95 protein-coding genes, 1 tRNA gene and 1 pseudogene (2 of these 97 only partly in view) are annotated in these 115343 nt (G+C 71.3%); 40 read left to right on the plus strand and 57 right to left on the minus strand.

Annotated features, from left to right (window positions below):
• Positions 1–205, minus strand: partial view of a flavin monoamine oxidase family protein gene (locus ACIBCU_RS01085; protein WP_399229712.1) — the 5' portion only. Its footprint begins 1319 nt before the window's first position; only the first 205 of its 1524 coding nucleotides appear in the window; its start codon is at positions 203–205; its stop codon lies off the left edge, out of view.
• A gap of 342 nt (positions 206–547) precedes the next feature.
• Between ACIBCU_RS01085 and ACIBCU_RS01090 the strand changes: the two genes are divergently transcribed.
• Positions 548–1510, plus strand: coding sequence for a right-handed parallel beta-helix repeat-containing protein (locus ACIBCU_RS01090; protein WP_399228369.1), 963 nt, complete (start codon positions 548–550; stop codon positions 1508–1510).
• 101 nt (positions 1511–1611) lie between these two features.
• Here the strand turns inward: ACIBCU_RS01090 and rpsA are convergent, their stop codons facing one another.
• Positions 1612–3126 carry a 30S ribosomal protein S1 gene (rpsA, locus tag ACIBCU_RS01095; protein WP_104789902.1) on the minus strand — a complete coding sequence of 505 codons (1515 nt, stop codon included), beginning with the start codon at positions 3124–3126 and terminating at the stop codon, positions 1612–1614.
• 398 nt (positions 3127–3524) lie between these two features.
• On the opposite strand from rpsA, the gene ACIBCU_RS01100 reads away from it, so the two are divergent.
• The gene (locus ACIBCU_RS01100; protein ID WP_399228372.1) at positions 3525–4349 is read left to right on the plus strand and encodes a class I SAM-dependent methyltransferase; all 825 of its coding nucleotides are present in this window, start codon (positions 3525–3527) and stop codon (positions 4347–4349) included.
• A 45-nt stretch (positions 4350–4394) separates the two neighbouring features.
• Positions 4395–6896, plus strand: coding sequence for an ATP-dependent helicase HrpB (gene hrpB, locus ACIBCU_RS01105; RefSeq protein ID WP_399228374.1), 2502 nt, complete (start codon positions 4395–4397; stop codon positions 6894–6896).
• A gap of 57 nt (positions 6897–6953) precedes the next feature.
• On the opposite strand, the gene ACIBCU_RS01110 is transcribed toward hrpB, so the two are convergent.
• On the minus strand, positions 6954–8630 hold the full coding sequence (locus ACIBCU_RS01110; RefSeq protein ID WP_399228376.1) for a lytic transglycosylase domain-containing protein: 1677 nt from the start codon (positions 8628–8630) through the stop codon (positions 6954–6956).
• Between the two features lie 257 nt (positions 8631–8887).
• Between ACIBCU_RS01110 and ACIBCU_RS01115 the strand changes: the two are divergent.
• Positions 8888–9226: pseudogene (locus ACIBCU_RS01115) on the plus strand (DUF4184 domain-containing protein); the annotation flags it as partial.
• A gap of 21 nt (positions 9227–9247) precedes the next feature.
• On the opposite strand, the gene polA reads toward ACIBCU_RS01115, so the two are convergent.
• On the minus strand, positions 9248–11959 hold the full coding sequence (gene polA, locus ACIBCU_RS01120) for a DNA polymerase I (RefSeq protein ID WP_399228378.1): 2712 nt from the start codon (positions 11957–11959) through the stop codon (positions 9248–9250).
• A gap of 253 nt (positions 11960–12212) precedes the next feature.
• Here polA and ACIBCU_RS01125 point away from each other — a divergent pair, with 253 nt between their 5' ends.
• From ACIBCU_RS01125 to ACIBCU_RS01155, 7 genes are all read left to right on the plus strand, one after another.
• Positions 12213–14483 carry an FdhF/YdeP family oxidoreductase gene (locus ACIBCU_RS01125; protein WP_399228380.1) on the plus strand — a complete coding sequence of 757 codons (2271 nt, stop codon included), beginning with the start codon at positions 12213–12215 and terminating at the stop codon, positions 14481–14483.
• A gap of 83 nt (positions 14484–14566) precedes the next feature.
• Positions 14567–15037, plus strand: a complete 471-nt coding sequence (locus tag ACIBCU_RS01130) for a PaaI family thioesterase (RefSeq protein WP_399228382.1) — start codon at positions 14567–14569, stop codon at positions 15035–15037.
• Positions 15038–15646: 609 nt separating this feature from the next.
• A complete protein-coding gene (locus ACIBCU_RS01135; RefSeq protein ID WP_362941938.1) occupies positions 15647–16855 on the plus strand; it encodes a branched-chain amino acid ABC transporter substrate-binding protein in 1209 nt (402 codons plus the stop codon).
• A gap of 108 nt (positions 16856–16963) precedes the next feature.
• On the plus strand, positions 16964–17893 hold the full coding sequence (locus tag ACIBCU_RS01140; RefSeq protein ID WP_362941926.1) for a branched-chain amino acid ABC transporter permease: 930 nt from the start codon (positions 16964–16966) through the stop codon (positions 17891–17893).
• A gap of 5 nt (positions 17894–17898) precedes the next feature.
• A complete protein-coding gene (locus ACIBCU_RS01145; RefSeq protein ID WP_362941923.1) occupies positions 17899–19692 on the plus strand; it encodes a branched-chain amino acid ABC transporter permease in 1794 nt (597 codons plus the stop codon).
• A 5-nt stretch (positions 19693–19697) separates the two neighbouring features.
• The gene (locus ACIBCU_RS01150) at positions 19698–20588 is read left to right on the plus strand and encodes an ABC transporter ATP-binding protein (RefSeq protein WP_362941920.1); all 891 of its coding nucleotides are present in this window, start codon (positions 19698–19700) and stop codon (positions 20586–20588) included.
• The gene (locus ACIBCU_RS01155) at positions 20585–21301 is read left to right on the plus strand and encodes an ABC transporter ATP-binding protein (protein ID WP_362941917.1); all 717 of its coding nucleotides are present in this window, start codon (positions 20585–20587) and stop codon (positions 21299–21301) included. Before ACIBCU_RS01150 ends, ACIBCU_RS01155 begins: the two co-directional genes overlap by 4 nt.
• A gap of 72 nt (positions 21302–21373) precedes the next feature.
• On the opposite strand, the gene ACIBCU_RS01160 is transcribed toward ACIBCU_RS01155, so the two are convergent.
• Positions 21374–22030 carry an ANTAR domain-containing response regulator gene (locus ACIBCU_RS01160; protein WP_104789892.1) on the minus strand — a complete coding sequence of 219 codons (657 nt, stop codon included), beginning with the start codon at positions 22028–22030 and terminating at the stop codon, positions 21374–21376.
• 97 nt (positions 22031–22127) lie between these two features.
• Here ACIBCU_RS01160 and ACIBCU_RS01165 point away from each other — a divergent pair.
• Both ACIBCU_RS01165 and ACIBCU_RS01170 read left to right on the plus strand, forming a co-directional pair.
• A tRNA-Leu gene (locus ACIBCU_RS01165) sits at positions 22128–22201 on the plus strand.
• Between the two features lie 111 nt (positions 22202–22312).
• Entirely contained in the window at positions 22313–23089 is a 777-nt protein-coding gene (locus ACIBCU_RS01170) for a helix-turn-helix domain-containing protein (RefSeq protein ID WP_399228387.1), read from the plus strand.
• Positions 23090–23095: 6 nt separating this feature from the next.
• Here the strand turns inward: ACIBCU_RS01170 and pyk are convergent, their stop codons facing one another.
• Positions 23096–24529: a pyruvate kinase gene (gene pyk / locus ACIBCU_RS01175; protein ID WP_362941910.1), complete on the minus strand. Its 1434-nt coding sequence runs from the start codon at positions 24527–24529 to the stop codon at positions 23096–23098.
• Between the two features lie 259 nt (positions 24530–24788).
• Between pyk and ACIBCU_RS01180 the strand changes: the two genes are divergently transcribed.
• Complete coding sequence (locus ACIBCU_RS01180; protein ID WP_399228389.1) at positions 24789–26600, plus strand: bifunctional metallophosphatase/5'-nucleotidase; 1812 nt, start codon at positions 24789–24791, stop codon at positions 26598–26600.
• A gap of 155 nt (positions 26601–26755) precedes the next feature.
• Here the strand turns inward: ACIBCU_RS01180 and ACIBCU_RS01185 are convergent, their stop codons facing one another.
• The 6 genes from ACIBCU_RS01185 to ACIBCU_RS01210 all read right to left on the minus strand — a co-directional run bounded on the left by ACIBCU_RS01185 (position 26756) and on the right by ACIBCU_RS01210 (position 35986).
• Positions 26756–28318: a PE-PGRS family protein gene (locus ACIBCU_RS01185; protein WP_399228391.1), complete on the minus strand. Its 1563-nt coding sequence runs from the start codon at positions 28316–28318 to the stop codon at positions 26756–26758.
• Between the two features lie 577 nt (positions 28319–28895).
• Positions 28896–30350 carry a lysine N(6)-hydroxylase/L-ornithine N(5)-oxygenase family protein gene (locus ACIBCU_RS01190; protein ID WP_399228393.1) on the minus strand — a complete coding sequence of 485 codons (1455 nt, stop codon included), beginning with the start codon at positions 30348–30350 and terminating at the stop codon, positions 28896–28898.
• A complete protein-coding gene (locus ACIBCU_RS01195; RefSeq protein WP_399228395.1) occupies positions 30347–31747 on the minus strand; it encodes a pyridoxal phosphate-dependent decarboxylase family protein in 1401 nt (466 codons plus the stop codon). Before ACIBCU_RS01195 ends, ACIBCU_RS01190 begins: the two co-directional genes overlap by 4 nt.
• Positions 31748–31986: 239 nt before the next feature.
• The gene (gene pepN / locus ACIBCU_RS01200; RefSeq protein WP_399228397.1) at positions 31987–34596 is read right to left on the minus strand and encodes an aminopeptidase N; all 2610 of its coding nucleotides are present in this window, start codon (positions 34594–34596) and stop codon (positions 31987–31989) included.
• 159 nt (positions 34597–34755) lie between these two features.
• Positions 34756–35079 (minus strand): chorismate mutase, encoded by a 324-nt coding sequence (locus tag ACIBCU_RS01205; RefSeq protein ID WP_362943645.1) that lies wholly within the window; start codon positions 35077–35079, stop codon positions 34756–34758.
• A gap of 130 nt (positions 35080–35209) precedes the next feature.
• A complete protein-coding gene (locus ACIBCU_RS01210; protein WP_399228400.1) occupies positions 35210–35986 on the minus strand; it encodes a S1 family peptidase in 777 nt (258 codons plus the stop codon).
• A gap of 246 nt (positions 35987–36232) precedes the next feature.
• On the opposite strand from ACIBCU_RS01210, the gene ACIBCU_RS01215 reads away from it, so the two are divergent.
• Together ACIBCU_RS01215 and ACIBCU_RS01220 are read left to right on the plus strand one after the other, a co-directional pair.
• Positions 36233–37144, plus strand: coding sequence for a hypothetical protein (locus ACIBCU_RS01215; RefSeq protein ID WP_362943639.1), 912 nt, complete (start codon positions 36233–36235; stop codon positions 37142–37144).
• A gap of 39 nt (positions 37145–37183) precedes the next feature.
• On the plus strand, positions 37184–38254 hold the full coding sequence (locus tag ACIBCU_RS01220) for an ankyrin repeat domain-containing protein (protein WP_399228402.1): 1071 nt from the start codon (positions 37184–37186) through the stop codon (positions 38252–38254).
• 51 nt (positions 38255–38305) lie between these two features.
• On the opposite strand, the gene ACIBCU_RS01225 is transcribed toward ACIBCU_RS01220, so the two are convergent.
• The 3 genes from ACIBCU_RS01225 to ACIBCU_RS01235 form a co-directional block, all read right to left on the minus strand.
• Positions 38306–39988, minus strand: coding sequence for a DEAD/DEAH box helicase (locus ACIBCU_RS01225; RefSeq protein ID WP_399228404.1), 1683 nt, complete (start codon positions 39986–39988; stop codon positions 38306–38308).
• Positions 39989–40185: 197 nt separating this feature from the next.
• Positions 40186–40389 (minus strand): cold-shock protein, encoded by a 204-nt coding sequence (locus tag ACIBCU_RS01230; protein WP_015607926.1) that lies wholly within the window; start codon positions 40387–40389, stop codon positions 40186–40188.
• Between the two features lie 499 nt (positions 40390–40888).
• Positions 40889–41431: a pyridoxamine 5'-phosphate oxidase family protein gene (locus ACIBCU_RS01235; protein ID WP_399228406.1), complete on the minus strand. Its 543-nt coding sequence runs from the start codon at positions 41429–41431 to the stop codon at positions 40889–40891.
• A 182-nt stretch (positions 41432–41613) separates the two neighbouring features.
• Between ACIBCU_RS01235 and ACIBCU_RS01240 the strand changes: the two genes are divergently transcribed.
• The 3 genes from ACIBCU_RS01240 (at position 41614) to ACIBCU_RS01250 (ending at position 44868) form a co-directional block, all read left to right on the plus strand.
• The gene (locus tag ACIBCU_RS01240) at positions 41614–42528 is read left to right on the plus strand and encodes a rhomboid family intramembrane serine protease (protein ID WP_399228408.1); all 915 of its coding nucleotides are present in this window, start codon (positions 41614–41616) and stop codon (positions 42526–42528) included.
• A gap of 243 nt (positions 42529–42771) precedes the next feature.
• Positions 42772–43512, plus strand: coding sequence for a dienelactone hydrolase family protein (locus ACIBCU_RS01245; RefSeq protein WP_399228410.1), 741 nt, complete (start codon positions 42772–42774; stop codon positions 43510–43512).
• Between the two features lie 102 nt (positions 43513–43614).
• The gene (locus ACIBCU_RS01250; protein WP_399228413.1) at positions 43615–44868 is read left to right on the plus strand and encodes an SLC13 family permease; all 1254 of its coding nucleotides are present in this window, start codon (positions 43615–43617) and stop codon (positions 44866–44868) included.
• Between the two features lie 111 nt (positions 44869–44979).
• Here the strand turns inward: ACIBCU_RS01250 and ACIBCU_RS01255 are convergent, their stop codons facing one another.
• The 3 genes from ACIBCU_RS01255 to ACIBCU_RS01265 form a co-directional block, all read right to left on the minus strand.
• Positions 44980–46440: a glutamate synthase subunit beta gene (locus tag ACIBCU_RS01255; protein ID WP_362941757.1), complete on the minus strand. Its 1461-nt coding sequence runs from the start codon at positions 46438–46440 to the stop codon at positions 44980–44982.
• Positions 46433–50992: a glutamate synthase large subunit gene (gene gltB, locus ACIBCU_RS01260; protein WP_362941754.1), complete on the minus strand. Its 4560-nt coding sequence runs from the start codon at positions 50990–50992 to the stop codon at positions 46433–46435. The genes ACIBCU_RS01255 and gltB overlap by 8 nt, the downstream gene beginning before the upstream one ends.
• Positions 50993–51426: 434 nt before the next feature.
• A complete protein-coding gene (locus ACIBCU_RS01265) occupies positions 51427–52158 on the minus strand; it encodes a VIT1/CCC1 transporter family protein (RefSeq protein WP_362941751.1) in 732 nt (243 codons plus the stop codon).
• A 223-nt stretch (positions 52159–52381) separates the two neighbouring features.
• On the opposite strand from ACIBCU_RS01265, the gene ACIBCU_RS01270 reads away from it, so the two are divergent.
• The 7 genes from ACIBCU_RS01270 (at position 52382) to ACIBCU_RS01300 (ending at position 60246) form a co-directional block, all read left to right on the plus strand.
• Positions 52382–53536, plus strand: coding sequence for an ADP-ribosylglycohydrolase family protein (locus ACIBCU_RS01270; protein WP_399228417.1), 1155 nt, complete (start codon positions 52382–52384; stop codon positions 53534–53536).
• Positions 53537–53601: 65 nt separating this feature from the next.
• On the plus strand, positions 53602–54858 hold the full coding sequence (locus ACIBCU_RS01275; RefSeq protein ID WP_362941775.1) for an ADP-ribosylglycohydrolase family protein: 1257 nt from the start codon (positions 53602–53604) through the stop codon (positions 54856–54858).
• Positions 54794–55990 carry an ADP-ribosylglycohydrolase family protein gene (locus ACIBCU_RS01280; protein ID WP_399228419.1) on the plus strand — a complete coding sequence of 399 codons (1197 nt, stop codon included), beginning with the start codon at positions 54794–54796 and terminating at the stop codon, positions 55988–55990. Before ACIBCU_RS01275 ends, ACIBCU_RS01280 begins: the two co-directional genes overlap by 65 nt.
• Complete coding sequence (locus tag ACIBCU_RS01285) at positions 55987–57354, plus strand: ADP-ribosylglycohydrolase family protein (protein WP_399228421.1); 1368 nt, start codon at positions 55987–55989, stop codon at positions 57352–57354. Before ACIBCU_RS01280 ends, ACIBCU_RS01285 begins: the two co-directional genes overlap by 4 nt.
• Complete coding sequence (gene rbsK, locus ACIBCU_RS01290; RefSeq protein ID WP_362941739.1) at positions 57351–58235, plus strand: ribokinase; 885 nt, start codon at positions 57351–57353, stop codon at positions 58233–58235. The genes ACIBCU_RS01285 and rbsK overlap by 4 nt, the downstream gene beginning before the upstream one ends.
• A complete protein-coding gene (locus ACIBCU_RS01295) occupies positions 58232–59428 on the plus strand; it encodes a CoA transferase (RefSeq protein ID WP_362941736.1) in 1197 nt (398 codons plus the stop codon). The genes rbsK and ACIBCU_RS01295 overlap by 4 nt, the downstream gene beginning before the upstream one ends.
• The gene (locus tag ACIBCU_RS01300) at positions 59425–60246 is read left to right on the plus strand and encodes a CoA ester lyase (RefSeq protein ID WP_362941733.1); all 822 of its coding nucleotides are present in this window, start codon (positions 59425–59427) and stop codon (positions 60244–60246) included. Before ACIBCU_RS01295 ends, ACIBCU_RS01300 begins: the two co-directional genes overlap by 4 nt.
• Positions 60247–60324: 78 nt before the next feature.
• Here the strand turns inward: ACIBCU_RS01300 and lgt are convergent, their stop codons facing one another.
• The 11 genes from lgt to hisI form a co-directional block, all read right to left on the minus strand.
• Entirely contained in the window at positions 60325–61296 is a 972-nt protein-coding gene (lgt, locus tag ACIBCU_RS01305) for a prolipoprotein diacylglyceryl transferase (protein ID WP_362941730.1), read from the minus strand.
• A 104-nt stretch (positions 61297–61400) separates the two neighbouring features.
• Positions 61401–62213 carry a thioredoxin domain-containing protein gene (locus tag ACIBCU_RS01310; protein WP_362941727.1) on the minus strand — a complete coding sequence of 271 codons (813 nt, stop codon included), beginning with the start codon at positions 62211–62213 and terminating at the stop codon, positions 61401–61403.
• A gap of 75 nt (positions 62214–62288) precedes the next feature.
• Entirely contained in the window at positions 62289–63101 is an 813-nt protein-coding gene (gene trpA / locus ACIBCU_RS01315) for a tryptophan synthase subunit alpha (RefSeq protein ID WP_362941724.1), read from the minus strand.
• A complete protein-coding gene (trpB, locus tag ACIBCU_RS01320; RefSeq protein ID WP_362941721.1) occupies positions 63098–64378 on the minus strand; it encodes a tryptophan synthase subunit beta in 1281 nt (426 codons plus the stop codon). The genes trpA and trpB overlap by 4 nt, the downstream gene beginning before the upstream one ends.
• A gap of 138 nt (positions 64379–64516) precedes the next feature.
• Positions 64517–64705: a tryptophan biosynthesis modulator TrpM gene (gene trpM / locus ACIBCU_RS01325; RefSeq protein WP_107103173.1), complete on the minus strand. Its 189-nt coding sequence runs from the start codon at positions 64703–64705 to the stop codon at positions 64517–64519.
• A gap of 35 nt (positions 64706–64740) precedes the next feature.
• On the minus strand, positions 64741–65550 hold the full coding sequence (trpC, locus tag ACIBCU_RS01330; protein ID WP_356712289.1) for an indole-3-glycerol phosphate synthase TrpC: 810 nt from the start codon (positions 65548–65550) through the stop codon (positions 64741–64743).
• A gap of 113 nt (positions 65551–65663) precedes the next feature.
• Positions 65664–66143 (minus strand): DUF2752 domain-containing protein, encoded by a 480-nt coding sequence (locus ACIBCU_RS01335; RefSeq protein WP_362942791.1) that lies wholly within the window; start codon positions 66141–66143, stop codon positions 65664–65666.
• Positions 66144–66226: 83 nt separating this feature from the next.
• A complete protein-coding gene (locus tag ACIBCU_RS01340) occupies positions 66227–66478 on the minus strand; it encodes an HGxxPAAW family protein (protein ID WP_362942788.1) in 252 nt (83 codons plus the stop codon).
• 94 nt (positions 66479–66572) lie between these two features.
• Positions 66573–67232 (minus strand): TIGR02234 family membrane protein, encoded by a 660-nt coding sequence (locus ACIBCU_RS01345; protein WP_362942785.1) that lies wholly within the window; start codon positions 67230–67232, stop codon positions 66573–66575.
• A 14-nt stretch (positions 67233–67246) separates the two neighbouring features.
• On the minus strand, positions 67247–68740 hold the full coding sequence (locus tag ACIBCU_RS01350) for an anthranilate synthase component I (RefSeq protein WP_399228427.1): 1494 nt from the start codon (positions 68738–68740) through the stop codon (positions 67247–67249).
• An 11-nt stretch (positions 68741–68751) separates the two neighbouring features.
• Positions 68752–69132 (minus strand): phosphoribosyl-AMP cyclohydrolase, encoded by a 381-nt coding sequence (gene hisI / locus ACIBCU_RS01355; RefSeq protein ID WP_362942780.1) that lies wholly within the window; start codon positions 69130–69132, stop codon positions 68752–68754.
• Positions 69133–69216: 84 nt separating this feature from the next.
• Here hisI and ACIBCU_RS01360 point away from each other — a divergent pair, with 84 nt between their 5' ends.
• Positions 69217–69849: a TIGR03085 family metal-binding protein gene (locus ACIBCU_RS01360; RefSeq protein WP_362942777.1), complete on the plus strand. Its 633-nt coding sequence runs from the start codon at positions 69217–69219 to the stop codon at positions 69847–69849.
• A gap of 18 nt (positions 69850–69867) precedes the next feature.
• Here ACIBCU_RS01360 and ACIBCU_RS01365 read toward each other — a convergent pair whose 3' ends face one another.
• The 3 genes from ACIBCU_RS01365 to ACIBCU_RS01375 all read right to left on the minus strand — a co-directional run bounded on the left by ACIBCU_RS01365 (position 69868) and on the right by ACIBCU_RS01375 (position 76003).
• Entirely contained in the window at positions 69868–71469 is a 1602-nt protein-coding gene (locus ACIBCU_RS01365) for a cation acetate symporter (protein WP_399228430.1), read from the minus strand.
• Between the two features lie 232 nt (positions 71470–71701).
• Complete coding sequence (locus tag ACIBCU_RS01370; protein ID WP_399228432.1) at positions 71702–73048, minus strand: PucR family transcriptional regulator; 1347 nt, start codon at positions 73046–73048, stop codon at positions 71702–71704.
• Positions 73049–73249: 201 nt separating this feature from the next.
• Complete coding sequence (locus ACIBCU_RS01375) at positions 73250–76003, minus strand: AAA family ATPase (RefSeq protein ID WP_399228434.1); 2754 nt, start codon at positions 76001–76003, stop codon at positions 73250–73252.
• 160 nt (positions 76004–76163) lie between these two features.
• Between ACIBCU_RS01375 and ACIBCU_RS01380 the strand changes: the two genes are divergently transcribed.
• Entirely contained in the window at positions 76164–76937 is a 774-nt protein-coding gene (locus ACIBCU_RS01380) for an alpha/beta fold hydrolase (protein ID WP_399228436.1), read from the plus strand.
• A 63-nt stretch (positions 76938–77000) separates the two neighbouring features.
• Here ACIBCU_RS01380 and ACIBCU_RS01385 read toward each other — a convergent pair whose 3' ends face one another.
• The 10 genes from ACIBCU_RS01385 to hisD form a co-directional block, all read right to left on the minus strand.
• Positions 77001–77930, minus strand: a complete 930-nt coding sequence (locus ACIBCU_RS01385; RefSeq protein ID WP_399228438.1) for an alpha/beta hydrolase family protein — start codon at positions 77928–77930, stop codon at positions 77001–77003.
• A gap of 247 nt (positions 77931–78177) precedes the next feature.
• Entirely contained in the window at positions 78178–79110 is a 933-nt protein-coding gene (locus ACIBCU_RS01390; protein WP_399228441.1) for an alpha/beta hydrolase family protein, read from the minus strand.
• 191 nt (positions 79111–79301) lie between these two features.
• The gene (hisF, locus tag ACIBCU_RS01395; protein WP_362930379.1) at positions 79302–80057 is read right to left on the minus strand and encodes an imidazole glycerol phosphate synthase subunit HisF; all 756 of its coding nucleotides are present in this window, start codon (positions 80055–80057) and stop codon (positions 79302–79304) included.
• Positions 80054–80452 (minus strand): RidA family protein, encoded by a 399-nt coding sequence (locus ACIBCU_RS01400; protein ID WP_362930381.1) that lies wholly within the window; start codon positions 80450–80452, stop codon positions 80054–80056. The genes hisF and ACIBCU_RS01400 overlap by 4 nt, the downstream gene beginning before the upstream one ends.
• On the minus strand, positions 80449–81174 hold the full coding sequence (gene priA, locus ACIBCU_RS01405) for a bifunctional 1-(5-phosphoribosyl)-5-((5-phosphoribosylamino)methylideneamino)imidazole-4-carboxamide isomerase/phosphoribosylanthranilate isomerase PriA (RefSeq protein ID WP_362930383.1): 726 nt from the start codon (positions 81172–81174) through the stop codon (positions 80449–80451). Before priA ends, ACIBCU_RS01400 begins: the two co-directional genes overlap by 4 nt.
• Positions 81174–81815 (minus strand): imidazole glycerol phosphate synthase subunit HisH, encoded by a 642-nt coding sequence (gene hisH, locus ACIBCU_RS01410; RefSeq protein WP_362930385.1) that lies wholly within the window; start codon positions 81813–81815, stop codon positions 81174–81176. The genes priA and hisH overlap by 1 nt, the downstream gene beginning before the upstream one ends.
• 11 nt (positions 81816–81826) lie before the next feature.
• A complete protein-coding gene (locus ACIBCU_RS01415) occupies positions 81827–81994 on the minus strand; it encodes a hypothetical protein (RefSeq protein WP_164493711.1) in 168 nt (55 codons plus the stop codon).
• Complete coding sequence (gene hisB, locus ACIBCU_RS01420) at positions 81991–82584, minus strand: imidazoleglycerol-phosphate dehydratase HisB (protein ID WP_031098999.1); 594 nt, start codon at positions 82582–82584, stop codon at positions 81991–81993. The genes ACIBCU_RS01415 and hisB overlap by 4 nt, the downstream gene beginning before the upstream one ends.
• Positions 82581–83699 (minus strand): histidinol-phosphate transaminase, encoded by a 1119-nt coding sequence (locus ACIBCU_RS01425; protein ID WP_362930388.1) that lies wholly within the window; start codon positions 83697–83699, stop codon positions 82581–82583. Before ACIBCU_RS01425 ends, hisB begins: the two co-directional genes overlap by 4 nt.
• Positions 83696–85018, minus strand: coding sequence for a histidinol dehydrogenase (gene hisD / locus ACIBCU_RS01430; RefSeq protein ID WP_362930390.1), 1323 nt, complete (start codon positions 85016–85018; stop codon positions 83696–83698). The genes ACIBCU_RS01425 and hisD overlap by 4 nt, the downstream gene beginning before the upstream one ends.
• Positions 85019–85178: 160 nt before the next feature.
• Here hisD and ACIBCU_RS01435 point away from each other — a divergent pair, with 160 nt between their 5' ends.
• The 5 genes from ACIBCU_RS01435 to ACIBCU_RS01455 all read left to right on the plus strand — a co-directional run bounded on the left by ACIBCU_RS01435 (position 85179) and on the right by ACIBCU_RS01455 (position 89797).
• A complete protein-coding gene (locus ACIBCU_RS01435) occupies positions 85179–86780 on the plus strand; it encodes an oxidoreductase (protein ID WP_362930392.1) in 1602 nt (533 codons plus the stop codon).
• Positions 86781–87002: 222 nt separating this feature from the next.
• On the plus strand, positions 87003–88037 hold the full coding sequence (locus tag ACIBCU_RS01440) for a hypothetical protein (protein WP_399228446.1): 1035 nt from the start codon (positions 87003–87005) through the stop codon (positions 88035–88037).
• 11 nt (positions 88038–88048) lie between these two features.
• Entirely contained in the window at positions 88049–88825 is a 777-nt protein-coding gene (locus ACIBCU_RS01445) for an LON peptidase substrate-binding domain-containing protein (RefSeq protein WP_362930396.1), read from the plus strand.
• 17 nt (positions 88826–88842) lie between these two features.
• A complete protein-coding gene (gene ybaK / locus ACIBCU_RS01450) occupies positions 88843–89343 on the plus strand; it encodes a Cys-tRNA(Pro) deacylase (RefSeq protein ID WP_399228448.1) in 501 nt (166 codons plus the stop codon).
• Positions 89344–89407: 64 nt separating this feature from the next.
• Positions 89408–89797 (plus strand): TraR/DksA C4-type zinc finger protein, encoded by a 390-nt coding sequence (locus ACIBCU_RS01455; protein WP_362930400.1) that lies wholly within the window; start codon positions 89408–89410, stop codon positions 89795–89797.
• Between the two features lie 51 nt (positions 89798–89848).
• Here ACIBCU_RS01455 and ACIBCU_RS01460 read toward each other — a convergent pair whose 3' ends face one another.
• The 5 genes from ACIBCU_RS01460 to ACIBCU_RS01480 form a co-directional block, all read right to left on the minus strand.
• Positions 89849–90046, minus strand: coding sequence for a hypothetical protein (locus tag ACIBCU_RS01460; RefSeq protein WP_362930580.1), 198 nt, complete (start codon positions 90044–90046; stop codon positions 89849–89851).
• 127 nt (positions 90047–90173) lie between these two features.
• Positions 90174–90911, minus strand: coding sequence for an ABC transporter permease (locus ACIBCU_RS01465; RefSeq protein ID WP_362930402.1), 738 nt, complete (start codon positions 90909–90911; stop codon positions 90174–90176).
• A 34-nt stretch (positions 90912–90945) separates the two neighbouring features.
• Complete coding sequence (locus tag ACIBCU_RS01470; protein ID WP_399228453.1) at positions 90946–91794, minus strand: ABC transporter permease; 849 nt, start codon at positions 91792–91794, stop codon at positions 90946–90948.
• Between the two features lie 55 nt (positions 91795–91849).
• Entirely contained in the window at positions 91850–92830 is a 981-nt protein-coding gene (locus ACIBCU_RS01475; protein ID WP_362930568.1) for an ABC transporter ATP-binding protein, read from the minus strand.
• 118 nt (positions 92831–92948) lie between these two features.
• Positions 92949–94208: an NYN domain-containing protein gene (locus tag ACIBCU_RS01480; protein ID WP_399228456.1), complete on the minus strand. Its 1260-nt coding sequence runs from the start codon at positions 94206–94208 to the stop codon at positions 92949–92951.
• A gap of 270 nt (positions 94209–94478) precedes the next feature.
• On the opposite strand from ACIBCU_RS01480, the gene ACIBCU_RS01485 reads away from it, so the two are divergent.
• Positions 94479–94658: a hypothetical protein gene (locus tag ACIBCU_RS01485; RefSeq protein ID WP_104789831.1), complete on the plus strand. Its 180-nt coding sequence runs from the start codon at positions 94479–94481 to the stop codon at positions 94656–94658.
• 78 nt (positions 94659–94736) lie between these two features.
• On the opposite strand, the gene dnaE is transcribed toward ACIBCU_RS01485, so the two are convergent.
• The gene (gene dnaE / locus ACIBCU_RS01490; RefSeq protein ID WP_362930406.1) at positions 94737–98273 is read right to left on the minus strand and encodes a DNA polymerase III subunit alpha; all 3537 of its coding nucleotides are present in this window, start codon (positions 98271–98273) and stop codon (positions 94737–94739) included.
• A 169-nt stretch (positions 98274–98442) separates the two neighbouring features.
• Here dnaE and ACIBCU_RS01495 point away from each other — a divergent pair, with 169 nt between their 5' ends.
• From ACIBCU_RS01495 to ACIBCU_RS01510, 4 genes are all read left to right on the plus strand, one after another.
• Positions 98443–99768: a DUF2252 domain-containing protein gene (locus ACIBCU_RS01495; RefSeq protein WP_362930408.1), complete on the plus strand. Its 1326-nt coding sequence runs from the start codon at positions 98443–98445 to the stop codon at positions 99766–99768.
• Positions 99769–99837: 69 nt separating this feature from the next.
• The gene (locus ACIBCU_RS01500) at positions 99838–100563 is read left to right on the plus strand and encodes a hypothetical protein (protein WP_399229715.1); all 726 of its coding nucleotides are present in this window, start codon (positions 99838–99840) and stop codon (positions 100561–100563) included.
• Positions 100564–100613: 50 nt separating this feature from the next.
• Positions 100614–101429: a thioredoxin domain-containing protein gene (locus tag ACIBCU_RS01505; RefSeq protein WP_399228459.1), complete on the plus strand. Its 816-nt coding sequence runs from the start codon at positions 100614–100616 to the stop codon at positions 101427–101429.
• Between the two features lie 555 nt (positions 101430–101984).
• On the plus strand, positions 101985–102911 hold the full coding sequence (locus ACIBCU_RS01510) for a zinc metalloprotease (protein WP_362930572.1): 927 nt from the start codon (positions 101985–101987) through the stop codon (positions 102909–102911).
• A gap of 62 nt (positions 102912–102973) precedes the next feature.
• Here the strand turns inward: ACIBCU_RS01510 and ACIBCU_RS01515 are convergent, their stop codons facing one another.
• A complete protein-coding gene (locus ACIBCU_RS01515; protein ID WP_362930412.1) occupies positions 102974–103552 on the minus strand; it encodes a dienelactone hydrolase family protein in 579 nt (192 codons plus the stop codon).
• A gap of 37 nt (positions 103553–103589) precedes the next feature.
• Between ACIBCU_RS01515 and ACIBCU_RS01520 the strand changes: the two genes are divergently transcribed.
• A complete protein-coding gene (locus ACIBCU_RS01520) occupies positions 103590–104732 on the plus strand; it encodes a mechanosensitive ion channel domain-containing protein (protein WP_362930414.1) in 1143 nt (380 codons plus the stop codon).
• 24 nt (positions 104733–104756) lie between these two features.
• On the opposite strand, the gene ACIBCU_RS01525 is transcribed toward ACIBCU_RS01520, so the two are convergent.
• From ACIBCU_RS01525 to ACIBCU_RS01545, 5 genes are all read right to left on the minus strand, one after another.
• Positions 104757–106343, minus strand: coding sequence for a Na+/H+ antiporter (locus ACIBCU_RS01525; protein WP_362930416.1), 1587 nt, complete (start codon positions 106341–106343; stop codon positions 104757–104759).
• A gap of 119 nt (positions 106344–106462) precedes the next feature.
• Positions 106463–106939 (minus strand): GNAT family N-acetyltransferase, encoded by a 477-nt coding sequence (locus ACIBCU_RS01530; RefSeq protein WP_362930418.1) that lies wholly within the window; start codon positions 106937–106939, stop codon positions 106463–106465.
• A complete protein-coding gene (locus ACIBCU_RS01535; RefSeq protein WP_362930420.1) occupies positions 106936–107877 on the minus strand; it encodes an RluA family pseudouridine synthase in 942 nt (313 codons plus the stop codon). Before ACIBCU_RS01535 ends, ACIBCU_RS01530 begins: the two co-directional genes overlap by 4 nt.
• Before the next feature lie 23 nt (positions 107878–107900).
• Positions 107901–108515, minus strand: a complete 615-nt coding sequence (gene lspA, locus ACIBCU_RS01540; RefSeq protein WP_399228463.1) for a signal peptidase II — start codon at positions 108513–108515, stop codon at positions 107901–107903.
• A 148-nt stretch (positions 108516–108663) separates the two neighbouring features.
• Positions 108664–109428: a TraR/DksA C4-type zinc finger protein gene (locus ACIBCU_RS01545; RefSeq protein WP_362930424.1), complete on the minus strand. Its 765-nt coding sequence runs from the start codon at positions 109426–109428 to the stop codon at positions 108664–108666.
• A 577-nt stretch (positions 109429–110005) separates the two neighbouring features.
• Here ACIBCU_RS01545 and ileS point away from each other — a divergent pair.
• The gene (gene ileS / locus ACIBCU_RS01550) at positions 110006–113149 is read left to right on the plus strand and encodes an isoleucine--tRNA ligase (protein ID WP_399228466.1); all 3144 of its coding nucleotides are present in this window, start codon (positions 110006–110008) and stop codon (positions 113147–113149) included.
• A 353-nt stretch (positions 113150–113502) separates the two neighbouring features.
• On the opposite strand, the gene ACIBCU_RS01555 is transcribed toward ileS, so the two are convergent.
• From ACIBCU_RS01555 to ACIBCU_RS01565, 3 genes are all read right to left on the minus strand, one after another.
• Complete coding sequence (locus ACIBCU_RS01555) at positions 113503–114657, minus strand: DivIVA domain-containing protein (protein WP_362930428.1); 1155 nt, start codon at positions 114655–114657, stop codon at positions 113503–113505.
• Between the two features lie 49 nt (positions 114658–114706).
• On the minus strand, positions 114707–115003 hold the full coding sequence (locus ACIBCU_RS01560; protein ID WP_104789816.1) for a YggT family protein: 297 nt from the start codon (positions 115001–115003) through the stop codon (positions 114707–114709).
• Positions 115004–115071: 68 nt separating this feature from the next.
• Positions 115072–115343: the 3' end of a cell division protein SepF gene (locus tag ACIBCU_RS01565; RefSeq protein WP_362930431.1), read on the minus strand. It continues 340 nt past the right edge of the window; only the last 272 of its 612 coding nucleotides appear in the window; its start codon lies off the right edge, out of view; its stop codon occupies positions 115072–115074.

Raw genomic sequence — 115343 nt, forward strand, 5'->3', positions numbered from 1 at the left:
CCTCCAGGACCGTGCAGTCGTAGCCGGCTTTGCCCAGCTCGTACGCCGCGGCGAGGCCGGCGATGCCTCCGCCGACGACCACGACCTTGGCGGCGGCCTTCCCGTTCAGCGAGAAGTCGCCCGGGCTCGGCGCCCGGAAGGCGGGTTCACGGCCCGCCGCGGCGGCGGTGGGCGCGAGTCCGAGAGCGCCCATCGTGGCGAACATGGCACCGGCGCCGCCGGTGAGGCCCACGTTGCGCAGAAAGCTTCGGCGGCTGGCGCCTGCCGCCACGGGAGAGTCCTGCGGGACGCGTGAGGTGTTCGAGGTGTGTGTCATTCCCTGGCTCCCCTGGTGATCCGGACGTTGCGCGGATCCTGGCAAGCGCTCGTTACGGGCCGTCAGCTATTCGTGTATCCCACACGTTTCTTCCGCCCGCCGGTGCGGAGGGGCATTGGTCCAGACCTTGACATGTCCACGCGCCACCCTTACGGTCACGGGCAGATTCAGCGACTCGCCCGATATTCACGTACGAGAACGTCTGAACCTCCTCGACGGGAAGGCACCCCCATGCGCACCCGCACACTGTTCCCCGCCCTGCTGACCGCCGCACTCGCCGCGGCCGCCCTGCCTCTCGCCGCGGCCGGCCCCGCGCGGGCGGCGGCGGTCATCGACGTGAGCACCGCGGCGCAGCTCAAGGCGGCACTCGCCGCCGCGGCCCCGGGCGACACGATCCGGCTCGCCGACGGCACGTACACCGGGAACTTCAAGGCGACCGTCCCGGCCACCTCCGCCGCGCGGATCACCCTCACCGGATCCCCGGCGGCGGTCCTGACGGCCGGCGGCGGCTACGGGCTGCACCTGGACGGAGCGTCGTACTGGACGGTGTACGGCGTCACCGTCACCGGCGGCCAGAAGGGCATCGTGACCGACGCGGCGAACGGCGTCGTCATCGACTCGGTGACCGTGCACGGCCTCGACATGGAGGGCGTCCACTTCCGCACGTCCAGCCGTGACGGCGTCCTGAAGAACTCCCGGATCCACGACACGGGCCGGAACGGCCGGGGCATGGGTGAGGGCGTGTACGTGGGCTCGGCGGGCGACCTCACCGACCGGAGCGACAACGCGCGGATCATCGGCAACACCATCGGCCCGGATGTCGGTGGCGAGAACATAGACATCAAGGAAGGCACCACCGGCGCGGAGATCATCGGGAACACCTTCGACGGCAGCGGCCTGACCGGTGCCAACTACGACGACTCCTGGGTCGACGTGAAGGGCAACGACGTGCTGGTCGAGAACAACAAGGGCGTCCGCACCACGAACAACGGCTACGAGACGCACACCCAGCAGAGCGGCTGGGGCTGCGGCACCGTCTTCCGCGACAACGCCTCGGACCTGACCGGCGCCACCGGCGGCGGTCAGCTTGCCGTCAACGTGACCCATGCGAGCACGAGCTGCCGCACCACCGTGTACGCCTCCAACACGGTCACCGGCGGCAAGGGGCTGACGAACATCGCCGTCACGCCCTGAGGCCCGCGTCCGGACACGAGTGAGGCCCGCCCCCCGGAGGGGACGGGCCTCACCTACAGCTCTACAGCTACTGCAGCCGATGAGCGGCTGGGGTCAGAGCGTCAGCTCTGGCCGCCGGCCAGCTTCTCGCGCAGGGCAGCCAGGGCCTCGTCCGACGCCAGGGCGCCGGAGTTGTCCGCGGACTCCGAGGAGTACGAGCCGCCGCCACCGCTGCCGCCGGAGGCAGCCGGGGCAGCGCCGGCCGGGGCGGCAGCGCCCTCGGCAGCGGCAGCCTCGTCGGCCTCGCGGGACTTGATGACCTGGGCCTGGTGCTGCTCGAAGCGCTGCTGCGCCTCGGCGTACTGCGTCTCCCAGACCTCGCGCTGCGCCTCGAAGCCCTCGAGCCAGTCGTTGGTCTCGGGGTCGAAGCCCTCGGGGTAGATGTAGTTGCCCTGGTCGTCGTACGACGCGGCCATGCCGTACAGCGTCGGGTCGAACTCGACCGAGGCCGGGTCTCCGCCGAACGCCTCGTTGGCCTGCTTCAGCGAGAGGCTGATGCGACGGCGCTCGAGGTCGATGTCGATGACCTTGACGAAGATCTCGTCGTTGACCTGGACGACCTGCTCCGGGATCTCCACGTGGCGCTCGGCCAGCTCGGAGATGTGGACCAGGCCCTCGATGCCCTCGTCGACGCGCACGAACGCACCGAACGGAACGAGCTTGGTGACCTTACCGGGAACGACCTGCCCGATCTGGTGCGTACGGGCGAACTGCTGCCACGGGTCTTCCTGCGTCGCCTTGAGCGACAGCGACACGCGCTCGCGGTCCATGTCGACGTCGAGGACCTCGACGGTGACTTCCTGGCCGACCTCGACAACCTCGGAGGGGTGGTCGATGTGCTTCCAGGACAGCTCGGAGACGTGCACGAGACCGTCGACGCCACCCAGGTCCACGAAGGCACCGAAGTTGACGATCGAGGAGACGACGCCGGAGCGGACCTGACCCTTCTGCAGGGTCGTGAGGAACGTCTGGCGAACCTCGGACTGCGTCTGCTCGAGCCAGGCGCGGCGGGACAGGACCACGTTGTTGCGGTTCTTGTCCAGCTCGATGATCTTGGCCTCGAGCTCCTTGCCCACGTAGGGCTGGAGGTCGCGGACACGACGCATCTCGACGAGCGACGCCGGGAGGAAGCCACGGAGGCCGATGTCGAGGATGAGACCACCCTTGACGACCTCGATGACGGTACCGGTGACGATGCCGTCTTCTTCCTTGATCTTCTCGATGGTGCCCCAGGCACGCTCGTACTGAGCGCGCTTCTTCGAGAGGATCAGGCGGCCTTCCTTGTCCTCCTTCTGGAGAACCAGGGCCTCGATCTCGTCGCCGACCTTGACGACCTCGTTCGGGTCGACGTCGTGCTTGATCGAGAGCTCGCGGCTCGGGATGACGCCTTCGGTCTTGTAACCGATGTCGAGGAGAACCTCGTCCCGGTCAACCTTGACGATGACACCGTCAACGATGTCGCCGTCGTTGAAGTACTTGATCGTCTCGTCGATCGCCGCGAGGAACGCGTCCGCGTCGCCGATGTCGTTGACCGCAACCTGCGGAGTGGTGGCGGTGGTCTCGGTGCTGCTCGTCATGTGGGAAAGGGCTCCGGTACGGACAGTGAGTCGTAGGTACTGCTACGCCGAGAGCCCGTATCGCCTCTGCAGAAGACCGGACAGCCTGGAAAGCGCCGATCCGTCAACCGGAAGGCGCCTCGACAACCGAGGGGACATGCAACAGACGCGAGCGCGGCCTGCTAGGTCTGAAGCGCGCAGGCTCGCAGCGCAACTTGTAGCATACGGGGGCAGCCGGACAGGGTCAATGCGCGAAGGCGCACACCCGGGGCACAACACCCCAATCCCGGCACAACTCACGTTCACCGAGGCCACATCGGTCGCAAGGGCGTGTCGTGCGCGCACAGGCGCACCCACCCCCTACGGCCCGTGGGGCACCCGCGCGAGGCGGGTGAAGGCAAACTACAACGACGGGCACGATGAGCCAAGAGATCTACGAGTCCGAACCTGAGGCGACCCGGCGGGAAGCCGGCGAGGCGGAGAGCAGCCGGGCGAGCCGCGGCTGGTGGGACCGGAACGCCGACGAGTACCAGAGCGACCACGGAGCGTTCCTGGGGGACGACCGCTTCGTCTGGGGTCCCGAGGGGCTGGACGAGGCGGAGGCGGCCCTGCTGGGCCCGGCGGGGGACCTGAAGGGCCTGGACGTCCTGGAGATCGGGGCGGGCGCCGCCCAGTGCTCGCGCTGGCTCGCCGCGCGTGGCGCCCGCCCGGTCGCCCTGGACCTCTCCCACCGCCAGCTCCAGCACGCCCTGCGGATCGGCGGCGGCGTCCCCCTCGTGGAGGCCGACGCCGGACGGCTCCCCTTCCGCGACGGCTCCTTCGACCTGGCCTGTTCCGCCTACGGCGCGGTGCCCTTCGTCGCCGACCCCGTGCAGGTGTTCCGCGAGGTGCACCGGGTGCTGCGGCCCGGGGGCCGCTGGGTCTTCTCGGTGACGCACCCGATCCGCTGGGCGTTCCCGGACGAGCCGGGTCCCGAGGGCCTCTCCGTCTCCGCCTCGTACTTCGACCGCGTGCCGTACGTGGAGCAGGACGGGAGCGGCGACGCGGTGTACGTGGAGCATCACAGGACGCTGGGCGACCGGGTGCGGGACGTGGTGGCGGGCGGCTTCCGCCTGATCGATCTCGTGGAGCCGGAGTGGCCGGCCTGGAACCACCAGGAGTGGGGCGGCTGGTCCCCGCTGCGCGGCAACCTGATCCCCGGCACCGCGATCTTCGTCTGCGAGCGGGACGACCGGGCCTCGTGAGGGACCACCGGTCCGCCTGAACGGCGGGCGTACGAGACTGGGGGCGTGATCCGTACCGACGCCCTGGACCAGTTGCCCGTACGCACCGCTGTGCCCGCCCTGGAGCGCGCGCTCGACGAGCGGGGTGCCGCGGTGCTGTGCGCGCCGCCCGGGACCGGCAAGACGACCCTCGTGCCCCTGGTCCTCGCCGGGCTGACCGGCGGCGGTCCGGCGCGCCGGGTGCTCGTCGCCGAGCCCCGCAGGATCGCCGCCCGGGCCGCGGCACGGCGGATGGCGTGGCTGCTCGGGGAGCGGCCCGGGGAACGGGTCGGTTTCACGGTGCGCGGGGAGCGCGTGGTGGGGCGCGGCACGGTGGTGGAGGTCGTGACCACCGGGGTGCTGCTCCAGCGGCTGCAGCGCGACCAGGAGCTGGCCGGCGTCGACGCGGTGATCATCGACGAGTGCCACGAGCGCCATCTGGACGCGGACACGGCCGCGGCGTTCCTCCTCGACGTACGGGGGACGATCAGGCCCGATCTGCGGCTGGTGGCGGCCTCGGCGACCACGGACGCGGCGGGCTGGGCGCGGCTGCTGGGTGACGCGCCGGTGGTCGAGGCGCAGGGGGTGTCCCATCCGGTCGAGGTGGTGTGGGCGCCGCCGGCCGGACCGGTACGCCCGCCGCACGGCATGAGGGTGGATCCGGCGCTGCTGACACATGTGGCCGCCGTGGTGCGCCGGGCGCTCGCCGAGCGCGACGGTGACGTCCTGTGCTTCCTGCCCGGTGTCGGAGAGATCGGCCGGGTGGCCGGTCAGCTCGCGGGCGTCGGCGCCGAGGTGCTCCAGGTGCACGGGCGCGCCCCGGCGGCCGTGCAGGACGCGGTACTGGCGGGACCGTCGGGTGGGCGCCGGGTGGTGCTGGCGACGTCCGTGGCGGAGTCGTCCCTGACGGTGCCCGGGGTGCGGGTCGTCGTGGATTCCGGGCTCTCCAGGGAGCCGCGTACCGACCACGCGCGGGGGCTGGGCGCCCTGACGACCGTACGGGCGTCGCGGGCGGCGGGACGCCAGCGTGCGGGCCGCGCGGGGCGCGAGGCTCCGGGCGCGGTGTACCGCTGCTGGGAGGAGGCCGAGGACGGGCGCCTGGCCGCGTTCCCCTCCCCCGAGATCAAGGTGGCCGACCTCGCGGCGTTCGCGCTGCAGGCGGCCTGCTGGGGCGATCCGGACGCCTCGGGGCTCGCGCTGCTGGACCCGCCGCCCGCGGGCGCCATGGGCGCGGCCCGGGAGGTGCTGACCGCGGTCGGCGCCGTGGACGCAGCGGGGCGCGCGACGAGCCGGGGCGTACGGATGTCCCGGCTCGGCCTGCATCCCCGGCTGGCCCGCGCCCTCCTGGACGGCGCGGACGAGGTCGGCGGGCGCCGCGCCGCGGAGGTGGTGGCGCTCATCGGCGAGGAGCCGCCGCGGGAGTACGGCGACGACCTGGCGCACGCGCTGCGTACGGCACGGCGCGGCGGGGACGGTTACGCGGCGCGCTGGCGGCAGGAGGTGCGGCGGCTCTCGCAGTCCCTGGGCTCCTCGGCGGACGCCGGTACCGGCCCGGACGACGCGGCCGTGGGGCTGGTGGCGGCGCTGGCGTTCCCGGAGCGGGTGGCGCGGGCCCGGGGCGAGGGGGCGTTCCTGATGGTGTCGGGCACGGGCGCGGAACTGCGGGACGGTTCACGGCTGCGCAGCGCGCCGTGGCTCGCGGTCGCGGTCGCGGACCGGCCCACCCATGCCGCGTCCGCCCGGGTGCGGCTGGCGGCCGTCGTCGACGAGGACACCGCACGGCTGGCCGCGGGACATCTGCGGTTCTCCGGGGAGGAGGTCCGGTGGGCGGACGGCGACGTGGTGGCCCGTTCCGTGGAACGCCTGGGGGCCGTCGAGCTGTCCGTACGCGCGCTGCGCAGGCCGGCCCCGGAGCTGGTGCGTGGGGCACTGCTGGAGGGGCTGCGCCGGGAGGGCCCGGGGCTGCTGCGGTGGAACCGGGACAGCGAGCAGCTGCGGCTGCGGCTCGCGTTCCTGCACCGGGTACTGGGGGCGCCGTGGCCCGACGTGTCGGACGCCGCGCTGCTGGACCGCGCCGACGAGTGGCTGGAGCCCGAGCTGTCCCGCGCCGGCCGCCGCGCGGATCTGGCGCGGATCGACGCCGGGCAGGCGGTGCGGCGGCTGCTGCCGTGGGCGACGGGCGAGGCGGCCCGGCTCGACGAGCTCGCCCCGGAGCGGATCGAGGTGCCGAGCGGGTCCCGGATCCGGGTGGAGTACGGCGGGGAACAGCCCGTGCTCGCGGTGAAGCTCCAGGAGCTCTTCGGGCTGAGCGAGACACCCCGGGTGGCGGGCGTGCCCGTCCTGGTCCATCTGCTGTCCCCGGCCGGGCGGCCGGCGGCGGTCACGGCGGACCTGGCGTCGTTCTGGCGGGAGGGGTACCGGGGCGTACGGGCGGAGCTGCGCGGCCGCTACCCGAAGCACCCATGGCCGGAGGACCCGACGACGGTGGAGGCCACCCGCTTCACGTCGGCGCGGCTGCGCCGGGACTAGCGGAGGTGCCGGGGCCAGGGCTTCCGGCCGGAGCCGGAAGCCCTGGTCCCGTGCGGGTCAGGCCGAGGGGGCCTCGACCTTCAGCTCGACGGTGAGCGTGGCACCGCTCGCGGTGGTGAGCCGCAGCCTGTAGGTGCCCGCCGTGTCGTCGGCGTGGATCTCCGGGAGTTCGAGGAGCCCGTCGGCACCGGTCTTCAGGGTCAGGATGCGGACAGGGAGGCCGAGCGCGTCCTTGAAGTACGGACCCTTGCCGTTCGCGGTGGGCGTCTCCGCATCGGTGATCATCGTGGCGGTGACGGAGGTGTCCGCCACCCCCGTGCCCTTGTACGCCGCCTTGACCTCGAGCCGCTCGGCGAACGCGGCGCCGGGGGCGGCCGTCAGGACCTTGTCGTCGGTACGGACGAGGGTGTCCGCGACCCGGGCCGTGACGCTCGCGAGGAAGCTGACGGTGCGCGGCGTGGCGGCGCCGGCGACGGCGGTCACCCTGAAGGGGCCCGTCTTCTCCCCGGCCGTCAGGACGGGGGCGGTGACGGTGCCGTCGGCCCCGGTGGTCAGGGTCACCGTGCGCTTCCCGCCGGTGAAGCGGGTGTCCGTGTCGCCGACGACGCTGAAGGTGACCGACGTCCTGGCGAGCGGCGCGCCCAGCTTGTTCCTCGCCCGGACCTTGACGCGCTCCGCGAACGCGTCACCCGCCGTGGCGGTGAGGGCGCCGGTGCCCGCGTTCTCGAGGCTCCCGAAGGTCGCTCCGGGCGCCGGGGTGGTGGGCGGGGGCGTGGTCGGCGGAGTCGTCGGCCCGGTGGACGGAGGCGTCGTGGCCGGCGGCGTGGTGGCGGGCGGCTCGGTGGCCGCGGGCGGGGTGCTCGGTGACGAGGTGGCCGGCGGAGTGGGCGTGGGCGACGGGAAGGACGTGCCCGTGTCCGTGTCCTCGGAAGGAACGCCCGTGCCGTCCGGGACCTCGTGGGTACCGCGCTTGTAGTAGTCGAACCAGGAGCGCACCGTGCGCAGGTACTCGGTGGAGTGGTTGTAGCTCAGCACCGCCCGGTCGAGGTCCGCGGCGAGCGACAGGTCGCGGGTGCCGGCGCAGAGGTAGCGGCCGGCGGCCAGCGCCGCGTCGTAGACGTTGTCGGGGTCCTTGCGCCCGTCGCCGTTCCCGTCCTGGCCCCAGGTCGCCCAGGTCGACGGGATGAACTGCATCGGGCCGACCGCGCGGTCGTGGGTCGAGTCCCCGTCGTACGCCCCGCCGTCGGTGTCCTTGATCAGCGCGAAGCCCTGGCCGTTGAGGGCCGGGCCGAGGATCGGGGAGAAGGTGGTGCCGTTCGCGTCGACCTTGCCGCCACGGGCCTGGCCCGACTCGACCTTGCCGATCGCGGCGAGGAGCTGCCACGGCAGGCGGCACGCGGCGTCGGTGCTCGCGAGGTCCTGCTCGGCCTTCTTGTACGCGGCCAGGACGGTGGCCGGTATGCCCGCTTCGGCACTGCCGGTCACCGGCAGATTCACGGACGTACCGGGCTTGTTGGGCGTATCGAGCGGCGGGAGGTCCGTGTAGTAGGGCGAGTTGCCCGTGGCCGCACTGTCGCCGGGCGGCGTCGCGCCGGCCGCGGTCCGGTCGTCCGCGGCACTGTCGGGGTGCGGTGCGGCGGGAGCCTGAGAGGCGGAGAGGGCTGCTACGGCGGCGGCGGCCACCGCGGTGGTGGTGGCCCCCCTGCGCAGCCTGCGGCCGAATTGCGCTGCCATACGTGTCGGTTCCTCCCCGTCGACGGCTGTCCGCGCTCCCCGCGCGAGAACTCAGGCGACCCTACGACAACTCCCGCCGCCCGAACACTGGTCCCCGCCCGGTTCTTACCGGTTTCTCAGCTTCACAGCCGTCAAGTCACCTCGGTGCCCCTGCGGGTGACACGAGCTCACGCATACGTGCCGCCACGCCGTTCACGCTCAGCCACGCCGCAGCCGTGCTCCCGGGAATCCGCAGGTCCGGCACGGGCCGCGGGCCCCTCCTGGCGTGGTTCACGTACACGGGCCTGCGGCGCACCGGGCCGGTCCCGGCCCCGGCGTCCTTGCCGGTGCTGAGCCGGGCCGAACGCAGGTGGGCCGGGCCGCTCCTGGTGCTCTGCGTCCTGCTGGGCGTCGTCCACCGGTGTGCCCGCCGGTACGCCTGCTTCGGGCGCGCCGAGACGCCCCTCGACATCATCCCGACCGCGTGCTTCGGCGCCGGGGCGGGCCTGGCCGCCGGCCTGTTGCTGTACGGGGCACGGGTGCGGCTGCTGCGGAGACCGTCCGGGCCCCGTGCGGACGCCGCACGGGGCCGCCCGGCCAGCCGGGACGCCGGCTGAGCACAGCTCCTGGAAGGGACCTCAGTGCGCGGCCGTCTCCCAGTCCTTGCCGACGCCGACCGAGACGTCCAGCGGCGCACGGAGCTCGACCGCCGTGGACATCTCCCGGCGGAGGATCTCCTCGACCTGCTCCCGCTCGCCCTTCGCGATCTCCAAAACGATTTCGTCGTGGACCTGGAGCAGCATCCGTGACGTCAGCTCCGCCTCCCTCAGCGCCCGGTCCACGTGCAGCATCGCGACCTTCACGATGTCGGCGGCCGTCCCCTGGATCGGGGCGTTGAGCGCCATCCGCTCGGCGGCCTCGCGCCGCTGCCGGTTGTCGCTGTTCAGGTCCGGGAGGTAGCGGCGGCGGCCGAGGATCGTCTCCGTGTACCCGGTGGACCTGGCCTCCTCCACGACCCGGTGCAGATAGTCGCGCACCCCGCCGAACCGCAGGAAGTAGGTGTCCATCAGCCCGCGCGCCTCGCCGGCCTCGATGTTCAGCTGCTGGGAGAGGCCGAACGCGGAGAGTCCGTAGGCCAGCCCGTACGACATCGCCTTGATCTTGCGCCGCATCTCCGCGTCGACGGCCGACTTCTCGACGCCGAACACCTGCGAGGCGACCGTCGTGTGCAGGTCCTCCCCGGAGGTGAACGCCTCGATCAGGCCGGCGTCCTCCGAGAGGTGGGCCATCACCCGCAGCTCGATCTGGCTGTAGTCGGCCGTCATCAGCGTCTCGAAGCCCTCGCCGACGACGAAGCCCCGGCGGATCGCCCGCCCCTCGTCCGTACGCACGGGGATGTTCTGCAGGTTCGGGTCGGTGGACGAGAGCCGGCCCGTCGCCGCGACCGTCTGGTTGAACGTGGTGTGGATACGGCCGTCCCCACCGATCGTCTTGATCAGGCCCTCGACCGTGACCCGCAGCTTCGCCTGCTCCCGGTGGCGCAGCATGATGACCGGCAGCTCGTGCTCGGTCTGCGCGGCCAGCCAGGCCAGCGCGTCCGCGTCGGTCGTGTAGCCCGTCTTCGTCTTCTTCGTCTTCGGCAGGGCCAGCTCACCGAAGAGCACTTCCTGGAGCTGCTTGGGCGAGCCGAGGTTGAACTCACGGCCCACCGCGGCGTGCGCCTCCTTCACCGCCTGCTGCACCGCACCGGCGAACTGCTGCTCCATGCCCTCCAGATGCGCCCGGTCGGCGGCGATGCCGTGCCGCTCCAGACGGGCCAGCATGATCGATGTCGGCAGCTCCATGTCGTGCAGCAGCCCGGTGGCGCCGACCTCCTTCAAACGCGTCGTGAACGCGTCCCCCAGGTCCAGCACCGCGCGCGCCTGCGCCATCAGGGCGTCGGCCTCCGCACGGTCGTCCGCGCCGAAGGCCAGCTGCCCGTCGGACGCGGGGGCCGGGGCCAGCTCACGGCCGAGGTACTCCACGGCAAGGGCGTCCAGGGCAAAGGAGCGGCGGCCGGGCTTGACGAGATAGGCGGCGAGCGCGGTGTCCATGGTGATGCCCTCCAGCCGCCAGCCCTGCTCGGGGAAGACCCGCAGGGCGTTCTTGGCGTTGTGCAGCACCTTGGGCCGCTCCGGGTCCGCGAGCCAGGCGGCGAGGGCCTGCTCGTCGGCCTCGTCGAGCTCGGCCGGGTCCAGCCAGGCGGCGGCCCCGTCGGCGGCGGCGAGCGCGATCTCCGTGACCGTGCCCGTCCCCAGCGACCAGGTGTCGACGGTCATGACACCGAGCGGCTGACCGCCGTGGGCCTCCAGCCACGGAGCGACCTCGCCCGACCCCAGGACCGCGCCGTCCAGCTCGATACCGGCCAGGGGCTCCGGCGGACCGGCCTCCTCCGCACCCGGGTCGACGGCGAGCAGCCGCTCGCGCAGGCTCGGGTTACGGATCTCCAGGATGTCCAGCACACCCGTGACCGCCGTGCGGTCGTACGGAGCGCGCTCCAGCTCGGCCGGGGCCTTCGGCAGCTCCACGTCGCGGACCATCTCGGTCAGCACACGGTTCATCTTCACCGCGTCCAGGTGGTCCCGGAAATTCTGGCCGGCCTTGCCCTTGACCTCGTCGGCCCGCTCGATCAGCTCCGCGAAGGAACCGAACTGGTTGATCCACTTCGCCGCCGTCTTCTCACCCACACCGGGGATACCCGGAAGGTTGTCCGAGGGGTCGCCCCGCAGCGCCGCGAAGTCCGGATACTGCGAAGGCGTGAGCCCGTACTTCTCCTGGACCTTCTCCGGGGTGAAGCGCGTCAGCTCCGAGACGCCCTTCGTCGGGTAGAGCACCGTCACGTTCTCCGTGATCAGCTGGAACGAGTCCCGGTCGCCTGTGACGATCAGCACCTCGTAACCAGCCGCCTCGGCCTGCGTGGCCAGCGTCGCGATGACGTCGTCGGCCTCGAAACCGTCCACGGCGAACCGGTCCGCGTGCATCGCGTCCAGAAGCTCGCCGATCAGCTCGACCTGCCCCTTGAACTCGTCAGGGGTCTTCGAACGGTTCGCCTTGTACTCGGGGAACTCCTGCGCACGCCACGTCTTGCGGGACACGTCGAACGCGACCGCGAAATGAGTGGGCGCCTCGTCACGAAGCGTGTTCGCCAGCATCGACATGAAGCCGTACACGGCATTCGTCGGCTGCCCCGTCGCCGTCGTGAAATTCTCCGCGGGCAGGGCGAAGAACGCCCTGTACGCCAGGGAGTGCCCGTCCATCAGGAGCAGGCGCGGTCGGTTGTCTGCCGTCTTCTTCGATGCCGTCTCAGCCACGCCCCCGATCCTGCCACGGACCACTGACAATCCGGACCGGCCGCCGCCCCCGCCCCGGCCACCGCTGCCACACCCTCCGGAGCGGCCTGCCCGCCCTCACGCTTCCCGCGGAACGGCCCGGCACGCGTGCATGACAGGATCGAAGGACTGTCAAGGCGTAAGAAGAAGAGACAGGACGCCACGGGCCCGGCCGGACGCGACACGCGCGCCCGCACCGCACCCCGAGGCGGCCGAAGGCTCGAAGGGGAGCACCATGGCCACCAAGCCCCCGACCGGTGACCCGGTCCAGGACGCCCCGCGGATCGACGCGGTCCAGCACGCCGCCGCCGGACTGCCCGCCGTCGCCCACACCCTGCGCGTCGCCCAGCAGCAGATGGGCGTCCGGCGCACCGCGCAGACCCTCCTCAAGGTCAACCAGAAGGACGGCTTCGACTGCCCCGGCTGCGCCTGGCCCGAGGGCGACAAGCGCCACACCGCCGAATTCTGCGAGAACGGCGCCAAGGCCGTCGCCGAGGAAGCGACCCTGCGCCGCGTCACCCCCGACTTCTTCGCCGCCCACCCCGTCGCCGACCTCGGCACCCGCAGCGGCTACTGGCTCGGCCAGCAGGGACGCATCACGCAACCTGTGTATCTGCCCGAGGGCGCCGACCGGTACGAAGCCGTGACCTGGGAACGCGCCTTCGAGATCATCGCCGAGGAACTGACCGCGCTCTCCTCCCCCGACGAGGCACTCTTCTACACCTCCGGACGCACCAGCAACGAGGCGGCCTTCCTCCTCCAGCTCTTCGCCCGCGAGTTCGGCACCAACAACCTGCCCGACTGCTCCAACATGTGCCACGAGTCGTCCGGCTCGGCCCTCACCGAAACCATCGGGATCGGCAAGGGCAGCGTCAGCCTCGAGGACCTCCACCACGCCGACCTGATCATCGTCGCCGGACAGAACCCCGGCACCAACCACCCCCGGATGCTCTCCGCCCTCGAACAGGCCAAGAACGCCGGGGCGAAGATCATCTCCGTGAACCCGCTGCCCGAAGCCGGCCTCGAACGGTTCAAGAACCCCCAGACCGCCCACGGCATGCTCAAGGGGGCCGCCCTCACCGACCTCTTCCTCCAGATCCGCATCGGCGGCGACCAGGCACTCTTCCGCCTCCTCAACAAAATGATCATCGAGGCCGACGGCGCCGTCGACACCGCCTTCATCGCCGAACACACCCACGGCTACGAGGAATTCGCCCAGGCAGCCCGCGCGGCCGACTGGGACGACACCCTCACCGCCACCGGCCTCGACCGCGACGCCATCGAACAGGCGCTCGCCATGATCCTCGCGTCGGAACGCACCATCGTCTGCTGGGCCATGGGCCTCACCCAGCACAAGCACTCCGTGCCGACCATCCGCGAAGTCGTCAACCTCCTCCTCCTGCGCGGCAACATCGGCAGGCCGGGCGCCGGCGTCTGCCCCGTACGCGGCCACTCCAACGTCCAGGGCGACCGCACCATGGGCATCTTCGAACGGCCCTCCACCGCCTTCCTCGACGCCCTCGACCAGGAATTCGGCATCACCTCGCCCCGGCACCACGGCTACGACGTCGTACGGTCCATCCAGGCACTCCGAGACGGCGACGCCAAGGTCTTCTTCGCCATGGGCGGCAACTTCGTCGGCGCCACCCCCGACACCGCCGTCACCGAAGCCGCCATGCGACGCGCACGCCTCACCGTCCACGTCTCGACCAAACTCAACCGCTCGCACGCCGTCACCGGCACCCGCGCCCTGATCCTGCCCACCCTCGGCCGCACCGACAAGGACGTCCAGGACGGCGGGAAGCAGTTCGTCACCGTCGAGGACTCCATGGGCATGGTCCACGCCTCACGCGGCAACCTCACCCCCGCGAGCCCCCACCTGCTCTCCGAACCCGCGATCGTCGCCCGCCTCGCCCGCGCCGTCCTCGGCCCCGCCTCCACCACCCCCTGGGAGGACTTCGAGAAGGACTACGGCACGATCCGCGACCGCATCTCCCGCGTCGTCCCCGGCTTCGAGGACTTCAACACCCGCGTGGCCCGCCCCGGCGGATTCACCCTCCCCCACGCCCCACGCGACGAACGCCGCTTCCCCACCACCACCGGCAAGGCCAACTTCACCGCCGCGCCCGTCGAGTACCCCGAGCTCCCCGAAGGCAGGCTGCTGCTCCAGACCCTGCGCTCCCACGACCAGTACAACACCACGATCTACGGCCTCGACGACCGCTACCGGGGCATCAAGGGCGGCCGCCGCATCGTCATGGTCAACCCCGACGACGCCCAGGCCCTCGGCCTCGCCGACGGCGCCTACACCGACCTCGTCAGCGAATGGAAGGACGGCGTCGAACGCCGCGCCCCCGGCTTCCGCGTCGTCCACTACCCCACCGCCCGCGGCTGCGCCGCCGCGTACTACCCGGAGACCAACGTGCTCGTCCCCCTCGACGCCACCGCGGACACCAGCAACACGCCGGCCAGCAAATCGGTCGTCGTCCGGTTCGAAACGGCCTGAGCACCCCTAAGCGCACGCTCAGCCGTCTGATAAGAACAGTGCACACAGCAACGAACGACCGCACACGATCGGAGCCGGACCCCATGGGCGAGCACACCGCACCCACGTTCCCCCAGGAGATCATCGACGAGTACGCGGCGCTCGGCGTCGACCTCCCCGCACTCTTCTCCGCCGGCCACCTCGGCGAGCGCATGGGCGTCACGATCGCCGAGGCCTCCGCCGACCGCGTCGTGGGCACCATGCCCGTCGAAGGCAACACCCAGCCCTACGGACTCCTCCACGGCGGCGCCTCGGCCGTCCTCGCCGAGACCCTCGGCTCCATCGGCTCCATGCTCCACGGCGGCGCCTCCAAGCTCGCCGTCGGCGTCGACCTGAACTGCACCCATCACCGCGGCGTCCGCAACGGCCTCGTCACGGGCGTCGCCACCCCCGTGCACCGCGGCCGCTCCACCGCCACGTACGAGATCGTCATCACCGACGAGCACGACAAGCGGGTCTGCACCGCCCGCCTCACCTGCCTGCTCCGCGACGCACCCGGCCCCGCCGCCGGCTGACCCTCACCCCTCAACACCCCCCTGCCCGGCCGGAAAGCACACCGCTATCCGGACCGGGCAGACCCATATCCGAAGCGTTCGGGGGAAGTTGGCGGACACGGAGGGTCAACGCCCTTGACCGTCACTCCTGTTCCATGAGCCACTTCAACAGCACCGCCACCCTCGCGACGCATCACACATATCCCACACATGTAACACTGCGTAACATGTGTGCAATACACGAAAAACGTCGCCCGCCCCACCCCCGCGCTCCCGGCCGGCATCCCCCATGCCCCTTGCGCCCCGATTCGCGCGACAGCACCAAGATCACCCCAAGCCCCTTAGCAGAGCTGCGGGTTCTCACCATGCGGTCACTTCACCACCCGGGCAAAAGCCGTACACCTCCACACTGCGGCCAACAAGCCTTCCCCACGGCATAACAAGACAGTCACATCATCACCGGACCCATCCCGCACCCCCTCACCTGCCCTTAGAGTCACGGCCAGTCACCGCGCCGCCGGGCGCGTCTGCTGCACGGCCCTGTATCGACCAGTACGGCCCGGCGAACGTCACGGCACCTCAGCAGAGGAGGCCGCGCCAGGGAAAGGACCTTTCGTGCGACACCGTTCTTTGCTCATACTCACCACAGTGCTCACCACAGGCGCACTGACTCTCACCGCCTGCGGATCGCGCGACGACGACTCCAAGAGCAGCGGCGGCGGTGACACCCAGACCGTCGTCATCGGTGTCGACGCACCCCTGACCGGCGACCTCTCCGCCCTCGGTCTCGGCATCAAGAACTCCGCCGACCTCGCCGTCAAGACCGCCAACGCGGACAAGACCGTCCCCGGCATCAAATTCGAACTCCAGGCGCTCGACGACCAGGCCCAGCCCTCCGTCGGCCAGCAGAACGCCCAGAAGTTCATCGGCAACAAGGACCTCCTCGGCGTCGTCGGCCCCCTGAACTCCGGCGTCTCCCAGTCGATGCAGAAGCCGCTCAACGACGCCAACCTCACCCAGGTCTCCCCCGCCAACACCGGCACCGAGCTGACCCAGGGCAACAACTGGAAGAGCGGCGACAAGAAGCGCCCCTTCAAGACCTACTTCCGTACCGCCACCACGGACGCGATCCAGGGCGCATTCGCCGCGAAGTACCTCTTCGACAACGCCAAGGTCAAGGACGTCTACCTCATCGACGACCAGAAGCCCTACGGCGCGGGCCTCGCCGCCTCCTTCAAGACGACCTTCACCGAGCTCGGCGGCAAGATCGTCGGAACCGACCACATCAACCCCGACGACCGCGACTTCAACTCCGTCGTCACCAAGGTCAAGCGCTCCGGCGCCAAGGCCGTCTACTACGGCGGTGAATACCCCGCAGGCGCCCCCCTGAGCCAGCAGCTCAAGGACAGCGTCCAGATCCCCCTCATGGGCGGCGACGGCATGTACAGCGCCGACTTCATCAGCCTCAACAAGAAGGCCGAAGGCGACATCGCGACCTCCGTCGGCAAGCCCGTCGAGGAACTCGACTCCGCCAAGAAGTTCATCGCCGACTACAAGACGGCCGGATACAAGGACGCCTACGAGGCCTACGGCGGCGGCACCTACGACGCCACCTGGTCCATCATCGAGGCCATCAAGGCCGTCGTCGCCGACAACGACGGCAAGCTCCCCGAGGACGCCCGCATCCAGGTCCTCGAAGCCATGAGCCAGGTCAAGTTCGACGGCGTCACCGGCCCCGTCTCCTTCGACGAGTACGGCGACACCACCAACACCATGATGACCGCCTACCAGGTCACCAGCGGCAAGTGGACCTCCAAGCTCAGCGAGGCCGTCAAGTAGGTCCACCACGGACCCCACGGCCACAGCGCACGCACACAAGACCGCGCGGGAGCGCTACGAGCACTCCCGCGCGGTGCCATATCCGAACCACTCCACGGAGGCCCTGCGGTGCACGAACTGCCGCAACAGCTGGCCAATGGACTCATCCTCGGCGCGATGTACGGTCTCATCGCGATCGGATACACGATGGTCTACGGAATCATCCAGCTCATCAACTTCGCACACGGCGAGATCTTCATGATCGGGGGCTTCGGAGCCCTCACGGTCTACCTCGGGCTTCCGTCCGGACTCTCCCTGCTCGCTGCGATACCCCTCATGATCGCCGGCGGAGTCATCTGCTCCGTCGCCGTCAGCGTCGCCGCCGAACGCTTCGCCTACCGGCCACTGCGCACGGCACCACGCCTCGCCCCCCTCATCACCGCCATCGGCCTCTCCCTCGCACTCCAGCAGGCCGTATGGATGTGGTACCCCGACGCCACCAAGGACCGCTCCTTCCCCCAGTTCAAGGGCGAAGCGATCGACATCTTCGGCGCCCACATCCAACGCGGCGACCTCTTCGTCCTCATCGCCGCACCCATCTGCATGCTCGCCCTCGGCCTCTTCGTCTCCAAGACACGCGCCGGCCGCGGCATGCAGGCGACCTCCCAGGACCCCGACACCGCCAAGCTCATGGGCATCAACACCGACCGCATCATCGTCATGGCCTTCGCCATCGGTGCCGCGTTCGCCGCCGTCGCCGCCGTCGCCTACGGGCTCAAGAACGGCCAGATCGGCTTCCGCATGGGCTTCATCATGGGTCTCAAAGCCTTCACCGCAGCCGTCCTCGGCGGCATCGGCAACATCTACGGCGCCATGCTCGGCGGAGTCGTCCTCGGCGTCGCCGAAGCCCTCGCCACCGGCTACATGAGCGACGTACCCGGCATGGAACTCTTCGGAGGCGGCGCCTGGAAGGACGTATGGGCCTTCGTGCTCCTCATCCTCGTCCTCCTCATACGCCCGCAAGGCCTGCTGGGCGAACGCGTCGCGGACAGGGCGTGATACCCATGACCACCAACACCGCCCTGCTCCCCCTGCCCACCACAGCAGCTCGCGCCGCCACCACCACCGGCGCCGCACTCGCCCTCATCGGCACCTTCCTCGCCTGGACCTACACCGACACCTTCCCCGGCGACCTCACCGTCACCGGATACCCCGGCGGACTCCAGGTCCTCACCCTCATCAGCGCAGCACTCACCCTCCTCTTCGCCCTCTCCGGATACGGCATCAAGGGCCTGCGCTGGCTCACCCCCGGCGGCACCAACAGCCCCACCAGGCTCCTCGCCCTGGGCACCCTCCTCACCACCGCCTACACCGTCATCGCCGTCATCGCCACCAAGGACGACAACGGCAACCTCCTCGGACTGATCGAACTCGAACCCGGAGCCTGGGTCAGCCTCGCCGGCGCGATCATCGCCACCATCGCCGCCCTCGGCCTCCCCAACGACCAGCCCCTCGACGACACCACCACCCCCAGCGCACTCAACCGATTCCTCGGCAGCCTCCGCGCACCGGCACCCGCCCGCGCCAAGGCACTCCCCGCCTGGGCCGAAATCCTCATCATCGCCGCCGCCTTCGGCGTCGCCCTCGAGGTCTTCACCTACGGCATCGACACCGAATACGCCGAACTCTTCATCGGCTACGTCATCGCCGTCGCCTTCGGATTCACCGCACTCACCCGGGCCGGACTCATCGCCCGCGTCACCGCGCTGACCTCCAAGCACCGCAACGTCACCCTGTGCGCCGCACTCGTCGCAGCCTTCTGCTTCCCCTTCACCCAGCAGAACGAGGAATACGCCCTCATCGGCGCCAACATCCTCATCTTCGCGACCGTCGCACTCGGCCTCAACGTCGTCGTCGGCCTCGCCGGCCTCCTCGACCTCGGCTACGTCGCCTTCCTCGGCGTCGGCGCCTACGCCGCAGCACTCGTCTCCGGCAGCCCCCTCTCCCCCGTCGGCGTCCAGTTCCCCTTCTGGGCCGCCGTCCTCACCGGAGCCGCAGTCTCACTCGTCTTCGGCGTCGTCATCGGCGCCCCGACACTCCGCCTCCGCGGCGACTACCTCGCCATCGTCACCCTCGGATTCGGAGAAATCTTCCGCCTGACCGTCAACGCCCTCAACGGCGTCAGCGGCCCCGACCTCACCAACGGCTCCCAGGGCATCCCCAGCATCCCCGACCTCAAGCTCCTCGGCTTCGACTTCGGACTCAGCCACGACCTCGGCGGCATCACCCTCGGCAGGTCCGCCAACTACTACCTGCTGATGCTCCTCTTCACCGCCGTCGTCGTCCTCGTCTTCCGGCGCTCCGGAGAATCCCGCATCGGCCGAGCCTGGGTCGCCATCCGCGAGGACGAAACCGCAGCCACCGCCATGGGCATCAACGCCTTCCGGCTCAAGCTGCTCGCCTTCGCCCTCGGCGCCACCCTCGCCGGCCTCGCCGGAACCGTGCAGGCACACGTCTCCTACACGGTCACCCCCGAGCAGTACCAGTTCGCCGGGTCCGTACCCCCGAACTCCGTGTTCCTCCTCGCCGCCGTCGTCCTCGGCGGCATGGGAACCCTCAGCGGACCCCTCGTCGGCGCCGCACTGCTCTACCTCATCCCGGCCAAACTGCAGTTCATGCAGGACTACCAGCTCTTCCTCTTCGGACTCGCACTCATCCTCCTGATGCGCTTCCGCCCCGAAGGGCTCGTCGCCGACCGCAGGAAGCAGCTCGAATTCCACGAGACCGGCCAACTCGACGTACCACCGGACACACCACTCACCGACACAGCCGCCGGCACCACGAAGGCGGGGGCGTGACCACCATGACCAAGACAGACGCACCCACCGGCACCACCGTCCTCGACGCCAGCGGCGTCACCATGCGCTTCGGCGGCCTCACCGCCGTACGAGGCGTCGACCTCACCGTCAACGCCGGCGAGATCGTCGGACTCATCGGACCCAACGGCGCCGGCAAGACCACCTTCTTCAACTGCCTCACCGGCCTCTACGTCCCCACCGAAGGCAAGGTCAGCTACAAGGGCACCGTCCTGCCGCCCAAGCCCCACCTCGTCACCCAGGCAGGCATCGCCCGCACCTTCCAGAACATCCGCCTCTTCGCCAACATGACCGTCCTGGAAAACGTCCTCGTCGGACGCCACACCAGGACCAAAGAAGGCCTCTGGTCCGCCCTCCTGCGCCTCCCCGGCTACAAGAAGGCGGAGAACGCCAGCCGCGAACGCTGCATGGAACTCCTGGAGTTCATCGGCCTCGCCGACAAGGCCGACCACCTCGCGCGCAACCTCCCCTACGGAGACCAGCGCAAGCTGGAGATCGCCCGCGCCCTCGCCAGCGACCCCGGCCTCCTCCTCCTGGACGAGCCCACCGCCGGCATGAACCCCCAGGAAACCCGCGTCACCGAAGAACTCATCTTCGCCATCCGGGACCAGGGAATCGCCGTACTCGTCATCGAGCACGACATGCGGTTCATCTTCAACCTCTGCGACCGCGTCGCCGTCCTCGTCCAGGGCGAAAAACTCGTCGAGGGCACCGCCCCCGTCGTCCAGGGCGACGAACGCGTCGTCGCCGCCTACCTCGGCACCCCCTTCGAAGGCGCCCCCGGCGCCGAGGAAGCCGCCGAGGTCGAGGCCGCCGAAGCCACCGCAGCCGGCACAGCCAAGCCCGCCACCACCACCGAGGAGGAGGACACCCGATGACCGCACTGCTCGAGGTCGAGGACCTCCGCGTCGCCTACGGCAAGATCGAAGCCGTCAAGGGCATCTCCTTCACCGTCGACGCCGGCCAGGTCGTCACCCTCATCGGCACCAACGGCGCAGGCAAGACCACCACCCTGCGCACCCTGTCCGGACTCCTCAAGCCCGCCGGCGGCCGCATCCTCTTCGAGGGCAAACCGCTCACCAACATCCCGGCACACAAGATCGTCTCCCTGGGCATCGCCCACTCCCCCGAGGGACGCCACATCTTCCCCCGGCTGACGATCGCCGAGAACCTCCTGCTCGGCGCCTACCTCCGCAACGACAAGGCAGGCATCGAGAAGGACATCCAGCGCGCCTACGACCTCTTCCCCATCCTCGGGGAACGACGGAAGCAGGCCGCCGGAACACTCTCCGGAGGCGAGCAGCAGATGCTCGCCATGGGACGCGCACTCATGTCCCAGCCCAAGCTGCTCATGCTCGACGAGCCCTCCATGGGCCTCTCCCCGATCATGATGCAGAAGATCATGGAGACCATCGTCGAGCTCAAGGCGTCGGGCACCACGATCCTGCTCGTCGAGCAGAACGCCCAGGCCGCCCTCTCCCTCGCGGACCACGGCCACGTCATGGAGGTCGGCAAGGTCGTCCTCTCCGGCACCGGCGCCGACCTCCTCCACGACGAGTCGGTCCGCAAGGCCTACCTCGGCGAGGACTGAGCACCCCCGCACACGGGAAGGGCCCGCCCCCGGATCATCCGGAGGCGGGCCCTTCCCGTAGGTGCGTACCGGCTACTCGGCAGCCTTCTTCTTCTCCTCGGCGTCCTCGATCAGGGCCTCGGCGAGCTGCTGCATCGACATCCGGCGGTCCATCGACGTCTTCTGGATCCAGCGGAACGCCGCCGGCTCCGAGAGCCCGTAATCCGTCTGCAGAATGCTCTTCGCCCGGTCCACCAGCTTCCGGGTCTCCAGCCGCTGCGACAGGTCCGCGATCTCGCTCTCCAGCGCCTTCAGCTCCGCGAACCGGGACACGGCCATCTCGATGGCCGGGACCACGTCGCTCTTGCTGAACGGCTTCACGAGGTACGCCATCGCACCGGCGTCCCGCGCCCGCTCGACCAGATCCCGCTGCGAGAACGCCGTCAGCATCAGGACCGGGGCGATGGACTCCTCGGTGATCTTCTCGGCAGCGGAGATCCCGTCGAGGACCGGCATCTTCACATCGAGGATCACGAGGTCCGGGCGGTGCTCCCGGGCCAGCTCGACGGCCTGCTGCCCGTCCCCGGCCTCGCCGACGACCGAGTAGCCCTCTTCCTCCAGCATCTCTTTGAGGTCGAGGCGGATCAGCGCCTCGTCCTCGGCGATGACGACACGGGTCGTCAGCGGCGGGACGTGCGACTTGTCGTCGTCGACGGCGTCTACGGGCTGGGGCGACTCGGGGGTGGTCACGGGGCTCCTTGGTATGGGGCAGATACTGCTCCCACGAGCCTACCTAGCTCCTGTAAGGTAGTGACGCGCAGGGCAGCGATGACCCTTCCTTTCTAAGGCCCCAGTACTCCAATGGTTAGAGAGGCCGCTCTCAAACAGCGGACAGTGTGGGTTCGAATCCCACCTGGGGCACTTTTCCTTCGATTCTAAAGCCGCAGCAAGTTGCGGCGACTTCACGGGATCGGGTGATCACCTTCCCGGATTCGTGCCACCACGTCAGCAGTGTGCGTCAAAGTCGAGAACGTGTACGACCTCGACACTCGCAAGCGTGCCCTGGCACTGGTCGCTCAGGGCTTCAGCCAGAACTCCGTCAGCAAGCAGACCGGGATCTCTCGAGCTGCCATCCGTTCCTGGCTGAAACGAATAGAGCCCCTCGGGTATAACCGGGGCGCCGAATGCCCTCGGTGCGGCGACACCCCGAGACTCCCGGATGATCCCGCCGCATACTCGTACCTGCTCGGCCTCTATCTCGGCGACGGCTGCGTCAGCTCTGCCAAGCGGGGCGTGTACTCCCTCCGCATCGCGTGCGCCGACGCGTGGCCGGGGCTGATCGACGCCTGCGTCAAGGCCGTACAGCGTGCGCGGCCGGGCAACAAGGTCTGCCGAGTACAGAGTCAGGGCTGCCAGTACGTCACAAGCTTCAGTAAGCACTGGCCCTGCTTCTTCCCTCAGCATGGGTTAGGGAAGAAGCACAATCGCGAGATCACACTCGAACCGTGGCAACAACAGATCGTTGACGCCCACCCCTGGGAATTCATTCGCGGTCTCATTCACTCCGACGGCTGTCGGATCATCAACTGGACCACCCGCCTGGTCCGTGGCGAGCGGAAGCGCTACGAATACCCCCGGTACTTCTTCACCAACAAGTCCGACGACATCCGCAAGCTCTTCAGCGACACGCTCACCGCCGTAGGTGTCGAGTGGACCACCCTCGCTCGCGGCAGCGATCCGTTCAACATCTCCGTAGCCCGACGGGCGTCCGTCGCCCTCATGGACGCTCACGTCGGGCCGAAGTACTGACGACCGTCACTCCGGGCTGTCGTCGTCGCCGATGTGGTGCACCCGTACCAGGTTCGTCGAACCCGCGACTCCCGGCGGGGACCCGGCCGTGATGACCACGATGTCGCCCTTCTGGCAGCGGCCGATCCGCAGCAGCTCCTCGTCCACCTGCGCCACCATCGCGTCCGTCGACTCCACGTGCGGCCCGAGGAACGTCTCGACGCCCCACGTCAGGTTCAGCTGCGCGCGAGTGGCCTGGTCCGGGGTGAAGGCGAGGAGCGGGATCGGGGAGCGGTAGCGGGAGAGGCGCTTGACGGTGTCGCCGCTCTGGGTGAAGGCCACCAGGAATTTGGCGCCGAGGAAGTCGCCCATCTCGGCTGCCGCGCGGGCGACCGCGCCGCCCTGGGTGCGGGGCTTGTTGCGGTCGGTGAGGGGCGGAAGGCCCTTGGCGAGGATGTCCTCCTCGGCCGCCTCGACGATGCGGGCCATGGTGCGGACGGTCTCGACGGGGTACTTGCCGACGCTGGTCTCGCCGGAGAGCATCACGGCGTCCGTGCCGTCGATGACGGCGTTGGCGACGTCGGAGGCTTCGGCGCGGGTGGGGCGGGAGTTGTCGATCATCGAGTCGAGCATCTGGGTGGCGACGATGACCGGCTTGGCGTTGCGTTTGGCGAGTTTGATGGCGCGCTTCTGGACGATCGGGACCTGTTCCAGGGGCATTTCGACGCCGAGGTCGCCGCGGGCGACCATGATGCCGTCGAAGGCGGCGACGATGTCGTCGATGTTGTCGACGGCCTGGGGCTTCTCGACCTTGGCGATGACGGGGAGGCGGCGGTCCTCCTCGTCCATGATGCGGTGGACGTCGTCGATGTCGCGTCCGGTGCGCACGAAGGAGAGGGCGATGATGTCGGCGCCGGTGCGGAGGGCCCAGCGGAGGTCTTCGATGTCTTTTTCGCTGAGTGCGGGGACGGAGACGGCGACGCCGGGGAGGTTGAGTCCCTTGTGGTCGGAGACCATGCCGCCTTCGATGACGGTGGTGTGGACGCGGGGTCCGTCGACTTCGGTGACTTCGAGGGTGACGCGGCCGTCGTCGATGAGGATGCGTTCGCCGGCGGTGACGTCGGAGGCGAGGCCGTCATAGGTGGTGCCGCAGGTGGTGCGGTCGCCTTCCATGGGTTCGACGGTGATGGTGAAGTCGTCGCCGCGTTCAAGGAGTACGGGGCCTTCGGCGAAGCGGCCGAGGCGGATCTTCGGGCCTTGAAGGTCGGCGAGGATTCCTACGCTGCGGCCGGTTTCTTCGGAGGCTTTGCGTACGTGGTTGTAGCGCTCTTCGTGTTCGGCGTAGGTGCCGTGGCTGAGGTTGAGGCGGGCGATGTCCATTCCCGCTTCGACCAGTGCCTTGATCTGCTCGTATGTGTCGGTTGCGGGTCCCAGGGTACAAACGATTTTTGCTCGGCGCATGGTTCGAGCCTAGACCTTACCTGCGGGTAGGTAATTGTCTCTGCATGGCTGTCCAACAGCCTTTCGGTGAAAGATTATTGACGAGTGTTGAATTGTGCGGCGGGCTGCTCTGATGAGCGTCCGGGGGTGCGTGCCGGCGGGGCGGCGGGGGTGGGGGTGGAGCCGCTGGTCACCAGATCGAAACCTGTTTGGGGTGTTGCGGGCGGGGGTGGCTGGGCCAGAATCTACGCGCGTTGTTCGCTCGAACGAGGAGTCAAGGATGCCGTTGAACCGTAGGACGTTTCTGGGCCGTTCGGCTGTCGCCGGTGCGGGTGTGGCGCTGGCGGGAGGGGCCGGCGCGGGGTCTGCGGCGGCCTCGGAGCCGAAGGGGCACGGTCACGGGCGTCCGCCGAAGCGGTACTCGTTCACGGTGATGGGGACGACGGACCTGCACGGCAATGTCTTCAACTGGGACTACTTCACGGACAAGGAGTTCGACGACAAGGCGCACAACGACGTCGGTCTGGCGAAGATCTCGACGCTGGTGGATCAGATCCGTGAGGACCGGGGCCGTCGGAACACGTTGTTGATCGATGCGGGTGACACCATCCAGGGCACCCAGTTGTCGTACTACTACGCGAAGATCGATCCGATCACGGCGAAGCGTGGTCCGGTGCATCCGATGGCGCAGGCGATGAACAAGATCGGTTATGACGCGGCGGCGCTCGGGAATCATGAGTTCAACTACGGCATTCCGGTGTTGCGGAAGTTCGAGGAGCAGTGTGATTTTCCGCTGCTGGGTGCGAATGCGCTGGATGCGAAAACGTTGCGGCCGGCGTTCGCCCCGTATGTGATCAAGCGGGTGCGTACGCCGCATGGCCGTGATGTGCGGGTGGCGGTTCTTGGGTTGACGAATCCTGGTATCGCGATCTGGGACAAGGCGAATGTGGGCGGGAAGATGGTGTTCCCGGGTCTTGAGGAGCAGGCGGCGAAGTGGGTGCCGAAGCTTCGTTCGATGGGTGCGGATGTGGTGATCGTGTCGGCGCATTCGGGTTCGTCGGGCACGTCGTCGTACGGGGATCAGTTGCCGTACGTCGAGAACGCGGCGGGTCTGGTGGCCGAGCAGGTGCCGGGGATCGACGCGATCCTGGTGGGTCACGCGCATTCGGAGATTCCCGAGTACTTCGTGACGAACAAGGAGACCGGGAAGCAGGTCGTTCTCTCGGAGCCGTTGAAGTGGGGGCAGCGGCTGACGCTGTTCGACTTCGATCTGGTGTGGGAGAAGGGTCGTTGGGTGGTCGAGAAGGTCGGTGCTTCGGTGCTGAACTCGAACACGGTGGAGGAGGATCCGCAGATCACGTCGTTGCTCGGGGATGAGCACACGAAGGTGGTGGCCTATGTGAACCAGGTCATCGGTACGTCTGTGTCGGCGATGTCGACGGTGGAGGCGCCGTGGAAGGACGAGCCGGTCATCGATCTGATCAATCTGGTGCAGGCGGAGACGGTGAAGGAGGCGCTGGCGGGCGGTGAGTACGCGGCGTTGCCGGTGCTGTCGCAGGCGGCGTGCTTCTCGCGTACGGCGGCGATTCCCGCGGGTGAGGTGACGATCAAGGATGCTGCGGGGCTGTATCCGTTCGAGAACACGCTGGAGGCGCGGCTTCTGACGGGTGCGCAGCTGAAGGATTATCTGGAGTACTCGGCGAAGTACTACGTGCAGACGGCTGCGGGGGCGCCGGTGGACACGTCGAAGCTGACGAATGCGGAGAACATTCCGGATTACAACTACGACGTGGTGTCGGGCGTGACGTACGACATCGATATCGCGAAGCCGGCCGGTTCGCGGATCGTGGGGTTGTCGTTCGAGGGGGCGCCGGTGGATCCGGCGGCGCAGTTCGTCTTCGCGGTGAACAACTACCGGGCGAGTGGTGGCGGCAACTTCCCGCATGTGCCGGGTGCGAAGCAGTTGTGGGCGAATTCGGATGAGATCCGGAACACGATCATCGGGTGGGTCCAGGCGAAGGGTTCGGTGGATCCTGCGGAGTTCGCGTCGGTGGACTGGCGTCTGACGCGGGATGGTGTGCCGGTGTTCTGACCGGGGGGCCTGAGCGGGTGGTGTGCGGCGGCCGTCGTCCTTCGGGAGGGCGGCCGCCCTCGTGTGGCCCAGTGGTTGTGGGAGTGGAGGGGGGTGTCTGCCGTGTGCCCTCGCCGGTCACCGTCCTGCCCTGCCTGCCCTGCCCTGCCCTGTTCTCAGGGCTTCGGTCGTGTTCGTGGGCCGACCAGGTTCTGGTACAGGGCTTTGCGTTTCGGGGAGCCGTCCTGGGTCTCCGCCAGGGCGGCGTCCCACTGTTTCTTGATCTCGTCCAGGAAGGCGCGCCAGTCCCCGTCCTTGCCCATCTCTCCCAGTTCGACGAGGCGTTCGTTCTTGCTCAGTCCGCCGGAGCCGACCTTGTCGCCCTTGTGGCCGTGCAGGATGGACTCGGGGTTGGCGGTGGCTTCGGTGGAGCGGAAGTCGTGCTGGTAGCCCACGGGGCTGGTGGCGTGGGGTGCGAGGGTCTCGATGCCGATCTGGAGCGAACCGTCCTTGCTTCGGGTCGGCCGGTGGTGGACGAGCAGCATGTGGCCGTATGACCCGTTCGGGAGTACCACGTCGCCGTTCCAGTCCTTGGAGCCGAGACCGCCGCCGGAGATGTCCTGGCCCCACAGGTCCGGGCGGTCGGCGCCGAGGGACACCACGTTGGTGAGCGATGCCTTGAGGCCGCCCTTCTCCTTGAACGTGCCGCGCTTGCCCTCTTTGTTGTCCCCGATGGAGGTGCGGTGTGTGGCGAAGCCGCGGTCGACGACGTCGCCGGCGCGGGTGTCCGTGCGGTCGTCCTGGGTGATGCCGAGGAATTCCGGCAGTGAGTAGGCGGGTTCGTCGGCGGATCGCAGGGCGGGGATTCGGATGTTGACGCGTCCGCCGTGGGCGAGGGCGCGGATGACGTCCTTCTCGTAGTCGGCCATGTGCGCCCCGGCTTCCGGGTCGTAGAGTTTCAGCCCGTTCTGGAGGATGAGCAGCACCTTGGTGAGCATCTCGCGGGCCCGCGCGTCTTTCGCGACGAGGTCCGGTGCGGTGCTCTTGTTCTTGCCTTTGGCGGTGGTGGGGCCCGTTTCGGGGATGCCGTCGGGGTGCAGGCGCTTGGGGTCGATTCCGGCTGGATAGAGGGTGTCGACGGCCGTGTCCCGGATCTGCTGGTCGCGTTCCCGTTCCAGGTTCTTCTTCTCGTCGGGTGGGGTGTCAGGCGCTTTGGTGAGCATGAAGCGGCCGAGTGTGTAGTCCGGCGAGATCGGTGTGGCCTGACCGGCTTCCCGTGTGGCCGGGTGGTTGGCGCGGACGGCCAGGGTGGCGGTGAGCACGCGTTTGCCGGCGGGGAGCTTCAGCCAGTCGTCGAATCGTCCTTTGGTGTAGTTCTCGGCCTGCTCGTAGGTGCCGATGCCCACCTTGTCGAGCCACTGGGTGTTCACCTTGGAGAGGTGCTTGATGTCGCCCAGGTCCTGGGCGTTGAACGCCTCGCCGCGCATCACCCGCCGGTCGAGGACTTTCCTGAGCCGGGCCGGCCCTTCGGCGGTCCACTGCTCGGGCAGCCAGGTGCCCGGTGCGAAGACGTTCTTCTTCGTCTTCTGCTGGACTGTGTTCTGTTCGATCGACTGGCTCAGCCGGGCGATGGTCTCGGCCCCGTCGTCCTGTGGTCTGGGCGGCTCGGCCCGCTCGGGTGGTGCGGTGGTCCTGTCGGCGGCCACACGCTGCAGGTGCCGCACCCATGCGCCGCTCATGGTCGTCGGCTGCCGGGGGCGGAGCGTTGTACCGGTTGTGCGCTCGCCGGAGTTCCGGTGCTCCCGATCGGCGGAGTGCACAGGTGGTCCTCCTTGGCGCCTGGGGTGGCCTGCTTACCCGTTGTAGGCGAAGTTCTTGTTCTGGCCAAGGGCCTAAGGGGCAGGGTCCGGTGTCTCCGGGGCCTCATTTCCGGGAGCCGTCCGCTCCCCCAGCATGCGGAGGACGGCGGTGTTGCCCGCTGCGCGCTGGAGGTGGGCCATGCGGGCGGTCACGGAGCTTTCCGGTGCGGACTGCGCGGTCCTCTTGTACGCGTCGGAGGGCCCCGTGGGCCGTGCCCCGGTCCTGGTCGTCGAACTCTCCACGCCCGCCCTGCCCTCCGTCGCGCCGTGTTCGCCCTGTGCCGGCCGGTCGTCGGCCTGTGTGCCGTCCGGGGGTTCTTGCTCACGCGTTGTGGGGAAGGCGGGCCCGTGTCCCTGGGGCTGCGCCCAGGGGTGGATCCGGTGTCCCCCGGGACGGTCTGCGCGCACATGAACAACGACGCCCGGTTCGGGGACGTGAAGGTATCGCCCGGCGGCGTCAGGGACAACCGGTGCCTGCGGTACGCCCTTGGGTGAGGGGGGTGAGCGGGCTGCCTTGTCCGGGGACGGCGGGGGTGGGGTGGGGGGTGAGGCCGAAGGTGGTGAAGGCGGTGCGTTGTGGGAGGGGGTAGGGGGTGGTGCCGGTGAGGTTGTTGAGGATGGTGGCGCTGCGCCAGGCGGCGAGTCCGAGGTCGGGGGCGCCGACTCCGTGGGTGTGGCGTTCGGCGTTCTGTACGTAGATGTTGCCGGTGATGGTGGGGGCGAGGTCGAGGCGGAAGTCGGTGTGGATGCGGGGGCGTCCTTGGGTGTCGCGGTGGATGTGGGGGGTGATGCCGGTGAGGAGGGTGTCGAGGGGGCGTTCGCGGTAGCCGGTGGCGAGGACGACGGCGTCGGTGGTGAGGCGGCTTCGGGTGGTTTGTTGGGTGTGTTCGAGGTGGAGTTCGATGCGGTTGCCGCTGCCGGTGAGGCGGCCTGCGGTGCGGACGCTGACGCCGGGGGTGAGGGTGGCGTCGGGCCAGCCGCCGTGGAGGGTGCGGCGGTAGAGCTCGTCGTGGATGGCGGCGATGGTGTCGGTGTCGATGCCTTTGTGGAGTTGCCATTGCTGGGGGACGAGGGTGTCGCGTACGTGTTCGGGGAGTGCGTGGAAGTAGTGGGTGTAGTCGGGGGTGAAGTGTTCGAGGCCGAGTTTTGAGTACTCCATGGGGGCGAAGGCCTGGGTGCGGGCGAGCCAGTGGATCTTCTCGATGCCGCGGGGGCGGGCGCGGAGGAGGTCGAGGAAGATTTCGGCGCCTGACTGGCCGGAGCCGATGACGGTGATGTGGTCGGCGCGGAGGAGTTCTTCGCGGTGGTGGAGGTAGTCGGCGGAGTGGATGACGGGGATGCTGGGGGCTTCCGCGAGGGGGCGGAGGGGTTCGGGGATGAAGGGGGCGGTGCCGACGCCGAGGGCGATGTGGCGGGTGTGGGTGCGGCCGAGTGCTTGGGCTTCGCCGTCGTGGCCGAGTCGGGTGTAGTCGACGTCGAAGTGGGAGTGGTCGGTGTTCCAGCGGATGGCGTCGACCTGGTGGTTGAAGTGGATGGTGGGGAGTTGTTCGCTGACCCAGCGGCAGTAGGCGTCGTATTCGGCTCGGTGGATGTGGAATTGCTCGGCGAAGTAGAAGGGGTAGAGGCGGTCGCGGGTGCGGAGGTAGTTGAGGAAGGTCCAGGGGCTGGTGGGGTCGGCGAGGGTGGTGAGGTCGGCGAGGAAGGGGACTTGGAGGGTGGCGCCGTCGATGAGGAGGCCGGGGTGCCAGTGGAAGGCGGGGCGTTGTTCGTAGAAGGCGGTGGTGAGGGGGGCCGTGCCGGGGGTGGTGGGGATGCCGTCGGCGAGGGCGGCGAGGGAGAGGTTGAAGGGGCCGAGGCCGATGCCGAGGAGGTCGTGGGTCCGGTCGCCTTCGGGGGTTGTCCGGTCGGTCATCGGGGGGTGCTGCCTTCCGTGGCAATGCGGGTGTGGGCGTGGGTGACGAGGGTGAGGAGCTGTTGGAGGTCGTCGGGGGTGGTGTGGGGGTTGAGGAGGGTGGCTTTGAGCCAGAGGCGGTCGTCGGCGCGGGCGCGGCCGAGTACGGCGTGGCCTTGGTTGAGGAGGGTGCGGCGGATGGTGGCGACGGTGGTGTCGTCGGTGTGGGTGGGGCGGAAGAGGACGGTGCTGATGGTGGGGCGGCCGTAGAGCTCGAGTGCTGGGTCCTGGTCGATGAGGTCGGCGAGGTGGTGGGCGGTGGCGATGGTGCGGTCGATGAGGTCGGCGAGTCCGTTGCGGCCGAGTGCTTGGAGGGTGACGGCGATTTTGAGGGCGTCGGGTCGGCGGGTGGTGCGGAGGGAGCGGCCGAGGAGGTCGGGGAGGCCTGCGTCGGTGTCGTCGTCGGCGTTGAGGTAGGGGGCGTGGTGGTGGAGGGGGGTGAGGTGGTGGTGGTGGGGGACGGCGAGGATGCCGGCTGATGCGGGTTGCCAGCCGAGTTTGTGCAGGTCGAGGGTGACGCTGTGGGCGCGGTGGAGGCTGCGGAGGGTGTGGCGGTGGGTGGGGCTGAAGAGGAGGGGGCCGCCGTAGGCGGCGTCGATGTGGAGCTCGGCGCCGTGGGTGGTGGTGAGGTCGGCGATGTCGGTGAGGGGGTCGATCTGGCCGGTGTCGGTGGTGCCTGCGGTGGCGGTGACGAGGAGGGGGCCGTCGTTGCGGATGAGGGCGTCGCGGAGTGCGGTGAGGTCCATGACGCCGGTGGGGGCGGGGATGACGACGGGTTGGGGGAGGCCGAGGAGCCAGGCGGCGCGGGCGATGCTGTGGTGGGCGTTGGCGGCGCAGATGGTCTGTACGGGGCCGTGGCGTTCGCGGGCGAGGAGGAGGGCGAGTTGGTTCGCTTCGGTGCCGCCGGTGGTGATGAGGGCGTCGGGGTCGGGGGTGTGGGGGTAGATCTCGGCGGCGAGGGCGGCGGTGAGGGCGGTTTCGAGGGCGGAGGCGGCGGGGGCCTGGTCCCAGGAGTCCATGGAGGGGTTGAGGGCTGATGCGGCGAGGTCGGCTGCTGCGGCGAGTGCGAGGGGTGGGGTGTGGAGGTGGGCGGCGCAGTGGGGGTGTGCGGGGTCGGCGGCGCCTTCGGTGAGGGCGGTGACGAGGGTGCGGAGGGCGTGGTGGGCGCCGGTGCCGTGGTCGGGGATGAGGGGGCCGGTGGTGTGGTGGAGCTTTTCGGTGACGGTGTGGGGGCCGCCGGCGGGGAGGGGGCCGTTGCGGCGGGTGGCGCCGTCGTGGAGTGCGGTGAGGACGGTGTCGATGAGGGGGCGCAGGTGGTGGGGGCCTGCGGTGCCTCCGGCGAGGGGCGGGGTGGGCATGGGTGGTGTGGTCCTTCGGGTGCGCGGGGGCGGTGGTGCCAGCTTGTCCGGATTGCGGAGGGGGCGGCCGAAGAGCCCAACGATCTCAACCCGAAAGGGGTACTGCGGTTCGGTGTGGGGGTGTTGGGGTCCCCGGGGCTGGTATAGGCGTTCGTTGTTCGCATGACTGTGCCCGGCTCCTTCGGTGAAGGGCCGGGCACGGTGGCGGCGGGGTGCGCCTGGAGCGGCGGGGGGTGCGCTCAGGGGGCCGGCGTCGGTCGGTGGGCGTCGCGTACGGCGAGGGCACGGCGGAGGTCGTCGAGCTGGTCGGTGAGTTTGCGGCGGAGGGCGGGGGTGAGTCCGGGGTCGGTGAGGGCCTGGTCGCCGAGGTGGATGCTGTCGGGGTCGACGGCGTGGGCGGGGAAGGCGTGGCGTCCGGCGGCTTCGGCGATGGCGGGGCCGCGGCGTGCGGCGAGTGCGATGGCGTCGGGGTAGTAGCGGGCGATGTAGGGGTGGGTGAGTTCGCTCTGCTCGGGCTGCCAGAAGCCTTGGGCGGTGGCGGTGAAGAGGTAGTTGGACAGGTTGTCGTCGGTGAACATGGCCTGCCAGGCGGCTGCTTTGGCTTCGGGGGTGGGGAGGGCGGCGCGGCAGCGGGCGGCGCCTTCCTGTCCGGTGGCGCTGGGGTCCTTGGCGAGTTCGCGGTCGATGGCGGTCTCGTCGGTGGCGCCGAGGATGGCGAGGCGGGTGAGGATGCGCCAGCGGAGTTCGGGGTCGAGTTCGGGTCCGCCGGGGACGGTGCCTTCGCGGAGCCAGTCCTGGATGGCGTCGGGCTGGGTGGCGGCGTCGATGAAGTGGCGTACGGCGGTGAGGCGGAGGCCGGGTTCGGGGTTGCCGGGTGTGGTGGTGCCGGGGGTCCGGTCCCAGTCCTTGGCGGTGAGGCCTTCGGTGCGGCGGAGGAGGTCGCGGCAGAGGGAGGTGAGGGTGGCGAGGGCGGTGGGCCGGTCCTCGGGTGTGAGGTAGCGGTCGGTGATGTGGGTGGCGGCGAAGCCGAGTACGCCGTGGACGAGGGCGAGGTCGGTTTCGTAGGGGAGGTGGGTGCGGGCGGCGGTGAGGTGGACGGTGGGGTGGAGTGCGCCGTCGCGGACCATGTCGCGGGCGGTGTTCCAGATGACGGCGCGGGTGAGGGGGTCGGGGATGCCGGAGAGGTGGGTGAGGGCGGTGTTCCAGGAGTCGGGGTCGAGGCGGATCTTGGCGTAGGTGAGGTCGTGGTCGTTGAGGACGACGAGGTCGGGGCGGTGGCCGGGCTTCGTGGTGGGGGCGCCGTCCTGGGGGATGTCGAGTTCGAAGCGGTCGCGGAGGGTGAGCTGGTCGGTGCCGGTCTGGGTGTCGAGGCTGTGGTCGTAGGTGCCGACGGTGATGCGGTGGGGGCGGGTGCCGGCGCGGTCGACGGTGAGGTTCCAGCTGTTGCCGGTGGTTTCGGTGTGGGCGGTGAGGGTGTCGATGCCGGTGGTGCGGAGCCAGGTGGCGGCCCAGGCGTGGACGTCGCGGTCGGTGGCGGTGGCGAGGTTGTCGATGAAGTCGGCGAGGGTGGCATTGGCGAATTTGTGGCGGGCGAAGTGGGTGTTGATTCCGGCGAGGAAGTCTTTTTCGCCGAGCCAGGCGACGAGTTGGCGGAGTGCGGAGGCGCCCTTGGCGTAGGAGATGCCGTCGAAGTTGAGGAGGGCGGAGGCGGTGTCGGGGACGGCGTGGGGGTCGGGGGCGACGGGGTGGGTGGTGGGGCGTTGGTCGGCGTCGTAGCCCCAGCCCTTTCGGGAGACACCGAATTCGACCCAGGTGTCGGGGAATGGGGTCTCCCCTGCTCGAACGGAGTTGAGAGCTTGGGGAAGGGTGGCTTCGGTGAGGGTCTGGTAGCCCATGTATTCGGCGAAGGACTCGTTGAGCCAGATGTCGTCCCACCAGGTGAGGGTGACGAGGTCGCCGAACCACATGTGGGCCATTTCGTGGGCGATGACCATGGCGCGGGTCTGGCGTTCGGTGTCGGTGACGGCGGAGCGGTAGATGAATTCGTCGCGGAAGGTGACGAGTCCGGGGTTCTCCATGGCGCCGGCGTTGAATTCGGGGACGAAGGCCTGGTCGTAGGAGTCGAAGGGGTAGGGCTCGTCGAATTTCGCGTGGTAGCGGTCGTAGCAGGCGCGGGTGACGTCGAGGATCTCGTCGGCGTCGGCGTCGAGGTGGGGGGCGAGGGAGCGGCGGCAGTGGATGCCGAAGGGGAGGCCGGCGTGGTGGGTGGTGACCGAGTGCCAGGGGCCTGCGGCGACGGCGACGAGGTAGGTGGAGATGGGTGGGGTGGGGGCGATGGTCCAGCGGCCTTCGGTGGCCTGGGTGGCGGTTCCGTTGCCGAGGACGGTCCAGCCGGTGGGTGCGGTGACGGTGACGTCGAACACGGATTTGAGGTCGGGCTGGTCGAAGGCGGCGAAGACGCGTTGGACGTCTTCCATGAAGAGCTGGGTGTAGACGTAGGTCTCGCCGTCGGCGGGGTCGGTGAAGCGGTGCATGCCTTCGCCGGTGCGGGAGTAGCGCATGGTGGCGTCGACGGTGAGTTCGTGGGGGCCTGCGGTGAGGCCGTCCAGGGGGTAGCGGTTCTGGTCGAGGCGCTCGGGGTCCAGGGTCTGTCCGTCGAGGCTGAGTGAGCGCAGGGTTTCCGGCTTGATCTCGACGAAGGTGTCTCCGGCCGTGTGGGCGGTGAACCGGATGGCGGTGCGGGAGCCGAAGGTCTCCTCACCCGTGGTGAGGTCGAGGTCGACCGTGTACCGGTGTACGTCGAGGAGCTGGGCGCGGGTCTGCGCTTCGTTGCGCGTCAGTACGGACATGGCGCCCATGCTGCCGTACGGGTCCGGGGCTGTGCAGCGGGGTTCTCGCAGGGCTGACGGCGCGTGGCGGGGGCTCTGCGGCGCACTGGCGGTGCGGCCCGCGCCGGCCCTGGGCGGCGCGGGGCCGGGTGCGGCGCGGGCCCGGGGCCGGAGGTGGGGTCAGGCGGTGGGGCCCGCGGATTCCTCGGCGATGCGCTCGTGGTGGCGGATGACCTCGGCGACGATGAAGTTCAGCAGCTTCTCGGCGAAGGCGGGGTCCAGCTTGGCGCTCTCGGCGAGTTGCCGCAGCCGGGCGATCTGGCGGGCCTCGCGGGCGGGGTCGGCGGGCGGCAGGTGGTGTTCGGCCTTGAGGTGGCCCACCTGCTGGGTGGCCTTGAAGCGCTCGGCGAGCATGTGGACGACCGCGGCGTCGATGTTGTCGATGCTCTCGCGCAGGCGGTTCAGTTCGGTGGTGACGTACTCGTCGATGTCGCTCGTGGTCATGGTCAGCGAGCTTAGACGCACCGGTCGTGGGGTGGTCGACGGCGGGTGGCCGGCGGCTTCGTGGAAGCCGGGCCCGGGGGCTCCCGTCGCAGCGGGAGCCCCCGGGGGGTGGTGCGCAGGGCGGGTGGTGTCAGAGGGTCGCGGCGGCCGCGGCGATGGCGGAGGCGAACGTCGACACCTGGGTGTAGACGCCGGGGTAGCCGGGCCGGGCGCAGCCTTCGCCCCAGCTGACGATGCCGACCTGGGTCCAGGCTCCGGCGTTGTCCTTGCGGAACATGGGGCCGCCGGAGTCGCCCTGGCAGGTGTCGACGCCGCCGGTGCTGACGTATCCGGCGCAGATCTCCTCGCTCGGGACGAGGTCGCTGCCGTAGGCCTGCCGGCAGGTGGTGTCGGAGACGTAGGGGACGGTGGCCTTGAGGAGGTAGCGCTGCTGGCCGCCGCCCTCGGTTGCGGCGCCCCAGCCGGCGACGGTGAAGGTGCCGGTGTCGTAGGCGGTGGTGGTGGCGATCTTCAGGGTGGGCTGGTTGATGGGCTGGGCGAGTTTGATCAGTGCCCAGTCCTTGCCGACGCCGTTGTAGCCGGGTGCCTGGAGGACCTTGGTGGAGCGCACCTTGACCGCGGAGGACGACTGGAGGTCGACGGCTCCCGCGGTGGCGGTGATGGAGGTGTTGTTGCCGGATCCGTCGACGCAGTGGGCGGCGGTGAGCACGACGGTCTGGCTGTAGAGGGCGCCGCCGCAGCCCATGGAGAGCCGGACCATGAAGGGGAATTCGCCCTGGGCGGCGCGGGTTCCGCCGACGACGGGTGCGGGGGCGGCGGAGGCGTTCGACGGCTGGAGGCTGATGGTGGCGAGGGCCACCGCGGCTATGACGGAGCATCTCTTGAGGGTGCGCAGGAGCTGTTTCACGGGTGTGCCTGCTTTCGTGTGGGGGGTGACGGGGGGTGCAGGCGTGCGGGCGTGCGTGTCCTGGTCAGGGCATGGAACGAGCAATTCTCGGCATGCCCGCGACAAGAACGATCCGATTATCGGGAAGCGGTCACCGCTGTCACAAGGCGGGGTTTCCGGCCAAGATCATCAGTCGTCCCCCGGCCGGTTCCCGTCGGATCGGCCTAGAGTGGGGGTCCGTTGAGCGCCATTGATGGGGGTTCGGTCGTGAGCGACGGCAGCAACGGCAGTGGCGGCGGTCCGGTCGTCCACGGGTTCCCGCATCTCGACACCGTCCGGTCCGCGATCACGGCGCTCTACCGGCGGGTCTCCCCCGACGGTGTGCGCGCCTACGCCACGAGCCTCGCCCCGGCCGACGCCGCCTTCTCCGAGGTGGACGATCTGTATCTGGGCTCCCAGCGGGTGGCCGGTGCCCTGGTGCAGCACCTGCGTCTGCCGCAGGCCCGTATCGTCGTCGGCTTCCGGCGGATGGAGCACGCCGCGAGCGTCGAACTCACCGCCGGCCCGGAGTACTTCATCGAGCTCAACGAACGTTTCCGTACGCACCGCAGGGACATCGGGGCCGCGCTGGCGCACGAGATCACCCATGTGCTGCTGCACCGGCTGGGGCTGGAGCTTCCCGGCACCCGCGACAACGAGATCCTCACGGACACGGTGACGGCCTATCTCGGCGCGGGGTGGCTCCTGCTGGACGCCTTCCGTCAGGACGCGGTCTCCAGCCAGAAGCTCGGCTATCTCACCCCCGAGGAGTTCGGGTACGTACTCGCCAAGCGCGCGCTGGCCTTCGACGAGGACCCGTCCGTGTGGTTCACCAGCCCCCAGGCGTACACGGCGTACACCAAGGGGCGGGCCGAGGCCCTGCGCGACCTGCAGCGTCCTCCGCTGACGGCCGCGGGGTGGGCGGGCAGGCGCCGTTACGCCAAGGACCGCCGTCACGCCGGGGACCACCCGGGCGCCGCCCTCGACCCGTCCGCCCCGTACGCCTTCGAGGGCGGCACGGACGGGCTCCGGGTCTCGTTCGCCTGCCCCACCTGCCACCAGCGGGTCCGGGTCGCGGTCAGGGGCCGCACGCGGGCCCGGTGCGGCCTGTGCCGCACGGTCCTGGAGTGCGACACCTGAGAAACTCGCCCCGGTCCGGGGTGGTCGTAGGGTCGGTGCATGACGAACGGTCCGGTCGGGGGTGCCAGCGGCCTCTTCGAGGCGTTGTACGCCGATGAGGACGCTGTCGTACGGGCGCTCCGTGCGGGCGCGGCCGCCGAGTCGAGCGACGAGGCGGGGACGACCGCGCTCTATCTGGCGTCCGTGCAGGACCTGCCCGGCGCGGTCCGGCTGCTCCTTGCGGCGGGCGCGGACCCTAACCGGGCGAGCGGCCCGGAGGCCGGCGATCTCCCGCTCTGCGGGGCGGCGTGCGGCGGGCACGCGGAGGTCGTCGGGGCGCTCCTGTCGGCCGGGGCCGAGCCGGATCTGAGCGAGGAGTTCGGCTTCACGGCGCTGCGCTGGGCGGCGGGCCTCGGTCACGCCCGGGTCGCGGAGACGCTCCTGGCCCATGGTGCCGACCCGGAGGTGCCCGGCCCGCAGGGTGAGACGCCGCTGGTGGTGGCGGCCCGGCGGGGGTCGGTGCACACCGTGCGGGCCCTCCTCCGGCACGGCGCCCGCGCCCTGTCCCCCGCGCTGGAGGAGGCCAGGCGCATGCTCACGCTGGACGTGGAGCGGGAGTTGCGGGACGCGCTGCGGCGTATGTACGGGGACGAGGGCCACGAGAGCGTGGTGCGCCGCGCACCAGCGGATGGCGGGGTGACCGTCACGGTCGAACTGCGGCGGGGCGGGGAGCTGTTCGCGTCCCAGGACCTGCAGACGGGGCACGGGGCGATCGCGACGCTCCTGGAGAGCGAGCTGGGCCTGCGGGCCCCGTTCGAGGAGCTGGCCGTCCGGGCACTGCGAGAGGGTGACCCCGGGCTGGACAACTGGCTGGTGGCCGTCGGGGCGCTGCGGCAGCGCGGTGACGAGGAGACGTTCCAGGCGGCGGCAGCGTGGACGGCGAGCGGGGATCCGCTGCGGCAGGCGTTCGGCGTGGATGTGCTGGCGCGGCTCGGATTCCATGGCGGCGGCAAACCGTTCGCCGGCCTGGCGGTGCCGCTGCTGCGGGAGCTGGCCCGGACCGCGGCCCCGGCGCCGGCCGAGGCGGCGGCGCGGGCACTCGACGGGTACGAGGGTCCACCCGGGAGCTGAAGCGGGAGGACGGGTGCGGTGACCGGATGGACCGGTCACCGCACCCTGTGGTCACGCCGCCCTGCGGCCACGGCCGGGAGCGCTGCCGCGCCCGGTGGATCCGGCCCGGCCGGCACCGGCGCCGCGCGCGGATCCGCCCGCGCCGCCGGCACCGCCACGGGCCGCGCCGCCGCCGGAGCCGCCACGCGCTCCGCCGCCCGCACCACCGCGGGCCGCGCCGCCGGCGCCGCCTTGTGCGGCGCCCGACCCCGCGCCCGTTCCGCCGCGCCGGCCGCGTCCGCGGCTGCCCGAGCGGAACGATCCGCCGGCCGCCGCACCCGCACCCGCACCGGAGCCGCGCGTACGCGGCTTGGGCTGGGTCGGCTGCGGCACCTCGATGACGATCGCGACGCCGGACGGCTCACGGGCACCCGTGATCCGGCTGAGCTCGTCGTCGCTGGACTTGATCCGGGTGGTGCGCGGCGCGATGCCCGCGTCCTGCATCAGCCGGGTCATCTCGCGCTTCTCCTCGGGCAGCACGAGCGTGACGACGCTGCCGGACTCCCCGGCGCGCGCGGTGCGCCCGCCGCGGTGGAGGTAGTCCTTGTGGTCGGTCGGCGGGTCCACGTTGACGACCAGGTCGAGGTCGTCGACGTGGATGCCACGGGCCGCCACGTTCGTCGCGACGAGCGCGGTGACCTGCCCGTTCTTGAACTGGTCCAGCGTCCGGTTGCGCTGCGGCTGGGACCGGCCGCCGTGCAGGGCGGCGGCCCGCACGCCGCTGGCGAGGAGCCGCTTGGCGAAGCGGTCGGCGGCACGCTTGGTGTCGACGAACATGATCACGCGGCCGTCACGGGCGGCGATCTTCGTGGCGACGGCCTTCTTGTCCGTCTCGTCCAGAACGTGGAGCACGTGGTGCTCCATCGTGGTGACCGCACCGGCGGACGGGTCCACGGAGTGCACGACCGGGTCGGTGAGGAACATCTTGACCAGCCGGTCGATGTTCTTGTCGAGGGTCGCGGAGAACAGCATCCGCTGGCCGTCCGGCTCGACCTGCTTGAGCAGTGCGACGACCTGCGGCATGAAGCCCATGTCGGCCATCTGGTCGGCCTCGTCGAGGACGGTGATCGCGACCTCGTCGAGCCGGCAGTCGCCGCGCTCGATGAGGTCCTTGAGCCGGCCCGGAGTGGCGACGAGCACCTCGGCGCCGCGGCGCAGCGCGCCGGACTGCCTGCTGATCGACATGCCGCCGACGACGGTGGCGACGCGCAGGTTGACGGAGGTGGCGTACGGGGTCAGCGCGTCCGTGACCTGCTGGGCGAGCTCGCGGGTGGGGACGAGGACGAGTGCCAGCGGTGCGTGCGGCTCGGAGCGGCGTCCGGCGGTGCGGGCGAGGAGTGCCAGGCCGAAGGCCAGGGTCTTCCCCGAGCCGGTGCGGCCGCGGCCGAGGATGTCCCGGCCGGCCAGCGAGTTCGGCAGGGTGGCGCCCTGGATGGGGAAGGGGTCGGTCACGCCCTGTGCGGCGAGGGTCTTCAGCAGCGCGGCGGGCATGTCCAGGTCGGCGAAGGCGTCGACGGCGGGCAGCGCGGGGGTCAGGGTCTCCGGCAGGGCGAACTCGCCGCCCTGGGCGGGCGCGGGCCTGCGGCGGGCCGGTGCCTTGCCGGATCCTCGGGTGTTCGCCTGCGGCCGGTCCGTGCCGCGGCCCCTTATCGGGCGGTTGCGGGCGGGTCGGTCCTGGTGTTCGGAGCGGGTCATACGGAATTGCCCTCCTGGGGGATTCCTGGGGTTACTGCCGACTGCTGTGGACTGCTTGATGTGCGCCCCAGGATGCAAGCACAGAGCAGGTGTCCCGGTTGCGGAACCGAACCGGGAAAGGATGAGTCGGAAACAGCACAAACCGGGGCCCGCACCTTCACGGTGCGGGCCCCGGTCGCGAGGTACGCGTCCGGCGATTAGGCCGGGACGATGTTCTCCGCCTGCGGGCCCTTCTGGCCCTGCGTGACGTCGAAGGAGACCTTCTGGCCCTCCTGGAGCTCACGGAAGCCCTGGGTGGCGATGTTCGAGTAGTGGGCGAAGACGTCGGCGCCGCCGCCGTCCTGCTCGATGAAGCCGAAGCCCTTTTCCGAGTTGAACCACTTCACGGTTCCAGTAGCCATGTCATTCTCCTAAAAGAGGTGCAGTGCCGGAAATCCGCACTTTACGAATTCCAAGTCGCCGCATTGAGCCCCATCCGGAGAAAGCCGGAAAACAATAAAGCGCCTGAGGAGGGTTCCCGTCAGGCGCACATAAAGTTCATGGGTACCAAAACTGCAACTCGGCAACCGTAGCACGTTCTGTCGGCGGGCGGCAGATCACTCCGCCCCCGGCGCGCCGTGGGATCTGCTGACCAGCAGGGTGGCGGGGACTGTTCATGACCGGTTCCGGAATCGTTCCCGGATGCTTCCCGCCCTGTTCCCCCAAGGGCCGGGCACCCTCCGGCGGGCGACGGAGGGCATCGTTCCGCCGGGCGGTCCATGAGGGGGCCGGGCGTCCTCGTCCGGGAGTCAGGTTCACCTGGATGCCGTATCGGCACGCTTCCGGCCCTCGCGCCGCCCGGCGGCCGGATCCACGGCAGGCGTTACGCCGAACGGGTAGCCCGGCCCAGGGCCGGCCGGGTCAGCCCTCCCGTACCGGACTGTCGTCGTTACCCCTGCGCAGGGTGCGCAGGGGGTGGCCGGGGCGCCAGACCTGCACGACGAGGTCGTCGCCGTCGATACCGGTGCGGACCACCTCGGTGGGTTCGGCGCGGAAGAGGAGGAAGGGCTCCGGCGGGGCCGCCTCATTGACGAAGCGTGCCAGCACGGCGGCGTCGGTGACCTCCACCGCCCGACCGGAGATGCGTACGTCCCCGTCGGCCATCTCCGCGTCCGGCCCCGGGTTGGCGTGGACGGCGAAGCGCGGGTCCCGCCGCAGGTCCAGTGCCTTGCGGGAGCCGGGCATCATGCCCAGCCACAGCGCGTCCATGCGGAAATCCACCTCCAGTCCGGTGACCCGGGGGGAGCCGTCCACGCGAAGGGTCGCGAGGACGTGGTGCTTGTACAGCTGGAACCGTTTCCGCACGGTGTCGGCGAAGGCCGGTTCCGCCGTGCGGAAGTCCTGCCACGAAGCGGGCGTCACGTTCGGTGTCATGGGTTCCATCGAACCCCGTAAACCGGACATCCTCTGTCGTGTTTGTTCGCGTGTCACCGGAACGGACGCCCCTGGCCCGGCTCACCGCCTGCCGGGGACCTGAGTTCCGGGCGCTGGTCCCCCGCCCCAGGTGTGCTCCGCCTCACCCGCGTTCGCTATCTTGAGCGCCGCCGCCCCCTGCGGCCCTCCGTCCACGAATGAAGGAGCCGGCCATGACGGCCGCCGCCACCACGTGTTATCGCCACCCGTCGCACGAGACGTATGTGCGCTGCACACGCTGCGACCGGTATATCTGCCCCGACTGCATGCGTGAGGCGTCCGTGGGGCACCACTGCGTGGAGTGCGTGCAGGAGGGGCAGCGCTCGGTCCGGCAGGCCCGCTCGCTGTTCGGCGGCGCGGTGCCGAGCGCCGCGACACCGGTCGTGACGTATGTGCTGATGGCGCTGAACATCGTCGCGTACGCCGTCGAGGTCGTACGGTCCGGGACGGTGGACCGGTTCGGGATGCTCGGGGCGGCGCTGGTCGGGCCGGACGGCGAGCTGTACGTGTACGAGGGCTGGACCGCGCCCGGTTTCGAACTGACAGGGGTGGCCGACGGGGAGTGGTACCGGCTGCTGACGGGCGCGTTCCTGCACCTCCCGCCCGACGCGTCGTTCGGCGTGATGCACCTCGTCTTCAACATGCTCGCCCTGTGGAATCTGGGCCGGATCGTGGAGGGCCAGCTCGGCCGGGTGCGTTACCTCGCGCTGTACCTGCTGTCCGCGGTGGGCGGTTCGGTGCTGGTGTACCTGGTCTCGCCGGAGACACCGGCGGTCGGCGCGTCGGGCGCGATCTTCGGCCTGGCGGCGTCCTTCTACGTCATCAACCGCCGTCTGGGACGGGACATGGGGCCGGTCAACCGCTTCATGGCGGGGTTCCTGCTCTGGATGGTGATCTCCGCCGTGTTCACCTCGTGGGAGGGCCACCTCGGCGGGCTGCTGACCGGCGGCCTGGTGACGTACGGACTCGCGTACGCCCCGGCGAAACTGCGGACGTCTGCCGCGCAGCTGGCCGGCGGGGCGGTCCTGGTCGTGCTGCTGGCGGCGGTGGTCGCCGTACGGACGGCTTCCCTGACGGGTGCGGCCTGACAGGGACGGTGCGCCCAGAGGAACTGGGGGCTGGCACGGGTCCTGCTCGGTGGACTACGTTGTGCCGCGATGACTACCGGGACGGCCTTGCGCCACACACGGATCGGTGACCCGGCGCTCCCCTGAGCGCTGTACGGGCCTACGCGGGCCCGCACCGGAACCGAGGGTCCGACTCCACCGCGCGGGCTCCGCCTCCTGTCGTGCTGACCACAGCTCGACACGTCGACCACGACAGGAGAACTCATGCGCACCGAGGCACGGACACTGCACATTCCCACCGCGGACGGCCGGGCCGACGCCTTCGCCGCCTTCCCCGAAACCGGTGAGCGGCACCCTGGGGTACTGATGTACCCGGACGGCTTCGGTATCCGGCCCGTGCTGCGGGACATGGCCCGCGAGCTGGCGGGACACGGGTACTACGTGCTCGTCCCCAACCTCTTCTACCGGCACGGTCCGGCACCGGTGATCGAGCTCCCCGAGCACATCGGGGAGGAGGCCAGGCCCGCGGTCTTCGCCCGGCTGATGCCCTTGATCGAGGCGCACACTGCGGAACGCACCCTGAGCGACGCCGACGCCTACCTCAGCTTCCTCACCGGCCGGCCCGAGGTCGGCACCGGACCGGTCGGGGTGACGGGTTACTGCATCGGCGGGCTCGCGGCGGTGCGCACCGCCGCGGCCCACCCCGGACGGGTGGCCGCCGTCGCCGCGTTCCACGGCCCCGTGGGCGCCGACGGACCCGGCGGCCTCGCCGGGCTGACCGCCCAGGTCCACTTCGGCCACGCCGAGGGCGACATGACGCCCGAGTCCCTCGGCGAGCTCGACCGGGCCCTGGAGAAGACGGGCGTCGGCTACACCTCCGAGATCTACCCCGGCACCGTGCACGGCTTCACCATGTCCGACACCGACGCCTTCGACCCTGCCGCGCTACGGCGTCACTGGGACCGCCTGCTGCCCCTCCTGGGACGCACCCTGTCCGACGGCTGAGGCTCCGGGGCCCGCGGCCCTCTCTCCGTCCGGCCCGGGGGGCGACCTGACGGCGAACTCGCCGGTCCATGGCGTGAGTCCGCCTTCTGGGATCATCGTCCCATGGCGAGAGATCTCTGGGCGGGGGAACCCGGGGCCGACGGGCCCGGGGAGGGCCCGCGCGGCCTTCTCCGGCGGCTGCACCCGATCGACTGGCTGGCGGGCGTCCTGCTGGTCCTGGGGCTGCTCGCGGTGGTGACGGGGCTGCTGCCCCCGGAGCCCGCCGCGGACGAGATGCGGCGTGTCGGTCCGCTGGTGGTGTTCCTGGGCACCGTCATCGTGATGGCCGAACTGACGGGCCGGGCCCAGGTCTTCGATGTGGTGGCGGCCTGGGTGGCGCGGGCGGGGCGGGGGCGCTATCCGCTGCTCTTCGGGCTGTGCGTGGCGTTCGCCTCGCTCACCACGATCACGCTGAATCTGGACACCACGGCGGTGCTGCTCACCCCGGTCATGCTGGCGCTGGCCGCCCGGGTGGGGATCGCGGCGGTGCCCCTGGCGATGACGACGGTGTGGCTGGCCAACACGGCGAGTCTGCTCCTGCCGGTCTCGAACCTGACGAACCTCCTGGCAGCGGACCGGGTGGCGCTCTCGCCGTCCGGCCTCGCCGCGGTGATGTGGCTGCCCCAGCTCGCGTCGATCGCCGTGACGGCGGCCTGCCTGTGGGTCTTCTACTGGCGGCGTGGCCGGCGCGGCGAGGGCCAGGACCGCTACACCCCGCCGGAGGCGCCGGTGGCCGGGGATCCCGTCCTGCTGCGGATCTGCGCGGTGGCCTGTGCGGGTTTCCTGCTGGCGATCCTGGTGGCGGACGTTCCGCTCTGGTCGGTGTCGCTGACGGGGATGGTGGTGGTCGTGGTGGCGTTCGCCGTACGGCGCAGGCAGGAGCTGCGGCTGTCGCTGGTGCCGTGGCGGCTGCTGGTGCTGGTCCCGGGGATGTTCCTGGTGGTGGAGACGGTCGAAGCGCACGGCCTGCACGAGTTGCTGGAGTCGGCGCTGGGCTCCGACAACGGCTTCCTGGGGATGCTGCGGTCGGCGGCGGTGGGGGCGGGGCTGTCGAACGTCCTGAACAACCTGCCGGCGTATCTGGCGGGCGAGGCGGTCGTCCCGGCGGAGAACCACGAGCAGCTGCTGGCTCTGCTGATCGGCGTCAATGTGGGGCCGCTCGTCACCCCGTGGGCGTCGCTGGCGACGCTGCTGTGGTTCGAGCGGTGCCGCCGGCACGGGACGCCGATCGCCATGGGCCGTTTCGTGGGGACCGGTCTGCTGCTGTCGGTGACGGGCACGCTGGCCGCCGTGTCCGCGCTGGCGCTGGCCGGCTGAGGCCGGCGGTGCGCGGACGCGCCGCGGCGCCCGCCCTTGTCCGGTCGGGGACGGGGGCGGGCGCCGCGTTCAGTTCCGTACGCCGTTGTACGGGACGTCTGTGTGCCGTGGTCAGACCGTCAGGGAACGGTCCGTCGGGCGGATCGGGGCGTGCAGGGCACTGGTCCCGGTCAGGAAGCGGTCCACGCCGCGCGCCGCGGAGCGGCCCTCGGCGATGGCCCAGACGATGAGGGACTGGCCGCGGCCCGCGTCACCGGCGACGTAGACGCCGTCGACGTTGGTCGCGTAGTTCTCGTCGCGTGCGATGTTGCCGCGCTCGTCGAGGTCGAGGCCGAACTGCTGGACGAGGCCGTTGGCCTGGTCGGTGCCGGTGAAGCCCATGGCCAGGGTGACGAGCTGGGCGGGGATGACGCGCTCCGTGCCGGCCTTCTGCTCCAGCTTGCCGTCCTTGAACTCCACCTCGATGAGGTGGAGGGACTGGACGTTGCCGTCCTCGTCGCCCTCGAAGTGGGTGGTGGAGACGGAGTAGAGCCGCTCGCCGCCCTCCTCGTGCGCGGAGGTGACCTTGTAGAGCATCGGGAAGGTCGGCCAGGGCTGGTTGGCGTTACGCTCCTCGCCCGGCTGCGGCATGATCTCCAGCTGGGTGACGGAGGCCGCGCCCTGCCGGTGGGCGGTGCCGACGCAGTCGGCGCCGGTGTCGCCGCCGCCGATGACGACGACGTGCTTGCCCTCGGCGGTGATCGGGGAGACCGTCAGGTCACCCTCCTGCACCTTGTTGGCGAGCGGGAGGTACTCCATCGCGAAGTGCACGCCCTTGAGGTCGCGGCCCGGGACGGGCAGGTCGCGGGAGACGGTGGCACCCGCGGCGATGACGACCGCGTCGTAGCGGCGGCGGAGCTTCGCGGCGTCGAGGTCCTTGCCGATCTCCACCTCCGTGCGGAACTTGGTGCCTTCCGCGCGCATCTGCTCGATGCGGCGGTTGATGTGCGACTTCTCCATCTTGAACTCGGGGATGCCGTAGCGGAGGAGTCCTCCGATGCGGTCCGCGCGCTCGAAGACGGCGACGGTGTGGCCGGCGCGGGTCAGCTGCTGGGCGGCGGCGAGTCCCGCCGGGCCGGAGCCGATGACCGCGACGGTCTTGCCGGAGAGGCGCTCGGGCGGCTGCGGGGTGACGTCGCCGCTGTCCCACGCCTTGTCGATGATGCTGACTTCGACGTTCTTGATGGTGACGGCCGGCTGGTTGATGCCGAGGACGCACGCCGACTCGCAGGGAGCGGGGCACAGGCGGCCCGTGAACTCCGGGAAGTTGTTCGTGGCGTGCAGGCGCTCGGACGCCGCCGACCAGTCCTCGCGGTAGGCGTAGTCGTTCCACTCGGGGATGAGGTTTCCGAGCGGACAGCCGTTGTGGCAGAACGGGATGCCGCAGTCCATGCAGCGGCCGGCCTGCTTGCTGATGATCGGGAGCAGCGAGCCCGGAACGTAGACCTCGTTCCAGTCCTTGACACGCTCGCCGACGGGGCGGGTCTCGGCGACCTCGCGTCCGGTGGTCAGGAAGCCCTTGGGGTCAGCCATTGGTCGCCGCCTCCATCATCTTCTCGGTGGTCTCCTGCTCGGAGAGACCGGCGAGCTCAGCGGCGTCCTTGGCGGCGAGCACTGCCTTGTAGGTGGACGGGATGATCTTGCTGAAGCGGGTGACCGCGGAGTCCCAGTCGGCCAGCAGCTTCTCGGCGACCGTGGAGCCGGTCTCCTCCTGGTGGCGGCGCACGACGTCGTGCAGCCACTGCCTGTCGGTGTCGTCGAGGAGCTCTACGGCACCGACGTTGCCGGTGTTGACGTTGTCGAGGTCGAGGTCGATGACGTACGCGATGCCGCCGGACATGCCTGCGGCGAAGTTGCGTCCGGTCTCACCGAGGACGACGGCGTGGCCGCCGGTCATGTACTCGCAGCCGTGGTCGCCCACGCCTTCCGAGACGACCGTGGCACCGGAGTTGCGGACACAGAAGCGCTCGCCGGTCCGGCCGCGGAGGAAGAGCTCGCCGCCGGTCGCACCGTAGCCGATGGTGTTGCCGGCGATGGTGGAGTACTCGGCGAGGTGGTCGGCGCCGCGGTCCGGGCGGACGATGACGCGGCCGCCGGAGAGGCCCTTGCCGACGTAGTCGTTGGCGTCGCCCTCCAGTCGCAGCGTCACACCGCGCGGTACGAACGCGCCGAAGGACTGGCCGGCGGACCCGGTGAAGGTGATGTCGATGGTGTCGTCGGGCAGGCCCGCACCGCCGAACTTCTTGGTCACCTCGTGGCCGAGCATGGTGCCGACGGTCCGGTTGATGTTGCGGATCGCGATCTGCGCCCGGACGGGCTGGGCGGCCTCGGCGCTGTCGGCGCCCAGGGCGTCGGCGGCGAGCTTGATCAGCTCGTTGTCGAGGGCCTTGGCCAGTCCGTGGTCCTGCTCGGCGATCTGGTGGCGCACCGCGCCCTCGGGGAGCTCGGGCACGTAGAAGAGGGGCTCGAGGTCGAGGCCCTGCGCCTTCCAGTGGGTGACGGCCCGGTCCGTGTCGAGGAGTTCGGCGTGGCCGACGGCCTCCTCGATCGTGCGGAAGCCGAGCTCGGCCAGGATCTCGCGGACCTCTTCGGCGATGAACTCGAAGAAGTTGACGATGTACTCGGCCTTGCCGGAGAACCGGTCGCGGAGGACGGGGTTCTGGGTGGCGATGCCGACCGGGCAGGTGTCGAGGTGGCAGACGCGCATCATGACGCAGCCGGAGACGACGAGCGGCGCGGTCGCGAAACCGAACTCCTCGGCGCCCAGCAGAGCGGCGATGACGACGTCGCGGCCGGTCTTGAGCTGGCCGTCGGTCTGGACGACGATGCGGTCGCGCAGGCCGTTGAGCAGCAGGGTCTGCTGGGTCTCGGCGAGGCCGAGCTCCCAGGGGCCGCCCGCGTGCTTGAGGGAGGTGAGCGGCGAGGCGCCGGTGCCGCCGTCGTGGCCGGAGATGAGCACGACGTCCGCGTGGGCCTTGGAGACACCCGCGGCGACCGTGCCGACGCCGACCTCGGAGACCAGCTTCACGTGGACGCGGGCCGCCGGGTTGGCGTTCTTGAGGTCGTGGATCAGCTGAGCCAGGTCCTCGATGGAGTAGATGTCGTGGTGCGGCGGGGGCGAGATCAGGCCGACGCCCGGGGTGGAGTGCCGGGTCTTGGCGACCCACGGGTAGACCTTGTGGCCGGGCAGCTGGCCGCCCTCGCCGGGCTTGGCGCCCTGCGCCATCTTGATCTGGATGTCGTCCGCGTTGACCAGGTACTCGCTGGTGACACCGAAGCGGCCGGAGGCGACCTGCTTGATGGACGAGCGGCGTGCCGGGTCGTAGAGACGGTCGGAGTCCTCGCCGCCCTCACCGGTGTTGGACTTGCCGCCCAGCTGGTTCATGGCGACGGCGAGCGTCTCGTGCGCCTCCTGGGAGATGGAGCCGTACGACATGGCGCCGGTGGAGAAGCGCTTGACGATATCGGCGGCGGACTCGACCTCGTCGATGGAGATCGGCTCGCGGCCGCTCTTGAAGCCGAAGAGTCCGCGGAGCGTCATGAGGCGCTCGGACTGCTCGTTGACCCGTCCCGTGTACTTCTTGAAGATGTCGTACCGGCGGTTGCGGGTGGCGTGCTGGAGTCGGAAGACCGTCTCCGGGTCGAACAGGTGCGGCTCGCCCTCGCGGCGCCACTGGTACTCGCCGCCGATCTCCAGCGCGCGGTGCGACGCGGAGATGCCGGAGGCGGGGTACGCCTTGGTGTGCCGGGCGGCGACCTCCTTGGCGACGACGTCGAGTCCGGCGCCGCCGATCTTGGTGGCGGTGCCGTTGAAGTACTGCGCGACGAAGGCCTCGTCGAGGCCGACGGCCTCGAAGACCTGGGCGCCGCGGTAGGAGGCGACGGTCGAGATGCCCATCTTGGACATGACCTTCAGGACGCCCTTGCCGAGGGCGTAGATCAGGTTGCGGATGGCCAGCTCGGGCTCGATGCCCTCGATGAACGTACCGGCGCGGACGAGGTCCTCGACGGACTCCATCGCGAGGTACGGGTTGACGGCGGCGGCGCCGTAACCGATGAGCAGCGCGACGTGGTGGACCTCGCGGACGTCGCCGGCCTCGACCAGCAGGCCCACCTGGGTGCGCTGCTTGGTGCGGATGAGGTGGTGGTGGACGGCCGAGGTGAGCAGCAGCGAGGGGATCGGTGCGTGCTCGGCGTCGGAGTGCCGGTCGGACAGGACGATGAGGCGGGCGCCGTCCTCTATGGCGGCGTCGACCTCGGTGGTGATCTGCTCGATCCGTGCGGCGAGTGCCTCGCCGCCGCCGCTGACGCGGTAGAGGCCGGACAGGGTCGCGGCCTTCATTCCCGGCATGTCGCCGTCGGCGTTGATGTGTATGAGCTTGGCCAGCTCGTCGTTGTCGATCACGGGGAAGGGCAGCGTGACCGCGCGGCAGGCGGCGGCGGTCGGCTCCAGGATGTTCCCCTGGGGGCCGAGCGTGGAGCGCAGCGAGGTGACGAGCTCCTCGCGGATGGCGTCCAGCGGCGGGTTGGTGACCTGGGCGAAGAGCTGGGTGAAGTAGTCGAAGAGCAGCCGGGGGCGCTCGGAGAGCGCGGCGATGGGCGAGTCGGTGCCCATGGAGCCGAGGGGTTCGCCGGCGGTGCGGGCCATCGGGGCGAGGAGGACGCGGAGCTCTTCCTCGGTGTAGCCGAAGGTCTGCTGGCGGCGGGTGACCGAGGCGTGGGTGTGGACGATGTGCTCGCGCTCGGGGAGGTCCTCGAGCTCGATCTCGCCGGTTTCCAGCCACTCCTCGTACGGGTTCTCGGCGGCCAGGGACGCCTTGATCTCGTCGTCCTCGATGATGCGGTGCTCGGCGGTGTCGACGAGGAACATCCTGCCGGGCTGGAGGCGGCCCTTGCGGACGACCTTGGCCGGGTCGATGTCCAGGACGCCGACCTCGGAGGAGAGGACGACGAGGCCGTCGTCGGTGACCCAGTAGCGGCCGGGGCGCAGGCCGTTGCGGTCGAGGACCGCGCCGACCTGGGTGCCGTCGGTGAAGGTGACGCAGGCCGGGCCGTCCCAGGGCTCCATCATCGTGGAGTGGTACTGGTAGAAGGCGCGGCGGGCCGGGTCCATGGAGGCGTGGTTCTCCCATGCCTCGGGGACCATCATCAGCACCGAGTGCGGCAGGGAGCGGCCGCCGAGGTGGAGCAGCTCCAGGACCTCGTCGAAGGAGGCGGAGTCGGAGGCGTCCGGGGTGCAGACGGGGAAGATCCGGTCGAGCTGCGCCTCGCCGAAGAGGCTGGAGGCGAGCTGGGACTCGCGGGCCTTCATCCAGTTGCGGTTGCCCTTGACCGTGTTGATCTCGCCGTTGTGCGCGACGAAGCGGTACGGGTGGGCGAGCGGCCAGCTGGGGAAGGTGTTGGTGGAGAAGCGGGAGTGGACCAGCGCGACCGCGGTGGCGAAGCGGCGGTCGGAGAGGTCCGGGAAGAACGGCTCCAGCTGCCCGGTGGTGAGCATGCCCTTGTAGACGATCGTGCGTGCGGAGAGCGAGGGGAAGTACACCCCGGCCTCACGCTCGGCACGCTTGCGCAGGACGAATGCCTTGCGGTCCAGGACGATGCCGGTGCTCTCGCCGTCGGCGACGATCAGCTGGCGGAATTCGGGCATCGTGGCGCGGGCGCCCTTGCCGAGGATGTCAGGCGTGACCGGGACCTCGCGCCAGCCGAGGACGTCGAGGCCCTCTTCGGCGGCGATCTTCTCGATCTTCTTGACGGAGTCCGTGGAGTCGTCCGCGGGGAGGAACGCGATGCCGACGGCGTAGGAGCCGGCCTCGGGGAGCTCGAACGCGGCCTCTTCGCGGAGGAAGGCGTCCGGGACCTGAAGGAGAATGCCGGCGCCGTCACCCGAGTCGGGCTCGGATCCGGTGGCGCCGCGGTGTTCGAGGTTGCGCAGTACGGTCAGCGCCTGCTCGACCAGCTCATGGCTGGCCACACCGGTCAGAGTGGCCACGAACCCGACACCACAGGCGTCGTGCTCGTTACGGGGGTCGTACATCCCCTGCTGGACAGGGCGACCGTCCATGGGCGACCAGGCGTCGGAACGCATTGGCTCTCCCGTCGTCGTCGTGGCATGTGCTGTGCCGAGGGACGACGCTGGCCCTCTGCGAAATTTCGTGCAGGTTACATGATGGAACGCTTCTCAAAAAGCGAATAGCCCGTTCCAACATGCGGACACCACGGAGCCGTGGTGCGGGTGGGTCACGATCGGAAGGATCATTGTGGATCACTGTCCGGAGAGACCGCAGAGAGCAGGCGTCGTTGCCCGCGAGTGTCTACGGCTCTTGCCCAGCGGTCATGGAATCGAAACCGCTGAGTAACGGCTACTTATGTGTAGCACTGCATAGCGTCTCATTTTACGGGGGGTATACCCGATCCGCCCAGTGACGTGCGTCAAGACGTACGTCACACAGGTGCAACAACGCAAGGGTGCCCGGGAAGTCCCGTCCGGCGGGCCGGGATCCCGGGCACTCCCCGGCGGCCTCAGCCGACGGCCACACCGAAGAGCGCTCCCAGGCCGTACGTGATCGCCGCGGCGGCCCCGCCGAGCACGAGCTGGCGCAGTCCGCTGAACCACCAGGTGCGTGCCGTCACCCTGGCCACGACAGCCCCGCAGCCGAAGAGACCGGCCAGGGCGAGGAGCACGGCGGGCCACATCTCGGTGGCGCCGAGCAGATAGGGCAGCACGGGCAGCAGGGCGCCCAGGGCGAAGGCGACGAACGAGGACAGGGCGGCGACGAGGGGCGAGGGCAGGTCGCCCGGGTCGATGCCCAGCTCCTCGCGGGCGTGTATCTCGAGCGCCTGCTCCGGGTCCCTTGACAGCTGGCGCGCGACCTCCTGGGCGAGGGCGGGCTCGACGCCGCGGGACTCGTAGAGCGCGGCGAGTTCCCGCATCTCGTCCTTGGGGTGCTTGCGCAGCTCGCGCCGCTCGACGGCGAGCTCGGCCTCGACGAGCTCGCGCTGCGAGGCGACGGAGGTGTACTCCCCCGCGGCCATCGAGAACGCGCCTGCGGCGAGCCCGGCCAGGCCGGTGATGACGATGGTCTGCTGGGAGACCGCCCCTCCGGCGACGCCCGTCATCAGGGCGAGGTTGGAGACGAGGCCGTCCATGGCGCCGAACACCGCGGGCCGCAGCCAGCCGCCGTTGACGTCACGGTGCGTGTGGTTGTCCCGGTGGGCCTCGTGCAGTACGGCGTCGGTCTCGATGATGGACACAGCTCTCCCCTTTTCCGGGAGCGGTCCCCAAGTCGCGCTTCCCGCTCCGCACCGTCGAAAGTACGCACGAAAAAGGCCTCCCGCCAGCAAGGAAGGCCGAACTTACCTGCCTCACGGGCGTCACCCAAGCGGCCGATTTGTACGAAATACGAGCCTCTCTCCGGCTCGATCGGGGAAACCTCTCATATCCGGTTGTTCCGGGTGCGAGTGAAGGGTCGACACGATGGAGCTCATGGCGGACGGTCCGGCGGCGGGTACGGGTGACCGGGCGCGGGGGGCGTTGCTGGGACTCGCGGTGGGGGACGCGCTCGGCGCACCGGCGGAGAACATGCGCCCGTCCGAGATCCGCCGCCGCTGGGGCCGTATCGAGGGTTTCGTCAGCGACGATCCGGCGGGGACCGACGACACCGAGTACGCGATCTTCTCCGGGCTGTTGCTGGCCAGGCACGGATCGGCGCTCACCGTCTCGCATGTCGAACGGGCCTGGCACCACTGGATCGCGGATCTGGACGAGGGCCCGTTCCGGGGAGCCGGATTCAGCGAGCGCGGGACGCTGGAGAATCTGCGGCGCGGGCTGGCCGCCCCTATCTCGGCGCAGCACCGGCACGCCTGGAGCGACGGTCTCGCGATGCGGGCGGCGCCGTTCGGGGTGTTCGCGGCGGGCCGTCCCGCCGAGGCCGCCCGTCTGGTGGCGGTGGACGGCCGGGTGAGCCATGACGGGGAGGGCATCTACGGCGGTCAGGCGGTCGCGGCCGGGGTGGCGGCCGCGATGGTGGGGGCGGGGCTGGCCTCGGTGATCGCGGCCGCGCTCTCGGTCGTGCCCATGGACTCCTGGACGGCCCGTTCGCTGCGCCGCGCGGTCACGGCCGCGCAGCGCTCGTACCCGGACCGGCTGGCCGGGGAGCGCGCGGTGCGGTCCGCGGTGGTGATCGGCGGCTACCCGTGGACGGATCTGGCGCCGGAGGCGGTGGGCCTGGCCTTCGGCGCCCTCACGGCGGCGCGCGGCGATTTCCGTACGGCGGTGCTCACGGCGGTGAACATGGGCCGGGACGCCGACACCACGGCCGCCGTGGCGGGCGCGCTGGCCGGCGCCCTGCACGGGGTGTCGGCGATCCCCCGGGACTGGGCGGCGGCGATCGGTCCGGTGCGGGGCAGCTGCCTGCCGTCCATGCGGGGCTATCACGTCCTGGACATCGCGGATCTGCTGACCCCGGACGACGGGGAGGACACACCGGCCCCGGACCGGGAGCCCGCCGCCGCCCCCGTCCCCCCGCGGCACGAGCCGCCCGGGGGGCGGCCACCGGGCGGCGCGTGGCACACGCCCGTACGCACCGCCCCGGCCGCTGCGGCCTCCGGTGTCCGGCAGGACGCCCGGTGACCGCCGCTCGCGGCCCCGGGCGGGGCGCGCCCACCGCTCCGGCGGAGTCCGCCTCGCACGTGGCCATCACGATCACCTCCGGGCCGACGGCCGACGCCGGCGCCAGGGGCCGCGGCGCACCGGGCAGGCGGGCCAGGATCGAGGGGCTGCTGCTCGGAATCGCCGCCGGCGACGCGGCCGGGTGGCCGGCCGCGCGGCACCGTGCGGCGCGGATGCCGGAGTGGACGAGGCGGCTCACCAGGGAGCTGGACACCTTCGCGGAGCAGAACGCGACGACGACCCTCCCCGTGCCCATCGCCCTCAACCAGCCGCCCGAGCCGCTGCGGCTCGGCCCGTCCGACGACGCCGAGTGGGCCGCGTTCTCCGCCCGGACCGTGCTGGCAGCCGCGGCCGACCACGCGCCGGACCTCTCCCCCGGCCACCGGATGCGGGACGCGGTCGACCGTTCGTGGAACGCGCTGGCGGCCAAGGTGGCCGCCGCGAGCGCCCGGGCGCCCGAGGTCGAGTCGGCCGTCCTTCCGCTCCGGGCGCGGATCTCCGTACGCGCCGGGCTCGGCAATCTGGCCGCCGGGCTGCGCCCGCCCGCCACCGGCCACGACAATCCGCACTACTTCGACGACGCGGCCTGTGTGCGGGCCGCCGTGCTCGCGGTCGTGCACCCCGGCGACCCGGCGGCGGCGGCCGGGCTCGCCGAGTTCGACGCCCGGTACACGCAGGACGGCGACGGGGTGCATGGCGCCCGCGCGATCGCCGCCGCGATCGCCGAGGCCCTGGCCGGGGCGGACGTCGACACGGTGGTGAACGCCGCGCTCGACCAGCTCCCCGAGGGCACCGAGATCGCGCGCAACGCCGTCCACGCGGTGCGGCTGGCCCGGGAGTTCGCGGACGAGGCGGCGGGCGCCTTCGCGCTCGTCCCCGTGCTGGAGCACCAGATCGTGGACCACGTCTACAGCTACGGGATCGCCGCCGCCGAGACCGTGCCGGTCGCCCTCGCCCTGACGACCGCCGCCCGGGGCGAGTTCGCCCAGGCCGTGCCCGCGGCGGCCTGTCTGTCCCGGGTCGCCGATTCGGCGCCGGCGCTGGCCGGCGCCCTGACCGGGGCGCTGGGCGGGACGGCGACCGTGCCCGAGGGGTGGCGGGAGGCCTGCCGGACGCTGGCCGGGTGCGCGCTGCCCCGGCTCGCCGGTACGGACCTCATCGAACTCGCCGGGCTGCTGGCAGCCACGGAACCGGCCACCCCGGGTGGACAATCCCGACATGGCACACAAAACATCCGCACCGCTCGAGGCCGGCACGACCACCACGACGCTCACCCTGGATGAACGCATCACCGGAGCCCTCGTCGGCGCGGCCGTGGGGGACGCGCTCGGCGGACCCGTCGAGGGCTGGACGCCCGAGCAGATCGCCGAGCGTCACGGCGGCCGGGTGACCGGCGTCGTCGGGCCCTGGTACGGCGACGACTGGCGCACGGCGCGCCCCATCGCCCCGTACCACAAGGGCGACGGGCACGTCACCGACGACACCTTGATGACCCACGCCCTGGTCCGGGTGTACGAGACGGTGCGTGGTCACCTCGACGCGTACTCCGTCGCCGACCACCTCGTCCCGGACCTGATGTCGCGGCCCCGCTGGATCCCGGAGCTGGAGGCCGAGGCGCTCCCCCTGCAGCGGATCTTCCTCGCCGAGAAGTGGATCGTCACCCGGCTGCACTACGGGCACGCCGACCCCCGCGAGGCGGGCTCGGGGAACATCGTCAACTGCGGGGCGGCGATGTACATGGCCCCGGTCGGCCTGGTGAACGCGGCCAACCCGGAGGCCGCGTACGCGGAGGCGCTGGATGTCGCGGGCGCCCACCAGTCCTCGTACGGCCGGGAGGCGGCCGGGGTCCTGGCCGCCGCGGTCGCGGCCGCGTGCGCTCCGGACGCGACCCCCGCCTCGGTCGTAGGAACCGCTCTGGGCCTGGCCAAGGACGGCACCCGGTCGGCGATCGAGGCGGTGTGCGAAGTGGCCGCCCGCTACACGGACTTCGAGTCGGCGCTGGCGCCGCTGCGCGCGGCGGTCGCCCCGTTCGACACGGTGGGGCCCCACTACCGCGACCCCTCGCTGGGTGCCCGGCGGCCCTCCCGGCTGCACTCCATCGAGGAGCTTCCGGTCGCGCTCGGCATGCTGCTCGTCGGCGACGGCGACTACCGGCGCTCGGTGCTCGGCTCGGTCAACTACGGCCGGGACTGCGACTCGATCGCCACGATGAGCGGCGCCCTCGCGGGTGCTCTCCACGGCGAGCAGGGCATCCCCGCGGCCTGGGTGAAGACGGTCGCCGACGCCAGCCGCCTCGATCTGCACGCCCCGGCGCGGGTACTCGCGGAGGTGGCCCGGGAGGTCTTCGCCCGGGACACCGCCCGGCGCCGCGCGCACGAGGCGGCGTTCGCCGTGCTGGCGGGCGACGGCCGGTGACCGTACGCCTGACATGGGTCCAGCCCGAGGACCTGGTGGGCCACGAGCTGCGCCAGGCCGCGCAGGACGGCCGGGACGCCGGGGACATCGAGCGGCGCTGGTACGCGGCGGGCGGTGCTCCCGCCCCGGAGCGTGCGGGGGCCTCGGAGCCCGCCGCGCCGCGCCGGCTGCGCGCGCTCGCCGGGGAGCTCCTGGACGAACTCGCCCTGCTGGAGTGCCCGTCGGCCGAGGACGAGCCGGCCGGCCTGTCCGGGATCCGGGCCGCGTGCCCGCGCTGGCCCGCCTCGCGCGCCCGCCCGGTGCCCTTCGGGCCCGACCGTCTGCACGCGGCCTGGCTGGGGCGGGCCGCGGGCTGTCTGCTGGGCAAGCCGGTCGAGAAGCTGCCCCTGGCCGGCATCCGCGCCCTGGCCCGCGCCACCGGCAACTGGCCGCTCACCACCTGGTTCACCGCCCGGGGACTGCCCGGAGAACTGGCCGCCGCCTACCCGTGGAACCGCCGCTCGGCACCCACCTCCCTCGCCGAGAACATCGACGGGATGCCGGAGGACGACGACCTCAACCACCCGTTGCTGACGGTGCTGCTGCTCCAGAGGCACGGTCACGGGTTCAGGACGTCCGACCTGGCCCGGCTGTGGCTCGACGAGCTCCCGGCGGGCCGTGTCTTCACCGCTGAGCGGATCGCGTACCGCAATCTGCTCGACGGGATCGAGCCGCCGGACACCGCGCGCCACCGCAACCCGTTCCGGGAGTGGATCGGCGCCCAGATCCGGGCCGATGTGCACGGCTGGACGCATCCTGGCGACCCGGGGGCCGCCGCGGAACAGGCCCACCGGGACGCGGTCCTCACCCATACGGCGAACGGGGTGTACGGCGCGATGTTCACCGCCGCCGCCCTCGCCGAGGCCGCCGGCGGCGAGACGGACGTGCACGGCTGTCTCGCCGCCGGGCTGCGGGTGGTGCCGCCCCGGTCCCGGTACGCGCGCGCGGTACGCCTCGGTGTCCGGGCCGCCCGCGAGGAACCCGACTTCGACACGGTCGTGGATCGCCTCCACGACGCGTACGGCTCCACCCACCACTGGGTGCACGTCCTGCCCAACGCGGCGTTGCTCGCCGCCGCCCTCACGCACGCGGACGGGGACTTCGGCCGCTCGGTCTGCTGTGCGGTGTCCGGCGGCTGGGACACCGACTCGAACGGCGCGACGGCCGGTTCGCTCGCGGGCCTGCTGGCCGGGCGGCCCTCCGCACTGCCCGACCGGTGGACCGCCCCGCTCAAGAACCGCCTCGCCACCTCCGTCCCCGGCTTCGACTCCATCGGCTTCGACACCCTCGCGGAACTGACCCATCAGGAGGTATGCCGCCCATGACAGCCATCGCTGTGCTCGGCAGCACCAATATGGACCTGGTCGCCTACGTCGCCCGGGCTCCCGGACGCGGGGAGACCGTCACCGGAAGGGAGTTCCGGACCGTCCCCGGCGGCAAGGGGGCCAACCAGGCCGTCGCCGCGGCCCGCGCGGGAGGCGAGGTCGTGATGATCGGGGCGGTAGGGACCGATGAGTACGGCTCGTCGCTCCGGACGAACCTGGAGCACGCCGGTGTGGACACGGACCTGCTGCACACCGTCGCCGGGCCCAGCGGCACCGCGCACATCGTCGTCGACGACGAGGGGTCCAACGCGATCGTGGTGATCCCCGGTGCGAACGGCACCGTGACCGCGCTGGGCCCCGGGGAGAGAGCCGCCGTCGCCGCGGCCGGCCTGCTCCTCCTCCAGCTGGAACTCCCGCTCTCCGTCGTGGTGGAGGGAGCGCGGACCGCGAAGGCCCGGGGTGTGCGGACGATCCTCACCCCCTCCCCCGTGCAGCCCCTGCCGTCCGGACTCCTGGACGACGTCGACCTGCTGATCCCCAACGAGCACGAGGCCGCGGCGCTCACCGGATGCGTGGAACCGCACGCCGCGGCCCAGATCCTGCTGCGCCAGGTCCCCGAGGTCGTGATCACGCTCGGCGGAAAGGGGTGCCTGTACGCCGCACGCGGCGGCGAACCGGTCCTCTTCCCCGCCCCCGAGGTCACCGCCGTCGACACGACCGGAGCCGGGGACACCTTCGTCGGCACGCTCGCCGTGGCGCTCGGCGAGGGCCGGTCCGTGCCGGAGGCGCTGGCCTGGGCGTCCTCCGCCGCGGCGCTCTGTGTGCAGAAGCCGGGCGCCTCCACGTCCATGCCGTACCGAAGCGAGATCGATGCCCTATGAGTACGACGACCGCTCCCCTCTCCGGCCTGCGGGTCCTGGATCTCGCCACCCTCTTCGCCGGGCCCCTCGCGGCCACCATGCTCGGAGACTTCGGGGCCGAGGTCATCAAGGTCGAGCATCCGCGCAAGCCCGATCCCTCGCGCGGTCACGGCCCCGCGAAGGACGGCATCGGCCTGTGGTGGAAGCTGCTCGGCCGGAACAAGCGCACGCTGACCCTCGACCTGTCCGCCCCGGGCGGCCGGGACGTGCTGCTGAGGCTGGCCGCGGACACCGATGTGATCATCGAGAACTTCCGGCCCGGGACCCTGGAGCGCTGGGGCCTGGGCTGGGAGGAGCTCCATGCCGTCAACCCCCGGCTGGTGCTGGCCAGGGTCACGGGCTTCGGGCAGACCGGCCCGTACGCGCACCGGCCCGGCTTCGGCACGCTCGCCGAGGCGATGAGCGGCTTCGCCGCCGTCACCGGGGAGCCCGACGGGCCTCCGACCCTGCCACCGTTCGGCCTGGCCGATTCGATCGCGGCGCTCGCCACGGCGTACGCGGTGATGACGGCGCTGTCCGGGCGCGACCTCACCGGGCAGGGCCAGGTGGTGGACATGGCGATCATCGAGCCGATCCTCACCGTGCTGGGGCCGCAGCCGCTCTGGTACGACCAGCTCGGGTACGTCCAGCCGCGGACCGGGAACCGCTCCCGGAACAACGCCCCGCGCAACACCTACCGCACCTCCGACGGCCACTGGGTCGCCGTCTCGACCTCCGCCCAGTCGGTCGCCGAACGCGTGATGCGGCTGGTGGGGCGCCCGGAACTGATCGAGGAACCGTGGTTCTCCGCCGGGACGACCCGCGCCGAGCACGCCGACGAACTCGACGAGGCGGTGGGCCACTGGATCGCCCGGCGCACGAGGGAGGAGGCGGTGGACGCCTTCGAGAAGGCCGAGGCCGCGATCGCGCCGATCCACGACGTTCGGGATGTGATGGAGGACCCCCAGTACCGGGCGCTGGGCACGATCACCGAGATCGACGACCCCGAGCTGGGGCCGCTGCGGATGCAGAACGTGCTCTTCCGGCTCTCGGAGACTCCGGGGGCGATCCGCTGGGCCGGCCGGCCGCACGGAGCGGACACGGACGAGATCCTGGCGGAGCTCGGCCTCTCCGCCCCCGCGGTCGCGGCGCTGCGGGACGAGGGGGCGCTGTGAGCGGTCCGGCGGTGGCGCTGACCTGGCTGTACGTTCCCGGGGACCGGCCCGAGGTGGTCCGCAAGGCGCTCGGCTCGGGCGCGGATGTGGTGATCATCGACCTGGAGGACGCCGTCGCACCGGACCGTAAGGAGTACGCGCGGTCGGCGACGGCGGAGCTCCTCTCGGACCCGGTCACGGCGGACCCGATGGCGGTGCCGGTCCATGTCCGGGTCCACGGCGAGGACGACGTGAAGGCGCTGGCGGGGCTGGCGGGGCTGTCCGGGATGCGGCTTCCGAAGATCACCCATGCGGCGTCCGTGCACCATGTCGCGGCCCTGGCCCCGGGTGTGCCGCTGTATCCGCTGCTGGAGTCGGCACTGGCGATCGAGCACGCGTACTCGATCGCGGGGGCGCATCACTCCGTACGGGGTGTGGCGCTGGGCGAGGCGGACCTACGGGCGGATCTGGGGGTGCGCGACGACGCCGGTCTCGACTGGCCGCGCAGCCGTGTGGTGGTCGCCGCCCGGGCGGCGGGGCTGGACCCGCCCGTGATGTCGGTGTACACGGATGTCCGGGACCTGTCGGGGCTGCGGTCGTCCTGTGCGCACGGGAGGGATCTCGGGCTGCTCGGCCGGGCTGCGATCCATCCCCGGCAGCTGCCGGTGATCGAGCGGGCGTTCCGGCCGACGTCGCGGGAGGTGGAGGCGGCGGAGCAGATCGTGGAGGCGTCCCGGACGGAGGCGGGGGCGCAGGCCCTGCCGGACGGGAGGTTCGTCGACGCGGCCGTGGTGGCGACCGCGGAACGCACGCTCGCGTTGGCGCGCTCGCACCGATGAGGCCCGTACATGGGCGAAGGGGCCGCCGGACCGTGGTGGTCCGGCGGCCCCTTCGCGATGTGTGCGGGGCGGGGAGCGTCAGCTCCTGTCGGCCTTCTGCGGGGTCCCGTCGGCCTCGGGGGCCGGCGGGTCGGCCTCCTCGGTGGTCCCGGAGGCGGTCTCCCCGGAAGCGGATTCCTCGGAGCCGGTCTCCCCGGAGGCGTCGGCGTTCTTCTCGCCGTCCTTGGTCAGGCTCACCGCGGCGGGCTCGACGATCTCCTCGCGGCCGGGGCGCACCTTCGCCGAGATCACGATGTAGACGACGGCGAGCACGAACACGATGATCGCGGTCCACACGTTGAGCCGGAGGCCCAGCACGTGGTGCGCCTCGTCCACGCGCATGTACTCGATCCATCCGCGGCCCGCGCAGTACGCGGCGACGTACAGCGCGAAGGCCCGGCCGTGTCCGAGCTTGAAGCGGCGGTCCGCCCAGATGACCAGGAGCGCGACACCGACGCACCACAGGGACTCGTACAGGAACGTCGGGTGGTAGGTGCCCTCGACCCGGTTCGTGCCCTCGCTGATCTTCAGCGCCCAGGGGACGTCGGTCGGCTTGCCGTACAGCTCCTGGTTGAACCAGTTGCCCCAGCGGCCGATCGCCTGGGCGAAGGCGATACCGGGTGCCAGTGCGTCCGCCCAGGCCGGGAGCGGGATCCCACGGCGGCGGCAGCCGATCCAGGCACCGACCGCGCCGAGCGCGATCGCGCCCCAGATGCCGAGGCCGCCCTCCCAGATCTTGAAGGCGTCCACCCAGTTCTCACCGTCGCTGAAGTACAGCTGGTAGTCGGTGATCACGTGGTAGAGCCTGCCGCCGACCAGGCCGAAGGGCACGGCCCAGACGGCGATGTCGGCGACGGTGCCGGCTTTGCCGCCTCTGGCGACCCAGCGCTTGTTGCCGAACCAGACGGCGACGAAGACACCGATGATGATGCAGAACGCGTAGCCGCGGAGCGGGATCGGGCCGAGCTCGATCACGCCGGTCGACGGGCTGGGGATGAAGGCAAGGTTCATGACGGGGTCGACGCTACCTTGCCGGACGGGACGTACGGCAAGCCGTCCGGCAACTTCTGGGTAACGGGGCCCCGGCGGAGTACCCCCGGAGCCACGGGCGCGATCTAAGGGGTGGCGCCGACCGTGCCCGGCTTCTTGCCCTTGTTGGCCTCGGCGACCCACTTCTCGAGGTTGGCGACGGAGATCTGTTCGTTCCCCTTCTTCGGGAAGATCGACTCGCCGTTGAGCAGCGCGGTCGGTGTGCCCTGGAAGCCGCCTTCGGTGAACGCCTTGCTGGACTTCTCGACCCAGCTGTCGTGCGTGCCGTCCTCCACACAGCTGCGGAAGGCGGGCGTGTCCAGGCCCTTCACCTTGCCGGCCAGCTCGATCAGCTTGCTGTTCTCACCGAAGGCGTCGTCGGTCTCGGCGGGCTGATTGCGGAAGAGGGTGTCGTGGTACCGGGCGAACTTGCCCGCGTCCTGGGCACACGCGGCCGCGTTGGCCGCGCGCAGCGAACCGCTGCCGCCGAGGTTGCCGTCGATGATCGTGGCCAGGTGGTACTCCACCTTGAGCCGGCCGCTGTCGGTGAGCTCCGTGATCGTGTCGCGGAAGGTGTTCTCGAACTGGGCGCAGACCGGACAGCGGAAGTCCTCCCAGATCGTGAGCGTGGACGGCGCGTCGTCGGCCCCGACCTGGAGGGCGAGGCCGTCCTTGCCCATCGCCCCGGACGGGGTGACGGCGGGCCCTGCCTCGCTGTCCTTGTCGTTCTTGCCGGCGTTGGCCGCGATCACACCGATCACGGCTGCCAGCGCCAGCACGCCCACCACGGCGGTGGAGACGATCAGCGTGCGGCGACGGCGGTCCCGCGCCCGGTCCTGCTCACGCTGCTGGGCCAGCCGGTCGCGCGCGACTCTTCTACGGTCTTGGTTCTCGCTCACACCGCGCAAACGAACCGGGGAGGCACGTCAGCGCCTCCCCGGTCCCAGGTCCACCCGTACGGATGACGCCCGCTGTCAGCGCTTTCGAACGCCTTCGGCCAGTTCGGCCGCCAGCGCGCGGACGGCGGCGAGACCTGCGGCCTCGTCCGGGGCGTCCAGCATCCGCTTGACGAAGGCCGAGCCGACGATGACGCCGTCGGCGAAGCCGGCGACCCGCTGGGCGTGCTCACCGGTGGACACGCCGATGCCCACGCAGACGGGCAGGTCCGTGGTGGCGCGGGTGCGCCGCACCAGGTCCTGGGCCTGCTCGCCGACCGATTCGCGGGTGCCGGTGACGCCCATCAGCGAGGAGGCGTACACGAATCCGGAGCCCGCGGCCGTGATGGTGGCGAGGCGCTCGTCCTTGCTGCTCGGGGCGACGACGAAGACGGTGGCGAGACCGTGCTTCTCGGCGTGCTCCCTCCACAGCGCGGACTCCTGGACGGGCAGGTCGGGCAGGATGCACCCGGCCCCGCCCGCCTCGGCCAGCTCGGCGGTGAAGCGTTCCACGCCGTAGCGGTCGATCGGGTTCCAGTACGTCATGACGAGGATCGGCGCGCCCGTGGCCTCGTGCGTCTCACGGACCGTACGCATGATGTCGGCGATCTTGAGGCCGCCGCGCAGCGCGATGTCGTCGGCGGTCTGGATGACCGGCCCGTCGAGCACCGGGTCGCTGTGCGGGAGCCCGACCTCGATGACGTCGGCGCCTCCCGCGACGGCGGCCTTGACGGCGGCGATGCCGCCGTCGACGGTCGGGAAGCCGCCGGGCAGGTAGGCGATGAGCGCCGCCCGGTCCTCGGACGCCGCCTTGGCCAGCGTCGATTCGAGAAGCTCTCGGTTGCCGCTCACTTGGTGACCTCTTCCTCTCCGTCGGCCACATCGGCCTCGACGACCGCGTCGGCGCCGTCGTACAGCCCGAAGTACCTCGCTGCCGTGTCCATGTCCTTGTCGCCGCGGCCCGACAGGTTGATCAGGATCAGCCCGTCCGGGCCGAGCTCCCGTCCGACCTCCAGTGCCCCCGCCAGCGCGTGCGCGCTCTCGATGGCCGGGATGATCCCCTCGGTGCGGGAGAGGAGGCGCAGCGCCTGCATGGCGTCGTCGTCGGTGACGGCGCGGTACTCGCCGCGGCCGATGTCCTTGAGGTAGGCGTGCTCGGGGCCGATGCCCGGGTAGTCGAGTCCGGCCGAGATCGAGTAGGGCTCGGTGATCTGCCCTTCCTCGTCCTGGAGGACGTAACTGCGGGAGCCGTGCAGGATCCCGGGCTCGCCCGCGGTCAGGGTCGCCGCGTGCTCGCCGGTCTCCACACCGTGTCCGGCGGGTTCGCAGCCGATCAGCCGGACGCCCGCGTCCGGGATGAAGGCGTGGAAGAGGCCGATGGCGTTGGAGCCGCCACCGACGCAGGCGACCGCGGCGTCCGGCAGCCGGCCGGTGCGCTCCAGGATCTGGCGGCGGGCCTCGACGCCGATCACCCGGTGGAAGTCGCGGACCATCGCCGGGAAGGGGTGCGGTCCGGCGACCGTGCCGAAGAGGTAGTGCGTGCGGTCCACATTGGCGACCCAGTCGCGGAACGCCTCGTTGATGGCGTCCTTGAGGGTCCTGGAGCCGGACTTCACGGCGACGACCTCGGCGCCGAGCATCCGCATGCGCGCCACGTTCAGCGCCTGCCGCTCGGTGTCGATCTCGCCCATGTAGATGGTGCACTCGAGCCCGAAGAGGGCGCAGGCCGTGGCGGTGGCGACGCCGTGCTGACCCGCTCCGGTCTCCGCGATGACGCGGGTCTTGCCCATGCGCTTGGTGAGCAGGGCCTGGCCGAGCACGTTGTTGATCTTGTGCGAGCCGGTGTGGTTGAGGTCCTCACGCTTGAGGAAGACGCGGGCGCCACCGGCGTGCTCGGCGAAGCGCGAGACCTCGGTCAGCGCGCTGGGCCGGCCCGTGTAGTCGACCATGAGCTGGTTGAGCTCGGCGGCGAAGGCCGGGTCCGCCTTGGCCTTGTCGTATTCGACGGCCACCTCGTCCACGGCGGCGACCAGCGCCTCCGGGATGAACTTGCCACCGAACGCACCGAAGTATCCCTCGGCGCTGGGGATCAGACCCTCGGGGTCCGGGATGAAGAAGTCGGACGACATGCGACGTGCTCCTCAAATCGCAACGGGTGATGTCACCGTATGCGCCATGAGCGGAGCGCCACGCCGACCGGTCGACGGTCGGTGCGGTGGGGCGTGCGGATCCCCCTGTACGGGGGGACGGGCGACGGCCGGGGCTCGCTACGGCGCGGACCCCGTGCGCCATCGCATCCCGTTGACCTGGCCCGGCTCGTCGCCGATCACGTACCGCACGCGCCGGCCGTGCACACGCCGGGCGGGGGCGCGGCAGCCGCGGGGGCGGCAGCCGCGCGCCAGCGGCGCGTGCGGGTCCCGGGCGCTCGCGCCGGCGGGGCGCAGGCCCGGCCGGATGCGGGCGGCGGGACGGTCGGCGGGCACGGGTGGGATCAGCTCCGTCCGTGCCGGAGTGCCGGGTGGGCGCCTGCGGCGACCAGATCGGCGACGGCGGCCCGGGGGTCGCGGCCGGTGACCAGGGACTCGCCGACGAGCACCGCGTCCGCGCCGGCGTTGGCGTAGGCGATGAGGTCGTGCGGGCCGCGGACGCCGGACTCGGCGACCTTGACGATGTGGTCGGGGATCTCGGGGGCGACGCGTTCGAAGGTGGAACGGTCGACCTTGAGGTCCTTGAGGTTGCGCGCGTTGACACCGATGATCTTCGCCCCGGCGTCCACGGCGCGCTCCGCCTCCTCCTCGTCATGGGCCTCGACGAGCGGCGTCAGGCCGATCGACTCGGCCCGCTCGATCAGCGAGACGAGGGCCTCCTGGTCGAGGGCGGCGACGATCAGCAGTGCGAGGTCGGCGCCGTGCGCCCGGGCCTCCCACAGCTGGTACGAGGTGACGATGAAGTCCTTGCGCAGGACCGGGATGTCGACCTTGGCCCGGACGGCCTCCAGGTCGGCGAGCGATCCGCCGAAGCGGCGCTCCTCGGTGAGGACCGAGATGACGGATGCGCCGCCCGCCTCGTAGTCAGCGGCGAGCGCGGCCGGGTCGGCGATGGCGGCAAGGGCCCCCTTGGAGGGGCTGGAGCGCTTGACCTCGCAGATGACGGTCACGCCCTCGCCGCGCAGGGCGGCGACTCCGTCCTTGGCCTGGGGAGCGCGCGCGGCGCGTTCCTTGAGCTCGTCGAGGCTGACACGCGCCTGCCGCTCCGCGAGGTCGGCGCGGACGCCGTCAATGATCTCGTCGAGCACACTCACGCGAGCGGCCCCCTTCCGAAGCGGTGATAGGTACAGGATCAGCCATCTCGATGGTATCCGCAGGACGGCTCAGGGCCCGCATCCGGCGGCCTTACGTCCCACTACCTGGTCATTCAGGGTGCAAGCGCCGAGCCGAAGGGCAGATTCCTGACCACGGAGAAGACCAGCAGCACCGCCCCGATGCCCCACCAGTAGCCGGGCGCGAGGCCGATCCGCAGGGGCCGTCCCCGGCTCGCGCGGACCGCCCAGAGCAGCCAGACCGCGGCGAAGACGGCGTAGCCGACGACGGCCAGGGCGTTGGCGCCGAGGGCGGCGGCCAGGTCTCCGTGGGCGAACGCGTGTGCGCTGCGCAGCCCGCCGCAGCCGGGGCAGAACAGGCCGGTGAAGCGGAGCATGGGGCAGACCGGGTAGTGGCCGGGCTCGTTGGGGTCGACCGTGGCGACGTAGCCGAAGGCCCCGACGACGGCGGCCATGACGCCGACGGGCGTGGCGAGCCGGCGGAGCCGGGAGACAGGGGCGGGGGCCGGCAGACCGGGGCCCGGTACGGGGGGCTGGTCCGGGGCGGCGGCTGCGGGAGAGGCTGAGGCGTCCACGGGCCGATTGTCCCCGCTCACGACACGAGGCGCAGCCCGGTCCGGGCCGCGCCTCGTGTCGTGTCGCCGGTGCTCGTGACCGGTCAGACCGTGATCTGTGCCTGGGAGGCGCGGGCCCTGGCGGCCGCCATCTCGGCGGACTCCTTCGGCATGCCGAGGCCTGCCATCTTCATGGCGAGACCGACGACCCCGCCGAGGAGGACGACGGCGATACCGGCCCAGAAGCCGAGCGTGTTCGCCGCGACCATGAAGAGGCCGGCGATGCAGAAGCCGATGAAGGAGATGATGACACCGGTCCAGGCGGCCGGGGTGTGTCCGTGGCTGCTGCCCGCCATGAGTTGCTCCTAGTTGGTGTTGCGCTGAAGGTGTCGCGCTTACGAAAGCTTGCTGCCATTGTCCCGTACGTGCCGGTGGACGTGAGGCTGGGGGTCATGCCTCGCGCGTCGGGTCCTCGCCGCGGTCCAGGGCCTTCCACAGTTCCTCGGGCCGGTCGGGGTCCGGGGCGGTGCGGGGGGCCTTGCGGGGGCGGGGGGTGCCGTCCCGTTCGTACCGTCCCGACATGGCCGGCCAGCGGCTGCCGTAGCGCAGGGCGAGCAGTCCGGCGAGCAGGATGAGCAGCCCGCCGGCCGCGGTGACGTAGGGCCAGGCGGTGTGGCTGAGGGCGTCGACGGTGGCCGAGGTGTTGCCCGTGGTCTGCGCGGCCTGCTCGTCCAGGGCCGCGCTGTCCGAGGCTCCGGACCAGGCGCTCAGCCCGGCGCCGAGGCCGCTGAGGGCCAGCAGTCCGGCGACGAGTCGCCGGCCGCCGCCGCGGACGGCGAAGACGGCGACGAGGGCGGCCAGGCCGACGACGGCCAGGGCAGCGGGGAGGCCGGTGACGTCCTGGCCGTCGGCGCTGAGCGGAAGGGTGCCGCCGCCGACGGCCGCCTTGCCCTCGGCCCAGGTCTGCCCGGAGGCGAGGAGGACGACGGTGGCGCCGGCCGCCCCGAGGAGCAGGCCGGCGGCCAGGCTTCGGCGGCTTCCTGCGCTGTCAGGCGCGGAGGCGGCTCGGGCACGGGGCTGGGGTACGGGGACAGCACTCACGTACTCCACTATCCCCTACCGGCTCACCGGTCCCCGAGGCGGTTCGCCGTATGCACGGCTCGCAGGACCGCGGCGGCCTTGTTGCGGCACTCCATGTCCTCGGCGACCGGGTCGGAGTCCGCGACGATGCCCGCGCCCGCCTGGACGTACGCGGTGCCGTCGCGGAGCAGGGCGGTCCGGATGGCGATGGCGGTGTCGGAGTCCCCGGCGAAGTCGAGGTAGCCGACGCAGCCGCCGTACAGGCCCCGGCGGCTGGGTTCGAGCTCCTCGATGATCTGCAGGGCGCGGGGCTTGGGCGCGCCGGAGAGGGTGCCCGCGGGGAAGCACGCGGTGAGGACGTCGAAGGCGCCGCGGCCCTCGGCGACGCGTCCGGTGACGGTGGAGACGATGTGCATCACGTGCGAGTACCGCTCGACCGCCATGAAGTCGACGACCTCGACACTGCCGGGTTCGCAGACCCGTCCCAGGTCGTTGCGGCCGAGGTCGACGAGCATCAGGTGCTCGGCGCGTTCCTTCGGGTCGGCGAGGAGCTCGTCGGCGAGCGCCTGGTCCTCCTGCGGGGTGGCGCCGCGGTGCCTGGTCCCGGCGATCGGATGAACCATGGCCCGGCCGTCCTCGACCTTGACGAGCGCCTCGGGGCTGGAGCCGACGACGTCGAAGCCGTCGAAGCGGAAGAGGTACATGTACGGCGACGGGTTGGTGGCGCGCAGGACCCGGTAGACGTCCAGAGCGCTCGCCGTACAGGGCGTCTCGAAGCGCTGGGAGGGGACGACCTGGAAGGCCTCGCCCGCCCTGATGCGCTCCTTGACGTCCTCCACGGCGTCCATGAACGCCTGGCCGCCCCAGAGCGCGGTGTACGGCGGGAGCTCGGAGGGCGGCAGCGCGGCGGGGGTGTTCTCCACGGGCCTGGACAGGTCGCGCTCCATGGCGTCGAGCCGGGCGACCGCGTCCTGGTAGGCCTCGTCGACCCCGGTGTCCAGGTCGTTGTGGTTGATCGCGTTGGCGATCAGCAGGACGGTGCCGTTCCCGTGGTCGAGCACGGCGAGGTCCGAGGTGAGCAGCATGGTGAGCTCGGGGAGCTTGAGGTCGTCGCCGCCGTGCTCGGTGATCCGCTCCAGCCGGCGTACGACGTCGTAGCCGAGGTAGCCGACCATGCCGCCGGTGAACGGCGGCAGGCCCTCGTCGCCGACCAGGTCGCGGGGGGTGTGCAGGGTCTCGACCGTGGCCCGGAGCGCCTGCAGCGGATCGCCTTCGACGGGGACGCCGACCGGCGGGGCGCCCAGCCAGTGGGCCGCTCCGTCGAGGGAGGTCAGGGTGGCGGCGCTCCGTACCCCGATGAAGGAGTAGCGGGACCAGGTGCGGCCGTTCTCCGCGGATTCGAGGAGGAACGTGCCGGTGCGTTCGGCCGCGAGCTTGCGGTAGAGCCCGACCGGGGTGTCACCGTCCGCGAGGAGCCGGCGGCTGACGGGGATGACGCGCCGGTCGACGGCGAGCTTGCGGAAGGTCTCGAGATCCATGGCGGCTGACCTTATCGGGGCGCGGTGAGCGGAAGGACGTCCTCGTCGAAGCAGGTGCGGGCGCCGGTGTGGCAGGCGGCACCCGTCTGGTCGACCTTCACCAGGACGGTGTCGGCGTCGCAGTCCAGGGCGACGGACCTGACCTGCTGGGTGTGGCCGGAGGTGTCGCCCTTGACCCAGTACTCCTGGCGGCTGCGGGACCAGTAGGTGCAGCGGCCCGTGGTGAGGGTGCGGTGCAGCGCCTCGTCGTCCATCCAGCCGAGCATGAGCACCTCGCCCGTGTCGTACTGCTGGGCGATGGCCGGGAACAGTCCGTCGGGGCCGCGCTTGAGGCGGGCGGCGACGGCCGGGTCGAGATTGCTGGCGGGCGTGGAGCCGGGCGTGCTGGTCATGCGCCCATTGTGCCGCGCCGGGCGGGACCGTCCGGCCGTGCGTCCACTGGGCGGACCGCGGGCGTCGGTCGTACGCTGGCGGGCATGTCGACCCATGCGAAGCGTGAACGTCTTCTGCTCGCCGACCTGTTGGAAGCGGCGGGTCCCGAAGCCCGGACCCTGTGCAACGGCTGGAAGACCCGTGACCTGGCCGCCCATGTCGTGGTACGTGAACGCCGCGCGGACGCGGCGGGCGGGATCATGCTGGGTGCTCTGAAGAACCGGCTGGAGCGGGTCCAGGCCGAGTTCGCCGCCAAGCCGTACGAGGAGTTGATCCAGCTCATCCGTACGGGGCCACCGCGTTTCTCCCCCTTCGGTCTGAAGCAGCTGGACGAGGCGGCCAACACCGTCGAGTTCTACATCCATACGGAGGACGTGCGCAGGGCCCAGCCCGACTGGTCCCAGCGGGACCTCGATCCGGTCTTCGCCGATGTGCTGTGGTCGCGCACGGAGAAGACGGCACGGATGCTGGGACGCCGTGCCCCGGTGGGGCTGGTGCTGCGGCGCCCGGACGGCCAGACGGCGGTCGCCCACAAGGGCACCCCGGTGGTGACGGTCACCGGGGAGCCGGGTGAGCTGCTGCTCTTCGCCGCCGGGCGGCAGGACGCGGCGCGGGTGGAGCTGGACGGCGACAAGGACGCGCTGGCCCGGCTGCACACGGCCGAGCTCGGCCTGTAGCCCCTTCCGGAAGCGCGCTCAGGCGCCGCCGCGGGCGCGTGCGGATGCCCGGTGGGTCCGGTGGCGGTGCCGGTCGTCGGGTGGGGTGCCGGGGTCCTGCCCCGATCCCAGCAGCCCGAGGAGGAATCCCGCCGGGATCGTGACCAGGCCCGGGGTTTGGAGCGGGAAGACGTCGAAGTCCCACTCCGGGAAGAGCGCGACCGGCGTGCCGGAGAACGCCGGTGACAGGACCATCAGGATGCCGATCAGCGGAAGCGTGCCGTACACGGTCCACCGCACCCCGCGGGCGTCGAAGCGCGGCCGGAACAGGGCGTACAGCAGGACGGGCGGCAGGACCGACGCCGCCGCCGCGAACGAGAGGGAGAGCAGCACCTGGGGGTTGCGGTCGTGGGTGTACGCCGAGAGGAGGACGGCGAGCGCTCCGATGCCGACGACGGCCCGGCGGGCGCGCCGGATCTCCCTGCCGGAGGCCTTGCCCTCGCCCTGGGCGCCCGACTTCACCGCGAAGTCGCGGGCCAGGGACGAGGCGGCGGCCAGGGTGATCCCGGCGACGGCGGCGAGGGTGGTGGCGAACGCGGCGCAGGCCACGAGTGCGAACAGGGGGCTGTCGCGTGGACCGGCCGCACCCGGGTCCAGGGCGCTGGTCACCATCAGCAGGGAGGTGCCGCCGGCCGGGTCGGCTGCGTGCAGCAGTTCCCGGCCCACCAGCGCGGAGGCTCCGAGTCCGACGATGACGATGCCGACGCAGAGCAGGGCGACGGGGCTCACGGCCCAGATGCCGGCCCTGCGGGCGGTCCAGGCGTCGGGGACCGGGTGGAGCCGCATCATGATGTGCGGCATGCAGGCGGCGCCGAGCAGGAGGGTGATCTGGAAGCCGATCAGGTCGAGCCCGCCCGCGAGTCCGTGGCCGAACTGCAGGCCGGGGCGCGCGTAGTCGCCGCCCGCCCCGCTGCCCGCCCGGGCGGCGTCGAAGAGGGCGAACGGGGACCAGTCGAAGCGCGCGAGGACGAGTCCCGCGAGCAGGGTGACCGCTCCCAGGACGACGGCCACCTTGAGGATCTGGATGTAGCCGGTGCCCCGCATCCCGCCGAACGCCGAGTAGCAGACCATCAGTGCGCCACTGGCGACGGTGCAGCCGGTGAGGGCGCCGTCGGGCAGCCCGAACATGGAGGTCATGACGCGGCCGGCGGTGGTGAGCTGTACGAGCAGCAGCGGGGCCAGTACGACGAGGGTGGCCACGCCGAGCGCACGGCGTACGGACCCGTCGCCGAGCCGGTCGGCGAGGAAGTCCCCCATGGTGAACACGCCTTTGCGGCGCAGGCGTTCGGCGAAGAGGCGCATGACGAGGGCCAGCGAGGCGACCGTCGCCAGGGCGAACAGCAGGCCGTCGAATCCGGCGAGCGCGACGGATCCGGTGGTGGAGAGCAGCGTGGCGGCGGAGACGTAGTCCCCGGCGATGGCCAGTCCGGCGCCGACGGGGCCGAGGGTGGCGCCGCCCGCGTAGAAGTGTTCCGGATCGTCCTGGTCTGCGGCGGCGAGTCCGCACAGCAGCAGGGACACGGCGACGAAGGCGAGGAAGATCACCACGGCGAGGGACCGGGCGTCGATCGCGCCGCTCATCGGATCCGCTCCGCCGGTACGGCTGTGCAAGGGGCAGCTGAAGACATGCGCGTCATGGCATCAGCCGGGGCGGGTGCGGCACAGGGGGCCGGGACGGGGCGCGGCGCGGTTACAGCCCACCCGGCGAAGGTCTGTGCCGCCGCACAGTCGGCGGCCCCGGCCCCGGAAGGACCGCCTCCGAGGCCCGGCTCCCCCGAGGCCAGACACCCCCGCCGCCGCGTGGCGGCCGCCCTCAGCCCGGCAGCAGCCGCCGTGCCGCCAGCGCCAGGGACACCTCGACGGCGTCGGACGGCCGCGTCAGACAGCGGCCCGTCAGCTGCTCGAACCGCCGAAGCCGGTTCAGCACCGTGTTGCGGTGGCAGTACAGCTTCGCTCCGGCCCGCTGGGCCGAGCCGTCCGAGTCGAGCCACGCGGTCAGCGTCTCGATGAGCACGTCCCGGTCCGCCGGGTCGAGCCGGTCCAGCGGCCCGAGGACCCGGTCGGCGAGCGCCGTCCCGAGGCCGGGCGAGGAGACGACGAGCGCGGCGGGCAGGTGCTCGTCGAGCAGGACGGTGCCGCCGGAAGCCGGGCAGGTGCGCAGCGCCGTCTCGGCGAGGCGCCGCGCGTCACCGACGGAGGCGAGCCCGTCGACCACCGAGCTGATGCCGACCCGGGTGCCCGGAGGCACCGTCAGGCCCTCGGCGAGCGCGGCGAGGTCACCGTCGGAGACCGAGGCGGAGGCGGGCGCGGCCTCGGTGTCGCCGGCGCCGGGAGGCGCCGGCTCGGAGGCCACCGGGACGGCCCCCAGCGGCAGGACCGCCAGCTCCACTTCCCCCGCCGAGTGCCAGAGTGCGGGCGTCCCCTCGGCCAGGGCGACCGGCGGACGCCCGGTGCCGTGCGGGGCCCGGCGGGCCCCGGCGACCGCGAGTACGGCATAACGCCCCTGCACCGGGAGGCCCAGCATCGCCGCGGCGTCCGGCAGGTCCGCGATCCGGGCGGTGCCGTCCAGCAGGGCCGCCGTCATCAGGCGCTGCTGGTTCTCGCGGCGCCAGGAGAGCCGCCGTTCGGCCTGCCTGTACGCCTCGGCCACCACGCCGCAGTGCTCGTCGACGAAGTTCCAGACGTCCGCGGCGACATGGACGAGCAGCCGGGTGTCCTCGGGGTGGCGCCGGGCCGTGTCGTCGACCAGGTCCTGCCAGACCATCGCGCCGCCCATCCGGAAGGCGTGCATGACCGCGTCGAGCGGCACGCCCTGCTCGGCCCTGCTCTCGCCGATCCACCGGGAGGTGCGGTGGGCGGCCTCCCGGAACTCGCGGGGCTGGATGAGCGAGGCGACGTTGTGCCGCAGGGAGTGGTGGACCTCCTGCCAGATCTCGGCGGGCTCGGTCTCCATCGCGGCGCGGTAGGCGGGCTCCTGCTCCCGCAACGCCTCGACCAGCCGGTCCGTGAGCTCCGGCAGCGCCTCCAGGAGCCCGCGGGCCGCCCGGTGGAGGACCGCTACGGCCTCGCGGTCGGCCAGGGAGCGGAAGCGGTGCGGCAACGGCGCTACGGGGGGCGGTCCGTGCAGCGCCCTGATCCGTGAACGTACGACCTGTGGCATGGCGGCCTCCACCGGGAATCGGCCGGCCGAGGTTGGGCCGGCCCCGGTGTGTGCCCGGCCCGGCGTCGGGCGGGCGCACACCGTTCGATCCTGACGACCGCAGAATGGCATACCGCCCGGTCGGTACCTAGAGGCATGCGTGGTTCTTCTCATCACGGTCCTGCAACCTCGGCCCCGCCGGCCCGAGCCGGACGGGAGACCCTAAGGGCTGTCCAGCAGCCTCGCGAGCTCGGTCCGGGACCTGACCCCGAGCGCCGCGAAGACGTTGCGGAGATGGTGGTCGACGGTCCGCGGGCTCACCGAGAGCCGCACCGCCACCTCACGGTTGGTGGCGCCCTCCGCGACACAGCGGGCGATCCGCTGCTGCTGCGGGGTCAGTCCGGCCAGCGGCCCGGGGCCGCTCTGGTCCGGCACGTCCACCGACTCACCGGCGGCCCGCAGCTCCCCGCCCGCCCGTCCGGCCCAGACGCGGGCCGAGCAGCGTTCGAAGGCGACCAGCGCGTCGCGCAGCGGGCCGCGGGCCTCACGGGTGCGGCGCAGCCGGCGCAGCAGCTGGCCGTGGAGGAGCTGGGTGCGGGCGCGCTCGAAGTCGCCGCCCGCGCGGTCGTGGTGGGCCAGCGCCTCCTCGTACCGGGCGGCGGCCTCCTCGGGCGGCGCCAGCAGGGCGCGGCAGCGGGCCAGCTGGGCGGGGACCTGGGGGTCGGTGGTCCGGACGGTCCACAGCGTGAATTCTTCCACGGCCACGGCGAGTTCACCGGCCCCGGCGTCGGCGCGGCCGGAGAGCACCATCGCCTCGACGTAGCACGGCACGGCGAGCATCCGGGTGGCGAAGTGCCCCGTCCCCGGCCCCGGCCTGACCAGCGGGCCGAGCCGGGCCGCCGCCTCGCCGGGCCGCCCGGCCGCCAGGTCCGCGCGGGCGACCGCCCAGGTGGCGAGCATCGCGGCCTGGGCCAGACCGTGCGGCCCCGCCCCGGCCAGCGCCGCGTCGGCATGGGCGGCGCACGCCTCGGCCGGCCCCTCCACCGAGGCGGCGAGCGCGAGCACGGAGTGCAGATGGGTGGCGGAGTTCCGCTGTCCGGTACGGCGGGCCGCGTGCAGCCCTTCCAGTGCGTGGGCCCGGGCCCTGGCGTGCTGCCCCGAGCGCAGTTCGGCGTAGGCGAGCTGCTCCAGGGCGTGCGGCAGCAGGGCTTCGGGCCCCCGCAGGCGTACGACGGCGAGAGCGCGGGCCCCTGCCCGGCAGGCCGCGTCGACCTCGCCGAGCACCAGGGCCGAGGCGCCCGCCCGCAGGAGCTCCCCGGCGTCCTCGGCGCGGTCGGCGGAGTCGAGGCAGCACCGCAGGAGGGCGTGGCCCCGGTCGGGGTGCCCGGCGAGCACGGCGCACATCCCGGCGCGGTACTGCGCCATGGACCGGTCGGCGGCGGCGACGGGGATGCGGTTCATGGCGTCCAGGTACGCGATGGCGTCCCCCATGTCCCACGCCGCCTCCGCCGCGCCGAACAGGGCGTCCAGGGTGCGGCGGGGATCGTGCGGGGCGAGCAGCTCCGCCGCGGTCAGAAGGGCCTCACGGGCGTCGGCGGCCGGTCCGTCGCGCAGGGCGAGCATGCCGCGTACGTAGGGTGCGGCGCCTCCGGCGAGGTGGGGGCCGACGCGGGCCAGCATGGCGCGGGCCCGGCCGGTGTCGCCGGCCAGCCGCGCCTGCTCGGCGGCGGCGGTGAACCGTGCGGCGCGCAGGGCCTCGTCGGTGGAGAGCGCGGCGGCGCGGGCCAGCGCTGCCGACCGTTCGCCGTGCGGGCGCGGGGCGGTGGCCGCGGCCTCCAGCTGGGCGGCGAGCGCGGTGTCCGGCCCGGGCGCGGCACAGGACAGCTGGACGAGCGCGGGCAGCGGGGCCGAGCCGGGCCCGGTGAGCAGCCCGGCGAGCAGTTCGTGCACGGCCCTGCGGCGGCCGGGCGGGGCCCGGTGCAGGACCGCGCGGCGCAGCAGCGGGTGGCTGAAGTGCACGCGGCTGCCCGTGCGTTGGAGCGCCCCGGCGGTGCCGGCGGGTGCGAAGAGCACCCGGTCGAGGTGCACGGTCGCCAGCCCTGCCCGGGCGCCCGCTCTCAGCAGCAGGGCGGCGTCGGCTCCGGCCCCGTCCGGCTCGTGCTCCTCCGCGGCCGCGGCCAGCAGGAGCAGGGTCCGGGTGTCGGGCGGCAGACCGTCCAGGTGCTCGGCGTGGGCGTCGAGGACACCCTCGGCACCGGGGAGCGGGTACGGCAGTGCGGTTCGCCCGGCCAGCTGCCCCGGGGTGAGACGGCCGACCAGTCCGGCCAGCAGCCGTGGGTTGCCCGCCGCCTCGCGCAGGAGTTCGCTGCGTACGAGGGGGTCGACATCGGCCGTGCCGTCGGTGAGCCGGTCCAGGAGCGCGGTCGCCGCGTCGTCGTCCAGCGGGCCGAGGCGCAGGGCGGGCAGCCCGGCGAAGGCGGTCTCGTCGGCCGCGCCGATCACCACCGCGACCCGGCTGCCCGCGCCGAGTCTGCGGGCCGCGAAGCCGAGTGCGGCGCGGGAGTCGGGGTCCCAGGCGTGCGCGTCGTCCACGCAGACCAGCAGGGGCTGTTCGGCCCCAAGGCCCCGCAGCAGGCCGAGCAGCCCGCCCGGGGTGATCCCGGAGCCCAGGATGGTGTCGGGCGCGACGGGCAGCGGGCCGGGGGCGGAGCAGAGGAGGGCGTGCAGCCCGCTGTAGGGCAGTCGCTGTTCGGTGGGGGCCGCGGCGGCGTACAGGACGGGTCCGCCGTGCCTTCCGAGGTAGTGGGCGGCGGCCTGCCGCAGCAGGGCGGTACGGCCGAGGCCGGGTGGCGAGGTCAGCACGAGCGCTCCGCCGCCCCCTGCCCGCAGCCTTCCCAACAGGGTTTCCAGGATGGCCAGTTCACCGCTGCGGCCGTACAGCCGGAGCGGACTGTGCACGGTCGTCGATGGGATCACGCTCTCACGTTACTTCCGCGTAAACAGCGTCGGAAGGCTCGCGTCCGCTCCCGGTTCCCGGTCGGCCCGGAGCGGTGCGGGCTCCCAACGGAACAGCGTCCGTGCTGTGCCGGGGCACAGTCCCGGCCCGGTCCGCGGCGGCCGCCCGTAACGTCGGTGCATGACTGATGAATTGCGTACACACGACGGTTTGACCCTGCGTTACTGGTCCTGGTCGCGGAATCCGGACGGTGCCCTGCCCCCGGTGATCCTGCTGCACGGCTTCGCCGCGCACGCCCGGCTGAACTGGGAGGGCTCCGGCGTCGTCGAGGCGCTCCTGGCGCGGGGCCGGCGGGTGTACGCCCTGGACGCGCGGGGCCACGGCGAGTCGGACCGGCCGCACGACGACACCCACTACGGCGAGTCGCTGATGGCCCGTGACGTGCGTCTGCTCATCGACCGTATCGGCGCGGACCACGTGCATCTCGTGGGGTATTCCATGGGCGCGGTGGTGGCGGTCCTGGCCGCGGCGGAGGACACGCGCGTCAGCCGCCTGGTGGCCGGGGGAATAGGTGCGGGCGCGGTGGAGGTGGGGGGCCTGGACACCCGGGTGATGCCGCCCGAACTGGTGTCGGCGGCGCTGACGGCCGACGACGCGGCGGACGCGCCGGAGCGGACACGGGCGTTCCGGGTGCTGGCCGACACGGCGGGCGGCGACCGGCTGGCGCTGGCCGCGCAGATACGGGCGGCGCACCGGGACGCGCTCCCGCTGGACCGGATCGTGGTCCCCACGCTGGTCCTGGCCGGTGCGAGCGATCCCCTCGCGACCCGGCCGGAGGTGCTGGCCTCGGCGATCGCGGGGGCCGAGCTGACCGTGCTGCCTGGCGACCACCTGACGGCGGTGCGCGATCCCGGATTCGCCGAGGCCATCGCGGCGTTCCTCTCGCGCGGCTGAGGACCGGGCGACGCGAAGGGGCCGGACCGCGGTACGCGCGGTCCGGCCCCGGTCGCCCCCGGATCAGTGCGGGCAGTTGCCCCGGTACTCCGCGATCGTCAGGCTGGCCGACGGGATCGGGCAGAGGAACTGCTCGTAGCGGGTGTCGTTGTCGATGAAGCGCTTCAGCCACGAGATGCTGTACTTCGCGATCGTCGTGTTGGACGTGTTCGGGGTGAAGTGGGTGGCACCCCGGAGCTCCAGGTACGCCTTGTCCAGCGAACTCGGCAGCGAGTTGTAGAACGGCTTCGAATGCGTGGTGACGGAAGCGACCGTGTCACCGTCCGCCCCCACGACCAGGGTCGGGGTCTGCACCTCCGGCCACGTCTTGTCCGTGTTCCAGCCGGTCAGCGGGATCGCCGCCTTCAGCGAGGGACGGTCCTTGGCGGCCTCCAAGGTGCCGCCACCGCCCATGGAGTGGCCCATCACACCAAGCCGGGAGGGGTCGACCCGGCTGCGCACCGAGCTGTCCTCGGTCAAGTAGTCGAGGGCGGCGAGCAGCTGGTCACCCCGGCTGGCCGGCTGGTCCAGCGTGGTGTTGGTGTCGATGGTGAACACCACGAAGCCCTGCGACGCCAGACGCGGACCCAGCCACGCGATGCTCGACTCGTAGGCGGTGAAACCGGGCGAGATGACGACCGCCCCGAACGTGCCGTCCGAGGTGGACGTCGGGTAGTAGATCGTGCCGCCGCCGAACCCTCTGACGCTCAGCGACGACACGGACGTCTGGGACGTGGCGTACGAACCGCGGCTCGCCTCGATACTCGAATTGCTCGGCGCCGGACCACGCTCGTACGGGTTGTCGGCGGCCTGGGCTCCGCCGGGGACGAGCGCGGTGAGCAGACCGGCGGTCGCCGCCGCTGCCGCCAGGGCGCCCTTGACGGTGCGGGAGCGGCTCTTCGACATCCGGTGGCGGCGCGGGGAGATGTCGCCGGAGGGGAGGTGCTGCTGCACGGGGATTCCTCTCGGTTATGGCGGAACCGCACCGGGCCGCCGACCGCCCCGTCGTCCTGGGGCCTTCGGGAGTGCACCGCGTCGGTAGCGCCGTCCTTCATTGGCCTGCCGCCACTTTCGCGGTGGGTCCCCCGCGCGGACATCGGCGAGATCGCCGGTCTTCGCTCCGGGGCACGCGGCCGTCGGGCCGGGCAGCAGCACGAAGGGCCGGACCGCGTGCACGCGGTCCGACCCCTGGTCCGTACGGTCAGGAGGTGTGCGGGCAGTTGCCCTTGTACTCGGCGATCGTCAGGCTCGTCGACGGCAGCGGGCAGAGGAACTGCTCGTAGCGGGTGTCGTTGTCGATGAAGCGCTTCAGCCACGAGATGCTGTACTTCGCGATCGTCGTGTTGGACGTGTTCGGGGTGAAGTGGGTGGCACCCCGGAGCTCCAGGTACGCCTTGTCCAGCGAACTCGGCAGCGAGTTGTAGAACGGCTCCGAGTGCGAGGCGACGGGGGCGATCGTGTCGCCGTCCGCCCCCACGACCAGGGTCGGGGTCTTCACCTCGGGCCAGGACTTGTCCGTGTTCCAGCCGGTCAGCGGGATCGCCGCCTGCAGCGACGGACGGTCCTTCGCGGCCTCCAGCGTGCCGCCCCCGCCCATGGAGTGGCCCATCACACCCAGCCGGGAGGAGTCGACCCGGCTGCGCACCGAGCTGTCCTCGGTCAAGTAGTCGAGGGCGGCGAGCAGTTGGTCACCCCGGCTGGCCGGCTGGTCCGACGTGGTGTTGGTGTCGATGGTGAACACCACGAAGCCCTGCGACGCCAGACGCGGACCCAGCCAGGCGATGCTCGACTGGTAGGCGGTGAAACCGGGTGAGATGACGACCGCTCCGAACGTCCCGTCCGAGGTGGACGTCGGATAGTAGATCGTGCCGCCGCCGAACCCTCTGACGCTCAGCGACGACACGGACGTCTGGGACGTCGCGTACGAGCCGCGGCTCGCCTCGATACTCGCGTTGCTCGGCGCCGGACCACGCTCGTACGGATTGTCGGCGGCCTGCGCGCCTGGCATCAGCGCGGTGACCAGACCGGCCGTGGCGGCCGCCGCCGCGACGGCGAACCTGACGGTGCGGGAGCGGCTCTTCGACATCCGGTGGCGGCGCGGGGAGATGTCGCCGGAGGGGAGGTGCTGCTGCACGAGGGGGGATCCTCTCGATTGTGGCGAACCACACCGCGGCAGCCGGCTGCCCCGTCGTCCTGGGGCCTTCGGGGGGAGCACCGCGTGGTGGCGCCGTCATGTGGTTGACGGCGCCACTCTGGCGGCGCGTCCCCCGGGCGGACATCGGCGAGATCGCCGGTCTTCGCGACCGGCGATCTCCCTGCCCTGGGTCAGCGAACGGGGTGCCCGGCCTCGCGCAGGGCGCCCTTGACCTCGGAGATCCGCAGGTCACCGAAGTGGAAGACCGACGCTGCGAGCACCGCGTCGGCGCCGGCGTCGACGGCCGGCGGGAAGTCCGCGAGGCGGCCCGCGCCGCCCGAGGCGATGACGGGGACGGTGACGTGGGCCCGTACCGCCTTGATCATCTCGGTGTCGTAGCCGTCCTTGGTGCCGTCCGCGTCCATCGAGTTGAGCAGGATCTCGCCCGCCCCGAGCTCGGCCGCCCGGTGCGCCCACTCGACGGCGTCGATGCCGGTACCCCTGCGGCCGCCGTGGGTCGTCACCTCGAAGGTGCCCTCGGGGGTGCGCCGGGCGTCGACGGAGAGCACGAGGACCTGGCGCCCGAAGCGTTCGGCGATCTCGCGGATCAGGTCGGGGCGGGCGATGGCGGCGGTGTTGACGCCGACCTTGTCGGCCCCGGCGCGCAGCAGCTTGTCGACGTCGTCGGGGGTGCGGACCCCGCCGCCGACGGTGAGCGGGATGAAGACCTGCTCGGCGGTGCGGCGCACCACGTCGTACGTGGTCTCTCGGTCACCGCTGGAGGCGGTGATGTCGAGGAAGGTCAGCTCGTCGGCGCCCTCGGCGTCGTACAGCTTGGCCATCTCGACGGGGTCGCCCGCGTCGCGCAGGTTCTGGAAGTTGACGCCCTTGACGACGCGGCCCTTGTCGACGTCCAGGCACGGGATGACCCGTACGGCGAGGGTCATCGCTCACCTGCCCGGTAGGCCTCGATCTCGACCTCGACGACCAGGGAGGGGTCGACGAAGCCGGACACGATGATCATGGAGGCGGCGGGCCGGACGTCGTCGAACAGCTCCTTGTGGGCGCGGCCCACCTCGTCGACGTCGCGGGCGTGCGTGATGTACATCCGGGTGCGGACGACGTCCTCGCGGCCGAGTCCGACCTGCTTCAGGGCGTCGAAGGCGAGTTGGAAGGAGGCGACGGCCTGCTCGTACGGACCGCCCGCGGAGATCTCGCCGTTGACCACGGACGTGCAGCCGGAGACGAGGACGAGTCCGTTCGGCAGCCGCACCGCGCGGGAGTAGCCGAACTTCTCCTCCCAGGGGCCGCCCGAGGAGACGCGGCGTACGGAGTCCGTCATCCGGCGACCGCCTTGAGGGCCTCTTCCAGGGTGAACGCCTTGGCGTACAGCGCCTTGCCGACGATGGCTCCCTCGACGCCTTCCGGGACGAGCAGGGAGATCGCGCGGAGGTCGGCCAGCGAGGAGACGCCGCCGGAGGCGACGACGGGCTTGTCGGTGGCGGCGCAGACGTCGCGCAGGAGGGCCAGGTTGGGGCCCTGCAGCGTGCCGTCCTTGGCGATGTCGGTCACGACGTAGCGGGCGCAGCCCTCGGAGTCGAGGCGGGCGAGCGTCTCGTAGAGGTCGCCGCCGTCGCGGGTCCAGCCGCGGCCGCGCAGCGTGGTGCCCCGGACGTCGAGGCCGACGGCGATCTTGTCGCCGTGCTCGGCGATGACCTTGGCGACCCACTCGGGGCTCTCCAGGGCGGCGGTGCCGAGGTTGACCCGGCGGCAGCCGGTGGCGAGCGCGGCGGCGAGCGAGGCGTCGTCGCGGATGCCGCCGGAGAGCTCGACCTTGATGTCCATGGCGCCGGCCACCTCGGCGATCAGCGCGCGGTTGTCGCCGGTGCCGAAGGCGGCGTCCAGGTCGACGAGGTGCAGCCACTCGGCGCCGGAGCTCTGCCAGGCGAGGGCCGCCTCGAGCGGGGAGCCGTAGGAGGTCTCGGAGCCGGATTCGCCGTGCACGAGGCGGACGGCCTGTCCGTCGCGGACGTCTACGGCGGGGAGCAGTTCAAGCTTCGGCATTACAGCGTCTCGATCCAGTTGGTCAGCAGCTGGGCGCCGGCATCGCCGGACTTCTCGGGGTGGAACTGGGTGGCCCACAGCGCGCCGTTCTCCACGGCGGCCACGAACCGCTCTCCGTGCGTGGCCCAGGTGACCTTGGGGGCACGGATCTTGGCGTTGGTCACTTCGAGGGACCAGTCGTGCGCCGCGTAGGAGTGCACGAAGTAGTAGCGGGCCTCGGCGTCCAGACCCGCGAAGAGCTGGGATCCCTCGGGGGATTCGACGGTGTTCCAGCCCATGTGGGGCACGACGTCGGCCTTCAGCGGTCCGACGGTGCCGGGCCACTCGTCGAGGCCCTCCGTCTCGACGCCGTGCTCGATGCCGCGCTCGAACAGGATCTGCATGCCGACGCAGATGCCCATGACGGGACGCCCGCCGGACAGCCTGCGGCCGATGATCCATTCACCGCGCGCCTGCTTCAGTCCCGCCATGCAGGCGGAGAAGGCGCCGACGCCGGGGACGAGCAGCCCGTCGGCGTTCATCGCGGTGTCGAAGTCCCGGGTGATCTCCACGTCCCCGCCGACGTGGGCGAGGGCCCGCTCGGCGGAACGTACGTTGCCGAAGCCGTAGTCGAAGACGACGACCTTCTTCTTGTCGCTCACAGTCCTCTACCTCAGTCCCAGAGTCCCTGGATCCGCATGATGCCCGCCACCAGGCACATCACGGATCCGATCCCGAGGAGCACGACGACGCCCTTGGGCATGCCCTGCTTCCAGAAGGAGTAGACGCCGCCGGCCAGGAAGAGGCCGACGATGATCAGAACGGTGTTGAGGCCGGTCACAGGGCGCCCTTCGTGGACGGAAGGATGCCGGCCGCGCGCGGGTCGTGCTCGCTGGCGTAACGCAGGGCGCGGGCCAGCGCCTTGAACTGGCACTCCACGATGTGGTGGGCGTTGCGGCCGTACGGGACGTGGACGTGCAGGGCGATCTGCGCCTGGGCGACGAAGGACTCCAGGATGTGCCGGGTCATCGTCGTGTCGTACTCGCCGATCATCGGCGCCATCTTCTCCGGCTCGGTGTGCACCAGGTAGGGGCGGCCGGAGAGGTCGACGGTGACCTGGGCGAGCGACTCGTCCAGCGGGACGGTGCAGTTGCCGAAGCGGTAGATGCCGACCTTGTCGCCGAGCGCCTGCTTGAAGGCGGCGCCGAGCGCGAGGGCGGTGTCCTCGATGGTGTGGTGCGAGTCGATGTGCAGGTCGCCCTCGGTCTTCACCGTGAGGTCGAAGAGCCCGTGCCGGCCGAGCTGGTCGAGCATGTGGTCGTAGAAGCCGACCCCGGTCGCGACATCGACCTTGCCGGTGCCGTCGAGGTTGATCTCGACGAGCACGGAGGTCTCCTTGGTGGTCCGTTCCACCCTGCCTACGCGGCTCATGCGTCGTGCTCCTTCTTCAGTTCGCGCACCGCATCGAGGAACGCGTCGTTCTCTGCCGGGGTTCCCGCGGAGACCCGCAGCCACCCCGGTACGCCGTTGTCCCGGACCAGGACGCCCCGGTCGAGGATCTGCTGCCAGGCGGTGTGGCTGTCGGCGAAGCGGCCGAACTGGACGAAGTTGGCGTCCGAGTCGGTGACGGCGAAGCCGGACTCCCGCAGCGCGTCGACCAGCCGGTCGCGCTCGCTCTTGAGCTGCGCGACGTACCCGAGCAGCGTATCGGTGTGTTCCAGCGCGGCGAGCGCGGTGGCCTGCGTGACGGAGGACAGGTGGTACGGCAGCCGCACCAGCTGGACCGCGTCGACGACGGCCGGTGCCGCCGCGAGGTAACCGAGGCGCAGGCCCGCGGCGCCGAACGCCTTGGACATGGTGCGCGAGAGCACCAGGTGCGGGCGGCCCTCGATCAGCGGGAGCAGGGATGGGCGGTGGCTGAACTCGCCGTACGCCTCGTCGACGACGACCATCGAGGGCCGGGCGGCCTGGGCCGCGTCGTACAGGGCGACGACGGTCTCCGCGTCCACGGCGGTGCCGGTGGGGTTGTTGGGCGAGGTGATGAAGACGACCTCGGGCCGGTGCTCGGCGATGGCCTTCTTCGCCGCCTCCACGTCGATGGTGAAGTCCTCGGTGCGCGGACCGGAGATCCAGCCGGTGCCGGTGCCGCGGGCGATGAGGGCGTGCATGGAGTACGAGGGCTCGAAGCCGATCGCGGTGCGCCCGGGGCCGCCGAAGGTCTGCAGCAGCTGCTGGAGGACCTCGTTGGATCCGTTGGCCGCCCAGACGTTGGCCGCTGCGACCTCGTGGCCCGCGGTGCGGGTGAGGTAGCGGGCGAGCTCGGTGCGGAGCTCCACGGCGTCGCGGTCGGGGTAGCGGTTGAGGTCGCGGGCGGCCTCACGGACCCGCTCGGCGATGCGGTCGACGAGCGCGTCGGGCAGGGGGTACGGGTTCTCGTTGGTGTTCAGCCGGACCGGCACGTCGAGCTGGGGCGCCCCGTACGGGGACTGGCCGCGCAGCTCGTCGCGGATCGGGAGCGCGTCCCAGGCGTTGCTGTCGTCTCTCACGCTTGCGGAACCTTCCAGCCGAACCTGGCCTTGAGCGCGGCGCCGTGGGCGGGGAGGTCCTCCGCCTCGGCGAGGGTCACCACGTGGTGGGTGACCTCGGCGAGAGCGTCGCGGGTGTAGTCGACGATGTGGATGCCGCGCAGGAACGACTGCACGGAGAGGCCCGAGGAGTGGCAGGCGCAGCCGCCGGTGGGCAGGACGTGGTTGGAGCCGGCGCAGTAGTCGCCGAGGGAGACGGGCGACCACGGGCCGACGAAGACCGCACCGGCGTTGCGGACCCGGCCTGCGACGGCGGCGGCGTTCTCCGTCTGGATCTCCAGGTGCTCGGCGGCGTACGCGTCGACGACCTTGAGGCCGTCCTCCAGGTCGTCGACCAGGACGATCGCGGACTGGCGGCCGGTCAGCGCGGGCTCGATCCGGTCCGTGACGTGCTTGGTGGCGGCGACCTGGGGGGTCAGCTCGGCCTCGGTGGCGGCGGCCAGCTCCTCGGAGTCGGTGACGAGGACGGCGGCGGCCATCGGGTCGTGCTCGGCCTGGCTGATCAGGTCGGCGGCGACGTGCACCGGGTCGGCGCTCGCGTCGGCGAGGATCGCGATCTCGGTGGGGCCGGCCTCGGCGTCGATGCCGATACGGCCCTTGAGGAGGCGCTTGGCGGCGGCGACGTAGATGTTGCCGGGGCCGGTGACGAGATTCACGGGCAGGCAGTCCTCGGTGCCGTACGCGAACATCGCGACGGCCTGGGCGCCGCCGGCGGCGTACACCTCGTCGACGCCGAGCAGGGCGCAGGCGGCGAGGATCGTGGGGTGCGGCAGGCCGCCGAACTCCTTCTGGGGCGGGGAGGAGACGGCGAGGCCCTCGACGCCCGCCTCCTGGGCGGGGACGACGTTCATCACGACGGAGGACGGGTAGACCGCACGCCCGCCCGGCACGTAGAGCCCGACGCGCTCGACGGGCACCCACTTCTCGGTGACCGTGCCGCCGGGGACGACCTGGGTGGTGTGCGTGGTGCGGCGCTGCTCGCGGTGGACGAGGCGGGCGCGGCGGATCGACTCCTCCAGGGCGGCGCGCACGGCGGGGTCGAGCTGCTCCAGCGCCTCGGTGATCGCACCGGCGGGGACCCTGATCGAGTCCAGCCGGACGCGGTCGAATTTCTCCCCCCACTCGATCACTGCCGCCGAGCCGCGATGGCGTACGTCCTCGCAGATGGGCCGCACCGTGTCCAGGGCGGCTTCCACGTCGAACTCGGCACGGGGCAGCAGGTCGCGCAGGGCGCCACCCTCGGGGAGGGCGGTACCGCGCAGATCGATTCGAGAGATCACACCGCAATTCTCTCAGACCGGTTCAGCCGTCCGGTCGCCCGTATCACTGGCTGATACATGTCCCGGCTGTCACTGCTGACCATTAGCGTTCACCTGGTCACACAGAGGGAAGAACGACTGTACGAAGCGCGGGTCGGACCGCGCAGGCGGAGGTGAGGCAGTGACCGAACCGCACGACGGCGAGATCCCCGACGGGCTCAGCGCCGCGGAGCTGGGTATGTGGCAGTCCTTCCGGAACGGCACGACCTACGATCTGCGTTCGCACGATCCGGTGCGCGACGACCCCTTCGCCCCGCACATCTGGGGCCCCGAGCGCAGTGTCGGCGCGCGCACGGTGGCGCGCCTGCTCCTCGACGGCCCGCCCGCGCGGCCGGGGCGGGTGGCCGCGCTGAAGCTCCGGGGCCTGCGGATCACCGGGAAGCTCGACCTGGCGGGCGGCCGGGTGTCTCCGTACGTCGAGCTCACGGGCTGCCGCTTCGAGCAGGAGGTCGTCCTGCCCGAGTGCCACTTCACCACGCTGCGGATGGTGGGCTGCGCGGTGCCGAGGCTGGACGCGGCCCGGCTCCACACGGAGGGTGATCTGCATCTGCCGCGCTGCCGGATCGAGCGCGGCGTCCGGCTGACCGACGCCCAGATCGGCACGGACCTCCTGATCAACCAGATCGGCATCGGCCCCGACCGGCGCGGCCGCGCCTTCGTGGGCGACGGGATGTCGGTGGCGCAGGACCTGCAGGCCGAGATGATCGAGACGCGCGGCGAGCTGAGCCTGCGCGGGGCGAAGGTCGGCGGTTCGCTGAGCCTGCGCGGCAGCCGGCTGCGCGCCACGGACGGGCGGCGGGCGCTGAACGCCCCGCAGCTGAGCGTGGAGCGCACGCTGTACATGACGGAGGCGTGGGTGAGCATCGACACGGGGAACCAGGGCACCACTCCCCCGTTCGGTGTCGCGCGCGGCGGTGGTCCGGCGCGCGGGACGCGTGCGCAGGTCTTCGAGTGCCGGGGCGCGGTGCGGCTCGACGACGGGCGGTTCGGGGACGCGGTTGACCTGCACAAGGCGCGGTTCGTGCTCGCCGACCGCGAGGAGCTGTCGCTGCGCCGGATCGTCACGCCCGAGCTGCGCTTCAACGCGGAGCGACCGAGGGAGGGCCGGGTCGTGCTGAACGGCGCGAAGGTGGTCACCCTGATCGACGTGTCGAGCAGCTGGCCCGGCCCGGGCGGCCTGGCGATGGGCGGCTTCGTGTACGAGAACCTCGTCCCGTACGGCCATTTCCCGCTCTCCCGGCGCCTGGAGTGGGTGCTGGCCGCGACCCCGGAGTACGTCCCGGAGCCGTACGAGCGCCTCGCGACGGTGCTCCGCAGCTGCGGGGAGGACGCGGACGCCCGCGAGGTGCTGCTGGCCAAGCAGCGACGCCGGCGCGAGACGCTGCCGCCCGCGGGAAGGATCTGGGGCTATCTGCAGGACTGGACGGTGGCGTACGGCTACCGCCCGGGGCGGGCCCTGGTCTGGATGGCGGTGCTGTGGGCGGCGGGGGCGGTGGCCTTCTCGCAGTACCGCCCGGAGTCGATCAAGGGGAGCGAGCATCCGCAGTGGAATCCCGCGTTGTACGCGCTGGATCTGCTGGTGCCGGTGATCAACCTCGGGCAGGACGGCTACTGGCTGCTGGAGGGCGGCTGGCAGTGGACGGCGGCGGCCCTCGTGCTGCTGGGGTGGATACTGGCCACGACGGTGGCGGCGGGCGCGTCCCGGCTCCTGCGGCGCGGCTGACCGGAGGGCGGCACCCCGTCCGGCCGCATTCCTGTCGGCGCAGCGGCCGAAAGGCCGGTCGAGGCCCGGCAGGACGGGCGGTCATCGGCAACCGTACGGTCGGAATCGCGCCACTCACGCGCGCTTCCTTTGCCCTTTCTTGACCCCGCCCAGGGCAACCCTTCCACTCGCTACAGAAGCTTCACAGAGGCCCTCTGGCGCAGCCCTCACCAGGGCTTTTCAATGGTCTGCACCATGGCTTTCCTCCGCGCACTGCTGAGTTCCGCGCGCACGTTCCGGTACGGCCCCGGGCTGACCGCCGGGCTGCCGGCGGACGACGCGGTGATGCTCGACGCCCCCGACGAGCGGCTCTCCCCCGCGCTGGTGGCGGCGGCCCTCGGCGACTTCGAGCCCGCGGCCAAGCTCCTCGCCACCACCAGGGACGCCGCCGACTGGGAGACCCGGGACCGCACGCTGGCCCGGCTGGTCGCCTTCGCGCGCAGTCGCGACGGCTGGCTCACCGGCTGGCTGGCCGCCGCGCCGCGCGATCCGGACGCCCTGCTCGTCAAGGCCGCGCTGGCGGTGCGCCGCGCCTGGGAATCCCCCGCCCACGCCGAGCTGCTGCGCGAGGTGGGGCCGCTCATCACCGCGGCGGCCGAGGCCGATGCCCATGACCCGGTGCCGTGGCGGCTGGCGCTCGACCACGCCCGGGGCACGCACGCCTCGCACACGGTCTTCGAGTCGCTGTGGGAGCAGGCCGTCCGCCGCTCCCCGCACCACTACGGCAGCCACGTCTCCGCTCTCCGGTACCTCTCGGCCGAGTGGTACGGCTCCCACCGCGAGTGCTTCGACTTCGCCGAGCGGGCGGCCGAGGACGCCGCCGGGGACTCCCTGGTGCAGGCCCTCCCCGTACGGGCGGCCTTCGCCCTGCTGCGGGACGAGAAGGCGTCCGCGCGGGCGACCTCCGTACAGACGGACCGGATCGACGCCGCCGCCGACCTCGCCATCCGGTTCTCGGCCGGATTCCCCGCCGGTGATCCCTGGCCGGCAGAGGTCCGCAACCTGCTGGCCTACGTCCTGGTCGCACGGGGTCGTGCTGCCGAGGCACTGGAGCAGTTCCGGCTGATCGGACCGTACGCGACCTCGTTCCCCTGGGCCTCCGTGACCGGGGAGGCGCTCGGCGGATTCCTCGACGCGCGCACCGATGTCCGGCTCCGGGTGGCCTCTTCCACACCCCTGTGCGGGCGGCTGGAACACGGCGGGCACCGCGGCCATTAGGCTTGGCCGTTGTGACCACCGCTCGCCTGCCTCTCTTCCCGCTGAACGCGGTGCTGTTCCCCGGCCTCGTGCTGCCGCTCAACGTCTTCGAGGAGCGTTATCGCGCCATGATGCGCGAGCTGATCGAGATCGACGAGGACGAACCGCGCCGCTTCGTGGTGGTCGCGATCCGCGACGGCCGCGAGACCGCCCCGACAGCCACCGGCATGCCGGACACGGCCGCCACCGCGCCTCCCGCCGAACGGGCTCCGGGCGACGGCTTCGGGCCCGATCCCCTCCAGACCTTCCACCGGGTCGGCTGCGTCGCCGACGCGGCGAAGATCCGTGAGCGCGCCGACGGCAGTTACGAGGTCCTGGCGACCGGCACCACACGGGTCCGGCTGCTCTCCGTCGACGCGAGCGGCCCGTTCCTGACGGCCGAGGTCGAGGAACTGCCCGAGGACCCGGGGGCCGCCGAGGGCGAGGACTCGCCCAAGGACGAGGCGGGCGCGCTCTCGGAGGGCGTCCTGCGCGCCTTCCGCAGCTACCAGAAGCGGCTGGCCGGAGCGAGCGAGCGTTCCCTGACGACGGGTGCGGACCTGCCCGACGACCCGTCCGTCGTCTCGTATCTCGTGGCCGCCGCCGCCGTGCTCGACGTCCCGACGAAGCAGCGGCTGCTCCAGGCCCCGGACACCGCGACCCGGCTGCGCGAGGAGCTGGCGCTCCTGCGCAGGGAGACGGCCGTCATCCGGCACCTGCCCTCCCTGCCGGCGTCCGAACTGACCCGCGACCCCACGTATCCCAACTGACCCGAGGACCGGCCCCGGTGGCGAAGAAGTCCAGGAAACAGCAGTCCGGCTCCACCCCGGCCACGGTCGCCCTGACCGCGGCCGGCACCGCGTTCACGGTCCACGCGTACGACCACGACCCCTCGTCGCCGTCGTACGGGGAGGAGGCGGCCGAAGCTCTCGGTGTCTCCGCCGACCGGGTGTTCAAGACCCTGGTCGCCGACGTCGACGGTGAACTGGTCGTCGCGGTCGTCCCCGTGGCGGGGTCCCTGGACCTGAAGGCGCTGGCGTCGGCGGTGGGCGGCAAGCGTGCGGCCATGGCGGACCCGGCGGCGGCCGAGCGCACCACGGGCTACGTGCGGGGAGGCATCTCCCCGCTGGGCCAGCGCAAGCGCCTGCGTACGGTGCTGGACGCGTCGGCCGGGTCGTATCCCACGATCTGCGTCTCGGCGGGGCGCCGGGGCCTGGAGGTCGAGCTCTCCCCCTCCGACCTGGCCACCCTGACGGACGCCACCCTGGCCCCGGTCGGCCGGTCGTAGCGGGAAGCCCTCGGCGCGTGAGGTTCGCGGAATGCGGACCCCCGGGACGACCGTTTCCGCACAGGTGAACGAATTTTCTTCTTCCGTACGTGCCGGACCGGGCGGCCTCGCGGCCACGCGGGAGCGACTGCTCGCAGAACGCCGCGGCACGGAGTCCCGGCTCGCGGCTCTGCGGAGTGATTTCGACGGGATCGTCGAGGCGAACGCGCTGGTGGCGGTCGACGACGAACACGACCCGGAGGGATCCAGCACCGCCTTCGAGCGGGCCCATGTCGCCTCGTTGCTGGACCGGGCTCGGGACCACCTGGAGGAGGTGGACCGGGCCCTGGAGCGGCTGGAGCGAGGCGACTACGGGCGCTGCGAGGCGTGCCGCGAGCCGATCCCACCGGGCCGTCTGGAGGTGCGTCCGGCAGCGACGACCTGTGTGCGGTGCGCTGCCGGCGCACCCCGCTGACGCCGTTCGCGACGGGCCGGGGAAGCGTGAACCGCTTCCGCCGGCACGCGGTCAGCGCTTGAAGGCGCCCTTCGACTTCTCCTTGGTGTCACGGCCCTTGCCGCGGGCCTCCAGGGCCGCTCCCTTGGCCGCGGTGGTGTCGTCGCCGACCGCGTGGGCAACCTTGCGTACGGCCTTCCCGACGATCTGCTCGGTCTTGGCCTTGGTCTTCTCTCCGGCGCTCATGTCGGTCCTTTCGTAGGTGCTCACCCAGGCGCCTGCCCCTGTCCGTGGGGCGGAAACGGACCGGACGCAAACGACCGGGCGCAAGCGGAAAGGCACCGCGCGGAAGTGGGAAGGAGCCGGGCAGGTCCCGTACGAGACCGGCGGGGAGCCGCTACGGCCGTCCCGGGTCCGGCTTGTCCGCCGCCCGGCCGGCCTCTGCCGCCGGCCACTCGGGGGCACCGGACGCGGGCCCGGAGGCGGCCCCGCCCCCCGCCTCGTCCCGGGGCGCCCCGTACGGGCTCTCCCATTCCGGCTCAGGATCCCGCGGCCCGAACAGCGCCGTCAGCCCCAGGTGGACGATCATCGCGGCGATGGGCCAGGCGAGCACCGCCGCCCCCACCGCGTGCAGCTCCAGCGGCGCGTCGAAGGCGACCCCCTTGCCGACCTCCTTGGCATGGGCCACCACATCGGACGTCGGCCCGAACCAGGTGCCGATCCCCCACGCCAGAAGGGAGCCGAGCAGCCCGCCCAGGGCGAGCCCCACCACCAGCGGGATGCCCCCGCGACGGCGGAGGAGGAACACGACGGCCGCCGAGACCAGGCCGAAGGCGAGTGCCAGCAGCACGAACGTGCCGTCGGCGCCGATGGCTTCCTCGCCCTCGCTGTTCTTGAGGAACACGGCGGTGTCGTCGGAGACGAGCGGCACCCGGGGCGCCAGCCACAGCCAGAGCAGCCCGAGGCCGGCACCCGCCACCGTCAGCACCGCGGCGATCACCGCGGCCTGCCGTAGCTCCGCGCGCCGCTCGTCCGGGCCCGGCTGCTCGCCGGGCACGACGTGCGACCCGGTGGGCGGGTTCTGCCACGGGTCGTTCGGCTGGGGCTGGTGCGGCGGCGTCAACGGTGCGGTCACGGTGCCATCGTGCCAGGCTGACGTGTGCGCCGCCTCACCGGACCGCCGCACGCCGGTACGCCCATGCGGCCACGGCCAGCGAGAGCACACCGACCGCCGCGCACACCGCGAGGTCGAGGGCGACGACCGCCCAGTCGGGGTGGGCGTCGAAGGACCGGGACAGCGCCTCGACGCCGTATGTCGAAGGGAGCAGATCGCGCGCCCACCCGACCGGGCCGGGCAGCCGCTCGGCCGGCAGCACGCCCAGCAGCAGTGCCGCCGACATGCCCAGCTGCCCGAGCAGCGTCGCCACCTCCTGGCGCGGCGCCAGCAGCCCGAGCGCGGCGCCGAGCCCGGAGAGCGCGGCCCCGGAGAGCGGGATGACGGCGACGAGCACCCACAGGTGCGTCATCGGGAGTCCGTACAGCGCGCTGCCCGCGACCGCCGTGACGATCGTGCCGGGCACGGTGAACGAGGCGTACGCGCCGGCCGCTCCCAGCACCACCGCGGCCGGCGGTACCGGCAGCGTCGCGTAGTGGTCGAGCCCGCCGCCGGCCCGGAGCTGGCCGAAGTACTGGGCGAGCAGATTGAGCGCGACGAAGGCCACGACCAGCACGCTGGAACCGGCGACGACGGCACGTGCCTCCGCGCCGCCGTCGACGACTCCGCGCATCAGCACCATGATCCCGACGGACTGGAAGGTCGCGACGAACAACAGCGGAATGCGCGCGACCCTCGCCCGCGACAGCTGCGCCCGGTAGACGGCGGCCAGCGACGGGAGCAGCCTGGCCCGCGGCGCGAGGGCCGCGGGGGCCGTGCGGGCGGGCGGGCCGGTCCGTACGGCGGATGTCCGCACCTTCGGCCCGGTCACCTTCGCGGCCTCCGTGGGAACGATGCTCGTCACCTGGCAGTGCTCCCGTCCGACTCCGACACGTTTCGCGACACGTTCACCGTCCTGCTCACGCCTTCACCAGTCCCTCGGCCCTGGCGGCGTCCCCGCCGAGCGCCAGGTAGACGTCCTCCAGGCTGGGCGTGGCCAGCGTGAAGTCGTCGAGCGAGGAGAACGCCGCCCCGCCGGTCACCGCGGCGACCGCGGCCCGCGCCTCGTCGGGTCCGAGCCGCAGCACCCACTTGCGCCCCGACTCCTGCGCGGATTCGCGGAGCGCGGCAACCTCCGGGACGTCCAGCGGTGCGCGCTCGCGCCACACGAGCTCGACCCGCACCTCGCCCGCCACCCGTTCCTTGAGCCCGGACGGGGTGTCACAGGCGATGACCTTGCCGCGCTCCATGACCGCCACCCGGTCCAGGACGGTCTCGGCCTCGATGACGTTGTGGGTCACGAGCAGCACCGTCGCACCGCGCTCGGCACGCCTCCGGTCGACGGCGGACCAGACGGAGCGCCGGGCGACGGGGTCCATGCCGGTCGTCGGCTCGTCCAGCACCAGGACGGGGCGGTCGCCGACCAGCGTCGCGGCGAAGCAGGCGAGCCGCCGCTGCCCGCCGGACAGCTTCTTCAGCGGGCGTCCGGCGAGGCCGGTGATCCCGAGTTCCTCGAGTACGTCGTCGCGGGCGGCGCGCGCCTCCCGTACGGGCAGGCCCCTGAGCCGCCCGGTGGTCTCCGCGGCGAGCGACACGGTCAGTTCGTCGAGGGCGGTGGACTCCTGGCCCAGGTAGCCGATGAGCCGCGAGGCCCGCTCGGGGTGGCGCACCAGGTCGTGTCCCAGCACCTCGACGCTCCCGGAATCGGGACGCATCAGTCCGGTGAGCTGGCGTACGAGCGTGGACTTGCCCGCGCCGTTGGGCCCGAGCAGTCCGAAGATCTCGCCGCGCCGGACATCGAGGTGGACCCCGTCGGTCGCCCGCACCTCGGGCGTGGCGGCGCGGCCTCGTCGGCCGCGGACGGCGGGGTAGGTCTTGACCAGGTCACGCACCGCGCACACGGTGCCGGTCTGTGCCTGCGCTGCGCCCGAAGCCTGTGCTGTGCCCGTACTCACGAGGTATGAGCCTACGGGGTCGGATGCCCCGTATTGCCTCCGGGGCCGGGCAGCACCGCCCCGCTCACTCCCCCGCGGGAGCGTGCTCGGCGGCGGCCCGTACGTCGATCTCGCGCCAGAACCCCGCCCTGATGGCATAGCGGTCGTGCTCGTCGATCTGGTCGTCCTTGTGCGCGAGCAGCCCGAAGCGGGCCGCGTACCTCAGGAGTTCCCCGTCGATGCGGTGCGGGATGCGGGGGTACAGGGTGGACAGCTTCTGCAGGTGGACGGTCTCCGGCAGCCGTTCCATCCAGCGCCGGGCGAAGACCTGGCCGACCTCGAAGGGGTCACCGCCGACGGTGGTGATGTCCTCCTCCCGGTCCGCCCAGCGCTGTTCCGCGCTGGTGAGCTGGGCCAGGGTCGGCAGGGACGCGGTCTCGGCCGGTTCGCCGAGCGGTCCGCCGCGCTCGACCCAGCCCTTGTCGGACGACCAGCGCAGTGTCGCGTTGGCGGCCGGCGGCTGCGCGGTCTGCTGCGCGGCCCCCGCTGCGGGCGCGCGCAGGCTCGCCAGGTCCTTGGGGGTGGGGACGCCCTTGTGCCCGGGCGTCGGCGCGGGGTGCGGGGCGGCTTCCGTGTCCGCCGTGCCGGTGCCGTTACGGGCCGCGGCGGCCTGGGCCTCCGAAGCCCTCTCGGCGGAGGCGGCGAGGGCGGCCTCGGGCAGCGGCGCGGACAGGATCGCGGCGATCTCGGGGCGCGGGACGGGCGGGGGCGCGCAGACGCCGCCGGTCTCCTTGGCCCGTACGGCCTTGGTGATCCAGGCCCGGTCGAGCACCCGCCGCTCGTCGGCCTCGGCGACGAGGTCCTCGGACTGGTTGTAGTCGCCGTCGGCGGCCTGGACGGCCCAGAGGTGGACGGCGACGCCATGCTCCTTGGCGGACATGAGTCCGGGCAGCAGATCGCCGTCCCCGGTCACGAGCACCACGTCGGAGCAGGCGCGGTTCCTGGCCAGCTCGGTCAGTTCGGCGTGCATGGCCGCGTCCACGCCCTTCTGCGCCCACCGTCCGTCACTGCGGGTGAGCGCGCCAAGCCGAACGGTCACGCGTGGCATGACGCGCAGCCTGCGGTGCTCGGGCTGCGGCACGCGGTCGGGGGCGCCGTCGAACCAGTAGATGCGCAGCAGGGGCTGTTCCGTATCGGCCTCCGCGCGCTCGCGCAGGCCCTGGATCAGGGCCGCGTGGTCGACGGTGATGCGGGAACGGGCGGGCTCTCCGGCCAGCAGACTCGCGGCTGCGCCCAGCAAGTAGCCGGCGTCCACCAGGACGACGCAACGGTCCACGCGTTCCACCCTCTTCCAATTCGGGAGCGGATCAGCGGCCGTTGACATGGGGGGTGCGTCCGCCGGCCCGGGGTTCGCTCACTCAGGGTTTCCTTCGAGTCTGCCCGACGGCGCGGGGGTTAGGGTCCGGAACTCGATCATCGGCGTGGCGGATCCGGGGGACGGCGGATGATACCTCCCCTACTACGCTCGGTAATGATCCAACATGCGCCCTTTCTGGTGATATGTGAGTCTGACAGCGGTTCTGGACCCCCCAGAGCTTCCACAGGAGGCATCACGATGGCGAAGAACAAGAACCGCAAGCAGGGCAGCCAGCACGACCGCGCTTCGGCCGCGGAGCGGGGCGCCGAGGAGGCCAAGTCGACGGCGTACGAGTCGCAGACCCAGCCCCAGTCGCAGGCGCAGGGCAGCCCGGCGGACGTCGCGCGCAAGCACCAGAAGCGCTTCGGCCACAACTGACCGGTTCACGGGCCGGCAGGCCGAGAGGGGCGCCCCGCCAGCGGCGGGGCGCCCCTCTCGTGGGTGCGGGGAGGGCCGTCAGCCGGCCAGGCAGGACGGGCCGAGCAGCACCTTCAGGTCACCGAAGAGGGCGGGGTCCGGCTTGACGCGGTGGCGGTCGAGCCGGAGCACGGTGGTCTTGCGGGGGCCCTGGAGCCTGATGCGCACCTCGGTGTCGCCGCGGTGGTTGCTGAGGACCTCGCCGAGCCGGCTGACCATGGGCGGGGTGACCCTCACCGTGGGGATCGTCAGGATGACGGGTGCGTTGGATCCGGCGTTGGAGATGTCGGGGACCTGCATCTCCATGGCGACGAGGCGTGGCACGTCCTCGCGCTTGTCGAGGCGTCCCTTGACGAAGACGACGGTGTCCTCGACGAGCTGGGTGGAGACAAGCTGGTAGGTCGCGGGGAAGAACATGCACTCGATGGAGCCCGCGAGGTCCTCCACGGTCGCGATGGCCCAGGCGTTGCCCTGCTTGGTCATCTTGCGCTGGAGGCCGGAGATGATGCCGCCCACGGTGACGATCGCGCCGTCCGAGTGCTCACCGCCCGTGAGCTGAGAGATCGCCGCGTCCGACTTGTCGGACAGGACGTGCTCCAGGCCGAAGAGCGGGTGGTCGGAGACGTACAGCCCGAGCATCTCGCGCTCCTGCGCGAGCAGGTAGGACTTCTCCCACTCGATGTCGGAGAACTCCACGTCGAGACCGAAGCCGGGTTCGTCGCTGTCCGCCTCGCCGCCGCCGAAGAGGTCGAACTGCCCCTCGGCCTCCTTGCGCTTGACCTGCACCACGTTGTCGATCATCGGCTCGTGGTGGGCGACGAGCCCCTTGCGGGTGTGCCCCATCTCGTCGAAGGCGCCGGCCTTGATCAGCGATTCGACGGTGCGCTTGTTGCAGACGACCGCTTCGACCTTGTCGAGGAAGTCGGGGAACGTGGAGTACTTCCCCTTCGCCTTGCGGCACCTGATGATCGAGTCGACCACGTTCTGCCCGACGTTGCGGACGGCGGTCAGCCCGAAGAGGATCACGTCGTCACCCTGGGCGGCGAAGTTCGACTCGGACTCGTTGACGTTCGGCGGGAGCACCTTGATGCCCATGCGCCGGCACTCGTTGAGGTAGACCGCGGACTTGTCCTTGTCGTCCTTGACGGAGGTCAGCAGCGCCGCCATGTACTCGGCGGGGTAGTTCGCCTTGAGGTAGGCGGTCCAGTAGGTGACCAGGCCGTACGCGGAGGAGTGCGCCTTGTTGAACGCGTATCCGGCGAAGGGCACCAGGACGTCCCACAGGGCCTTGATCGCCGCGTCGGAGAAGCCGTTCTTCTTGGCGCCCGCCTCGAAGAGGACGAAGTTCTTCGCCAGCTCGTCGGCCTTCTTCTTACCCATCACGCGGCGCAGGATGTCGGCCTCGCCGAGCGAGTACCCGGCGACGATCTGGGCGGCCTTCTGCACCTGCTCCTGGTAGACGATCAGGCCGTAGGTGAGGCCGAGGACCTCCTTGAGCGGCTCCTCCAGCTCCGGGTGGATCGGAGTGATCTCCTGGCGGCCGTTCTTGCGCTCGGCGTAGTTCGTGTGCGAGTTCATTCCCATCGGGCCCGGCCGGTAGAGGGCCGAGACGGCGGAGATGTCCTCGAAGTTGTCGGGCTGCATCTGACGCAGCAGCGAACGCATGGGGCCGCCGTCGAACTGGAACACCCCGAGCGTGTCACCGCGGCAGAGCAGCTCGTACGTCTTGGGGTCGTCCAGCGGCAGGGAGAGCATCTCCAGGTCGATGCCCTTGTTGGCCTTCACCATCTTGATGGCGTCGTCCATGATCGTCAGGTTGCGCAGGCCGAGGAAGTCCATCTTCAGCAGACCGAGCGACTCGCACTGGGGGTAGTCCCACTGCGTGATGGTGACGCCGTCGGTGTGCCGCACCCAGACCGGGGCGTGGTCGACGATGGGCTCGCTGGACATGATCACGCCGGCCGCGTGCACACCCATCTGCCGGACGAGACCCTCGACGCCCTTCGCGGTGTCGATGACCTTCTGGACGTCCGGCTCGTTCTCGTACATCCCCCGGATCTCGCCCGCCTCGCTGTAGCGCGGGTGCTTGGGGTCGGTGATGCCGCTGAGGTCGATGCCCTTGCCGAGGACGTCCGCGGGCATGGCCTTGGTGAGGCGGTCGCCCATCGCGTAGGGGTAGCCCAGGACGCGCGCGGAGTCCTTGATGGCGTTCTTGGCCTTGATCTTGCCGTAGGTGCCGATCATGGCGACCTTGTCGGCGCCGTACTTCTCGGTCACGTACCGGATCACCTCGACGCGCCTGCGCTCGTCGAAGTCGATGTCGACGTCGGGCATGGAGACGCGCTCCGGGTTGAGGAAGCGCTCGAAGATCAGCCCGTGGGTGATCGGGTCGAGGTCGGTGATGCCCATGGCGTACGCGACGATCGAACCGGCGGCGGAACCACGGCCGGGGCCGACCGCGATGCCGTTGTTCTTGGCCCACATGATGAAGTCGGCGACGACGAGGAAGTACCCCGGGAACCCCATCTGGATGATGATGTCCATCTCGTACTCGGCCTGCTTCTGCCGGTCCTCGGGGACGCCTCCGGGGTAGCGGCGGTCCATGCCGACCCGGACCTCCTCCTGGAACCAGGTGACCTCGGTGAAGCCCTCCGGGATGTCGAACTTCGGCATCAGGTCGCGCTTCTCGAACATGCCGGCGGTGTCGATCTGCTGCGCGACCAGGAGGGTGTTGGCGCAGCCCTCCTGCCAGGCGTCCGAGGAGTCGACGGCGTACATCTCGTCCGTCGTCTTCAGGTAGTAGCCCGTGCCGTCGAAGCGGAAGCGGTCCGGGTCGGAGAGGTTCTTGCCGGTCTGGATGCAGAGCAGGGCGTCGTGCGCGGTCGCCTCGTTGGCGTAGGTGTAGTGCGAGTCGTTCGTCACGAGCGGCGGGATGCCGAGCTTCTTGCCGACCCGCAGCAGGTCGTCGCGGACCCGGCGCTCGATGTCGATGCCGTGGTCCATCAGCTCCAGGAAGTACCGGTCCTTGCCGAAGATGTCCTGGTACTCGGAGGCCGCCTTGACCGCCTCGTCGAACTGGCCGAGGCGCAGACGGGTCTGCAGCTCACCCGAGGGGCACCCGGTGGAGGCGATCAGGCCCTCGGACCACTGGGAGATGGTCTCCTTGTCCATGCGCGGCCACTTCTGCAGCCAGCCCTCGGCGTACGCGTCCGAGGAGAGCTTGAAGAGGTTGTGCAGTCCGGTGCTGTCGGCCGCCCAGATCGTCTTGTGGGTATAACCACCGGAACCTGAGACGTCGTCCCGCTTCTGGTGCGGCTGGCCCCACTGGACCTTGCGCTTGTGCTTGCGGGACTCGGGGGCCACGTACGCCTCGATCCCGATGATCGGCGTCACACCCGCCTTCTTGGCCGAGTGGAAGAAGTCGTAGGCGCCGTGGAGGTTGCCGTGGTCGGTCATCGCGATGTGCGACATGCCCATCGTGTTCGCCGCCTCGAACATGTCCTTGAGCCGCGCGGCACCGTCCAGCAGCGAGTACTGGGTGTGGACGTGCAGGTGCGTGAAGGGCGGCTTGGTCACGGCGCTGTGCCTCCGGAGAAACTCGGGATGACGACTGGGGGGAACAGCGTGGAAGTCTACGTCTCCGAGGTGACAAGCGGCGGGCACTCCGGGGTACGGTCGCGCGTTGGAAGACCGGGGACGCCCGTCCCATTTGTCATGAACGCCATGTACCAGGAGGCACCCAGCGATGTCGGACACGCAGACCGGCGCAGAGCAGCGCGGGGAGCAGATTCTCGCAGTTTTCGACACCGCGTTCGGGCAGCTCCTGGCCGCCGACCCCGCAGCCTTCCGGGTCAAGTTCCGCAAGATGGCGGGCTCGGCCTTCGCGTTCTACCGGGGCTCGGCCGGCCTCTTCTACGACGATCTGGACCGCGAGCAGCACACCGGCGCCTATCTGGACGAGCGCACGAGCAGGGTGTGGATCCACGGCGACCTGCACGCCGAGAATTTCGGCACGTACATGGACGCCAACGGCCGGCTCGTGTTCAACGTCAACGACTTCGACGAGGCCTATGTGGGCCCCTTCACCTGGGACCTCAAGCGCTTCGCCGCCTCCGTCGCCCTGATCGGCTACGCCAAGGCGCTGGGCGACGACCAGATCAGTGAGCTGGTCCGGGTCTACGCCACCGCCTACCGCGAGCGGATCCACGCCCTGGCGACCGGCGCCAAGAACGACGAAGTGCCGCCCTTCACCCTGGACACCGCCGACGGACCGCTGCTGGGCGCGCTGCGCGACGCCCGGGCGCTGACCCGGTTCGGTCTGCTGGACTCGATGACGGAGATCCGGGACTTCGAGCGCCGGTTCACCGCGGACGGCGGCGCGATCGACCTGGACGCGGCGACGCGGTACAAGGTGCTCGCGGCGTTCGACGGCTATCTGGAGACGCTGCCGGAGTCGAGCCTCACGCGCCCCGACTCGTACCGGGTGAAGGACGTCGTCGGCCGCCGGGGCATCGGCATCGGGTCGGCCGGCCTGCCCTCGTACAACATCCTTCTGGAGGGCAACAGCGACGCCCTGGAGAACGATGTGGTGATCTATCTCAAGCAGGCGCAGACCCCGGCCGTGTCCCGGCACGTCACGGACGCGGCCGTGCGGGACTACTTCCAGCACGAGGGGCACCGCACGGTGATCTCGCAGCGCGCCCTCCAGGCGCACGCCGACCCGTGGCTGGGCTGGACCGAGCTGGACGGGTCCGGGCAGCTGGTCGCCGAGGTCTCCCCGTACGCGGTCGATCTGGACTGGTCCGACATCGACGAGCCGGAGGAGATCGCGGCGGTGGTCGCCGATCTCGGCCGGGCCACGGCGACGATGCACTCGGCGGCGGACGACGAGAGCGGGCACTCGCTGGTGCCGTTCTCCACGGAGCGCGCGATCGACGCCGCCATCGCGGCCGACGAGCAGGGCTTCGCCGACCTGCTGGTGGACTTCGCGCACAGCTACGGCGCGCGCGCCCGTGCCGATCACCAGATCTTCGTCGACCTCTTCCGCAACGGCCGCATCCCGGGCCTCTAGGGCCCCCGGGCCCGGGTCCCGCAGATCCTTAGGGCTCCCATACAGGAACGCATGGCAAACTCTCCGGCGATGGACGTATCAGGGACACCGATCAGAGCGGTACGCGCGGCGTTGTTCACCGCGCTCGTCGTCACGCTCTCGTCCGCGTCCCATGTGCTGCTCTCCCGGGTCCCGCTGCCGATGGCCGCCGTGGCGCTGCTGGCCGGGGCCGTCTTCGCCATGGCGTTCGCACTGGCGGGCCGGGAGCGCGGCTTCGGCGCGATCGCCGGGCTGCTGGTGCCGCTGGAGCTCGCCGCCGACACGGTGTTCACCACCGGCCAGCACCTCTGTTACGGGGCGGCGGGCGGCCCGATCGCGGGCCCGCTGCGCTCCGTGGGCGTCGACGTGCTCTGCGGCGGCGAGCCGGGGCGCGGCGCCGACGGACTCTCCGGTGTCGCCTCCGTCGGCACACCGCTGGCCGGGGTGGCGGGCGAGGGCGGCCACGCCGCCGCCCTGCTGGCCTCGCCCGGACCCGCCGTGCCGTGGCTGCTGCTGGCCGCGCATGTGACGGTGGGCCTGCTCGCCGCCGCCTGGCTGCGACGGGGCGAGTCGGCACTGGCGAAACTGCTGAACGCGGCGGCCGCCCTCGCCTTCCGGCCGCTGCTCACCGCGGTAGCCGTGGCCCGAACGCCCCGGCGCCGGCTGCGGGGCGGCCCCTGCGGCGCGGGCCGGCCGCATCCGGTCACCCCGGCCCGCTTCCTCGTGCACTCCGTGGGCCGCAGGGGCCCGCCGCGCTCGGCCTGCACCTCTGCCTGAGCACGCGGAAAGACACCCCTGAGCCATCCCATGCCTTACGGAGCACCCTCATGAGCAAGCGCAACAACCAGGCCAACAAGTCCGCCGCCCGCGAGCGGCTGCGCGAGGAGCGCGAGCGCCAGGCCAAGAAGGACAAGGCACGCAAGCAGATCGTCGTCGGCGTTTCGATCGTGGCCGTGCTGGCGATCGCCGGCGGTGTCAGCTACGGCGTGATGCAGCTGAACAAGCCCTCCGCCTGGGAGGCCGCCGGGGACGCGAAGAACGTCACCGCGCCCAAGAACGCCTCGGGTGACGACGGCACGACCGTCGTGATCGGCGAGTCGAGCGCCAAGAAGACCCTGGAGCTGTACGAGGACTCGCGCTGCCCGATCTGCGCCACGTTCGAGCAGGCGGTCGGCGAGACGGTGGCCAAGGACGTCGAGGCAGGCAAGTACAAGATCAAGTACGTGGGTGCCACCTTCATCGACAACTCGGACAGCGGCGAGGGCTCGAAGAACGCCCTGAGCGCGCTCGGCGCCGCGCTGAACGTGAGCCCCGACGCCTTCCTGGAGTACAAGAGCGCGCTGTACTCCGCGAAGTTCCACCCCGCGGAGACCGAGGACAAGTTCGCCAAGGACAGCTACCTGATCGAGGTGGCGGACTCGGTGGACGCGCTGAAGGGCAACAAGGCGTTCCAGAAGGACGTCGAGGACGGCACGTACGACGCCTGGGCGATCAAGATGTCCAAGGCATTCGACAAGAGCGGGGTGCAGGGCACGCCGACCCTCAAGATGGACGGCAAGACGCTCACCGGCGAGGGCAGCGAGAACGCCCCCATGACCGTGCCCGAGTTCAACACGGCCATCACCAAGGCGCTGAAGGGCTGACACGCGCCTGCCGGGCGGGTCCGGCGCGGCAGGGCCCGACAGGCGATTCCGCCGCCCGGTAGGGGCGACGGGCGTCACTCCACGCGGCATTCGGCGAACAGGCGGGCGAACTCTTTTGTTCGCCCGCCTGTTCGCTCACCCCTCCGGCAGGGGCAATCAGCTGTGCAGTGCGCTCAGCGGGCGCGGAAGATCGAAAAGGCCGACGTCGCGGTGCACCGACCGATCATTTCCAGCCACCCGCCACTCTGTTAACACAGTGACACGTCGTCATGTCGGCCACTCTGTCCACGATTCCGAATGCGGACACATCACCTGCGAAAGTAGCGCCCCGCATGACGTTCTCGTCTCAAACCCTGGGGCGCGCCGAAGCTTTTCTCGGCATTGCCCCTTTACGCCCCAGCATTGATTGGGCCTGTTAGGCCCTCTTCCATGCATGACATGGCCACGTAATCTCCCCGCGGCGGGTGAGGAAGTACCTCCCCCACATGTCCGCGAGGAGTCACCGTGCGCGCTCTTGTACGCATATCGCCCCGTCTGCGTCGTCCCGCTCTGAGCATGGCCGTCCTGGCCGGAACCCTGGCTCTGACTCCGCTCTCCACCGCGCCTGGGGCCGCCGTCGCCTCGGCGCCGTCCGCGGAGAAGTGCGCCACCACCACGAACGCGGCGGCGCGTGAGGCCCGCCCCGGCGGGTCCGACCACGCCGCCGAGCCCAACGAGGTCAGCGCGGCCAAGGCCAAGGCCATGGACACGGACCTCAGAGAGAAACTGGCGGACCGAAGAGTCAACGGCTCGGCGCTCGCCGCGGGGGCGACCGTCCCGGTCTACTTCCACGTGATCCACTCCGGGACGACCGGCAAGCTCACCTCGACGCAGATCAACAACCAGCTCAGCGTCCTCAATGCCGCCTACAGCGGCCAGGGAACCGGCAACACCGACTCCGGTTTCCGCTTCACCCTCGCCGCCACGGATTACACGGACAACGCCGCCTGGTACAACCTGAGCTCCGGGTCCACCGCCGAGAAGGCCATGAAGTCGGCGCTGCGCAAGGGCGGCGCCGGCGCGCTCAACGTCTACACCGCCAACCTGGGCGGCGGCCTCCTGGGCTGGGCCACCTTCCCCAGCTCCTACAACTCCAGCCCGTCGATGGACGGCGTAGTGGTCCTCGACTCCTCGCTGCCGGGCGGCGCTGCGGCCAACTACGACGAGGGCGACACGGCCACCCACGAGGTCGGCCACTGGCTGGGCCTCTACCACACCTTCCAGGGCGGCTGTAACGGGAACGGCGACTACGTCGCCGACACCCCGGCCGAGAAGAGCGCGGCCTTCGAGTGCCCCACCGGCCGCGACACCTGCGCGAGCAAGACCGGGGTGGACCCGATCCACAACTTCATGGACTACACGTACGACGCGTGCATGTACCAGTTCACCGCGGGCCAGGTGCAGCGCATGTCCGACAGCTGGACCGCCTACCGGGCAGGCTGACCCCCCGGCACCACCCTCGCGGACAGGGCCCCCGCACCTCGGTGCGGGGGCCCTCGCGACGGCTACAGCGTGGCGAGGAAGCCGAGCGCCACCTTCCAGGTCAGGTCGGCGGCGTCCTGGTCGAAGTCGGGCAGATCGGGGTCGGTGTAGAGGTGCCCGGCCCCGGGATAGCGGTAGATCTCGACGTCGGCCCCGGTCCGCTGCATCTGGAGGTACCAGCTGTTCAGCCAGTCCGGCGACTCGAACACGTCGGGGTCGGCGACGTGCAGCTGTACGGGCAGCTCGTCCACCGAGGCGTTCTCTGCGATGTCCGACGTGCCGTGGAGCAGCAGCAGGCCGCGGGCCTTGGCGTCGCCGAGCGAGAGGGTTTGCGCCACGGACGCGCCGAACGAGAATCCCGCGTACACGAGGCCCTGGTCGGAGTACGGCGCCGCGGCCAGGACGGCGCGCTTGAGCAGCTCCTCCTTGCCCACCTGTTCCTTGAAGGCCATTCCGTCCTCGACCGTTTCGAAGGTGTGCCCCTCGAAGAGATCGGGCACGCGCACCTCGTGCCCCGCTGCGCGCAGCCGCTCGGCGGAAGCGTGCACGGCCGGCCTCAGGCCGTAGATCGAGTGGAAAAGCATGATGTTCATGCGGTCCATGGTGCCAGGCCTGCACCGACTCTTGGAGGACGACGGAATGGAGAACGTACTGCGGCCGTTGCTCGTGCTGGGCGGGTCGCTGCTGATCACCCTGCTGGTGGGGTGGCTGGTCGACCTGCTGCTGCGCCGCGCCGACAGCCGCCATCACGAGACCCCTCTCTGGGGCCTGCTGCGGCTCTGCCGTCCGCCCATGCAGGTGGTGCTCTGCACGGCGCTGCTGAGGGCCAGCTTCGACCAGCTCCGGCTCGACGTCGTGCGGGACAACCGGGACGCGATCGGGCAGGTCCTGACCCTGGTGCTGATCGCGGCGTCGGCGTGGCTGGTGATCCGCGTAGCCGCCACGATCGTCCAGTCCTCGTACGCCCGTTACGCGACCTCCACCCGCGATCCCGCGCGCGTCCGCCGGGTCCGGACCCAGGTCACGCTGATCCAGCGTGTGGTCACCGCGGTGGTGGCGACGGTCGCGGTCGCGGCGATGCTGCTCACCTTCCCCGCGATGCAGACCGTCGGCACCTCGATGCTGGCCTCGGCCGGTGTGCTCGGCATCGTCGCCGGTGTCGCGGCCCAGTCGACGCTCGGCAACCTCTTCGCCGGCTTCCAGATCGCCTTCGGCGACATGGTGCGGCTCGGTGACACCGTGGTGGTGGACGGGGAATGGGGCACGGTGGAGGAGATCACCCTGACCTTCCTCACCGTGCGGACCTGGGACGAGCGGCGGTTCACGATGCCCGTGTCCTACTTCACGAGCAACCCGTTCGAGAACTGGTCGCGCGGCGGCGTGCAGATGACCGGCACCGTCTTCTTCCAGCTCGACCACTCGGCCCCGGTCGCGGCGATGCGTGACCGGCTGCGCGACATCCTCGGTGAGTGCGCCGCCTGGGACGGCCGCGACTGGTCCCTGGCCGTCACGGACACCACCCCGACCACGATCGAGGTGCGGGCGGTGGTGACCGCGAAGGACGCGGACGACATCTGGACGGTGCGCTGCGCGGTGCGGGAGCAGATGATCGGCTGGCTCCGGGACAACCACCCGTACGCGCTGCCCCGGATCGTGACGTCGCCGGCGGCGCTGCCGCCGGGAGACCACTGGCGGGAGCTGACGGGTGCGGACACCGACCTGACGTCGTCCAACGGCCATGTGCCGACCCCGGGCAAGGCGCCCCGCACAGGACGTGGCTGAGCGGTCCCCGGGCGGGTGGGCCGGTCAGCGCAGGCTGCGTACGTCCAGGTAGCGCAGCACCCGGTCCACCACCTCGGGGTCCGATCCGGGCTCGCTGCGCGCGGCGAGCACCGCGTGACGGGCGGCGGACATCATCTCGCGCTGGATCCGGGCGACCTCCTTGAAGCGCTCGGCGCGCTGCGCGTACGCCTCGCGCCGTTCCTCGTCGACCATGTCGGGGCTGATCCGCGCCCCGATGTCGTACGCGGCGCGCTGCAGCCGCTCCAAGACCTCCTCGGGGAGTCCCTCGGTGTCCTGGACCTCCTTGAGGCGGCTCTTGGCCGCCTTGGCCGCCCGGATCGCGAGGTCGCGCTCCAGTGCCTGTTCGGCCTCGGTGTCCGCCCGGACGCCGAGCTTGCGCACGAGCCACGGCAGGGTCAGGCCCTGGAGGACGAGGGTCACCATGATGACGACGAAGGCGATGAAGACGATCTCGTCCCGGCCGGGGAACGGCTTGCCGTCGTCCGTCTCCAGCGGGATCGCCAGCGCCAGCGCGACGGAGGCGACTCCCCGCATCCCCGCCCACCACATGATGACGGTCTCGCGCACGCCGGTGGGGATCTCCTCGCTGACGTCACGCCGGGTGTGCAGCCGCTTGGCGAGCCAGGCGGCGGGCAGCAGCCAGAGGAGCCGGACGCCGATGACGACCGCGGCGACGGCGAGACCCCAGCCCAGCAGGCGCAGTTCGTGTCCGTCGGCGGTGCCGAAGACGTTGTGGAGTTCGAGGCCGATCAGGCCGAAGGCGACGCCGGTGATGAGGGTGTCGACGATCTCCCAGAAGGACCGGCCGGTGAGCCGCCCGAGGACGTCGTCGGCGTCCGCGGTGTGCTCCGCGAGGAAGAGCGCGGTGGTCAGGACGGCGAGCACGCCAGAGCCCATCAGCTCCTCTGCGAGTACGTAACTGACGAACGGCACGAGGAGGGTCAGGCCGACCTGGAGGGTGGTGTCTCCCAGGTACCCCATGAGTTTGATGGTGAGCCAGCCGAGCACCAGGCCGACCACCACGGCGACGACGGCGGAGAGGATGAGCAGTCCGAACGCGGCCGGCAGCGAGAAGGTGCCGCTGACGGCGGCGGCGATCGCCACGTGGTAGAGGACGATGGCCGTGACGTCGTTGAACAGCCCCTCGCCCTCCAGGATCGAGACGAGCCGGCGCGGCAGCCCGACCGAGCCGGCCACGGCCGTCGCCGCGACCGGATCGGGCGGGGCGACGAGCGCCCCCAGGGCCACGGCGGCCGCGATCGGCAGACCGGGTACCAGCGCGTTCGCGACGGCCGCGACGGCCGCCGTGGTGACGAAGACGAGGGCGACGGCCAGCAGGAAGATCGGCCGTCGGTTGGCCGCGAACTGCCGCCAGGAGGTGCGCTGCACGGAGGCGTAGAGCAACGGCGGCAGGAGGGCGGGGAGGATGAACTCCGGCGGGATGTCCACGTCGGGCACGAAACTGGCGAAGGCCATGACGATCCCGGCGAGGGTCATCAGGATCGGCGCCGGGAGACGCAGGCGCTCCCCGAGCGGCACCGTGACCACCGCTCCGAGCAGGAGCAGGAGCAGGAGCGCCATCTGGTCCACGTTGTGCCTTCCGCAGCGCGCGCGGGCCTCCTGGCCCGTGTGTTGATCAGCCGGTCAGAGCTTCCAGCCTGTCACGAGCAGCCCGCGGACCTGCGGCAGCCCCCTGAGGGCCGCGCGGGTCAGAGCGCGCGGCGCATGGCCCGGTGCGGGATCCCGGCGTCCGGGAACTCGGGGCCGTAGGCCGCGTAGCCGAGCCGCTCGTAGAAGCCGAGCGCCTGCGTCTGGGCGTGCAGGTCCACGGCGGCCAGGCCGAGCGTGCGGGCCTGCTCCTCAATGGCGCGGACCAGTGCGGCCCCGACGCCCAGTCCACGGGCCTCGCGGGTCACGGCGAGCCGGCCGAGCGAACCCACGGTCAGGTCGCCGCCGGTCCTGTCCGCCGCGTCCTCACCGTGCAGCAGCCGTCCCGTGCCGAGCGCGGAGCCGTCCGCGGCTACGGCGATGACGTGCACCGCGGAAGCGTCATGGGCGTCGTACTCGATCTCCTCGGGGACCTGCTGCTCGCCGACGAAGACGTCCTTGCGGATCTGGAAGCACGCCGCGAGGTCGCTCTCGCCGAGGGCCCTGCGGGTGCTGTACGGGGCCGCCCCGGGGTTCATTCGCTCTCCGCGGCGATCGTGTCGAGGGCGTGGCGCAGGTCGTCCGGGTAGACGCTCTCGAATTCGACCCAGCCGCCGTCGGCCGGGTGCTCGAAGCCGAGCCGGACCGCGTGCAGCCACTGCCGGGTCAGGCCGAGGCGCTTGGCCAGCGTGGGGTCGGCTCCGTAGGTCAGGTCGCCGACGCACGGGTGGCGGTGCGCGGACATGTGAACGCGGATCTGGTGCGTGCGCCCGGTCTCCAGCTTGATGTCGAGCAGGCTGGCCGCTCGGTAGGCCTCGATGAGGTCGTAGTGCGTCACGGAGGGCTTGCCCTCGGCGGTGACGGCCCACTTGTAGTCGTGCTGCGGGTGACGGCCGATGGGGGCGTCGATGGTGCCGCTCATCGGGTCGGGGTGGCCCTGCACGAGGGCGTGGTACTTCTTCTCGACGACCCGGTCGCGGAACTGCGCCTTGAGCAGGGTGTACGCCCGCTCGGACTTGGCCACGACCATCAGGCCGGAGGTTCCGACGTCCAGCCGGTGCACGATGCCCTGGCGCTCGGCGGCGCCCGACGTCGAGATGCGGTAGCCGGCCGCGGCGAGGCCACCGATGACGGTGGTGCCGGTCCAGCCGGGGCTGGGGTGGGCGGCGACGCCGACCGGCTTCATGATGACGACTATGTCGTCGTCGTCATGGACGATCTCCATGCCCTCGACGGGCTCGGCGACGACCTGGACCGGAGCGGGTGCCTGGGGCATCTCCACTTCCAGCCAGGCACCGCCGTGCACCCGCTCGGACTTCCCGGCCACCGCGCCGTCCACCTGGACCTTCCCGGCAGCGGCCAGCTCGGCGGCCTTGGTGCGGGAGAAACCGAACATCCGGGAGATGGCGGCGTCGACACGCTCGCCCTCCAGGCCGTCGGGTACGGGCAGGGTGCGGACCTCGGGATACGTACTCACCAGTCGAGTATGCCTTGCGCCCGCTAGTCCTTGTGCACGGTGCCGTCGGGGTCCAGGCCCTTGAAGGAAAGGATCACGATGAGGATTCCGCCGCAGACGATCGCCGAGTCGGCGAGGTTGAAGACGGCGAAGTGCGCGGGGGCGATGAAGTCGACCACCGCGCCCTCGAAGACCCCGGGCGCGCGGAAGACGCGGTCGGTGAGGTTGCCGAGCGCTCCGCCGAGCAGCAGGCCGAGGGCGATGGCCCAGGGCAGGCTGTAGAGCTTGCGGGCGAGCCGGACGATCACGATGATCACGATGGCCGCGATGGCTGTGAAGATCACGGTGAATGCCTCACCGATCCCGAATGCGGCGCCCGCGTTGCGGATCGCGTCGAGCTTCAGCCAGTCGCCGAAGATCTCGATCGGCTCCTCGTGCTCCAGCTTCGCGACCACGATCATCTTGCTGATCAGGTCCAGGAGGTAGGCCAGGACGGCCACACCGAGCAGTACCAGGATCTTCTTCCTGCCCCGGCCGCTGCCGGGCTCGTCGCTCCCTGCCGGGCTCGAGCCCCCGGCGGGCTGCTGGGGCTCAGCCCCGTCGGCCCCCTCGGCATCAGGGATGTCCGGCGTACCGATGATGCGCTCCGCCTCTGCCACGTGAGTCCCTCAACCTAGGTGCCTGACTGAGGACGAGGGTACGACACACCCGGGGGATCAGGGGCGTCAGGACCCGGAGCTCCCAGGCTTCCACGGCCCTTGAGGTCTTCCGTCCGGGTCGGGCCCCGACCCGGACGGAAGGCGGCTCCTAGCCGCGACGCTCCTGCTTCTGCTTGTCCTCCACGCAGAGCGTGGCCCGGGGGAAGGCCTGCATCCGCGCCTTGCCGATCGGCTTGCCGCAGACCTCGCAGAGCCCGTAGGTGCCCGCGTCGAGCCTGGCGAGCGCCCGCTCGGTCTGGTCCAGGGTCTCCTGGGCGTGGGCCGCCAGGGAGAGCTCGTGCTCCCTGGTGATGTTCTTCGTGCCGGTGTCCGCGTCGTCGTCCCCCGCTCCGTCCCCCGAGTCGCGCATCAGGCCGGCCAGCGCCGCGCCCGACGCCTCCAGCTCGGTGCGCAGCCGCAGGACCTCGCCGGCCAGCTCGGTCCGCGCCGCGTCGACCTCCTCCGGGGTCCAGGGGTCCTCCCCCGGCCTGACCGCCAGGTCTCCGGGCGCCGTCGTGACGCCGGCCCTGGCCGGGGGGACCGCGGTCGCGGTGCCCTCTCCTACAGCCGTGGTCCGGGCCGCGCTCTTCTTGGCTACCACCGTGTGGGCTCCTGTCTGCTCGGCGGCCTGGGCCGCCCCCGTGGCCTTCTTCGACGCCTTCTTGGCTGCGCTCTTCTTGGCCGTGCTCTTCTTGGCCGTGCTCTTCTTGGCCGTGCTCTTCTTCGCCGGCTCGTGATGCGCCGGGTCCTGACCGGCCTGTTCCGGTCCCGGCGGATGGTCCGCCGTCCTCTTCCCGGCGGCCTTCTCCTCGGCAGCCGCAGCCGTGGATCTCTCGGACGCCGATCTCGATGCGGCGGTCTTCTTCGCCACCATGGCCGCGGCCCCTTCACATATTGTGATCTTGCACGCGAATCGTGCTGGGACGATAAATCGACCCCAGCTCCGCGGCAACGGGGCACGCCGCCGGTTCGCCCCCTCCCGCTGCCGGTCGGTGGCGCGCCTGCAACCGTTGTGCCCAGCTCCCCGCCCGGTAATCCGTCCTCGCGCACCCTCCGGAGACTCCGTCCGCCCCGACTGGCCATTCGGGTGCAAGCGCCTTCCACGTACCCGTCGGTCGAAAACCGGTCGGCCGTCGCCCGCGAGGGCCCGTACACTGGCCCCAGCGAGAGGCATGGATGGGACGAGTAGCGTCGTACGCAGCCAGGAGCGACCCGGGGACGGTGGAAGCCCGGGGGCGAGCGCGCCGTGAAGATCAGCCCTGAGCCGCCGGAAGAAAGCTTTGGACAGTGGGCCCGGCCCGCGGACACAGAGCGACTAGACCCGGCATCGCGACCCCAATGAGGGGGCCACGGGTGCATGCCCGGGGCCAAGGAGGGTGGTACCGCGGGGGCTGACCAGGCTCTCGTCCCTCCGACGGAAGTGGAAGACGTCCGCCGGAGGAAGCCCGCACATGACATCGCCGCAGTACCGCCAGGTACCCGCCCAGGTCGACCTGCCCGCCCTCGAGCACGCCGTGCTCGACTTCTGGCGCGACAGCAAGGTCTTCGACAAGAGCCTCGAACAGTCCGAGGGCCGCCCCGAGTGGGTCTTCTACGAGGGCCCCCCGACGGCCAACGGCATGCCCGGGGCCCACCACATCGAGGCCCGCGTCTTCAAGGACGTCTTCCCGCGCTTCCGCACCATGCAGGGCTACCACGTCGGCCGCAAGGCCGGCTGGGACTGTCACGGCCTGCCGGTCGAGCTCGCGGTGGAGAAGGAGCTGGGCTTCAACGGCAAGAAGGACATCGAGGCCTACGGCATCGCCGAGTTCAACGCGAAGTGCCGTGAGTCCGTGACCCGCCACACCGACGCGTTCAGTGAGCTCACGACCCGCATGGGTTACTGGGTCGACCTGGACGACGCCTACCGCACGATGGACCCCGAGTACGTCGACTCCGTGTGGTGGTCGCTGAAGGAGATCTTCAACAAGGACCTGCTGGTCCAGGACCACCGCGTCGCCCCCTGGTGCCCCCGCTGCGGCACCGGCCTCTCCGACCACGAGCTGGCCCAGGGCTACGAGACGGTCGTCGACCCCTCGGTCTTCGTGCGCTTCCCGCTCACGTCCGGCCCGCTGGCCGGCGAGGCCGCGCTGCTGGTCTGGACGACCACGCCGTGGACCCTGGTCTCCAACACCGCCGTCGCCGCGCACCCCGACGTCGACTACGTGGTCGCGACGAACGGCGAGGAGAAGCTCGTCGTGGCGCGGCCGCTGGTCGGGAAGGCGCTCGGCGAGGGCTGGGAGCTCACCGGCGAGACCTTCACCGGCCGCGAGATGGAGCGCTGGACGTACGAACGCCCGTTCCAGCTCGTCGAGTTCCCGAGCGAGGCGCACTACGTCGTCAACGCCGAGTACGTCACGACCGAGGACGGCACGGGTCTGGTCCACCAGTCCCCCGCCTTCGGCGCCGACGACCTCCTCGTCTGCCGCGCGTACGGCCTGCCGGTCGTCAACCCGGTCCGTCCCGACGGGACCTTCGAGGAGGACCTCCCGCTGGTCGGCGGCGTCTTCTTCAAGAAGGCCGACGAGGCTCTCACCGAGGATCTGGCCGCGCGCGGCAAGCTGTTCCGCCACGTCCCGTACGAGCACAGTTACCCGCACTGCTGGCGCTGCCACACGGCCCTGCTGTACTACGCGCAGCCGTCCTGGTACATCCGCACGACTGCGGTCAAGGACCGGCTGCTCCAGGAGAACGAGAAGACCAACTGGTTCCCGGACTCGGTCAAGAACGGACGCTTCGGGGACTGGCTGACCAACAACGTCGACTGGGCGCTGTCGCGTAACCGCTACTGGGGCACCCCGCTGCCGATCTGGCGCTGCGAGGACAACCACCTGACCTGCGTGGGCTCCCGCGCCGAGCTGTCGGAGCTGACCGGCGCCGACCAGTCGGGACTGGACCCGCACCGGCCGTTCGTCGACGAGATCACGTTCACCTGCTCGCACGAGAACTGCCAGCTGGAGGCGTACCGCGTCCCGGAGGTCATCGACGCCTGGTACGACTCGGGTTCGATGCCGTTCGCGCAGTGGGGCTACCCGTACAAGAACAAGGAGGTCTTCGAGTCCCGCTATCCGGCGCAGTTCATCTCGGAGGCCATCGACCAGACCCGCGGCTGGTTCTACACGCTGATGGCGGTCGGCACGCTCGTCTTCGACAAGTCCAGTTACGAGAACGTGGTCTGCCTGGGCCACATCCTCGCCGAGGACGGCCGGAAGATGTCCAAGCACCTGGGCAACACCCTCGACCCGATCCCGCTGATGGACCAGCACGGCGCCGACGCGGTCCGCTGGTTCATGGCGGCGGGCGGCTCCCCCTGGGCCGCACGCCGGGTGGGCCACGGCACGATCCAGGAGGTTGTCCGCAAGACGCTCCTCACGTACTGGAACACGGTGGCCTTCCAGGCCCTGTACGCCCGTACGTCGAACTGGGCGCCGTCGGCGGCCGACCCGGCCCCCGCCGACCGCACGGTCCTGGACCGCTGGCTGCTGAGCGAGCTCGGCGCCCTGGTGGACGGGGTCACCAAGGCTCTGGAGGGTTACGACACCCAGCGCGCCGGCAAGCTGCTCTCGGCCTTCGTCGACGACCTGTCCAACTGGTACGTCCGCCGCTCGCGCCGACGTTTCTGGCAGGGCGACAAGGCGGCGCTGCGCACGCTGCACGAGGTCGTGGAGACGATCACCCGGCTGCTGGCCCCGCTGACGCCGTTCATCACGGAGCGGGTCTGGCAGGACCTGATCGTCCCCGTCACCCCGGACGCCCCGGAGTCGGTGCACCTGTCCGACTGGCCGAAGGCGGACCCGGCGGCGATCGACCCCGCGCTCTCCTCGCAGATGGCGCTGGTGCGCCGCCTGGTGGAACTCGGCCGCGCCACGCGTGCCGAGTCGGGGGTCAAGACCCGGCAGCCGCTGTCGCGGGCCCTGATCGCGGCCTCGGGCTTCGAGTCGCTCACACCGGAGCTGCGCGCCCAGATCACGGAGGAGCTGAACGTCTCCTCCCTTGCCTCGCTCTCGGAGGTCGGCGGCTCGCTGGTCGACACCACGGCGAAGGCGAACTTCCGCGCGCTGGGCAAGCGGTTCGGCAAGGGCGTCCAGGCGGTGGCCAAGGCCGTCGCGAACGCCGACGCCGCCGCGCTCAGCCTGGCGCTGCGCGAGGGCACGGCCTCGGTGGAGGTCGACGGGGAGCAGATCACCCTCGCCCCCGACGAGGTCATCATCACGGAGACCCCCCGCGAGGGCTGGTCGGTGGCGTCCGACTCGGGCGCGACGGTCGCCCTGGACCTGGAGATCACCCCGGAGCTGCGGGCCGCCGGACTCGCCCGTGACGCGATCCGGCTGATCCAGGAGGCACGCAAGAACAGCGGCCTGGACGTGGCGGACCGGATCGCGGTCCGCTGGACGTCCACGTCCCCCGCGACGGCCGAGGCCCTGACCGCCCACGCGACGCTGATCGCGGACGAGGTCCTGGCCCTGGACTACGCGCAGGGCGAGGCGGACGACACGTACGGCGCCCCGTTCGAGGACGAGGGCCTCGCCCTCACGTTCCGCCTCCGCAAGCACTGACGCGCACGACCTGAGCGGCCCGCCCATCCGACCGGATGGACGGGCCGCTCCGTCTTTCCCGGGCCGGCGCCCCACCCCCGGCACCCGGACCCGATCCCGCGCCTCCCAGACCCCGGGGAGCCCGGCCCCAGGCTCGGGTCTCCCGGCAGGGGAGGGGCGGCTCCCCTGCCGGGAGACCCGAGCCAAGGTCGCTCACCCCCTGGACAGCCGGCCCCTCCCCCGCCGGGAGGCCCGTCCCGCCCCGCCCGCCGGCCCACCCGCGGACAGGGCACGCAAAAGGGCCGGGCCCCGGGAAAACCCGGGGCCCGGCCCTCAGCCTGCCGACGGCTACGCGCTCCGCGAGCGCGAACCGCTCAGTTGTCGTCCTCGTCGATCAGGAACCCACGCATCGGCGACGGCGCCTGCTGCATCGGCTGCGGCGCCTGCGGCCGCACCGGTGCCATCGGCTGCGTCATCGCGGGCGACATCTGCTGCTGGCCGCCGCCGTACGACGGGCCACCGCCCATCGACTGGTTGCCGCCACCCATCTGCTGGTTGCCGTGACCACCGTGGTTACCACCCATGGTGTGCCCCATCGCACCCGCACCGGCCGGAGCCAGCGAAGGCGACGGCGGCAGCGAGGCGGCGGCGGGCGTCCGCGGCGGAGCCAGCGAGTCGTCGGACTGGGTCTCCAGCTGACGCAGCTGGCTCTCCAGGTAGGACTTCAGACGGGTCCGGTACTCACGCTCGAAGCCACGCAGGTCCTCGACCTTGCGCTCCAGCGTCGCGCGGGCCGACTCCAGCGAGCCCATCGCCACGCGGTGCTTCTCCTGCGCGTCCCGCTCCAGGGCGTCCGCCTTGGCACGGGCGTCACGCTCGAGGCCCTCGGCACGGCTGCGCGCCTCGCCGACGATCTTGTTGGCCTCGGAACGGGCCTCCGCGATCGCCTGGTCGGCGGTCTGCTGAGCAAGGGAGAGGACACGGGCGGCGCTGTCGCCACCGGGACCGCCCTGACCGGGCTGCTGCATCTGCTGCTGCTGCTGCATCTGCTGCATCTGCTGCTGCGGTGCGTGACCGCCCATCGGGCCACCCATCGGGCCACCCATGGGACCGCCCTGCATCGGGCCGGGGCCGTGCGGGCCCTGCGGACCGGGACCGTGGCCACCCTGGGGGCCATGGCCGCTGGGACCGGCAGGCAGCTGCGGAGCTCCACCGGGCAGCTGGGGGGGACCCATCTGCGGGGGCTGCTGCTGCTGTGCCGGCGGACCAGATATGGCGGCGGGCACCGGGGCCCCTGGCCGGTCCTGCTGCTCCGGCGGTTTACGCATTCCCTGCTGCTGCTGGTTCTGCGCGGCGGCACGCGTGGCCGCGGCCAGCTTGGCGCGCAGGTCCTCGTTCTCACGGAGCAGTCGGGTCAGTTCCGATTCGACCTCGTCGAGGAAGGCATCGACCTCGTCCTCGTCATAGCCTTCTCGGAGACGGACGGTCGTGAACTGCTTGTTCCGCACGTCCTCGGGGGTCAGCGGCATCTCTTCTTCACCTCTACGTAGTCGTCGGCAGTCGGCAAGACCGTATCGTTCACACGCTGCTCGCAAGCTTGCCCACGAGGTTGAGCAGAATGTAGACGATGATCATCAGAACGAAGAAGGACAGGTCAAGTGCCACGCCCCCGAGACGCAACGGCGGTATGAACCGCCGCAGAAGCTTCAGCGGTGGATCCGTGACAGTGTAAGTGCCCTCGAGAACGACCACCATCGCCTTGCCTGGCTGCCATGAACGTGCGAACTGGAAGACATAGTCCATGACCAGCCGGAAGATCAGCACGATGAGGAAACACATCAGCGCGATATAGACCACATCCAGTGCGATGCCCATGTCCCGCGCTTCCCTCTCCCCTGGCTCTCGTAGCCCCGGCCACCCGGCCGGGTTTGTTCCCGGTGTTCTCAGCTCTGGTTGAAGAACCCGCCCTCTGCGATGCGGGCCTTGTCCTCCGCCGTGACATCGACGTTAGCAGGCGACAACAGGAACACCTTCTGCGTCACACGCTCAATGCTGCCATGGAGACCGAAGACAAGTCCCGCGGCAAAGTCGACAAGTCGCTTCGCGTCCGTGTCATCCATCTCCGTGAGATTCATGATCACCGGAGTGCCTTCGCGGAAGTGTTCCCCGATGGTACGGGCCTCGTTATAGGTCCTGGGGTGCAGCGTGGTGATCC

Source organism: Streptomyces sp. NPDC051064 (assembly GCF_044455985.1).
Lineage (GTDB): Bacteria > Actinomycetota > Actinomycetes > Streptomycetales > Streptomycetaceae > Streptomyces.

What these genes read in the sequence shown, in the direction of transcription:
- ACIBCU_RS01220 (WP_399228402.1), top strand. Translation starts at nt 37,184, where the DNA reads ATGACGAACGGTCCGGTCGGGGGTGCCAGCGGCCTCTTCGAGGCGTTG.
- ACIBCU_RS01225 (WP_399228404.1), bottom strand. Translation starts at nt 39,988, where the DNA reads ATGACCCGCTCCGAACACCAGGACCGACCCGCCCGCAACCGCCCGATA.
- ACIBCU_RS01250 (WP_399228413.1), top strand. Translation starts at nt 43,615, where the DNA reads ATGGCGAGAGATCTCTGGGCGGGGGAACCCGGGGCCGACGGGCCCGGG.
- rpsA (WP_104789902.1), bottom strand. Translation starts at nt 3,126, where the DNA reads ATGACGAGCAGCACCGAGACCACCGCCACCACTCCGCAGGTTGCGGTC.
- ACIBCU_RS01370 (WP_399228432.1), bottom strand. Translation starts at nt 73,048, where the DNA reads ATGCCACAGGTCGTACGTTCACGGATCAGGGCGCTGCACGGACCGCCC.
- ACIBCU_RS01150 (WP_362941920.1), top strand. Translation starts at nt 19,698, where the DNA reads ATGACCAAGACAGACGCACCCACCGGCACCACCGTCCTCGACGCCAGC.
- ACIBCU_RS01515 (WP_362930412.1), bottom strand. Translation starts at nt 103,552, where the DNA reads ATGGACCGCATGAACATCATGCTTTTCCACTCGATCTACGGCCTGAGG.
- ACIBCU_RS01230 (WP_015607926.1), bottom strand. Translation starts at nt 40,389, where the DNA reads ATGGCTACTGGAACCGTGAAGTGGTTCAACTCGGAAAAGGGCTTCGGC.
- ACIBCU_RS01145 (WP_362941923.1), top strand. Translation starts at nt 17,899, where the DNA reads ATGACCACCAACACCGCCCTGCTCCCCCTGCCCACCACAGCAGCTCGC.
- ACIBCU_RS01270 (WP_399228417.1), top strand. Translation starts at nt 52,382, where the DNA reads ATGGAGCTCATGGCGGACGGTCCGGCGGCGGGTACGGGTGACCGGGCG.
- ACIBCU_RS01110 (WP_399228376.1), bottom strand. Translation starts at nt 8,630, where the DNA reads ATGGCAGCGCAATTCGGCCGCAGGCTGCGCAGGGGGGCCACCACCACC.
- ACIBCU_RS01495 (WP_362930408.1), top strand. Translation starts at nt 98,443, where the DNA reads ATGTCGGACACGCAGACCGGCGCAGAGCAGCGCGGGGAGCAGATTCTC.
- ACIBCU_RS01350 (WP_399228427.1), bottom strand. Translation starts at nt 68,740, where the DNA reads ATGGATCTCGAGACCTTCCGCAAGCTCGCCGTCGACCGGCGCGTCATC.
- ACIBCU_RS01255 (WP_362941757.1), bottom strand. Translation starts at nt 46,440, where the DNA reads ATGGCTGACCCCAAGGGCTTCCTGACCACCGGACGCGAGGTCGCCGAG.
- hisF (WP_362930379.1), bottom strand. Translation starts at nt 80,057, where the DNA reads ATGACCCTCGCCGTACGGGTCATCCCGTGCCTGGACGTCGACAAGGGC.
- ACIBCU_RS01130 (WP_399228382.1), top strand. Translation starts at nt 14,567, where the DNA reads ATGGGCGAGCACACCGCACCCACGTTCCCCCAGGAGATCATCGACGAG.
- hisB (WP_031098999.1), bottom strand. Translation starts at nt 82,584, where the DNA reads ATGAGCCGCGTAGGCAGGGTGGAACGGACCACCAAGGAGACCTCCGTG.
- ACIBCU_RS01295 (WP_362941736.1), top strand. Translation starts at nt 58,232, where the DNA reads ATGAGTACGACGACCGCTCCCCTCTCCGGCCTGCGGGTCCTGGATCTC.
- ACIBCU_RS01235 (WP_399228406.1), bottom strand. Translation starts at nt 41,431, where the DNA reads ATGTCCGGTTTACGGGGTTCGATGGAACCCATGACACCGAACGTGACG.
- ACIBCU_RS01500 (WP_399229715.1), top strand. Translation starts at nt 99,838, where the DNA reads ATGGACGTATCAGGGACACCGATCAGAGCGGTACGCGCGGCGTTGTTC.
- ACIBCU_RS01125 (WP_399228380.1), top strand. Translation starts at nt 12,213, where the DNA reads ATGGCCACCAAGCCCCCGACCGGTGACCCGGTCCAGGACGCCCCGCGG.
- ACIBCU_RS01205 (WP_362943645.1), bottom strand. Translation starts at nt 35,079, where the DNA reads ATGACCACGAGCGACATCGACGAGTACGTCACCACCGAACTGAACCGC.
- ACIBCU_RS01155 (WP_362941917.1), top strand. Translation starts at nt 20,585, where the DNA reads ATGACCGCACTGCTCGAGGTCGAGGACCTCCGCGTCGCCTACGGCAAG.
- ileS (WP_399228466.1), top strand. Translation starts at nt 110,006, where the DNA reads ATGACATCGCCGCAGTACCGCCAGGTACCCGCCCAGGTCGACCTGCCC.
- ACIBCU_RS01545 (WP_362930424.1), bottom strand. Translation starts at nt 109,428, where the DNA reads ATGGTGGCGAAGAAGACCGCCGCATCGAGATCGGCGTCCGAGAGATCC.
- lgt (WP_362941730.1), bottom strand. Translation starts at nt 61,296, where the DNA reads ATGAACCTTGCCTTCATCCCCAGCCCGTCGACCGGCGTGATCGAGCTC.
- ACIBCU_RS01505 (WP_399228459.1), top strand. Translation starts at nt 100,614, where the DNA reads ATGAGCAAGCGCAACAACCAGGCCAACAAGTCCGCCGCCCGCGAGCGG.
- ACIBCU_RS01180 (WP_399228389.1), top strand. Translation starts at nt 24,789, where the DNA reads ATGCCGTTGAACCGTAGGACGTTTCTGGGCCGTTCGGCTGTCGCCGGT.
- pyk (WP_362941910.1), bottom strand. Translation starts at nt 24,529, where the DNA reads ATGCGCCGAGCAAAAATCGTTTGTACCCTGGGACCCGCAACCGACACA.
- ACIBCU_RS01510 (WP_362930572.1), top strand. Translation starts at nt 101,985, where the DNA reads ATGGCCGTCCTGGCCGGAACCCTGGCTCTGACTCCGCTCTCCACCGCG.
- ACIBCU_RS01380 (WP_399228436.1), top strand. Translation starts at nt 76,164, where the DNA reads ATGACTGATGAATTGCGTACACACGACGGTTTGACCCTGCGTTACTGG.
- trpB (WP_362941721.1), bottom strand. Translation starts at nt 64,378, where the DNA reads ATGTCGTCCGACTTCTTCATCCCGGACCCCGAGGGTCTGATCCCCAGC.
- ACIBCU_RS01240 (WP_399228408.1), top strand. Translation starts at nt 41,614, where the DNA reads ATGACGGCCGCCGCCACCACGTGTTATCGCCACCCGTCGCACGAGACG.
- ACIBCU_RS01340 (WP_362942788.1), bottom strand. Translation starts at nt 66,478, where the DNA reads ATGGCGGGCAGCAGCCACGGACACACCCCGGCCGCCTGGACCGGTGTC.
- ACIBCU_RS01360 (WP_362942777.1), top strand. Translation starts at nt 69,217, where the DNA reads ATGTCGACCCATGCGAAGCGTGAACGTCTTCTGCTCGCCGACCTGTTG.
- rbsK (WP_362941739.1), top strand. Translation starts at nt 57,351, where the DNA reads ATGACAGCCATCGCTGTGCTCGGCAGCACCAATATGGACCTGGTCGCC.
- ACIBCU_RS01280 (WP_399228419.1), top strand. Translation starts at nt 54,794, where the DNA reads ATGGCACACAAAACATCCGCACCGCTCGAGGCCGGCACGACCACCACG.
- ACIBCU_RS01555 (WP_362930428.1), bottom strand. Translation starts at nt 114,657, where the DNA reads ATGCCGCTGACCCCCGAGGACGTGCGGAACAAGCAGTTCACGACCGTC.
- ACIBCU_RS01485 (WP_104789831.1), top strand. Translation starts at nt 94,479, where the DNA reads ATGGCGAAGAACAAGAACCGCAAGCAGGGCAGCCAGCACGACCGCGCT.
- ACIBCU_RS01400 (WP_362930381.1), bottom strand. Translation starts at nt 80,452, where the DNA reads ATGACGGACTCCGTACGCCGCGTCTCCTCGGGCGGCCCCTGGGAGGAG.
- ACIBCU_RS01185 (WP_399228391.1), bottom strand. Translation starts at nt 28,318, where the DNA reads ATGAGCGGCGCATGGGTGCGGCACCTGCAGCGTGTGGCCGCCGACAGG.
- ACIBCU_RS01365 (WP_399228430.1), bottom strand. Translation starts at nt 71,469, where the DNA reads ATGAGCGGCGCGATCGACGCCCGGTCCCTCGCCGTGGTGATCTTCCTC.
- pepN (WP_399228397.1), bottom strand. Translation starts at nt 34,596, where the DNA reads ATGTCCGTACTGACGCGCAACGAAGCGCAGACCCGCGCCCAGCTCCTC.
- priA (WP_362930383.1), bottom strand. Translation starts at nt 81,174, where the DNA reads ATGCCGAAGCTTGAACTGCTCCCCGCCGTAGACGTCCGCGACGGACAG.
- ACIBCU_RS01560 (WP_104789816.1), bottom strand. Translation starts at nt 115,003, where the DNA reads ATGGGCATCGCACTGGATGTGGTCTATATCGCGCTGATGTGTTTCCTC.
- ACIBCU_RS01195 (WP_399228395.1), bottom strand. Translation starts at nt 31,747, where the DNA reads ATGCCCACCCCGCCCCTCGCCGGAGGCACCGCAGGCCCCCACCACCTG.
- ACIBCU_RS01245 (WP_399228410.1), top strand. Translation starts at nt 42,772, where the DNA reads ATGCGCACCGAGGCACGGACACTGCACATTCCCACCGCGGACGGCCGG.
- hisI (WP_362942780.1), bottom strand. Translation starts at nt 69,132, where the DNA reads ATGACCAGCACGCCCGGCTCCACGCCCGCCAGCAATCTCGACCCGGCC.
- ACIBCU_RS01100 (WP_399228372.1), top strand. Translation starts at nt 3,525, where the DNA reads ATGAGCCAAGAGATCTACGAGTCCGAACCTGAGGCGACCCGGCGGGAA.
- gltB (WP_362941754.1), bottom strand. Translation starts at nt 50,992, where the DNA reads ATGCGTTCCGACGCCTGGTCGCCCATGGACGGTCGCCCTGTCCAGCAG.
- ACIBCU_RS01530 (WP_362930418.1), bottom strand. Translation starts at nt 106,939, where the DNA reads ATGAACCCCGGGGCGGCCCCGTACAGCACCCGCAGGGCCCTCGGCGAG.
- ACIBCU_RS01190 (WP_399228393.1), bottom strand. Translation starts at nt 30,350, where the DNA reads ATGACCGACCGGACAACCCCCGAAGGCGACCGGACCCACGACCTCCTC.
- ACIBCU_RS01090 (WP_399228369.1), top strand. Translation starts at nt 548, where the DNA reads ATGCGCACCCGCACACTGTTCCCCGCCCTGCTGACCGCCGCACTCGCC.
- ACIBCU_RS01440 (WP_399228446.1), top strand. Translation starts at nt 87,003, where the DNA reads ATGGTCTGCACCATGGCTTTCCTCCGCGCACTGCTGAGTTCCGCGCGC.
- ACIBCU_RS01520 (WP_362930414.1), top strand. Translation starts at nt 103,590, where the DNA reads ATGGAGAACGTACTGCGGCCGTTGCTCGTGCTGGGCGGGTCGCTGCTG.